96 protein-coding genes, 1 tRNA gene, 1 other RNA gene, 5 pseudogenes and 1 CRISPR repeat array (2 of these 104 running past the window's edge) are annotated in these 115,343 nt (G+C 40.8%); of the genes and pseudogenes, 54 read left to right on the forward strand and 49 right to left on the reverse strand.

The features are described 5' to 3' along the window. Positions 1 to 470, reverse strand: partial view of a phosphoglycerate kinase gene (locus ACHEVO_RS02680; protein WP_394123798.1) — the start only. It extends 745 nt beyond the left edge of the window; only the first 470 of its 1,215 coding nucleotides appear in the window; it begins with the start codon at positions 468 to 470; its stop codon lies off the left edge, out of view. Positions 471 to 975: 505 nt separating this feature from the next. On the opposite strand from ACHEVO_RS02680, the gene ACHEVO_RS02685 reads away from it, so the two are divergent. Next, the gene (locus ACHEVO_RS02685; RefSeq protein WP_379544796.1) at positions 976 to 1,305 is read left to right on the forward strand and encodes a TraR/DksA family transcriptional regulator; all 330 of its coding nucleotides are present in this window, start codon (positions 976 to 978) and stop codon (positions 1,303 to 1,305) included. 65 nt (positions 1,306 to 1,370) lie between these two features. On the opposite strand, the gene ACHEVO_RS02690 is transcribed toward ACHEVO_RS02685, so the two are convergent. Next, complete coding sequence (locus tag ACHEVO_RS02690; RefSeq protein ID WP_394123799.1) at positions 1,371 to 2,039, reverse strand: thiamine phosphate synthase; 669 nt, start codon at positions 2,037 to 2,039, stop codon at positions 1,371 to 1,373. 87 nt (positions 2,040 to 2,126) lie between these two features. Continuing rightward, positions 2,127 to 3,209 carry a serine hydrolase gene (locus ACHEVO_RS02695; protein ID WP_057760963.1) on the reverse strand — a complete coding sequence of 361 codons (1,083 nt, stop codon included), beginning with the start codon at positions 3,207 to 3,209 and terminating at the stop codon, positions 2,127 to 2,129. 393 nt (positions 3,210 to 3,602) lie between these two features. Here ACHEVO_RS02695 and ACHEVO_RS02700 point away from each other — a divergent pair, with 393 nt between their 5' ends. From ACHEVO_RS02700 to ACHEVO_RS02710, 3 genes are all read left to right on the forward strand, one after another. After that, positions 3,603 to 4,238: a response regulator gene (locus ACHEVO_RS02700; RefSeq protein ID WP_101206382.1), complete on the forward strand. Its 636-nt coding sequence runs from the start codon at positions 3,603 to 3,605 to the stop codon at positions 4,236 to 4,238. Between the two features lie 33 nt (positions 4,239 to 4,271). After that, positions 4,272 to 6,029, forward strand: a complete 1,758-nt coding sequence (locus ACHEVO_RS02705; RefSeq protein ID WP_341609673.1) for a sensor histidine kinase — start codon at positions 4,272 to 4,274, stop codon at positions 6,027 to 6,029. 78 nt (positions 6,030 to 6,107) lie between these two features. Continuing rightward, positions 6,108 to 7,823, forward strand: a complete 1,716-nt coding sequence (locus tag ACHEVO_RS02710) for a sigma 54-interacting transcriptional regulator (protein ID WP_394123800.1) — start codon at positions 6,108 to 6,110, stop codon at positions 7,821 to 7,823. 74 nt (positions 7,824 to 7,897) lie between these two features. Here ACHEVO_RS02710 and ACHEVO_RS02715 read toward each other — a convergent pair whose 3' ends face one another. Continuing rightward, entirely contained in the window at positions 7,898 to 9,367 is a 1,470-nt protein-coding gene (locus ACHEVO_RS02715; RefSeq protein WP_394123801.1) for a S41 family peptidase, read from the reverse strand. A 234-nt stretch (positions 9,368 to 9,601) separates the two neighbouring features. After that, positions 9,602 to 11,260, reverse strand: coding sequence for a 2,3-bisphosphoglycerate-independent phosphoglycerate mutase (gpmI, locus tag ACHEVO_RS02720; RefSeq protein WP_394123802.1), 1,659 nt, complete (start codon positions 11,258 to 11,260; stop codon positions 9,602 to 9,604). 247 nt (positions 11,261 to 11,507) lie between these two features. Between gpmI and ssrS the strand changes: the two genes are divergently transcribed. Next, positions 11,508 to 11,703, forward strand: a non-coding RNA gene (gene ssrS, locus ACHEVO_RS02725) — 6S RNA. A 106-nt stretch (positions 11,704 to 11,809) separates the two neighbouring features. On the opposite strand, the gene ACHEVO_RS02730 is transcribed toward ssrS, so the two are convergent. Beyond that, positions 11,810 to 12,442 (reverse strand): FxsA family protein, encoded by a 633-nt coding sequence (locus ACHEVO_RS02730; RefSeq protein WP_057760971.1) that lies wholly within the window; start codon positions 12,440 to 12,442, stop codon positions 11,810 to 11,812. A 259-nt stretch (positions 12,443 to 12,701) separates the two neighbouring features. On the opposite strand from ACHEVO_RS02730, the gene ruvC reads away from it, so the two are divergent. After that, on the forward strand, positions 12,702 to 13,286 hold the full coding sequence (ruvC, locus tag ACHEVO_RS02735) for a crossover junction endodeoxyribonuclease RuvC (protein WP_057760973.1): 585 nt from the start codon (positions 12,702 to 12,704) through the stop codon (positions 13,284 to 13,286). Between the two features lie 144 nt (positions 13,287 to 13,430). Here ruvC and ACHEVO_RS02740 read toward each other — a convergent pair whose 3' ends face one another. The 4 genes from ACHEVO_RS02740 to ACHEVO_RS02755 form a co-directional block, all read right to left on the reverse strand. Further along, positions 13,431 to 14,363: an META domain-containing protein gene (locus tag ACHEVO_RS02740; protein WP_394123803.1), complete on the reverse strand. Its 933-nt coding sequence runs from the start codon at positions 14,361 to 14,363 to the stop codon at positions 13,431 to 13,433. Positions 14,364 to 14,677: 314 nt separating this feature from the next. Next, positions 14,678 to 15,340: a glutathione S-transferase family protein gene (locus tag ACHEVO_RS02745; protein WP_394123804.1), complete on the reverse strand. Its 663-nt coding sequence runs from the start codon at positions 15,338 to 15,340 to the stop codon at positions 14,678 to 14,680. 219 nt (positions 15,341 to 15,559) lie between these two features. Continuing rightward, positions 15,560 to 16,198, reverse strand: coding sequence for a peroxiredoxin (locus tag ACHEVO_RS02750; protein ID WP_201567348.1), 639 nt, complete (start codon positions 16,196 to 16,198; stop codon positions 15,560 to 15,562). Between the two features lie 429 nt (positions 16,199 to 16,627). Beyond that, on the reverse strand, positions 16,628 to 18,367 hold the full coding sequence (locus ACHEVO_RS02755) for a glutamine--tRNA ligase/YqeY domain fusion protein (RefSeq protein WP_394123805.1): 1,740 nt from the start codon (positions 18,365 to 18,367) through the stop codon (positions 16,628 to 16,630). A gap of 293 nt (positions 18,368 to 18,660) precedes the next feature. Between ACHEVO_RS02755 and ACHEVO_RS02760 the strand changes: the two genes are divergently transcribed. Both ACHEVO_RS02760 and ACHEVO_RS02765 read left to right on the forward strand, forming a co-directional pair. Beyond that, positions 18,661 to 19,176, forward strand: a complete 516-nt coding sequence (locus ACHEVO_RS02760) for a peptidylprolyl isomerase (RefSeq protein WP_057760980.1) — start codon at positions 18,661 to 18,663, stop codon at positions 19,174 to 19,176. Positions 19,177 to 19,299: 123 nt separating this feature from the next. Beyond that, complete coding sequence (locus ACHEVO_RS02765; RefSeq protein ID WP_394123806.1) at positions 19,300 to 20,184, forward strand: UDP-2,3-diacylglucosamine diphosphatase; 885 nt, start codon at positions 19,300 to 19,302, stop codon at positions 20,182 to 20,184. A 139-nt stretch (positions 20,185 to 20,323) separates the two neighbouring features. On the opposite strand, the gene orn is transcribed toward ACHEVO_RS02765, so the two are convergent. Next, positions 20,324 to 20,911, reverse strand: coding sequence for an oligoribonuclease (gene orn / locus ACHEVO_RS02770; protein ID WP_057760984.1), 588 nt, complete (start codon positions 20,909 to 20,911; stop codon positions 20,324 to 20,326). A gap of 230 nt (positions 20,912 to 21,141) precedes the next feature. Between orn and rsgA the strand changes: the two genes are divergently transcribed. From rsgA to secB, 4 genes are all read left to right on the forward strand, one after another. Beyond that, positions 21,142 to 22,245 (forward strand): ribosome small subunit-dependent GTPase A, encoded by a 1,104-nt coding sequence (rsgA, locus tag ACHEVO_RS02775; RefSeq protein WP_057760985.1) that lies wholly within the window; start codon positions 21,142 to 21,144, stop codon positions 22,243 to 22,245. Between the two features lie 221 nt (positions 22,246 to 22,466). Then, the gene (locus tag ACHEVO_RS02780; protein WP_057760987.1) at positions 22,467 to 22,922 is read left to right on the forward strand and encodes a rhodanese-like domain-containing protein; all 456 of its coding nucleotides are present in this window, start codon (positions 22,467 to 22,469) and stop codon (positions 22,920 to 22,922) included. Between the two features lie 359 nt (positions 22,923 to 23,281). After that, positions 23,282 to 23,545, forward strand: coding sequence for a glutaredoxin 3 (gene grxC / locus ACHEVO_RS02785; RefSeq protein ID WP_021813631.1), 264 nt, complete (start codon positions 23,282 to 23,284; stop codon positions 23,543 to 23,545). A 192-nt stretch (positions 23,546 to 23,737) separates the two neighbouring features. After that, complete coding sequence (gene secB / locus ACHEVO_RS02790) at positions 23,738 to 24,190, forward strand: protein-export chaperone SecB (protein ID WP_057760989.1); 453 nt, start codon at positions 23,738 to 23,740, stop codon at positions 24,188 to 24,190. A gap of 192 nt (positions 24,191 to 24,382) precedes the next feature. On the opposite strand, the gene adk is transcribed toward secB, so the two are convergent. From adk to ACHEVO_RS02820, 6 genes are all read right to left on the reverse strand, one after another. Further along, positions 24,383 to 25,036: an adenylate kinase gene (gene adk, locus ACHEVO_RS02795; protein WP_180952604.1), complete on the reverse strand. Its 654-nt coding sequence runs from the start codon at positions 25,034 to 25,036 to the stop codon at positions 24,383 to 24,385. A gap of 335 nt (positions 25,037 to 25,371) precedes the next feature. Continuing rightward, complete coding sequence (gene ccmI / locus ACHEVO_RS02800; protein WP_394123807.1) at positions 25,372 to 26,652, reverse strand: c-type cytochrome biogenesis protein CcmI; 1,281 nt, start codon at positions 26,650 to 26,652, stop codon at positions 25,372 to 25,374. Further along, positions 26,649 to 27,137 carry a cytochrome c-type biogenesis protein gene (locus tag ACHEVO_RS02805; protein WP_379545001.1) on the reverse strand — a complete coding sequence of 163 codons (489 nt, stop codon included), beginning with the start codon at positions 27,135 to 27,137 and terminating at the stop codon, positions 26,649 to 26,651. Before ACHEVO_RS02805 ends, ccmI begins: the two co-directional genes overlap by 4 nt. 65 nt (positions 27,138 to 27,202) lie before the next feature. Then, complete coding sequence (locus ACHEVO_RS02810) at positions 27,203 to 27,880, reverse strand: DsbE family thiol:disulfide interchange protein (RefSeq protein ID WP_394123808.1); 678 nt, start codon at positions 27,878 to 27,880, stop codon at positions 27,203 to 27,205. 1 nt (position 27,881) lies between these two features. After that, the gene (locus tag ACHEVO_RS02815) at positions 27,882 to 29,912 is read right to left on the reverse strand and encodes a heme lyase CcmF/NrfE family subunit (protein ID WP_394123809.1); all 2,031 of its coding nucleotides are present in this window, start codon (positions 29,910 to 29,912) and stop codon (positions 27,882 to 27,884) included. A 280-nt stretch (positions 29,913 to 30,192) separates the two neighbouring features. Beyond that, a complete protein-coding gene (locus tag ACHEVO_RS02820) occupies positions 30,193 to 31,527 on the reverse strand; it encodes a hypothetical protein (protein ID WP_394123810.1) in 1,335 nt (444 codons plus the stop codon). Positions 31,528 to 32,017: 490 nt separating this feature from the next. On the opposite strand from ACHEVO_RS02820, the gene mrdA reads away from it, so the two are divergent. The 8 genes from mrdA to scpB all read left to right on the forward strand — a co-directional run bounded on the left by mrdA (position 32,018) and on the right by scpB (position 40,128). Beyond that, positions 32,018 to 34,003 carry a penicillin-binding protein 2 gene (gene mrdA / locus ACHEVO_RS02825; protein ID WP_394123811.1) on the forward strand — a complete coding sequence of 662 codons (1,986 nt, stop codon included), beginning with the start codon at positions 32,018 to 32,020 and terminating at the stop codon, positions 34,001 to 34,003. 99 nt (positions 34,004 to 34,102) lie between these two features. Further along, a complete protein-coding gene (gene rsmD, locus ACHEVO_RS02830; RefSeq protein WP_394123812.1) occupies positions 34,103 to 34,789 on the forward strand; it encodes a 16S rRNA (guanine(966)-N(2))-methyltransferase RsmD in 687 nt (228 codons plus the stop codon). A gap of 210 nt (positions 34,790 to 34,999) precedes the next feature. Beyond that, entirely contained in the window at positions 35,000 to 35,428 is a 429-nt protein-coding gene (rplM, locus tag ACHEVO_RS02835; RefSeq protein WP_057761004.1) for a 50S ribosomal protein L13, read from the forward strand. 10 nt (positions 35,429 to 35,438) lie between these two features. Beyond that, complete coding sequence (gene rpsI / locus ACHEVO_RS02840) at positions 35,439 to 35,825, forward strand: 30S ribosomal protein S9 (RefSeq protein ID WP_101206364.1); 387 nt, start codon at positions 35,439 to 35,441, stop codon at positions 35,823 to 35,825. 332 nt (positions 35,826 to 36,157) lie between these two features. Beyond that, complete coding sequence (locus ACHEVO_RS02845) at positions 36,158 to 37,246, forward strand: LpxL/LpxP family acyltransferase (RefSeq protein ID WP_394123813.1); 1,089 nt, start codon at positions 36,158 to 36,160, stop codon at positions 37,244 to 37,246. A 108-nt stretch (positions 37,247 to 37,354) separates the two neighbouring features. Further along, positions 37,355 to 38,440 (forward strand): tryptophan--tRNA ligase, encoded by a 1,086-nt coding sequence (trpS, locus tag ACHEVO_RS02850; RefSeq protein WP_394123814.1) that lies wholly within the window; start codon positions 37,355 to 37,357, stop codon positions 38,438 to 38,440. Positions 38,441 to 38,621: 181 nt separating this feature from the next. After that, positions 38,622 to 39,443, forward strand: coding sequence for a segregation and condensation protein A (locus ACHEVO_RS02855; RefSeq protein ID WP_394123920.1), 822 nt, complete (start codon positions 38,622 to 38,624; stop codon positions 39,441 to 39,443). Positions 39,444 to 39,567: 124 nt separating this feature from the next. Further along, positions 39,568 to 40,128, forward strand: coding sequence for an SMC-Scp complex subunit ScpB (gene scpB, locus ACHEVO_RS02860; protein WP_394123815.1), 561 nt, complete (start codon positions 39,568 to 39,570; stop codon positions 40,126 to 40,128). A 120-nt stretch (positions 40,129 to 40,248) separates the two neighbouring features. On the opposite strand, the gene lolA is transcribed toward scpB, so the two are convergent. From lolA to rplU, 4 genes are all read right to left on the reverse strand, one after another. Continuing rightward, positions 40,249 to 40,935, reverse strand: a complete 687-nt coding sequence (gene lolA / locus ACHEVO_RS02865) for an outer membrane lipoprotein chaperone LolA (protein WP_057761010.1) — start codon at positions 40,933 to 40,935, stop codon at positions 40,249 to 40,251. 375 nt (positions 40,936 to 41,310) lie between these two features. Then, entirely contained in the window at positions 41,311 to 41,898 is a 588-nt protein-coding gene (locus ACHEVO_RS02870) for a hypothetical protein (RefSeq protein ID WP_394123816.1), read from the reverse strand. A 276-nt stretch (positions 41,899 to 42,174) separates the two neighbouring features. Next, positions 42,175 to 42,432: a 50S ribosomal protein L27 gene (rpmA, locus tag ACHEVO_RS02875; protein WP_021813611.1), complete on the reverse strand. Its 258-nt coding sequence runs from the start codon at positions 42,430 to 42,432 to the stop codon at positions 42,175 to 42,177. A 91-nt stretch (positions 42,433 to 42,523) separates the two neighbouring features. Next, a complete protein-coding gene (rplU, locus tag ACHEVO_RS02880; RefSeq protein ID WP_057761012.1) occupies positions 42,524 to 42,835 on the reverse strand; it encodes a 50S ribosomal protein L21 in 312 nt (103 codons plus the stop codon). Positions 42,836 to 43,404: 569 nt separating this feature from the next. Between rplU and ACHEVO_RS02885 the strand changes: the two genes are divergently transcribed. The 5 genes from ACHEVO_RS02885 to hemB all read left to right on the forward strand — a co-directional run bounded on the left by ACHEVO_RS02885 (position 43,405) and on the right by hemB (position 53,010). Next, positions 43,405 to 44,430, forward strand: a complete 1,026-nt coding sequence (locus tag ACHEVO_RS02885; protein ID WP_394123817.1) for a polyprenyl synthetase family protein — start codon at positions 43,405 to 43,407, stop codon at positions 44,428 to 44,430. Between the two features lie 827 nt (positions 44,431 to 45,257). Further along, complete coding sequence (locus ACHEVO_RS02890) at positions 45,258 to 46,658, forward strand: efflux RND transporter periplasmic adaptor subunit (RefSeq protein ID WP_394123818.1); 1,401 nt, start codon at positions 45,258 to 45,260, stop codon at positions 46,656 to 46,658. A gap of 34 nt (positions 46,659 to 46,692) precedes the next feature. Beyond that, positions 46,693 to 49,923: an efflux RND transporter permease subunit gene (locus ACHEVO_RS02895; RefSeq protein WP_394123819.1), complete on the forward strand. Its 3,231-nt coding sequence runs from the start codon at positions 46,693 to 46,695 to the stop codon at positions 49,921 to 49,923. Continuing rightward, a complete protein-coding gene (locus tag ACHEVO_RS02900) occupies positions 49,920 to 51,734 on the forward strand; it encodes an efflux transporter outer membrane subunit (RefSeq protein ID WP_394123820.1) in 1,815 nt (604 codons plus the stop codon). Before ACHEVO_RS02895 ends, ACHEVO_RS02900 begins: the two co-directional genes overlap by 4 nt. Before the next feature lie 268 nt (positions 51,735 to 52,002). Further along, on the forward strand, positions 52,003 to 53,010 hold the full coding sequence (hemB, locus tag ACHEVO_RS02905) for a porphobilinogen synthase (protein WP_394123821.1): 1,008 nt from the start codon (positions 52,003 to 52,005) through the stop codon (positions 53,008 to 53,010). An 87-nt stretch (positions 53,011 to 53,097) separates the two neighbouring features. Here hemB and ACHEVO_RS02910 read toward each other — a convergent pair whose 3' ends face one another. Next, positions 53,098 to 54,075, reverse strand: coding sequence for a glutathione S-transferase family protein (locus tag ACHEVO_RS02910; protein ID WP_394123822.1), 978 nt, complete (start codon positions 54,073 to 54,075; stop codon positions 53,098 to 53,100). Positions 54,076 to 54,386: 311 nt separating this feature from the next. On the opposite strand from ACHEVO_RS02910, the gene ACHEVO_RS02915 reads away from it, so the two are divergent. Next, positions 54,387 to 54,463, forward strand: a tRNA-Val gene (locus ACHEVO_RS02915). A 229-nt stretch (positions 54,464 to 54,692) separates the two neighbouring features. On the opposite strand, the gene ACHEVO_RS02920 is transcribed toward ACHEVO_RS02915, so the two are convergent. Next, positions 54,693 to 54,920, reverse strand: coding sequence for a helix-turn-helix domain-containing protein (locus ACHEVO_RS02920; protein WP_394123823.1), 228 nt, complete (start codon positions 54,918 to 54,920; stop codon positions 54,693 to 54,695). 117 nt (positions 54,921 to 55,037) lie between these two features. On the opposite strand from ACHEVO_RS02920, the gene ACHEVO_RS02925 reads away from it, so the two are divergent. The 11 genes from ACHEVO_RS02925 to ACHEVO_RS02975 all read left to right on the forward strand — a co-directional run bounded on the left by ACHEVO_RS02925 (position 55,038) and on the right by ACHEVO_RS02975 (position 72,089). Next, on the forward strand, positions 55,038 to 55,253 hold the full coding sequence (locus tag ACHEVO_RS02925; RefSeq protein ID WP_075107543.1) for a hypothetical protein: 216 nt from the start codon (positions 55,038 to 55,040) through the stop codon (positions 55,251 to 55,253). 11 nt (positions 55,254 to 55,264) lie between these two features. Continuing rightward, a complete protein-coding gene (locus ACHEVO_RS02930; RefSeq protein WP_394123824.1) occupies positions 55,265 to 56,470 on the forward strand; it encodes an Arm DNA-binding domain-containing protein in 1,206 nt (401 codons plus the stop codon). Next, positions 56,457 to 56,747 (forward strand): hypothetical protein, encoded by a 291-nt coding sequence (locus ACHEVO_RS02935; protein ID WP_394123825.1) that lies wholly within the window; start codon positions 56,457 to 56,459, stop codon positions 56,745 to 56,747. Before ACHEVO_RS02930 ends, ACHEVO_RS02935 begins: the two co-directional genes overlap by 14 nt. A gap of 10 nt (positions 56,748 to 56,757) precedes the next feature. Next, on the forward strand, positions 56,758 to 57,078 hold the full coding sequence (locus tag ACHEVO_RS02940; RefSeq protein WP_394123826.1) for a hypothetical protein: 321 nt from the start codon (positions 56,758 to 56,760) through the stop codon (positions 57,076 to 57,078). Between the two features lie 174 nt (positions 57,079 to 57,252). Beyond that, positions 57,253 to 58,245 (forward strand): type I-F CRISPR-associated endonuclease Cas1f, encoded by a 993-nt coding sequence (gene cas1f, locus ACHEVO_RS02945; protein WP_394123827.1) that lies wholly within the window; start codon positions 57,253 to 57,255, stop codon positions 58,243 to 58,245. Positions 58,246 to 58,248: 3 nt separating this feature from the next. After that, positions 58,249 to 61,731: a type I-F CRISPR-associated helicase Cas3f gene (cas3f, locus tag ACHEVO_RS02950; RefSeq protein ID WP_394123828.1), complete on the forward strand. Its 3,483-nt coding sequence runs from the start codon at positions 58,249 to 58,251 to the stop codon at positions 61,729 to 61,731. 228 nt (positions 61,732 to 61,959) lie between these two features. Further along, positions 61,960 to 63,339 (forward strand): type I-F CRISPR-associated protein Csy1, encoded by a 1,380-nt coding sequence (gene csy1, locus ACHEVO_RS02955; RefSeq protein ID WP_394123829.1) that lies wholly within the window; start codon positions 61,960 to 61,962, stop codon positions 63,337 to 63,339. Then, a complete protein-coding gene (csy2, locus tag ACHEVO_RS02960) occupies positions 63,336 to 64,307 on the forward strand; it encodes a type I-F CRISPR-associated protein Csy2 (RefSeq protein WP_394123830.1) in 972 nt (323 codons plus the stop codon). The genes csy1 and csy2 overlap by 4 nt, the downstream gene beginning before the upstream one ends. A 67-nt stretch (positions 64,308 to 64,374) precedes the next feature. Then, positions 64,375 to 65,385, forward strand: a complete 1,011-nt coding sequence (csy3, locus tag ACHEVO_RS02965; protein ID WP_394123831.1) for a type I-F CRISPR-associated protein Csy3 — start codon at positions 64,375 to 64,377, stop codon at positions 65,383 to 65,385. Positions 65,386 to 65,388: 3 nt separating this feature from the next. After that, the gene (gene cas6f / locus ACHEVO_RS02970) at positions 65,389 to 65,994 is read left to right on the forward strand and encodes a type I-F CRISPR-associated endoribonuclease Cas6/Csy4 (RefSeq protein WP_394123832.1); all 606 of its coding nucleotides are present in this window, start codon (positions 65,389 to 65,391) and stop codon (positions 65,992 to 65,994) included. Positions 65,995 to 66,172: 178 nt separating this feature from the next. Then, a CRISPR array of direct repeats spans positions 66,173 to 69,980; the repeat unit is 28 nt; unit sequence CTTCCTCACCGCATAGGTGACTTAGAAA. 720 nt (positions 69,981 to 70,700) lie between these two features. Continuing rightward, on the forward strand, positions 70,701 to 72,089 hold the full coding sequence (locus tag ACHEVO_RS02975; RefSeq protein WP_394123833.1) for a GntP family permease: 1,389 nt from the start codon (positions 70,701 to 70,703) through the stop codon (positions 72,087 to 72,089). Positions 72,090 to 72,419: 330 nt separating this feature from the next. Here the strand turns inward: ACHEVO_RS02975 and ACHEVO_RS02980 are convergent, their stop codons facing one another. From ACHEVO_RS02980 to ACHEVO_RS03030, 11 genes and pseudogenes are all read right to left on the reverse strand, one after another. Beyond that, positions 72,420 to 75,629 carry a tyrosine-type recombinase/integrase gene (locus ACHEVO_RS02980; RefSeq protein ID WP_394123834.1) on the reverse strand — a complete coding sequence of 1,070 codons (3,210 nt, stop codon included), beginning with the start codon at positions 75,627 to 75,629 and terminating at the stop codon, positions 72,420 to 72,422. Between the two features lies 1 nt (position 75,630). Then, a complete protein-coding gene (locus ACHEVO_RS02985) occupies positions 75,631 to 78,018 on the reverse strand; it encodes a hypothetical protein (protein ID WP_394123835.1) in 2,388 nt (795 codons plus the stop codon). 974 nt (positions 78,019 to 78,992) lie between these two features. Then, the gene (locus tag ACHEVO_RS02990) at positions 78,993 to 79,787 is read right to left on the reverse strand and encodes a class I SAM-dependent methyltransferase (RefSeq protein WP_394123836.1); all 795 of its coding nucleotides are present in this window, start codon (positions 79,785 to 79,787) and stop codon (positions 78,993 to 78,995) included. A 1,012-nt stretch (positions 79,788 to 80,799) separates the two neighbouring features. After that, the gene (locus ACHEVO_RS02995) at positions 80,800 to 81,894 is read right to left on the reverse strand and encodes an urea transporter (RefSeq protein ID WP_394123837.1); all 1,095 of its coding nucleotides are present in this window, start codon (positions 81,892 to 81,894) and stop codon (positions 80,800 to 80,802) included. Positions 81,895 to 81,977: 83 nt separating this feature from the next. Next, positions 81,978 to 82,205 (reverse strand): hypothetical protein, encoded by a 228-nt coding sequence (locus tag ACHEVO_RS03000; RefSeq protein WP_394123922.1) that lies wholly within the window; start codon positions 82,203 to 82,205, stop codon positions 81,978 to 81,980. Continuing rightward, positions 82,171 to 82,358: pseudogene (locus ACHEVO_RS03005) on the reverse strand (DDE-type integrase/transposase/recombinase); the annotation flags it as partial. The pseudogene ACHEVO_RS03005 and the gene ACHEVO_RS03000, both read right to left, overlap by 35 nt. A 96-nt stretch (positions 82,359 to 82,454) precedes the next feature. Continuing rightward, positions 82,455 to 83,402 carry an ornithine cyclodeaminase family protein gene (locus ACHEVO_RS03010; protein ID WP_394123838.1) on the reverse strand — a complete coding sequence of 316 codons (948 nt, stop codon included), beginning with the start codon at positions 83,400 to 83,402 and terminating at the stop codon, positions 82,455 to 82,457. Between the two features lie 2 nt (positions 83,403 to 83,404). Continuing rightward, positions 83,405 to 83,767, reverse strand: a complete 363-nt coding sequence (locus tag ACHEVO_RS03015) for a RidA family protein (RefSeq protein ID WP_394123839.1) — start codon at positions 83,765 to 83,767, stop codon at positions 83,405 to 83,407. 29 nt (positions 83,768 to 83,796) lie between these two features. Continuing rightward, complete coding sequence (locus ACHEVO_RS03020; protein ID WP_394123840.1) at positions 83,797 to 84,417, reverse strand: cysteine hydrolase; 621 nt, start codon at positions 84,415 to 84,417, stop codon at positions 83,797 to 83,799. A 209-nt stretch (positions 84,418 to 84,626) separates the two neighbouring features. Continuing rightward, positions 84,627 to 85,982 carry a YjiH family protein gene (locus ACHEVO_RS03025; RefSeq protein ID WP_394123841.1) on the reverse strand — a complete coding sequence of 452 codons (1,356 nt, stop codon included), beginning with the start codon at positions 85,980 to 85,982 and terminating at the stop codon, positions 84,627 to 84,629. Between the two features lie 40 nt (positions 85,983 to 86,022). Beyond that, positions 86,023 to 86,148 carry a hypothetical protein gene (locus ACHEVO_RS03030; protein WP_394123842.1) on the reverse strand — a complete coding sequence of 42 codons (126 nt, stop codon included), beginning with the start codon at positions 86,146 to 86,148 and terminating at the stop codon, positions 86,023 to 86,025. Between the two features lie 245 nt (positions 86,149 to 86,393). On the opposite strand from ACHEVO_RS03030, the gene ACHEVO_RS03035 reads away from it, so the two are divergent. The 3 genes and pseudogenes from ACHEVO_RS03035 to ACHEVO_RS03045 all read left to right on the forward strand — a co-directional run bounded on the left by ACHEVO_RS03035 (position 86,394) and on the right by ACHEVO_RS03045 (position 88,352). After that, entirely contained in the window at positions 86,394 to 87,305 is a 912-nt protein-coding gene (locus ACHEVO_RS03035) for a LysR family transcriptional regulator (protein WP_347163321.1), read from the forward strand. Between the two features lie 105 nt (positions 87,306 to 87,410). Then, positions 87,411 to 87,554 (forward strand): annotated as a pseudogene (locus ACHEVO_RS03040) (transposase); the annotation flags it as partial. A gap of 169 nt (positions 87,555 to 87,723) precedes the next feature. Next, a pseudogene (locus ACHEVO_RS03045) lies at positions 87,724 to 88,352 on the forward strand (IS3 family transposase). Between the two features lie 67 nt (positions 88,353 to 88,419). On the opposite strand, the pseudogene ACHEVO_RS03050 reads toward ACHEVO_RS03045, so the two are convergent. Further along, positions 88,420 to 88,742 (reverse strand): annotated as a pseudogene (locus ACHEVO_RS03050) (SDR family NAD(P)-dependent oxidoreductase). Between the two features lie 21 nt (positions 88,743 to 88,763). Then, positions 88,764 to 89,642 (reverse strand): LysR family transcriptional regulator, encoded by an 879-nt coding sequence (locus ACHEVO_RS03055; RefSeq protein ID WP_394123843.1) that lies wholly within the window; start codon positions 89,640 to 89,642, stop codon positions 88,764 to 88,766. A gap of 91 nt (positions 89,643 to 89,733) precedes the next feature. Between ACHEVO_RS03055 and ACHEVO_RS03060 the strand changes: the two genes are divergently transcribed. Beyond that, on the forward strand, positions 89,734 to 90,168 hold the full coding sequence (locus ACHEVO_RS03060) for a PACE efflux transporter (RefSeq protein ID WP_394123844.1): 435 nt from the start codon (positions 89,734 to 89,736) through the stop codon (positions 90,166 to 90,168). A gap of 264 nt (positions 90,169 to 90,432) precedes the next feature. Here the strand turns inward: ACHEVO_RS03060 and ACHEVO_RS03065 are convergent, their stop codons facing one another. Then, positions 90,433 to 91,311 carry a LysR family transcriptional regulator gene (locus tag ACHEVO_RS03065; RefSeq protein ID WP_394123845.1) on the reverse strand — a complete coding sequence of 293 codons (879 nt, stop codon included), beginning with the start codon at positions 91,309 to 91,311 and terminating at the stop codon, positions 90,433 to 90,435. A gap of 239 nt (positions 91,312 to 91,550) precedes the next feature. Here ACHEVO_RS03065 and ACHEVO_RS03070 point away from each other — a divergent pair, with 239 nt between their 5' ends. From ACHEVO_RS03070 to ACHEVO_RS03085, 4 genes are all read left to right on the forward strand, one after another. Then, positions 91,551 to 92,627 carry an ornithine cyclodeaminase gene (locus ACHEVO_RS03070; RefSeq protein ID WP_394123846.1) on the forward strand — a complete coding sequence of 359 codons (1,077 nt, stop codon included), beginning with the start codon at positions 91,551 to 91,553 and terminating at the stop codon, positions 92,625 to 92,627. 163 nt (positions 92,628 to 92,790) lie between these two features. After that, positions 92,791 to 94,215 carry a Na+/H+ antiporter NhaC gene (nhaC, locus tag ACHEVO_RS03075; protein WP_394123847.1) on the forward strand — a complete coding sequence of 475 codons (1,425 nt, stop codon included), beginning with the start codon at positions 92,791 to 92,793 and terminating at the stop codon, positions 94,213 to 94,215. Positions 94,216 to 94,348: 133 nt separating this feature from the next. Further along, the gene (locus ACHEVO_RS03080; RefSeq protein WP_394123848.1) at positions 94,349 to 96,022 is read left to right on the forward strand and encodes an amidohydrolase; all 1,674 of its coding nucleotides are present in this window, start codon (positions 94,349 to 94,351) and stop codon (positions 96,020 to 96,022) included. 138 nt (positions 96,023 to 96,160) lie between these two features. Beyond that, positions 96,161 to 96,706, forward strand: a complete 546-nt coding sequence (locus ACHEVO_RS03085) for a hypothetical protein (protein ID WP_394123849.1) — start codon at positions 96,161 to 96,163, stop codon at positions 96,704 to 96,706. A 483-nt stretch (positions 96,707 to 97,189) separates the two neighbouring features. On the opposite strand, the gene ACHEVO_RS03090 is transcribed toward ACHEVO_RS03085, so the two are convergent. The 3 genes from ACHEVO_RS03090 to ACHEVO_RS03100 are packed head-to-tail and all read right to left on the reverse strand — an operon-like array spanning position 97,190 to position 98,842. Continuing rightward, on the reverse strand, positions 97,190 to 97,789 hold the full coding sequence (locus ACHEVO_RS03090) for an HAD hydrolase-like protein (protein ID WP_394123850.1): 600 nt from the start codon (positions 97,787 to 97,789) through the stop codon (positions 97,190 to 97,192). A 26-nt stretch (positions 97,790 to 97,815) separates the two neighbouring features. After that, positions 97,816 to 98,409: a glutathione S-transferase family protein gene (locus tag ACHEVO_RS03095; RefSeq protein WP_394123851.1), complete on the reverse strand. Its 594-nt coding sequence runs from the start codon at positions 98,407 to 98,409 to the stop codon at positions 97,816 to 97,818. After that, positions 98,396 to 98,842, reverse strand: a complete 447-nt coding sequence (locus ACHEVO_RS03100) for a VOC family protein (protein ID WP_394123852.1) — start codon at positions 98,840 to 98,842, stop codon at positions 98,396 to 98,398. The genes ACHEVO_RS03095 and ACHEVO_RS03100 overlap by 14 nt, the downstream gene beginning before the upstream one ends. A gap of 103 nt (positions 98,843 to 98,945) precedes the next feature. Between ACHEVO_RS03100 and ACHEVO_RS03105 the strand changes: the two genes are divergently transcribed. Beyond that, positions 98,946 to 99,857, forward strand: coding sequence for a LysR family transcriptional regulator (locus ACHEVO_RS03105; protein WP_394123853.1), 912 nt, complete (start codon positions 98,946 to 98,948; stop codon positions 99,855 to 99,857). 653 nt (positions 99,858 to 100,510) lie between these two features. Here ACHEVO_RS03105 and ACHEVO_RS03110 read toward each other — a convergent pair. Next, positions 100,511 to 100,873, reverse strand: a complete 363-nt coding sequence (locus ACHEVO_RS03110) for a hypothetical protein (protein WP_394123854.1) — start codon at positions 100,871 to 100,873, stop codon at positions 100,511 to 100,513. Positions 100,874 to 101,272: 399 nt separating this feature from the next. Here ACHEVO_RS03110 and otsB point away from each other — a divergent pair, with 399 nt between their 5' ends. Genes otsB through ACHEVO_RS03140 form a run of 6 tightly spaced genes read left to right on the forward strand, consistent with a single transcriptional unit; the run spans position 101,273 to position 107,128 of the window. Further along, positions 101,273 to 102,160 carry a trehalose-phosphatase gene (gene otsB, locus ACHEVO_RS03115; protein WP_394123855.1) on the forward strand — a complete coding sequence of 296 codons (888 nt, stop codon included), beginning with the start codon at positions 101,273 to 101,275 and terminating at the stop codon, positions 102,158 to 102,160. 21 nt (positions 102,161 to 102,181) lie between these two features. Further along, positions 102,182 to 103,744 (forward strand): alpha,alpha-trehalose-phosphate synthase (UDP-forming), encoded by a 1,563-nt coding sequence (locus ACHEVO_RS03120; RefSeq protein ID WP_394123856.1) that lies wholly within the window; start codon positions 102,182 to 102,184, stop codon positions 103,742 to 103,744. 19 nt (positions 103,745 to 103,763) lie between these two features. Continuing rightward, positions 103,764 to 104,849 carry an acyl-CoA dehydrogenase gene (locus ACHEVO_RS03125; protein ID WP_394123857.1) on the forward strand — a complete coding sequence of 362 codons (1,086 nt, stop codon included), beginning with the start codon at positions 103,764 to 103,766 and terminating at the stop codon, positions 104,847 to 104,849. Beyond that, positions 104,837 to 105,697 carry a PIG-L deacetylase family protein gene (locus tag ACHEVO_RS03130; protein WP_394123858.1) on the forward strand — a complete coding sequence of 287 codons (861 nt, stop codon included), beginning with the start codon at positions 104,837 to 104,839 and terminating at the stop codon, positions 105,695 to 105,697. Before ACHEVO_RS03125 ends, ACHEVO_RS03130 begins: the two co-directional genes overlap by 13 nt. Beyond that, complete coding sequence (locus ACHEVO_RS03135) at positions 105,681 to 106,406, forward strand: class I SAM-dependent DNA methyltransferase (protein WP_394123859.1); 726 nt, start codon at positions 105,681 to 105,683, stop codon at positions 106,404 to 106,406. Before ACHEVO_RS03130 ends, ACHEVO_RS03135 begins: the two co-directional genes overlap by 17 nt. 44 nt (positions 106,407 to 106,450) lie before the next feature. After that, a complete protein-coding gene (locus ACHEVO_RS03140) occupies positions 106,451 to 107,128 on the forward strand; it encodes a glycosyltransferase (RefSeq protein ID WP_394123860.1) in 678 nt (225 codons plus the stop codon). Positions 107,129 to 107,162: 34 nt separating this feature from the next. Here the strand turns inward: ACHEVO_RS03140 and ACHEVO_RS03145 are convergent, their stop codons facing one another. Further along, a complete protein-coding gene (locus ACHEVO_RS03145) occupies positions 107,163 to 107,603 on the reverse strand; it encodes a hypothetical protein (RefSeq protein WP_394123861.1) in 441 nt (146 codons plus the stop codon). A gap of 324 nt (positions 107,604 to 107,927) precedes the next feature. Here ACHEVO_RS03145 and ACHEVO_RS03150 point away from each other — a divergent pair. After that, positions 107,928 to 108,611: pseudogene (locus ACHEVO_RS03150) on the forward strand (DUF421 domain-containing protein). Between the two features lie 3 nt (positions 108,612 to 108,614). Here the strand turns inward: ACHEVO_RS03150 and ACHEVO_RS03155 are convergent. Further along, positions 108,615 to 109,085: a CinA family protein gene (locus ACHEVO_RS03155; protein ID WP_394123862.1), complete on the reverse strand. Its 471-nt coding sequence runs from the start codon at positions 109,083 to 109,085 to the stop codon at positions 108,615 to 108,617. Between the two features lie 140 nt (positions 109,086 to 109,225). Next, positions 109,226 to 109,534, reverse strand: a complete 309-nt coding sequence (locus ACHEVO_RS03160; protein WP_423608971.1) for a CsbD family protein — start codon at positions 109,532 to 109,534, stop codon at positions 109,226 to 109,228. Between the two features lie 331 nt (positions 109,535 to 109,865). Here ACHEVO_RS03160 and ACHEVO_RS03165 point away from each other — a divergent pair, with 331 nt between their 5' ends. Beyond that, on the forward strand, positions 109,866 to 110,294 hold the full coding sequence (locus ACHEVO_RS03165; RefSeq protein ID WP_394123863.1) for an MgtC/SapB family protein: 429 nt from the start codon (positions 109,866 to 109,868) through the stop codon (positions 110,292 to 110,294). 211 nt (positions 110,295 to 110,505) lie between these two features. Here the strand turns inward: ACHEVO_RS03165 and ACHEVO_RS03170 are convergent, their stop codons facing one another. The 5 genes from ACHEVO_RS03170 to ACHEVO_RS03190 form a co-directional block, all read right to left on the reverse strand. After that, on the reverse strand, positions 110,506 to 110,823 hold the full coding sequence (locus ACHEVO_RS03170; RefSeq protein ID WP_394123864.1) for a DUF4172 domain-containing protein: 318 nt from the start codon (positions 110,821 to 110,823) through the stop codon (positions 110,506 to 110,508). A gap of 899 nt (positions 110,824 to 111,722) precedes the next feature. Next, entirely contained in the window at positions 111,723 to 112,496 is a 774-nt protein-coding gene (locus ACHEVO_RS03175) for a phosphonatase-like hydrolase (protein ID WP_394123865.1), read from the reverse strand. Continuing rightward, complete coding sequence (locus ACHEVO_RS03180) at positions 112,496 to 113,632, reverse strand: TIGR03364 family FAD-dependent oxidoreductase (RefSeq protein WP_394123866.1); 1,137 nt, start codon at positions 113,630 to 113,632, stop codon at positions 112,496 to 112,498. Before ACHEVO_RS03180 ends, ACHEVO_RS03175 begins: the two co-directional genes overlap by 1 nt. A 108-nt stretch (positions 113,633 to 113,740) precedes the next feature. Beyond that, entirely contained in the window at positions 113,741 to 114,727 is a 987-nt protein-coding gene (locus ACHEVO_RS03185; protein ID WP_394123867.1) for an ABC transporter substrate-binding protein, read from the reverse strand. A gap of 77 nt (positions 114,728 to 114,804) precedes the next feature. After that, a protein-coding gene (locus ACHEVO_RS03190; protein WP_394123868.1) for an iron ABC transporter permease crosses the window boundary here: on the reverse strand, positions 114,805 to 115,343 show its end. The gene runs 1,144 nt beyond the window's last position; only the last 539 of its 1,683 coding nucleotides appear in the window; its start codon lies off the right edge, out of view; its stop codon occupies positions 114,805 to 114,807.

Genomic DNA, 115,343 nt, shown 5'->3' on the forward strand with positions numbered 1-115,343 from the left:
TCTGTTGATGCCTGTGCACGGTGCGCTGTACCAAAAGCATCCATCACAAACACATCGCATAAATCAGCATACTTTTTCGCTAGCGTGGCATCGTTTTTCTTTTCACCGTCATTAAAGCGTACATTTTCTAATAGAACCACTTCACCAGATTTTACATTGGCACCTTGGGTAAGGTAATCACTATTAAGACGTACAGGTGTCGATAATTGCGAGCTTAATTTGTCCGTCAAATAGTCAGCAACTGGTGCCAATGAATATACAGCTTCAGGACTGCCTTCTGTTGGGCGGCCTAAATGTGAGCAAACAATTACCGCAGCGCCTTTTTCGAGCGCCATTTTGATGGTAGGAAGACTGGCTTGCAAGCGCGCATCGCTCGCGACCTTACCGTCTTTAATAGGCACATTTAAATCTTCTCGGATTAAGACCACTTTATCCGTTAAGTTCAACTCACTCATACGCAAAAAATTCATCACCTGCTCCTATGCATCAATATATCTGTTAATTTGCGATTACTGTCGTTACTGATATGACTATTATAGTCCGCTCTATATAAATCAGATTCAGTGCTAAGCTCGATCAATCCACTATTTTGTAGCACTCTCGCTCGCCTGCCATATAGCCAAGCTATTTTATACCCGTGCTATATAGTCACTATCAGCTTTATCACTTTTTAATGTTTTTTAACGCTTGGCTCTTACACTTATCAAACCACTCTAATAGGTCGATGAAGTAAGCAGAATTTAGCGGCGGTGTATTCTACCAGTTTTCTAGCGCAGTCTCACAAGCAACCTGTCACAAATTTCAGCATGTTTAAAATATTTAGTCTATATTCTCAGACCATTATTCGATGACAACAATTGCCGTTGCTAGCTTTAAGCATAGTCAATAAACCGTAACATTTCGTGGTGGTACTCAGCAGTCAAGCTCTTTATGATAGAAACATTGACAATAAAAATAATCCATTAGGAGAAAATAATGAGCATCAACTTACACACTGCGAAACAAAACCTATTGAAATTAAAAGATGAGTACGAATCTCGAATTGATAAGATAGAAGATCACATTCAAAATCCACAAGATGATCTCAATGAACATTGGGAAGATCAGGCTATATCCTATCGTCAAAACGACATGCGCAAAAATTTGATGAGCGAGGCACGTCAAAGCTTAATCTATGTCGAAAATGCATTGAGTCGAATTGAAAATGGTACTTATGGCGAGTGCGAAGTTTGCGGCGAGTCAATCGAAGAGCAACGCTTAGAAGCGCTACCCTATGCCACCTTATGTATGGAACACGCTGAGTAGCGCTGTCATATTAATATTCTATTGTAAGACTATTGCTACTCCAAAACCTCTCTAAGAAGAGTACTTCAAGTAGGTATTTTCCATTTAGAAAATGCCTGCTGCCATTCATGACAACGCTGCGCTATGTTTGCTACTGGCAAGTCCATGATATCCCCGACTACTGCTACAAGCGCAATGGGCAAATCTACTAATTCTGAAACATTTTCTGCGGTTAACCCCCCTATCACACAGATTGGTATACCTTGCTGACACCCTTCCACAAGCTGCTGACGTGAAATGATATTAGCATTTGGCTTAGTTGTAGAAGTAAATACAGCACCCATCGCAGCATAACTTGCACCGTCGTTTTTTGCTTCTTTAATCAGTGCTACATCACCATGGCAGGTACGACCAATTATTTGATGCGGTAAAAGAGACTGTAGAGCATCACCGATACTGCCGTCTGTTTGACCAAGATGTACCCCAACGCCAAGCTTTTCGGCCAACTTCACGTCATCATTAATAACAACTGGCACGTTGTACATTTTAGCTAATTCAACGATTTTTTGCGACTCATCAAAAAGCTTCAAAGCTCCATCAGGCAGGCTAAGAACTTGTTTACGACGAATTTGTAATAACGCAATCAATCCTGTCGATAAGGCTGCTTCTAGCTTTTGATACAACAGCTCGAACTCATCGTCGTTGGTCAATAAATATAGCTTAGGCATAACTGAGGAGAATGGTGAATGACCCATAGCGTGTATCCTTAATTCTTAAATTCAAAACAATAAAAAAGCCGTTATATGATATAACAGCTTTTTTATATATTTAGAATAGCAAACTTACACTGTACGGCGTGTAGCCAAACTATTTAAGATATTTTTAGCATCGCCCCAACGTGTTGCTGAGCTGTTTGCCCCTAAGATAACGATAATCGCAGGACGGTTATTGACCCGAGTTTCCATTACAACACAACGTCCGGCTTCATTGATAAAGCCTGTCTTAGAGATACCGATTGGATAGCTGCCGTCACGGACCAACGTGCTAGTATTACTGGCTTTATAGGTACGGTTACCACTTGAGTAATTTGAGACAAAAAAGTCATAGCTCTTAGTGGTAGAGAAACGACGAATCACATCATAGTTACCAGCGGCACGTACCATTTTGACCAAATCTTTTGAAGAAGCTACGTTGCGCTTATCAAGTCCAGTTGGATCGCCAAAAAATGCCGTATTCATACCTAAGTCTTGCGCTTTACGATTCATCGCACGCATAAAGGCATCATAGCCACCTGGGTAGTTACGTGCCAGACTCTTCGCCGCTGGATTTTCAGACTTCATCAACGCCATCAATAGCATCTCAGCACGGTTTAAACGATCACCTGATTTCAAACGTGAGCTTGCACGCTTTGGACCAACGAAATCTTCTGGATCAAGCGTGATTTCTTCACGCATATCAAGGCCAGCATCCAACACGACCATAGCCGTCATAACCTTAGTAATACTAGCCATTGGGCGCGCGATATCAGCATCTTTTTCGTAGATAGATTCGCCTGTTTCAGCATCAATCACCGCAACACTACGTGAATCGGTGCTAATCGGAATCATATCACTGCTACCGAAAGCCCCACGATAAGTAGTATTGTAGCGAGCACTATTGGTGTTATTACTACTCGCAAAACTATTAGTATTTGTAATATTGGTAGTACCATAGCCATTATCGACTTTCTTAATAGCAGAGCCATTAGACTTGTACATAATGTTGCGGGCTTCAGACAAGCTATCAGCGCCGCCCCAACTCAGGCGTGCACTAGAGGCAGTGTCAGTGCTACCATTAATTGTAAGTGCGGCTTGTGCAACACTGCCCAAACTCAATGAAATCATAGCAGCGATCAATTGCTGTTTGGTTAATGGTAGTTGCTTCATTATGCCTCCTGCTGTCGCTATTACGCCAGTTACATATTGTCTGACGCCAAAAACGTACGTAGCGTTTATAGATGTGTTTGTAAGTACTCACATAGAGCTTTTGTATTTTTAGTGTATCATGGTTTACATTTAAGTTTAATCTATCAAACTGATTTAGTGGTTTTTTTTGGCTTCATTCAAACTTTGCTACAACCAATTTATATTATAGAAACATCAATTCACACTGCAGCAATATAATTTAACTTCGAATGTTATGATTACTCGTATTTTGTTATATTAATTAGCGGTATTTTGAATACACAAAGATAAGAATAATGGTTGAAATATATTTGTTTTTTATACTATCTGGACCTAATAAAGCGTTCATTCTGACAATCAATAAAGAGTATGGTTATGATTAAAGTATTAGTGGTAGATGATCATGATTTGGTACGGATGGGTATTAGCCGTATGTTGTCAGACAGCCCCGATATCGAAGTGGTAGGTGAAGCAGACAGCGGTGACATGGCTATCAAACAGGCCAAACAATTACATCCTGATGTGATTTTGCTAGACGTCAATATGCCGAATATTGGCGGGCTTGAAGCAACCAAACGTCTGATACAACTCGACATGGGTATTAAGATTTTGGCGGTCAGTAGTATGTCTGCACAGCCCTATCCCTCAATGCTGATTAAAGCAGGTGTTAATGGTTACATCACCAAAGGCACGCCACTTGATGAAATGATACGTGCGGTCAAAAAGATTTATCAAGGAGGTCGTTACTTCAGTCAGGATGTGGCTGAACAGTTAGCAGATGTTTTATTGTCTGATAACGCAAACTCACCTTTTGACTTATTGAGTGACAGAGAAAAACAAGTGGCCATGATGGTTGTCAATTGTCAGAGCCCTCAGCAAATAGCCGATCAATTGTTTGTTAGCGTCAAGACCATTAATACGTATCGCTACCGTATCTATGAAAAGGTTGGGGTTGATAGTGATGTTAAATTAACTCATTTGGCCATTCGTCATGGTCTGATTCAACCATAAATCATTTAGCGTTTATTCTATTACGGCCAGTTTATGAACCCTGCTACCAACCTTAGTTCTGCCATTACTCGTTATGTTCATCATGACGATACGCTTCCTCTGCCGCAGTTGCGTAAGTTGGGGCTGATCTATAGCAGTTATCGTTTCGTCGTCAGCCTGTTTTCTATGCTCATGCTATACATCTCTGCTCGTACTGGTGATAGCGCGTCTTTACCGAGTTTTTTGCAACAAACGACTCTAAGCTTCTACGTCCTGTTAAGCTTGATATTGCTTGGGCTATTTTATGTTGTTAGAAAACATATGCGCCGCCAACTGGCATTCGGACTGGCCTTAGACGTTATTATATTAAGTCTGCTGCTCTACACGACAGGTAACCCTGATTTGCAGTTAACCATGCTATACATGGTGGTCGTCGCGGCCAGCTTTATGCTACTACATGGCTCGCAAGCATTGGTTATTACTTTACTTGCCATCATTCTCGTTATTTATCAGCAATTTTTTTACGCTATTGCTAATAGCATGAGTTTAGCTAATCTAGGCGATGCGCTACTGATGTCAGCGAGCTTCTTAGCAGTGGGCGGTTTGAGTTGGTCTATCTCTCAGCGATTGGTACAGCTTGAAAAGGTCGCGGCAAACCATGCTAAGGAAGTTGAGCGACTCAACGTGATTAATCAAGAGGTTATCACGCAGATGGTGAATGGTGTTATCGTTATCGATAAGCAACATGTTGTCTTAGCAAATCTTGCCGCACATCAGTTGCTGAGTCTATCACTTGTCACGCCTGTCACAGCACAGAATACCCTTGAAGATGTGAAAGAGACTCATAGCAAAGCACTTCTCTCTAATTTTGAGCAGCAACTCAATGAACAGCATTCACAGTTGTTTAATGCCTGCTTGTCGGTAGCATCTGGGCAGTCACGCGCTTTTACCTACGATGTGCCAGCTGTGGCAAATGCCTCAATATTTGGCAAATTACGCGTACAGATTATTCCACTAAAAGACGATAGCAAACTTGTCATATTAGAAGACTTACGCCGTGAGCAAGCCAGTGCTCAACAGTTGAAACTGGCTTCTTTAGGGCAATTAACTGCCAGTATTGCCCATGAAATCAGAAACCCATTAGCAGCGATATCGCAAGCCAGTCAGCTATTAATGGAAGATGTTGCAGAACAAATGGAAGATGACAGTGCATCAACAAGTGAATCGAATACTGCCATAACCGGCAACCATGAGCTTTATGAGATGATATTTTCACAGACAAAACGTGTAAACCGTATCATTGAGGATATTTTAAAGCTGTCTCGTCAGCAGACGGCTACCCAGCAGGTGCTCGAATTGGCTGAATGGATGCCATCGTTTTTGGAGAATTACTTTCAAGGACACGACATTTTTCTACGAATCAAAACCAAACCCATCATATCATTTGATACTCATCAGTTAGAGCAGATATTAATCAACCTAATCAACAATGGCTTGCGTTATAGCAGCTATGCTCATCCCCACGCTTATGTGGAAATCGACATTTACTGCGCAGACAACGATGTTATAATCGATATATTAGATAATGGTAATGGTGTTAGTGCTGGAAATTTAGAACTTTTGTTTGATCCGTTTTTTACAACAGATAAAGCCGGTACAGGACTGGGGCTCTATTTATCACAAGCATTTTGTGAAGCCAATCAAGCGCGTTTACTCTACATTCCTGAACATGAGAAAACATGTTTTCGGTTAATTGTACCTTCTATTAAATCTGATAATAAATTTCAAACTATCGAAGAAAATCTTACCTAAATTTGCCCTTTAAAAGCTATTACACCCATTTAGACCCAGCTATTGATTTTATAGCCATAAAATACGATGAGATGATGTATGACAACAACCGCGCTAGTCGTCGATGATGAAGTAGATTTATGTCGATTGATGCAAATTACCCTAACTAAAATGGGTATCAAAAGTGATGTGGCTTATACATTGTCGCAAGCAAGAACGTTTTGGCAAGACAATGACTACGATTTTTGTCTGACGGATTTAAAACTACCAGATGGCTCTGGACTGGAGCTGGTAAAAGAAATTAGCAATAGCTCTAATATTCCAATAGCAGTGATCACGGCTCATGGCAGTATGGATTTAGCTATTGAAGCATTAAAACTTGGTGCCTTTGATTTTGTCAATAAACCGCTAGAACTACCACGTTTACGCCAACTGGTAGAGAATGCCCTAAAAGTTATTCATCAAGATAACGAAGTACAGGCCGCACCGGAATGCTCTCCTGAACAAAAAATGTTAGATAGTAGATTGATTGGTAATTCTGCTGTCATGCATCCCCTTAAAAACACTATTTTAAAGCTAGCACGCTCACAGGCACCTGTGTTTTTATCGGGCGCTTCTGGCACAGGTAAAGAAGTGGTCGCCAGATTGATCCATGATTTAAGTCCACGGCGTGACGGCAGCTTTGTACCAGTGAACTGCGGTGCGATACCATCGGAGTTAATGGAGTCGGAGTTTTTTGGTCATAAAAAAGGCAGCTTTACAGGGGCTGTCGCTGATAAACAAGGATTGTTTCAGCAAGCTAATGGCGGCACATTGTTTTTAGATGAAGTAGCAGATTTACCTTTAGCCATGCAGGTTAAATTGTTACGTGCCATTCAAGAAAAAACAGTAAGGGCAATTGGTGATACAAAAGAAGTTCCAGTAGACATCCGCATTTTGTCTGCCACTCACAAAGACCTGAGCCAATTGGTACAAGATGGTGCATTTCGACAAGATTTATATTATCGCATCAATGTCATTGAGCTAAAGCTTCCAACGCTTAATGCACGCCGTGATGATATTCCTGTATTAGCAGACCACTTTTTGGCGATGATTGCTGATGACTGGCAATTAGAGTCACCGCCGTCATTGACGCCGGAAGCCTGTGAACGCTTACAATGCCACGATTTTGCGGGTAATGTCCGTGAGCTACGCAACTTATTGGAGCGTGCTGTTACGTTAGCTGAAACTTCATATATAGACGTTAGTCATTTAGGCCTTCCTGACATTGAACCTGAGCTTGTAAATACACAAGAGCAAAATCATAGCTCAGCTATCGATAGCTCTGAGCTACCTACCCGTAACGTAGAAAATCAAATAGACGTTCAATCTACAGCCCAATCAATAAAGAGCGGTGAGCAAGCTATTCAATCTAGCAATAATACAACGGCGCAGGTTAAGCAAAGAGCGACTAATTTACATCCTTATCGCACTAACACCAATCACTACCCCTCAATGGTGCAGCATTCGTCAGCTAGTAATGACAGTTCGTCAACCAACGTAGCAAGTACTCATGATGAAGAGTCGCTCCTTGACTCCACCGCCCAACAAGAAACCTCTAAAGACATATCAGGTTTACAAGAATTGTTCGACGGTCAATTACCGCCTCAAGGGTTAGAGCATTATTTGCAGGAACAAGAAAAGCAGCTGATTATCACAGCACTCAAACAAACTGGCTGGAACAAAACCCAAGCAGCTGAATTATTAGGAACCACCTTTCGTTCTTTACGCTACCGTATGAAAAAGCTCGAAATTTCTGAAGATGCGTCTGATTAGCTTCTGTTAAGCGACATCTTCAAATATTTTTAAGCGTTGAATGGTATGTACTGTTAATTAAATGCTACGAAAATCTATTCTTTCGTAGCATTTTTTCTAACAAAGCGAATACCCGAATCAAGCGCGCGCGCCTTTACTAATTCTAAAGCTTGCTGCTCCCACGTGTTCTCGCTGCCAGATAAGGTCACATCAGGCTCTACGCCAATCTCATCTATTTGTTTGCCTGCTGCCGTCATATAATTGGCCACCGTTAATTTGACGGCTTGCTCATCGTTTAACGGTATGACCGATTGTACTGAGCCCTTACCATAGCTAACTTCACCGATAATAGTAGCGCGTTTTTGTGCTTGTAAACTACTGGCAAGCACCTCTGCCGCTGATGCTGAATAGCGGTTTTGCAATACTACTAATGGCAAAGGTTTAAGTATCGCATCACCTTGGGTCGATAGTACCCGTGATTTATTTTGACGTGCTTGCACCTGCACCACATCGGTATCATCCATAAATAAACTGGCAACACTCACTGCCGATGTCAGTACGCCACCTGGATTATCACGCATATCTAGTAAAATGCCTGATATAGGAGCGTTTAGGTTAATTAAACCTTCTAGTAATTTTTCACGGCTGTTGTTTTGAAACGCCGGTAATTTAACAATGGCAATACCATCAACCAGTTTGGTCTCGATAATCTGCGGATGACTATTATTACGCTGCAACGTCGTTGTGTGCTTACGGCGGCCAGCTTTGGAAGTAATAATATCTACCTGCGTACCGGCAATACCCGTTAAGAGTTGCTCAACATCATTGACCTGTCGCCCTTCGTCTAGCTTAAACTCATCAACTTGATGCAAATAATCACCAACTGCGATGCCTTTTTTGTCTGCAGGTGAATCATCGATAACCTCTGTCACGACCCAATACCCCGCCTCTGGCTGGTAAGTAACTTTAATACCAATATCACCAACGTCACCCTCAGTAAAAGCACGCAGGTTCTCATAGGCTTCTGCGTCCAAAAACTCAGCATGGCTATCAAGTTTGGTCAGCATACCGCTCATCGCATTGCTAAATAACTCTTCGTCATTGACTGCATCGACGTATTGACGACGTACTAAATCCACCACAGCCACAAACGTCTTTAGCGTCTCAGGAGAGATAGCATTTAGCGATACTTGTGCGACCTCTGCTGGAATGTCCGTATCAATATCATCGACATCATCTGTTAGCGCGCTTTCATCTGGCACACTATCTATCGAGTCATCTGGCTCGTCGGCGACATCTAACATATCAGCAATGTTAGATAAATTATCAGCGTCGTTTTCATCCGCTATCTCATCTGCATTCAAACTGATAAGCTGTAGACCATTCGTAGGATTATCATTATTTGTAGAAGCTCCCACTGCTGCTTGTGCATTTACGCTAATCGCACAACCAAGCACACCTACTAAAATTGCAGGCTGCAAAACCTTGGACACGACTGATGCCTTCCCTACTGATTTACTTAACCCTTTGGATAAAAAAGAACGTGCAAAAGAAATAGGCTGCATAAAAGAACTCATTTAAATAATAGAGAATACGAATTTATCGTTATATAGCGACTTATAAGATAGCACCAAACGCATATTTCGAACTAGCATAGTATTGCAAGTAAATTAAGTAAAATGTATCACAAAAAAAGGAAAGGATAATAGGTTATCCTTTCCTTTTCGATATCTTCTAGTACAGCTGTCAAATCAGTATAAACCACAGTCATTCAAGTACTGTGGTTTAACTCGACTGGCTTAGACTGCTGGAACCAATAAGCTCTCACCTGTCATCTCAGCAGGGGCGTCAACATTCATCAATGATAAAATAGTCGGTGCCACATCACTAAGTTTGCCGCCGCGGCGTACTTGCAGCTTTTGCTCGCCCACATAAATCAATGGTACATGCTCTGTCGTATGCTGTGTATGTACTTGACCACTTTCATAGTCTTGCATCTGCTCACAGTTACCATGATCGGCTGTGATAAGCATATCACCACCAGCTGCTCGCACTGCTGACTCGATACGGCCAACACATACATCCAAAGCCTCTACCGCTTTTACCGCAGCATCAAAGATACCTGTGTGCCCAACCATATCACCATTGGCATAATTGACCACCAATACATCATACTTACCAGACTCAATTGCTTCCACTAATTTATCAGTGACTTCAGGCGCGCTCATCTCAGGCTGTAGATCATAAGTTGCAACGTCTGGAGATGGCACTAAAATACGAGTTTCACCCTGATACTCTTCTTCTCGGCCACCACTAAAGAAAAACGTCACATGCGCATATTTTTCAGTTTCAGCGATTCGCAGCTGGGTTTTTCCTTGATCCTGCAAGTACTCTCCCAATGTGTTGGCCAAAGACGTTGGGTAGTAAGCAATGCTGGTTTTTGGATTGTCAGCTAGGACATCTGAATACTTAGTTAGCATCACAAACGCCGCCAGTTTTGGCTGCTTTTGACGTGCAAATCCAGAAAACTCATGATCTGGCAGAACAAATGCTTGGGCAAGCTCACGAGCACGGTCAGCACGGAAATTCATAAAAATAAGTGCGTCGTTATCATTGACAGTATATGGCACTTCATCACGTCCAATTACGGTCGTTGGACTAACAAACTCATCGGTCTCACGCGCTTTATAAGCAGCTTGAACAGCACCATCTGCCCGTGTCGATAGACGATCAGCTTTACCTTCAGTAATCAGCTCATAAGCTTTTTGCACTCTATCCCAACGATTGTCGCGATCCATTGCATAATAGCGACCAATAATACTCGCAATCTGTACGCGGCCACCTTCGTAATGAGCATTCAATTTATTGATATAATCGCGCAGACGATTGATATATTTATCAGCAGATTTAGGCGGGGTATCACGGCCGTCTAAGAAACAATGAATAAAGACATTCTTGGCACCATGTACCAATGCTGAATGACACATGCCTTCGATATGGTCTTGATGTGAGTGAACGCCGCCATCAGAAAGCAAGCCCATAATATGCACATTACCGCCACGCTCATTAGCCGCTTTTACGGCATTGACCAATGCTTCGTTCTTATAAAATTCACGATTGGCAAGTTCACTTGAGATACGTGTTGAGTCCTGATAAAGAACGCGACCAGCCCCTAAATTCATGTGACCGACTTCTGAATTACCAAACTGACCATCTGGCAAACCAACATCTTCCCCTGAAGCTGAAATCAGCCCATGAGGATATTGCTGATAAATCTTGTCTAAATTTGGCATATTGGCAGCAGCGATGGCGTTATCTTTATCTTCTTCACGATGACCAAAGCCGTCCAATATCATCAAGACATGCGGTATTTTTTTATTCTGTGCACCGTCTTGGTTATTGCTAAGCTGTGTTTTATTATTATCAATAGAGTCTGATGCTTGTTGGGTACTGGTCATATATTACCGCTCCTCGAGTGAATGAACGCCTATAATGCTGTGTAAGGGAATATAAAGCCCTCTATATTAACACACATCTTGAAATAGCTGAAAAACTGAGCATTTTTCGTGAGTTTATGAATAATTTTATAGGGTTATCTTGCTTTAGTTTTTCTAGACAATGCAATATGAATGCGGCCAATTAACCAAGCTACGTATCAATCTGTAATTCAGACTTGCAATCACTCTTTTCATTGGTTAAGATAAAACTATTCTGAAGTGTTGGCTAGTAGATGTTTATTCCCTGAGCCGATAATGCTTTATCAGGATGTGGTACCTATTGTCTCATTGTGTATGCCTGCACCGCTTGCGGTGTATCAGGAAACCTGCAGAGATGATGACGCATCCGCCCTGAACTTCACGGTTCATGGGTCACCATCTTACAGCGGCACTTCGGTTGTTTCATTCGGTTAGTAGATATATTCCTTATAATTTATTTACTACCACTAAAAAGCCCCTTTCGTCATTGAAGAGAGGGGCTTTTTTTATGCTTATGATTTGACTAAATAGTTATTCGTCATTAGCAGATTTAGTAATCTTTTTTACATCTTTAGGGATGTTTTTGGCAGTACCATCAACCGTAGTATGTTGTTTAAACACATCACCAAATGGGTTTTGCTGCTGTTGACCAAATGGGTTTTGACCATTCATGCCACCTGCGCCACCGAACGGGTTTTGACCGCCCATGCCACCTGCACCACCGAACGGGTTTTGACCGCCACCCATTTGACCACCCATCTGCTTGGCCATCATTTCCATCATTTTTTGCTGGTTATTCATGACGTAATTATTGGCCAAGTCTTTTAGCTTTTTCTGCACAGGTGGCAATACCACTAACAGCGCCATCAAATCACTAAGTACCCCAGGAATAAGCAATAAAATACCTGCAGCTGCCATCGCGATACTCTTAATCATCGTGGTCTCTGGCGGACGCATCGCAGGGTTCATCATGCCACCAGCTTTCATTTGCTGTGCCATTGGATTAAGAGCAGCCATACCTTTGCGCATCAAGGAGATACCAATAACCGCGGCGATAATAAACCACATAAACACCCACCAGCCGCTCATAAACTGAGCAAGCAAATACCACAGTAGCATCTCGATAATAAACCAAACGATGGCTATACCAACTATCTGACCCATAAAGTGTCGTCCTATAAAATAAAAACCAATAAATTGAGCGCCATGAAAATTAAAATGGCTAACATATGATGTATATGGGGATTGGTTGCTATACTATCAAACTTAAGGCTAATTTTTAAGCCATATAGTCGGTACGATATAATTTGGATACAAGTAAAGTGAGCGACAGTACTACGAATAGTAGGCTAAGCGAGTCTGACATCGTATCCAATCTATATTGTATTGAATATAAAATGACAGGTAAGCAAGACGGAATATTATGGCAATTATTATAGGAATTGACCCAGGGTCACGCATGACCGGTTATGGAATAGTACAGCAGACAGGTGACAAGCTGACTTATATCGATGCAGGGACGATTCGTACAGATACCAAAGAGATGCCTGAACGCCTCAAGCGTATCTTTAATGGACTAACCCGTATCACACAGCATCATTTAAAATATGCAGACGAGCCTATCTATACAGCGATTGAGCAAGTATTTATGGCAGAAAACCCTGACTCCGCACTTAAGCTTGGGCAAGCACGAGGTGCAGCGATTGCCGCGATGGTGGCACTAGATTTAGAAGTGTCAGAATATACGGCTCGGCAAATCAAACAAGCAGTCTGTGGCTATGGAGCGGCGGCCAAAGAACAAGTACAGGAGATGGTGTGCCGGATATTAGCGTTAGAAGTCGTACCGCAACAAGATGCTGCCGATGGACTTGCCTGCGCCATATGTCACGCTCACTCAAGCCATTCAATGAACAAACTGATATTGAATAGCGCCATGCGTGGTCGCGGTGCCTCCAAGAAGAAAGGTCGTTGGCGTTTGACTGAAGAAGATTTGGGTAACTTGCGTTAGAGATCAGTGTTAAAGTAGCTGAGCGTTAGAGCAGACAGTCGTCAAAACAAATAAACAGCAAAGTAGACATCCCATAAAAAACACGCACTATTAGGCGCGTGTTTTTTATGACTATGAGCATTTCAAAGCTCAAACTATAATAGGCTACTCCACCACTGAACTTTCAATGACTGCATCTAATATATAGGCATACTGTTCATCCGCGGTATCATCTTCTGGCAATTCATTGATATTTATCTGATAGCGTTGTAAGCGTAATACTTCTTCGTGTTTGCTGTCATGCTGATAGCCATCGATCTCACCAACGAATACTCGCCACTGTCCTTCGTGAGTTTTAATGCCCTGATCATTGTAGGTAATAGGCTTAACTTGTAGACACTGCTCAGAGTTACCTGCTTCGCAAGGTACTGTTTCGGAGTTTACTGCCCAAAATACTGTTTCACCCTTACTGTTATATTTCGCTTGTGCAGTAAGCCTACCATTCCATACTAAAGTCACATCATCGTCAGTAAACTGGGTCAATACTGGGTTATCACCTTGATCAATTTTGAACTCACTACTGCCCTGCATCAACGTATTCAAGGTGTTTTCTGCCACGTCTAAATCGCCACAAGACATCTTTGTACTCATACCCTCTTCAGTAGTTAAGGTATGCCCTTTTAACTGATAGCCAGCACTAATCGTATTGCAGCCTACACTATAGCTTAGCGTGTCTTGTCCTTGATACTGGTTGAATGCAAGCGTTACCTGACTGTTGATATTCGCAAATTCAGCCATAGGTTGTTCATTGGCGTCGACTGCGTTTACTAACGTCCAGCGATGATGAGATAAGGTGGTCGTCAGCTTGTCTTGAGCAGTTAATGCAACAGGTTCAGATTCGTCTGATGTAGGGCTCATACTAGATACTAGACTTTCACTTACGGCTGAGTCTGTCATCTCGCCAGCTTCAGCACCCTGCGGTGTATCATTTTCGCTAGACGCCGCTTCTTTTTGACACGCACTTAGCATCAGACTAACTGCCATCATACTGGGTAATAGCAGTAATTTTAACGTTGGCTTATTTCGGCTACCTACCATATTACATACCTCTTAGTAAGCTTGTACAACTTATCTCGCGTACCATCTATATTTTAAAAAACCTATTCAAAAGAAGTCATAATTTAAAAGCATTCCTCTTAAATAAACGTTTTAAAAACATAATTGATATAACTAAGCTAGATTAACCACTATAACCTTGGCTCTATTAACCTATGTAACGAAATGTTGATTTTTATTATATTTCATAAAAAAACAGCTAACGATTGAGGTTAGCTGTTTTGCTTTATAGCGATCAATTTATCGGATAGGTTAATAGATAAATTTTATGATTTAAACTATTTTTCTAGAACCTTTTAGTCATTCACACTGGCAGGTTTGGCTTTAGCCATATTTTTAATACTAAAGCGTTCATTCATCTTTTGATAAAAACGAGCTAGGTTTTCGCCTTGCTCATTAGGATTAATCTTCAATACTTTACCAAAATCCAAGCTTAGATATAACACGATATCCGCAAAACTTAATTGCTCACCTACTAGGTATTCACGACCTTCTAATATCGTCTCAAAATATGCCATGGCTTTAACCGCACGAGCAATTGATGGTGCGACGAACTCTGGCACTTGCTCAATACGTTGTGCTTTAGATGGATGGCTGTGCTGAAACGCGAGCATCAAGTTATACATCACTTCAAACTCTGCAACACGGCGCATAGAACAAACTTGCGCACGCTGTACCACATCATTACCCATGACCGAACGCTCACCGTAAACACGATCCAGATACTCACAAACTGCCTGCGAATCATTCAGTACCGTACCATCATCTAAAGTCAAAACAGGTACGGTCTGCATCGGATTTATTTGTGTAAAAGCTTCTGACATTTGCTCATTTGCCGCAAAATCAATATCGATCACATCGACATCATCCATATCATCGACATCGATACCTTTTGAAGCCAATAGGATAAGCGCTTTACGTGGATTGGGCGCTGTACGGGTAATATATAGTTTTTTCATAGCAAACTCCTTGTAAGAATGATTGGACAGCGATTTGACGCTGATACGCTTTATTATAGTTATTGTACTGATAAGCACAAATATTGATACGCTATACCACAGTTATAGCCTAATCTGGCCATCATGGCAAAGTGTTATTAATCATAAAGTAGAAATAATAAAAGCCCCATAACCTTGAGTCATGGGGCTTTATTTAATCACATTTATACATCAGTCTAATTATTTGTTTGGTGCAGGTGTGGTACGTAGATACGGCTTAATCTCTTTGTGTCCTTTTGGATATTTTGCAGCGATATCTTCGTTTTTCACACTTGGTGGAATGATTACGTCATCACCATCTTTCCAGTCTACAGGTGTCGCAATGTTATACTCATCCGACAACTGTAGTGCGTCAATTACGCGAATAATTTCATCAAAGTTACGGCCACAGCTAGCAGGGTATGTCAGCGTTAGACGGATTTTTTTGCTTGGATCAATGATAAAGACGCTACGTACTGTATGAGTGCTGTCGGCATTAGGATGCATCATGTCATATAGCTCAGCGATTTCTTTATTAGGATCAGCGATGATTGGGAAGTTCATATCTGTGCCTTGAGTCTCACCGATATCGCTCGCCCACGCTTTGTGATCTTCTAGGCTATCAACAGAAATACAAATCGGCTTTACATTGCGCTTTTGGAACTCGCCATTTAATGCAGCGGCGCGACCAAGCTCAGTGGTACATACTGGCGTGAAATCTGCTGGATGCGAGAAGAAAACAACCCAATGATCACCTGCCCACTCGTGAAAATTGATGTCACCTTCTGTGGTTGTAGCGTCAAAATTTGGTGCGGTATCACCTAAACGTAAATGTGCCATGCTTGATTCCTTAGCTATGTGAATGAACGCTTATATCGACACGTCGGCCTCGCGTTCTATTATTATCATCGACGTGCTCAGCTATCAAATATAACATAAAGCACATCCGTAAAAACTGACTTTATCTTAACAAACTGGTTATGAATGTCTTGTGACGGATTGTAATGCGGTTATTCCATTTACCTCTAAGCTGATGGACAAATTTTTTAATGAGTTTTTATGGACCAGTAGCTTTGTTAAATAACTAGACCACCATACCTGCATCCCATAAGCAAAACTCGCACTATAATTATTCATAGAACAACTGCACATAAAAAAGCCCATTCCTAGCGTACTAGAAATGGGCTAACTTGCAAACTACTATTGTTCAGTATTATTTCAAAATATCCATTTGGATAAGGATACTTTCAAATACTAAGCCAACATAAATTAAGCTGGCTTATAACTATCACGTAAGCTAACGATTTGGTTAAATACTGGCTTATCCGTGCTGTGATCTTCGCTGTCAGAGATGAAGTAACCTTCACGCTCAAACTGGAAGCGCGTGCCAGCATCGGCACTGACCAAAGATGGCTCAACCACTGCATTTAGCTCAGTGAGCGAGTTCGGGTTTAGCGCTTGATGAACATCAGCGACGCCACTTGGGTCCTCAGCACTGAATAGCTGCTCATACATGCGGACTGTCGCTGGCACACCTTGACTGGCTGATACCCAATGAATCACGCCTTTGACCTTGCGCCCTTCAGGGTTGTTACCCAAAGTAGCAGGGTCAATCGTCGCTTTTAGCTCAACGACATTACCATTTTCATCAGTGATATGCTCAGTGACGGCTAGCACATAAGTGTTACGCAGACGAATCTCTGGCTTTTCTGGAGAAAGACGCTTGTAGCCTGCTGGCGGCTCAATCTCGTAATCACCTTGATCGATGTATAGCGTTTCGGTGAATGGAATCTCACGCTCACCCATATCGACGTTAGGATGGTTCGGCTGAGTCAACCAAAGCGTCTGCGTCGCATCGTCAAAACGTGCATTAACGCTATCGGCTTTTTGCGACTCCCAGCTGCTGACCGCTTCGCTAAAGTTAGTGATGGTCACTTTTAATGGCTTTAGGACTGCCATACCGCGACCAGTAGTCGTCTCTAACGATTGACGAACGCTAAACTCTAGCAAACGGAAATCAACCACACTATCCGCTTTGGTCACCCCCACACGCTCACAAAAATCACGCAAGCCCTCTGGCGTGTAACCACGGCGACGCATGCCAGCGACGGTCGGCATACGAGGATCATTCCAACCACTGACGATACCTTCATCTACCAGTTGCTTCAGCTTACGCTTACTGGTCAATGTGTGGTCAACGTTTAAGCGGCTAAACTCGTACTGATGTGGCGGTACGTCAAAGCCGATTTTTTCGATGACCCAATCATAGAATGGACGGTGATCTTCAAACTCAAGCGTACATAATGAATGGGTAATCCCTTCTAACGCATCCGAGAGTGGATGAGCAAAATCATACATCGGATAGATGCACCATTTATCACCAGTCTGATGATGCGCTTGATGCATCACGCGATAGATGACAGGATCACGTAGGTTCATATTTGGGCTGGCCATATCAATCTTGGCGCGCAAAATAGCCTTTCCTTCAGCGTATTTACCATCTTTCATATCGTTGAAAAGCGCTAGGTTTTCTTCAACACTGGCATCACGATATGGTGAAGGCGTTCCCGCTTCATTAAATGAACCACGGTTTTCTTTGATTTGCTCAGGGGTTTGCAAATCAACATAAGCGTCGCCTTGCTCAATCAATTGGATTGCCCATGCATGCAATTGATCAAAATAACCTGAGGCATGATGCGCCTCTCCTGCCCACTCAAAACCTAACCACTGCACATCGTTTTTAATATTGTCGATGTAATCTTGCTTTTCAGCAGTTGGGTTGGTGTCATCAAAACGCAGGTTGCACACACCGCCGAACTCTTTGGCCACACCAAAGTTTAAGCAGATAGATTTTACGTGACCTAAATGTAGGTAGCCATTTGGCTCAGGCGGAAAGCGCGTTACAATTTGCTGGTATTTTTGCGCATTGACATCGTCACGAATGATATTACGAATAAAATCGTTTTTTGCTTCGTCTTTTTGTGCATTGTTGCTTGAGTGATCACTCATCGGGCATTGCTCCTAACGCAAATTGTCAGTTCATGGTGCGTGCTATCACGCATCACGAAACGTTTAAACTAAAGTGTTAAAATAAAACGAGAATATTAAAACTTAGATAGTGCGACCGCATTATCAAAATTTGTCAAAAATAGGTAAAGTTGCGTTATTCTATCAGGTTTCGCAAACGCATTAACAGCCTGATACATGACACGGGATAAAAAAGCCGTTAGACTACCCGTAACTTTTTAACCACCACTCACAATAGTGCTATTTAAGGCACTGCAATCAAAAAGGAATATCCCATGGTAGACATGCCACCAGTAGTAGAACTTGAAACCAATATGGGTGCGATCGTTATCGAACTCAACGAAGAAAAAGCACCAAAAACTGTAGAAAACTTTTTAAACTACGTAAAATCTGGTCAGTATGACGGTACAATTTTCCATCGCATCATTGATGGTTTCATGATTCAAGGCGGCGGAATGGACGCTGAGATGAATGAAAAACCAACCAACGCGCCTATCGAAAACGAAGCGGACAACGGCCTGAAAAATGACAAAGGTACTATCGCAATGGCGCGTACCCAAGATCCACATTCAGCGACTAGCCAGTTCTTCATCAACGTAAAAGACAACGACTTCCTAAACCACTCTGGCAAAAACATGCAAGGTTGGGGTTACACCGTATTTGGTAAAGTAACAAGCGGTATGGACGTTATCGAAAAAATGCGCAGCGTCCCAACTGGTCGTTTCGGCATGCATGCTGATGTGCCAAAAGAGCCAGTTGTTATCAACTCAGCAACCATCATTACTCAGTAATAGTCATTCAATAGCAGCTATTCAGTAATAGTTACTTAGCGATAGCTGTGAATGAGCGAGCATTTTTTAATAGAGTTTATTAAATCATGCTCGCTATACGATAAGTCACGAGGACCAAGATAAATGCAAAGTTTTAATCACTTAATCACGACCCGCCCTCATCAAGTGCGGCAAGTATTGATTAGCGATTTGCATTTATCGCCTCAGGAGCCTGCCTTAGTGCAGGCTTTTTTGGCGCTATTAGATGACTGTCTTGCCCTACCAGCGCTCAAACGCCTCTTTATATTGGGTGATTGGTTTGAGGTGTGGCTAGGTGATGATACCTACTTGTCCCTATTAAAAGAGAAAAGGTCAGAAGACGAGCAGATAGCGCATTGGCTCACCCCATTGATTGCAAAGCTAAAACAGCTACGTATCAATGGCTGTGAGATATTGGTCATGCACGGTAACCGTGATTTTTTATTGGGTCAGCCGTTTTGTAATCTGTTCGGCGGTGAGCTAATCAACGAGCCGTATACTTTGCCTATTGGTCAGCAGAATTATCGCTTAGAGCACGGTGACGCACTCTGTACTGATGATAAAAAATATCAGTTCTTTCGCAAAATTATGCGCAATCGTTTAACTCAGTGGTATCTGCTCAATAAGTCATTAGAAAAACGCTTAGCCATCGCAGACAACATGCGTCAACGAAGCCAGCAGAACAATGCGAACAAAGCTGCGCATATCATGGATGTGAATGATAAAGCCGTACGTCAAGCCATTACTACTAGCGATGCATTATTACACGGACATACTCATCGTCCAGACATTCATCAGGCGACTGCTAATAAAAAGCGCTACGTGCTTGGCGACTGGCGATTATTAGATAAAGACACTCGCCAGCCGAAAGTTAGCGCCGTGATTGGCGCAGTGATAGATGACCAGCATTCAAATGACGGTTTTAATAGTAACGATTTAAGCAGTAATGCTGCTGAGTTTGGATTGTTTGAGTTTACAATGCTTGTTTGACTTGATCGTTGAACCTATCTAAAAAACAAAAGGATCTGTTGAAATATCAACGGACCCTTTTTATTTTTTACTACAATTCTTTGCCTACACTTTTAATTTACTACACTTTTAAATAGCTTATCGCTTGCTTGCTATTTACTTAAGGTATTAGCTTAAAGAAATGCTGACGGTAGTGCTTTAGCTCACGGATAGAGTCACGAATATCGTCTAAGGCTAAATGACTGCCACCTTTTTCGAAGTTCTTTAAGATATCAGGACGCCAGCGGAAACAAAGCTCTTTGATAGACGACACATCAAGATTGCGATAATGGAAAAACCGCTCAAGCTCTGGCATTTGGCGCGCCATAAATCGACGATCTTGGCAGATAGAATTACCGCACATTGGCGACTTACCACTATCGACCCATTTGTTTAGGAACTTAATAGTCTCAGCTTCGGCTTCTGCCAATGTCACCGTACTACGACGCACACGATCGACCAATCCTGATTGACCATGCTGCTTGGTATTCCAGTCATCCATTTTGTTTAAGACTTGATCTGATACCTTGATAGCAAACACAGGCCCTTCAGCAAGTACATTCAAATCTTCGTCAGTAACGACAGTAGCAATCTCGATAATCTCATCGTTTAAGGTATCAAGTCCGGTCATTTCTAAATCAATCCACACCAGCCCTTTTTTGCCTTGATTTTTGATTTTAATCTTATTGGGATGGTCACCGGTAGTCATACAATATCCTATGGTCATTAAATTTTGGGACAGTTTTAAACATAATTTAAAAAACGTATTGCGGTTGAATACTCATATTCAGGCAGCTTTGTCATGCACTGATTGATTCAAAAAATCTAGCAAGCAGCTAAAATATTACAAAACCACTGTCTGCCGCAGACGCTTTAGGCTGTATGTTAGCAAATTTTCACGCTACACTTAGCAATATTTTTATAATAGGTCAAAAACCCATGGCATTAATCCGGCAACGCAAACTGACTAAACAACAGATTCGTCGCATCGACAAGCAGCAACTGTCCAATCAAGATAGTATTGATGACAGTTTGATGGATGGCGTGGTCATGGCGCATTACGGTAAGCAACTAGAAGTACAAGTCACTAGCCTGCCAGCTGTCATACCTGAGCAGCCAGAGATTGCCCCTGATGATCCTGAGCCGTTCTGGCAAACGCTTGAATTGAATGATATCTGGCGCTGTCATGTGCGTACCAATCTACCGATGCTAGCTGCTGGTGATCAAGTACGCTGGAATGCTGACTCTAATACTGGCTTTGGACGTATCGAAGCGGTCAAACCGCGTACATCGCTGGTTTCTCGGCCTGACCGCTATCATAAGCTCAAACCTGTTGCCGCCAATGTCGATATTTTGGCAATTGTTTTTGCGCCATTACCTGCCGCCGCGCCAACGCTGATCGATCGATATCTCGTGGTATGCCATCATGCAGGTGTCAAACCACTATTGGTACTCAACAAAGCCGATTTATTGGCAGAAGAGAACGGCGTGGACACCAATGAATTATTGGCGCAGTATGCCGCGCTTGGTTATGAAAGCGTTCTGACTTCGGTCGACTGCCCTGAAAATATCGCTGAGAGCGATGAGCAAGAAGGCCTTGATGAACTAAAACGCTATATAGATAAAAAGCTGGTCATCTTCGCGGGTCAATCTGGCGTCGGCAAAAGCAGTCTAATCAATGCCCTTCTGCCTGACTCTGGACAGAGCGTCAATATCATCTCACAAAACTCTAAGCTCGGTCAGCATACCACGACGACCAGTCGACTGCTGCCATTCAACCCCGAAGACCTCACCCAAGGCGGTATCGTCGATACACCAGGGATTCGTGAATATGGTATTTGGCACCTTACTCCTGATGATATTATTTCAGGCTTCGTTGAGCTAGCACCACTGGCCGGCGGTTGCCAATTCCGTGACTGTCGCCATACCCATAACAGCAAAGGCTGCGCACTATGGCAAGCAGTAGCTGATGGTGAAGTATTGCAGCGCCGCGTTGAAAACCTTGTCACGCTAAGAGAAGAGGCAGATACTAAGCCTTATTAGTATTTGGCTTGTTACTGTTCGCTTTAATTAAACACGGTCTTGTGAGTAGATATTTTTATTAGGCTGAGAAGATCCGTAGATAAGTACAATAACCGCCCAATTACTGCCCGTGTCATCGCCCGTTTACTATAGATGGCCTTATCGGTATAATAGCGCCTTGTTCAATATCATTGGGCTGTCTTCTCAGCTTAATAGAACACTTATTTTTTTGGAGGTATGGTTTGGATCGTGCGCTGGAATTTGTGGGCAACCACCCGTTTTTATTTGGTATATTAGCCGTACTTGCTATACTGTTTTTTACGATTGAAAACAAACGTAGCGGTAGAAAAATATCGCCTAACACGCTTGGCATGATGGTCAATTCTCAAAACGCGCAGCTTATCGATATTCGCGCTAAGAAGAAGTTTGAATCAGGCTATATTCAAGGCAGCCGCAACATACCGTTCACTGACCTCAAAGACCGCTTAGAAGAGATTCGCGCGATTGAGCAACCAGTGATTATCATCTGCGACATGGGCGTCCAAGCAGGCGCTGCGATTCAGATGATTGGTAAAGATAGTGTCTATCGTTTAGAGGGCGGTATTGGCGGCTGGCAAGGCGCTGGCATGCCATTGGTTGGTGTAAAAGACGCCAAAGCAAAGGCTAAAGGTAAAACAAAACCAAGTCTAAGCAAGTAATAGACTTGTATAGGCGCTTAAATAAAGCATTTATACACATCGCTTAGCTGACGTTTATGCGACCTGACTAACGTTATCAGCGCTACCAACGCTATAAAGAAGACACCTTTTTATCAGGTGTCTTTTTTTGTGGTTTATTTTTTATGTTCTATTTATCATGTTTTATAGCACTAAAATACGTTTTGAGCCAAAACGGCTTGAATTTGTTATGCCCATCCCCACTTTAGTAATGAGCATCACCGAATGCATTTTTGCTTTACTCATTGATAACAGACTATACCAACGCTTAGACTATGATAATTTATCATGCTCTTTATAATACGTTTGTTATCCCATAAATTTATAAATAAGGATTTACCATGACTGTATCTGTGAAAGTTTATACTACCCCTATCTGCCCATACTGCTCAAACGCCAAACAACTACTAAAAACCAAAGGCGTTGATTATGAAGAAATCGGCATGCACGATATGAGCAGCGAAGAGCGCCAAGCGTTGATGAAAAAAACCAATAATTACCGCACTGTGCCGCAAATCTTCGTTGGTGAAACCTTTGTCGGTGGTTTTGATGAGCTTAACCAAATGAACCAGCAAGGCAAACTTGACGAGCTATTGGCAGGTTAATCTGCTACCTTTCTTTACTGTCTGTCTTTATTTATGTAAAGATAGACAGTGTCAGGTTTTAATAGAGCAGTAAGAAGTAATGATAAAAAATATCGAGACAATACCAAAAAATAGTCTCGATTTATATTACAATGAACGTTTATTAAAATGACGATTTGCCCAATCATTTGATTTAATTTTAGAGGATTTACCATGGCTGAAGAACAAGCACAACCACAATTGGCACTAGAACGCATCTACGTAAAAGACATGTCACTTGAAGTCCCAGGCGCTAGCGTATTCACCAAAGAGTGGAACCCAGAGCTTGATATCAATTTGTCTAGCAACGCTGAAAAACTAGATGACGATCATTATCAAATCATCCTAACTGTGAGCGTTACTGCCAAAAATGCGGAAGAAGCAGCATTTATCGCTGAAGTGCATCAAGCAGGTATCTTCTTACTAAAAGACATTCCAGAAGATCAAATCGGTCAAATCCTAGGCGCATACTGCCCTAATGTGTTGTTCCCATATGCTCGTGAAGTCATCAGTGACATCGTGACGCGTGGTAGCTTCCCACAATTGCTACTAGCACCTGTGAACTTTGATCAAGCGTATGCACAAAGCCAGCAGCAAGCACAAGTTGATGCTCAAGGTAACGCATAAGCATTAATTAGAATATATGAGCTCTACCAGTCGTATATTTGATAAAGGGCCGTTTACTTATAATGAGTAAGCGGCTTTTTTGTGGGTGTGTTTTATGAGGTATAAAATTATCAGCCATAAAAAAACCCTGCTGTTAAACAGGGTCTTCAACGACTACATCGACTGGCTAAATCAATTAGCTAACCTCGATAATTAGCCTTTTAGTGCAGACAAAATTTGCTGCTTAACGTCATCGATACCTTGCGTACCATCAAACTTGTCATAGTTAGGCGCATCATCGCCTTCTTTAGCTTTGTCTTGGTAAAAACCAACCAATGCTGATGTTTGCTCATGATAAGTCGATAGACGGTCACGAATAGTCGCTTCTTGGTCATCTTCACGCTGGATAAGCGCTTCACCAGTAACGTCATCGATGCCTTCAACCTTTGGTGGATTGTGATCGACATGATAAACACGACCTGAACCTGGATGCTGACGACGGCCAGACAAACGGCTCACGATTTCATCATCAGGTACACTGATTTCGATAACATGGTCGATAGCAACATCAGCGTCTGCAAGTGCTTGCGCTTGAGGAATAGTGCGCGGAAAACCATCTAGGATACAACCATTCACACAATCAGGCTTAGCGATACGCTCTTTCACTAGGTTGATAATGAGGTCATCAGAAACCAAACCACCAGCATTCATGATATCTTTGGCTTTTTTGCCAAGCTCGCTACCTTCTTTAATTGCTGCACGTAGCATGTCGCCAGTTGAGATCTGTGGAATATCATATTCTTTAGAAATAAACTGGGCTTGGGTACCTTTACCGGCGCCTGGTGGTCCTAGTAAAATAATACGCATCATTACACGACTCTCCTTAATAGATAGGATTTTGGGATTAATAAAACTCTGGGATTAGTTGTTTGCAAAGCTACCTTACCTTGTGGCCCTGCAAAGCTCAAGTATTTTCATTATTGATGTGATAAGTTGGCATGACTTATCTGTTCATACATGGTCAATTCAAGATAAAAAACAGCAGCATTGACTGCGTTTGGAGTGCCCATTTATCTTTCTGGGTTCACTTCACATCTCTATCAAATTAGAACAATCATAGCACTGTTGCTCGCGTCCATACTGAGCAACAGCGTCTATATAATAAATACCATTAGCGTCAGGTATTTATCATACTACTATAACTATGGAACTTGCTGATTGATCTCCACATTGACTTGATTTTGTTCTGCACTGATTACCACTGGATTGCCTGAGAGGTCGCCTGACTCTGCGGTAGCATTGCCACTATGGCTAATACGAGCAATGACCGCTAGCTGTACTTTATCAGAACGAGCAGATCCTAAGGTACGCTCTGGCATCATAGCATCAAGGTCACTTAGGCTAATAACCGCTTCGCCTTGTTTGATATTGCTAATCGGTAGACGCTTAGCCGCAAATGGTGGACCACCTTTCACGTCACGTATCGCTACGAATAGCGTATCGTCAGCTTTTACCAATGGTAACAGACTAGCATTTATTTTGACTGTCACCTCGACGCCTTTAGAGGCTTGCTGCTGCTGCATCACCACATTAGCGCTAAGCTCGTCTAGACTTGATAGCGCTTGCGTATGATCGCCTGGTTTGGCCGCGATACTGTCACGCAGACGTTTAATCCAGCCTTGCGCTTGATCGAAGTTACTAGCACGAGCCTCACCCATCGCCATAAGCATTTGTGCGCCTTCATGCTCTGGGTTTGTGGCCAGTATGTTTTCTAACACTCGGCGACTATTGGCATCTAACTGACCTTTATTAGCAAAGAAACTGATCTGCGCATAAGTGGTCGCAATCTCTTCGTTATCAGGTGATAGACGATAAGCGCGCGACAAAGCCTCTAATGCCGAATCAGTCGCCTCTAATGACAAGAACAGCTCTGATAGGCGCATCCAGCGATTGTAGTCACTGGCATGACGATAGACGTTAGTCTGCATGGCACTAATCAGCTGATTACCATCTTCAATTGCCCAAGCAGGTGGCTGATCGATTCTACCTGTTAATAGATCGTCCGCCACTTGACCGACTTTGTCCTCAGCCGCCCACAGCTCAAATACAGGTGTGCGATCACCGACCATCAGATATGCCATGGCAGTTAATACAGGTACCCAAACCATAATAATTAATCGGCTTTTGATACCTGGCGTGACCATCGGTGACACTTCACGCTGAGCATCCAAAAGCTGACGTTCAAGCTCAAGTTTTTGGTTTTGATAGTGACGGTCATCAATGATACCACTGTCTTTGTCTGTTTTCAGCTCTGCTAGTCGCTCACGAAACACAGCAACGTTGATATCCAGCAGTTGATTGTCCACAGGCTTACTATGCGAACGCGGTGCTCTTAACCACGGCTTAATGGTGATAACACCCAACAACAGAGCGACAAGTAAACTTAGCGCAATAAATAAGCCAACAGTAGAAAATATGGTCATTTTTTGCCCCCAAGGCTTGTAGTGTCGTCTTTGTCATCGTTATTGGCTCGTGACAATAAGCGATCAAGTTCTGCTTTTTCAGCGGCAGACAACGCTTTGACATGGTTGTCTACTGCTACACCACTCTCGCCGCTGGCGACAAGCTGACGGCGTTTACTTTGCCAAAACCAACCGACCAATAAAACGATCAGTAATAGCGGTGGGAAAAACCATAAAATCCATGTCGAAGGACGTACTGGCGGCTTATAGCTGATAAAGTCACCATAACGCTCTTGCATATAGGCTCGAATCTCGCCATCACTACGACCATCTTTTATCAAGTCATAGGTTTTTTGCTTTAAGTCTTGGGCAATTGGGGCATCAGACCCTGCCAAGTTTTGGTTTTGACATTTCGGGCAGCGCAGCTCTTCGATAAGACCGCGATACTGAGCTTCTTGTTGCACAGAATCAAAATCGTATACATCAATGGCAGCAAAGCTTGCCATGCTGAATAGACAAGCGATAAACAAGCTTGCTAACTTTATGGTCGCCTTTCTTATTTGGTAGGCTATCATTTGCACGCCTCCGCAACTTGGCTCGGATCTGGACTGACACCATTATTACTAGCGTCATTGAGTACCATTAAGCAAGGCGTAATACGACTTTGCCAATTGCTCTCATTGATCTCACCGATGATATGCTGACGAATAATCCCATCACCATCGACGATGAAAGTTTCAGGCGCACCAGTCAGTCCCAAATCTAGAGCGAACTGTCCTGACAAGTCTTGAATAGACATAGAGAACGGGTCACCACCGCGATTCAGATACCCTAACGCATCCCCAATATCATCTTTGTAGTTTACGCCTACTAAGTTAACACCGCGCTCTTCTAGCTTCATCAAAAAAGGATGCTCAATGATACAAGTTGGACACCAAGAGCCCCAAATATTCATGAGGAATGGCTTATCTGGCAAGTTATCATTGGTCATGATACGACTGGTATCTGATAATAATGGCAACTCAAAGGCAGGTACTGGACGCTCAAGTGCCGTATTGGTCACGATATCAGTTGGTTTGCCCAGACGCATATAGAGCATAGCGACCAAACCAATAAAAATAACCAGCGGAATCAAAAACCCAATTTTAAGTTTTTTCTTAGTTTTTACTTTATTGCTGCTTGGCTCTTTAATTCCGTTAACCGCTTCTTGCTGAGCTTTTTTATCAGGTTCATTGTTTGAGGTAGTCATATTAACGCTCCCCTATCTTTGTAGCTGACGTATCCAAATCTGCAACCGTAGTAAAGCCTGATTTTTTGGCCGCGATTTGCGCAGGTGTTTTGGTTTTTTTGATACGGTAACGGTTGTCTAGCATACTGAGCAATGCACCGAACGCCATGATAAGCGCACCCAACCATATCCAGCGGATAAGCGGTTTGACATAAATACGGAAAGCCCATTCATTGCTATCTTCAGCAATTGGCTCACCAAGTGCTACGTACACATCACGCATTAGATTGGCATCAATCGCAGCCTCCGTCATCGGCATCATACTGATAATATAGTTACGCTTTTCAGGATATAACGAGGTCACTTCTTGACCGTCTTTACTAACTGTTACTTCTGCTTGCGTAGCGTCAAAGTTACTGCCTTTTACTTCACTAAAGCCTTTCACCGTAAAGTCATAGCCTTGCACATTGACACTGTCATTAGGCCCTAATGCCACATCACGCTCGATGCTCAACGTGGTGGTAAATGCCACGCCGATGACCGCAATGATGACACCAATATGAGCGGTTTGCTGACCCCAGTAGCTCAGACGCAACTGACGTAAGCCATTTAAGCGACTCGGTGCATTTTTGGTTTTGTCTTTGAAATCGACAACCATCCATAACAACACCCAAAAGCTCACAGCCAAGGTGACACCGATATTTAACATCGCTGATGGACTGGTGAAATAGGTAATAATGGCAGCCAATACCAAACTGCTCACTGCGATAACCATACCAGCACCCAATAACGGGCGGCTGTCTTGTTTCCAGCGGATATTGGAGCCCATACCCATCGCTACCAGTAGTAGCCATGTCAACGGCACAAATAGAGCGTTGAAATACGGAGGGCCAACAGATACCTGACCTAGGTTAAAGGCATCAGCAATAATAGGATATAGCGTACCAAGTAGTACCACTAAGGTTGAAATGAGAATAATAACGTTGTTAATTACCAAAAATGATTCACGTGAGATAAGTCGATACTGACTCTCGACCGTCAAACGCCAACCACGTACAGCAAACATCAATAGACCACCGCCGACGATGATACCTAAGATGACTAGAATCACTAGACCACGCGTTGGATCAGCGGCAAACGAATGCACTGACGTAATGACACCTGAACGTACTAAGAACGTGCCAAGCAAGCTAAGCGCAAAAGCAAAGATTGCGAGCATAATCGTCCATGCTTTAAATACACCACGTTTTTCGGTGACAGCAAGTGAATGCAGTAGCGCCGTCCCAGCTAACCACGGCATCAATGAGGCGTTCTCTACTGGATCCCAGAACCACCAACCGCCCCAGCCAAGCTCATAATAAGCCCACCACGAGCCAAGCGCGATACCGACTGTTAAGAAACCCCAAGCAGCCAATGCCCATGGACGCGACCAACGTGTCCATACCGCATCCAAACGCCCTTCCCACAGTGCTGCCATACAAAACGCAAATGGCACAACCATACCCACGTAGCCCATATAAAGCATCGGTGGGTGAATAATCAGACCAAAATCTTGCAATACAGGGTTTAGATCCGCGCCATCAACAGGTAGATTGGGTAATGTGCGATCAAATGGCGATGAGGTAAAGATAAGCATCGCCAGCATCATCATCTGCACGCCTGCTAGTATCACCAGCACTCGCGCACGCATAGACAACGGCAACCCACGACTAAAGTAAGAGACCAGCGCACACCAAGTGGCCATGATGGTCATCCAAAGCAGCAGTGAGCCTTCATGCCCGCCCCATGTCGCCGACAGCTTGTAGTACCAAGGCAGCAATGTATTGGAATGCTGAGTGACATAGACGAGACTAAAGTCGTTGTAATAAAAGCCTGCCATCAGCGCTGCAAATGAGGTAATCATTGCCGCAAATTGCGCCCATGCTAGACTTGGCGCCAAACGCTGCCAAGCGACGTGGTCACGCATGACGCCAATGGTTGGTAGTACCACCTGCAAAATCGCCAATATAAAAGCGGCCAGCAAGGCAAAATAACCCAATTCTGTGATTAACATACGGTCTAACCTTGTTTACCTTGGATACAATTAAGGGTTCACCGATGGCATTGCTAGCCACTGGCAAACGCTAATAGTCCTTTATGCGGTCATAGTTTACGGTTAAAAACTGAGGTTTCAATTGCTGTAGAAGCACATAAAACCCGCTACTATCATTGTGACGTATCAATATGAATGATTGATACAAAATGCTTATCTGTTGTTAATTTTACATTTTTTAGTTATTCAAAGCTTATTCGATACAGCCGTTCATGACTAATTAAAAATACTTATTGATGCATTACTGCATCGAGGGGAAAAATACTAACACTAAATGCAACCAACCTGCTAGAAAACCGGTCAAACCGCCCAAAACAATCAACGTCATCTCATCCTCTCGAAAAGCGGGACGCAATAGATTCTGAAACTCATTTGGCGTGAGCGCACGTATTCTATCGCGAAACAGACCAAATATCTTACTGGCTCGGCTTTCATTTAGCTCAGGATCTCGCAGTGGCACCATCGTTGCGACAATAGACTTGTCGATAATGGTATTTTTAAGTTGGCCATAATCGCGGCGTCCCAATCCCACACGTAATGTCGTGCTAATCACTGGTGACTCTAGCACCGTATATAGATGCGATTTCATCAAATCACGGGTTTGCGCTGAGCGATCACCATACATCATTTCATTCATGATGTTCTCTAGAGTGACCAAATCCTTTACAACAATTTCAGCAAAAACCTCGGAAACTTCCTCTTGGCGCTTCATGAAGCCGCCTTGCAAACGATACTTTGCGATATGCGGTATGACGGGTTTGATAAATGGAAAGCGACTCTGCACCGTAAACAGCTTCAAATAAGGTATAAAGTGCGGCTCTACTGGATTAAACACCATCCAAATGGCAATCCAATTGGTGAGAAAACCCCAAATTGCAGCAAAGAACGGTACGGTCCAATGCTGCGGCACCACCAAAAATATAAACATCTGGATAATACCAAATATCAGACCAATCAAAGCACTGATGTGCCAGATAAAATCGATCTCTTTTTGCCCCACCTTTAGAAACATATTGACCATCAGGCGACGATCGTTTTCCATGGTGTTGACAATCATTTTGCGCATATCGACCAAGTCTTCGACATGATAAGTCAAATCTGTCACAAGCGACTGCATAATACTAGGTAGCTCTTTATGGGCTTGCGCATAGACACGGCGCTTTAGGGCGTAAGGCAGATTGCCCCACAATGCTGGCGAGTGATCCAGCATAATCTCATCAATCAATGGCTCAAGGTTTTTGTCTACCGTATCAGTGACAAATATCGCCATTTGCTCAGGCTCCATCGCCTTAAAAAACTCATCAAGTGAACCGAGTTTTGAGAGCGTCTGGTCAACGATAACCCCTGATATCTTGCCCGCTTTGCGCGGAACAATACCTTGCCAACCAATACCTGGCAACCCAAAAAATGGGAAGTTAGGAATACGAATACCCCAGAACTTAACCGGATAAAACAGCATCTTGAGCGCCATCCACACATGTACCCAAGTGACGAATGCCGTCACTGGTGGGATGGTCAGCATGGCAAAAAACTCTGGATGTTCAGCTATCGTCTGCCATAATGAATTTACGTCCATGACTTATCTAGTCCCTGACAGGTTGATTGTCGTTGCTAATATTGTCGCTACTGATAACGAAACTTTAGCAAAATGAGAACGTTTCAAAAGACGCTCCGCCTATAATAACTACTATAAAATAAATCGCCTGATTTTAGCATACTTGCCATTTATTAGCACATATAGACCAGCGGCAAGTTGTGACTAAAGATGACATGGTTCATATCGTCTGTTAACCAATAAAAACCTAAATATAAGCCAGTTCGTGGTCAGTAGATAATCAAGACAAAATATATGACTGAATACTGCGCCTGCTCATTTGTTCTGTTATAATTTGTAGTGCAATAACAAAGACTACCTGCGTATAAATGACTGCATTACGATTTCACACCATACCCTTCTATGTGATTGAAACCATTTGCATTATCTTTTAGACTCACCGCACTTTGGTTAACCAACCTGCCCTCTTATTTTTTTATTGACTCACTGACCGTTTGGGCTCTGATCTTCTATGAATAAACCGATAACTCCCAATACCGAACAGGTCAACAGTACCTTTACCAATCGTATTATCATCTTTGGGATTATAATATTGATTGGTTTGGGCGGTTTGATAACACGTTATGGGTATTTGCAAGTCTACGCTCATGATCAATACACAACGCAAGCCGATAACAACCGTATCAAACTGATATCTGCGCCGCCTAGTCGTGGGTATATTTATGATCGTAACGGGGTAATACTGGCAGACAACCAGCCAGTCTTTACAGCGATGCTCAGTCCTGATGAGGTCGAAAACCCTGAGCGCACGTTGCATCTGCTAGCTCCGATTTTTGATTTAACCGATACAGATATCACTGATATCTTGGCGCGTCTAAGTAAAAATAAAAATGACCCGGTAACGATTAAAATCGATTTAACAGAAGCACAGTTGGCTCAGTTTAGTGAGCGTAAGCCTTTCTTCCGCGGGGTCTCTATCCAAAGCAAGCTTACGCGCTCTTATCCTTATGATGAGCTGTTTGCCCATGTCATCGGCTATGTCGGACGTATCAATGACAAAGAGTCAAAGCGTATTGATAAAGACCGTTACGCTGGTACTGACTTGATTGGTAAAATTGGTATCGAAGACTACTACGAAGATATTTTGCTTGGGCAACCAGGTTATCAATCGGTAGAGACAGACGCACATGGTAATATTTTACGCCAGCTAGATACCAAGCCGCCGATAGCGGGTAACGATATTACGTTGAGCTTGGATTATGGTTTGCAAACTATCGCCCAGCAGCAACTTGATGGACGCCGCGGTGCAATCGTCGCGATAGACCCAAAAAACGGTGACGTCTTGGCATTTGTTAGTAATCCAAGCTACGACCCTAATCCTTTTATATCGGGTATTTCTTTTAAAGATTACGACGATCTGCGTGAAGATTTGGATCAACCACTGTATAACCGCGCACTACAAGGTACCTACCCACCTGGTTCTACTATCAAGCCATTTGAGGGTTTGGGCGGTATTCATTATGGTCTACGCGATTGGAATAGCACCATCTATGACCCTGGCTACTTTAGCTTACCTGGTGACACGCATCGATTCCGCGATTGGAAACGTGGTGGTCATGGCACGGTAGATCTGAAAAAGTCCATCGCGATGTCAGTCGATACTTACTATTATAAGTTGGCTTATGAAATGGGCATTCAACGTCTGCACGATTGGATGGTACGCTTTGGTTTTGGTGAAGATACTGGTATTGATTTACCTAATGAAAAATCAGGCATCATGCCATCACCAAAATGGAAAAAAGACACTTACGATAAAGATTGGCTACCGGGCGAAACTATCTCTGTCAGTATTGGACAAGGGTATTTCTTGGCGACGCCGCTACAGATTGCTAATGCTACAGCCATGACAGCCAGTAAAGGTCAGCATATTACCCCGCATTTATTAAAGAGCAGTGACGGTGCCGCAGACGTCAAAATCATTACTAAGCCAGATGGCAAAATCGACTATAACGGTAAGCCGTCCGACTGGTTGCGTATGCATGATGCAATGGAAAGCGTGGTAGAAAACGGTACAGGACGCGGTATCTATACCCCGCGCTATCGTATCGCTGGTAAAACAGGTACCGCACAGGTGAAATCTATCGCCCAAGGCAAACGCTATGACAAGTCGGCGATTGATAAGCGCCACTGGGATCATGCTTGGTTTAATGGTTTTGCCCCAGTAGAAGACCCGCAGATTGCCCTTGCGGTATTGGTCGAAAATGGCGGCGGTGGTAGTGCTGTTGCAGCACCTATTGGCCGTGCTCTATTTGATTACTGGGTATTACAACGTAAGACAGATCCCGTGCTGCCACCTTCTGCTGATGAGCTAAAAGTCATTAAACGCCAAAAGGCTTTTGAAAAAGCCATGCGTGATGCCATTCGTGATAAAGACGCAAAAGCATTGGAAGAGAAAGAAGCCGCGGAAGCTGAAGCGGCAGCAGCGACGTCTGAGTAACTAGACGTTTAAGTACTTAATAGTATAAAAAGCAAAACCTAGCAAAGAAAAGCCTAGTAAAGTAAAACCTAGCAAAGAATTGGTAAGCGAGACACAATAATGAAAAAAGCCTCAAATGGACGCGCACCAAAGAATAACCGTAAGACGAAAAGTGCGGCAGCGGGTGATGTACGCATTATCGGTGGTCAGTTTAAGCGCCGTATTGTAAGTTTTATCGATGCAGATGGCCTGCGCCCAACCCCAGATCGCTTGCGGGAGACTTTATTTAACTGGCTACTCGCTGACATTCATGATGCCCATGTGCTCGATAGCTGTGCTGGCAGTGGCGTACTGGGGTTTGAAGCGCTATCTCGCGGCGCTGCCCACACGACATTTATCGAAATCAATCCAGCACAAAGTAACATACTACGTCAGAGTGCTGAGCAATTACGCCTTGAGGCTGCTGCTTATCAAATCATCACTGGCACTGCTGAGCAAGTATTGCGTCAAGAGCAGCTGACTGCGCGTCCTTTTGATATCGTATTTATCGATCCACCTTATGCTCAAGATCTATGGCAGCCTATTTTGACTGCGCTTATTACCAATGCCTTAATAAATACTGAAACACTAATTTATTTAGAAGCTGATAAAGATTTGTCAGCACAGCTTAAGCAATTGGAAGCGTCGCTAAATGAGAATTTAAACCCTCAATTAAGCGTTACTCAGCAACCAATCGCTTTTGAATGCTTGAAACAAACCAAAGTCGGACAAGTTGTTGCTGGACTTTATCGTCTATCATCGTCATAATTGTCGGGTTAATGAAAGCCGTTAACGTATTTTACAAATGTTTAGAACCGCTAAAAACTGGCCGACGCTGCAGTTTAATGTATATAAGGCGAAAATAAACCCCAATGCAGCTTGCAAGCGTAGGCGCTACTGCTTATAATGTGCAGTCTGTTTTTTGAGAGCCCCGTTCCCAGCTAAACTCTCAACGAATTCTAATTTTAAGGTTTTATCATGAAAACACTTAGTGCAAAACCAGCTGAAGTGACCCATGACTGGTATGTCGTAGATGCTGACGGCAAAACCCTTGGTCGCTTAGCCACTCAAATCGCAACTCGCTTACGTGGCAAGCACAAGCCTTCTTTTACTCCGCACGTTGATACTGGTGACTTTATTGTTGTCATCAATGCTGACAAAATCACGGTAACGGGTAAAAAAGCACAAGACAAAAAGTACTATCGTCACAGTGGCTACCCAGGTGGTATTAAAGAAACCAACTTCAATAAGTTGCTTGCACATAAGCCTGAAGATGTTCTACACAAAGCAGTTAAGGGTATGCTTCCAAAGGGCCCTCTTGGCTATGCGATGATCAAGAAGCTGAAACTTTATGCGGGTACTGATCATCCACATACTGCACAGCAACCTAAAGAACTAGACATCTAAGGATATACTTATGGAACGCAATTACGGAACTGGTCGCCGCAAGACGTCTACTGCTCGTGTATTTTTATCAAAAGGTACTGGTAGTATCGTTGTTAACGGTAAGCCACTTGACGAATACTTCAGCCGTGAAACTTCACGCATGGTTGTACGTCAGCCATTAGAACTACTAGACTCTGTTAACGCATATGATTTATATGTAACTGTTGCAGGCGGTGGTATTAGTGGTCAAGCTGGCGCAATCCGCCACGGCATCACACGTGCATTAATCGAAGCTGACGAAACTTTAAAACCTGCCCTAAAAGCAGCTGGTTTTGTTACTCGTGATTCACGTCAAGTTGAACGTAAGAAACTGGGTCTACGTAAAGCACGTAAACGTCCACAGTTCTCAAAACGTTAATCAAAACTATCTCTTATATTTTTGCTGCTGTTGTCTTTTTCTCAGAGCTTCAGTAGCAAAGTTAAATAAGAGTCTGGTTTTGCAAAACCTTATAAGCTGGTCACAGCTTATAAGGTTTTTTTATGCCTACTGATAGCGTGTTGATTATCTGATTATCTTAATCAAGCTAGCTTTGTTTTATGGCAATAATTAACATGAGCGCTTTGTTTCGACACTACAAAGTAGATCGTCTGTAGAAATTCTAACTTGCAAAGCATTAAACGCTACCCCATCATATCAGTAACTTTTTATTATTAGCCATGATGCCTCAAACCGTGCTGCAGAAGGATATTATGAAAGCGCCAGAACAATTCGACCCTAGCAAGCCATCTGCCAATAGCAGCGTGCCGCCTAGCATGAAACAGTCGGCTAAGTCGCCTGCGATACCTGCTGGCACACCGACGATTACTCAAAATCATAAGCGTACAGCGCAAGCAGATAACAAGCCATTTCAGTGGCAGTTTTTATCACCAAAGAATTGGGGCATTTGGCTGTTATTTTTGATAATGCTACCCATGATATATCTGCCGTTACGTTGGCAGTTTTGGCTAGGTCGTAAGCTAGGCATACTGATTTATAAAGTTGCTGGCTCACGTAGGCGCGATACGCTAATCAATCTGAAGTTGGCCTTTCCAGAGAAGTCTGAATCTGAACGTGAATTAATGGCTAAGCAAGTATTTGTCAATCAAGGCATTGGTGTGTTTGAAACGTTATGCGCTTGGTTCAGGCCAGATGTATTTACTAGAACTGTATCCATTTCGGGGCTACAGCATATTGTTAATGCGCAAAATGAGCAGCGACCAGTTATCCTGCTAGGTGCACATTATACGATGCTAGATTTGGGTGGCCTATTATGTGCGCAGTTTTTCCCAGTAGATTGTATGTACCGTACGCAAAACAATCCTTTATTAGACTGGTTTATTTATAATGGTCGTACCAATATTTTTGGTAAGCAAATCTCTAGTCGTGATATGCGTAGTTTAGTTACCTCTATCAAAGCGGGACACGTCATTTGGTATTCTCCTGATCAAGACTATGGTCTCAAGCAAGGTGTCATGGCGCCATTCTTCGGTGTGCCAGCTGCGACGATTACTGCATCGCGTCGCATGGCAAAACTGGGTAGCAAAGCACAGCCGCCAGCTGTTATGGCATTGCATACTTATCGGCAAACGCCTGACAACTTGCCGCGTGGTAAACGTCCCCATTATCATTTAACAATTACGCCAGAATTAGACAATTATCCAAGTAAAGATGAAGTCGCTGATGCTACTCGGGTCAATGAAGTTTTAGAAGGACTCATTCGTATTGATCCTACCCAGTGGATGTGGTTTCATCGCCGCTTCAAACATGGGCCAAACGGTCGTACCGATATCTATAAGTAAGCCTTTATTCCCAAAAATACTGGTGAAGTTTGCTATACTTTGCGGCTAATAATTTGCATTTTAGCTATGCACTGATAATAATTTTATAAACAAAATAATGGATTTACCATGAGCAATAACAGTACTCCTGACAACCAAGCTTCTGATACTTCAACCGAAGCCAAGCGCATCCTGACTGGTATCAAACCGACTGGTATTCCGCACTTAGGTAACTATGTTGGCGCGATTCGTCCAGCGATTGAGTCTATTCAAAATAGTGATCATGAAGCGTTTTTCTTTTTAGCAGACTACCATGGCATCATCGGCTGCTATGACCCTACTATCATTCATGAATCGACGAGAGCCATTGCCGCTACTTGGATTGCTTGTGGTCTAGACCCTGAGCGTGTGACGTTCTACCGTCAGTCAGACGTACCTGAAATTCCAGAACTTGCTTGGATTTTGAACTGCTCATGTGCCAAAGGTTTGATGAACCGCGCCCATGCCTATAAAGCAGCCGTCGATATCAATACAGAAAAAGCCGATGTCGACCCTGATCAAGGTGTCACCATGGGTCTGTTTGGTTATCCCGTGCTAATGGCGGCTGATATCTTGATGTTTAATGCGACCCATGTACCTGTTGGGCGTGACCAAGTGCAGCATATCGAGATGGCGCGTGATATCGCTGGTACTTTTAATCATCGCTATAAGTCGCTTTTCACGCTACCGTCCGCAGTCGTTGATAACGATATACCGCTGCTTACTGGGCTTGATGGCCGCAAGATGAGTAAGAGCTATAGCAATACGATTCCCCTATTCGGTGAGCCAAATCCACAGGTTAGTCCTGAAAAACAGATGCATAAAGCCATCATGAAAATTGTGACTAACTCACAGCTACCTGATGAGCCAAAAGATCCAGCTGATTCAGCTATCTTTGAGATTTATAAAGCATTTGCGACCGCTGAAGAGATTGCTGATATGCGTGCGCGTTATGCCGCTGGTATTGGCTGGGGTGACGCTAAGCAAGCCCTATTTGATAAGATCAATGATGAAATCGCGCCATTCCGTGCACGTTATGAAGAGCTGATGGCCAATCCAAAAGAGCTGGAAGAAATCTTGCAGATGGGTGCGGATAAAGCCCGTCGCCATAGTCGTAAGCAACTAGACAAAGCTCGCCGTGCTATCGGTATCCGTCCGCTTGCTAAGCTTAAATAATCGTTGCTTAATATAGTCGTTTCACTGGCGCAATTTATTATCAAAGCGGGTGCTAAACGTGCAAACTGAACCAAACACTAAACAGGCGGCTTTATCTAAAGCCGCCTTATCTGCTATGGCTGATTCAATCTCTGAGCCTATAGACAATCAGAGCGAGCATGATGAATCAGTCAACCATGATATGTCGCTACGTATCTATCAGACGCCTGTGCAGCATTTGCCAGAAGACCTGTATGTACCACCGCAAGCCTTTGCTATTTGGTTAGAGCAGTTTGCTGGTCCATTGGATTTTCTGTTGTATTTGGTCAAAAAGAACAACGTCGATTTGACCCAAATGCCTATTCTGCCTATCACTGAGCAGTACTTAGCTTATATCGGTGAATTGGATACCGAGCACTTTGAGTTAGCGGGTGACTATCTGCTAATGGCATCAACGCTCATCGCTATCAAAACCGAACTGCTATTGCCTGCCCCTGATACCCCAACCGACGAGCGTGATCCAAAAGCAGAACTGATCGAACGCCTCGAAGAGTACGCGCAAATCAAAGTGGTCAGTCAGCGCCTAGACAATCTAGTGCGCTTAGAGCGTGATGTGTTTTTGGCAATGGTTAGTATGCCTGATCAAGACGTTATGAATGCGGAACTGCCAAGCTACTCACCTAACTTGCTGATTGATAGTTTATTTAAAATGCAGCTACAGCCTGACTATCAAATACATACGATCAAAGTTGATGCTGTACCACTTGCCGATCGTATTGCCAGTATTAGCAGGCAATTAAGTACGGATGGGGCGCGCTCCTTTTATGAGCTACTGGATAAAGCACAGGGTAAAATAGGCGTGGTCGTGAGTTTCGTCGCCGTACTTGAGCTTATAAAGCGGCAGTTGGTTGGTGTGGTCAATATTGAGACAGATAGCGATATCGTCAACTCTGTTTCCAATAATTCTGATCAGACTAATATGAATAATGAATCCACAAATCTCACATTACAGTGGTTAGCTTAGTAGGCTCTAAAACTGTCTCCTAGCCTATTCTCTATTAAAATCACAATATTGAAATAAGAGCATACTTTAGATGGTAGATATTGAAGACCCAAAGCAACATGACGAGACCCAAGAACCAATAACTATGACTACATCTCCATCAGCTGAAGCGCAGCATGATTCTTTGGAAGAGTTGAGTAAACGTATCGAGGTGCTGTTGCATGCATCAGAGGCACCGCTGACCGCTCACGCATTAAAGAAACATTTGTCATTATCTACTAAAGAATTAAAGCAGACTTTGGAAGTGCTGCAACAACGCTTAGATACAGGTGTGCTTAGGCTACATGAGACCGCTAGCGGTTATCGTTTACAGATATCTGATGACTACAGCAGTCTAATTCAGCGTACTTTTCCGCAGCGTCAAGAACGCCTGAGCCAAGCCTTACTTGAAACCCTAAGTGTCATTGCATACAAGCAACCTGTGACGCGTAGTGATATTGAGCATGTACGCGGAGTAACATTATCGAGCAATATACTGCGTCAGTTGTTTGATAAAGGATGGATTGTAGAGAAAGGCTTTAAAGATACTTTAGGTCGTCCTGCATTGCTTCATACTACTGCGCAGTTTTTAGATGCGTTTGGATTAAGCCATCTAGATGAATTACCACCTATGTCAGATATGGAAACCATACGAGCCATGTCTTAAATTTTCTGCTGAACAAACTATAGTTACTCACATAAAAAAGGACAGACCGCATAGGGTCTGTCCTTTTTATTACGTTGCTGATTTTGAACTGATATCCAAACCTAGCAATATATCGATTAATTACTGATTGATAACGTCAACACCCTTTGGTGGTGTAAATTTAAACTGACTGCTACCAATACTTGGGTTCATCTTGATACCGCTAAATTTAATAGAGGTTGTTTGACCCAAAGTATCATTCAATACCATCATAACAGGTTTGCCACCACTAAAGCTTATTGAAAGACTTTTAAAACTTGCGCTGTCTGACTTAGGATAGAGTACATAGTAGTTTTTGTTGTCATATGGCTGAGTGATTTTGAAGTTTTGATCAATTTTGCTTGGATCACCTGATAGTAGCAAAGCTGGTGTATTACCTACTTGGCTGTCGACGTTTTGCTTAGTCGCTTGCTCTAAATCCTTGTCATAAACCCACATAGAATTACCATTGGCAACGATCAGTTGCTCTGATGGTGACTTGGTTTCCCAGCGGAAGTTATTTGGACGTTGGACACTCATAGAGCCTTTAAACGTACCACTACTCGCGCCTTTAGTCGTTTGACTGAAATTAGCCGTCATACTCTTGGTATTAGTCAGCAATTTGTTCAGACGTTTAGCAGCTGTTAGGTTGTCAGCAGGAGCTGCTGTAGCCGTTTGAGTCAATGCCATCATTGGCGCTGCGATACCTAGCGATGTCATTAATACACCTGCTAAAGCGCCACTCATCATTTTTTGTTTGGTTGATTTTTTCGTAGATAAGTTCATCATAAATCCTCTCTAAAAAAGCATAATCGCTTTAAAGTTGTTGCTAAAAATAAAATGTTCTATTGAAATTTTTGTTTTCTATAAATACTGATTTTACCAAGCTAAAACTGGTAACCATCAGCAATGGCAACAGTGTGCCAGTTTTTTTATTACGCGCCTAGTCATGATTTGCAATCTTTACTACGGCTGCCATACACGCTTGTAACCAATGCAGTTACACGGTAAAAGTTTGCATTTAGCATCGTTAGTTGGCAAAACCGAGGTAATGAATACAGCTAAACCTTTAAGTAGGTAAGTTAACAGTATAAAAGAGCAAGAAATATGTCTGCTATAACCGAATGCTCATCTCAATTTTAGTAAGCAATTTCATTATTATGACTAATGGTTTCCTTGAAAGATGACGTGCTTCCTGCCTTCCATCATTAATAATACATAAAGTAATAGATAAAAATTTGCTAGAAATCCTAAAAAAATAGCCATGATGATGAAAGTTTCAGTTCCCTCTAAATAACTTCTCATTACTTTAGAGCTACCCGCTGACGTAAAACCAAAAAACCAAATCCAGCCTAAGTTGATAGCGATAAGTAGCGATGCAGTTATAAAAATAGATCTTTTGGGATTTTCTCCCACTTCATGATTCAACTTATCTGAGTTTCTTGCAGCCAGTTTAAATTCTCTGACAACCTCGAATGACAACCCTTTTAAAAAATAAGCAGCTGTTATAGCAATAAAAATCATTATGAAATACAAGACTGTAAGGTCACTCAAAAGTCTTATTCTACCCGAGGCTAGCTCCATGGATTGAGCGAAGGGTGTTATTCCCGTAAAATCCGAGAAATAATTTCCAAACATTAACGGCGTAAAAAACACGAGCACGAATCCATAAAGATAGATGTATTTGAAAGGTGATAAGTCATTAAGGATATTTAGCATGGTCTTATGAGAAATATAGTGCTGTTTTTTCATTTTTCCTTCAAACCTATCTACGATTCATTTACTATCTCATCAAATCTTTTATTCAAACTATCCGTCTTTCATAAAAAGATATTAGTTAAGATTGTTGAAATAGTATATTTTAAGAGCTAGCGTTGAGTGATATTGTTCAAAATACCATTTCTTAATTCTTATCATTAACTTACGATACCCTACAAACGTAAAAAACCCCTACTACCATAAGGCAGTAAGGGCTTTTTTAATTATCTGACCATTCTATTCAAAGAATAAAACGATCTAAATAGATAATTATGCGTTTTCAACCGTAACATAGCGACGGTTAAATTTACCTTTGGTCGCAAACTTTACAACACCGTCATTCAGTGCAAATAAAGTATGGTCACGACCCATGCCAACGCCTTCGCCTGCGTGGAATTCTGTACCACGTTGGCGAACGATGATGTTACCAGCTGTGATAGCTTGGCCACCAAAGATTTTTACGCCTAGCATTTTTGGGTTTGAATCACGACCGTTACGGCTCGAACCGGCAGCTTTTTTATGTGCCATGAGAAAATCTCCTTGTTAATTTGACTTATCGCTGATGCGATAACTCTTAAGCATTTAGTGCGCTATTTAGCAATAATTGCTAAATGGATAATTAGGCATTAATCGCTTTGATTTTTAACAAGGTGTACCATTGGCGGTGACCTTGTTCTTTGTGATAATGCTTACGACGGTTGTGCTTGATGATACGGATTTTTTCGCCGCGACCATGCTCAACAACTTCAACTTCTACGCTAGCGCCGTCAACAACAGGCTGACCGATTTTGACGTTATCGCCGTCAACAACCATCAACACGTCTTCAAATTTGATTGTTTCGCCTTTTTCTGCTTTTAGTAGTTCAACTTTAAGCAATTCATCGACGACTACACGGTGCTGTTTACCACCAGTTTTGATTACTGCGTACATTGTATGACTCCGTTTAACCCGTGTGCCGTGGCTGATGTTATACCAACGCTTTTACGACGAACACGACAGGGAAAAATTAAAGGCAAGATTTTACGGCTTTTTGCTCATAAAAGCAAGCCGCGCCTCTTGTTTTTGCAAGGTGGTTACACTAATGACCATCTCTCATTTAGCTATAACGGCTGCTCATCAAAGAAAGTCGATAAACGACAATACGAATATAAACATGAGAAATAGTAAAGATAAGTGATAGATTAAGCCCAACAGCGGCCATTATAACTTATGCAATCAGTTACTTACAGCCTTTTATGAATCATTTATGTGACCAATAAGCTTAAAATGCGCTAGAAGATATATCTGTAAAACATAAGATATTTCTTACAGTTTTTATTCTATTCAATAGGCATAGTAAGCCCTATATATCATACGCTTGACCTACTTGTGCTATATACTTTAACCAACAATTTAAGCAGATAGCTATGCTATCATAAGCGAAATAATACCTTACCTATAGATAGATAAAGTCAAGGTTATACCAACTCTCTTTACTCTTATTAATATGACTATTTATTATGACTAGTACCTCTTTAAATAATACCGTGCCTGCCCCTCAATCGACGCCTAGCTATGCTGATATTCAAAGTATTGTAGCCAATGACTTTGAAGTAATGGACAAGCAAGTATTTGGCAGTTTGAACTCAAAAGTACAACTCGTCATGAGCGTCTCGCAACACGTGATCAATGCTGGCGGCAAACGTATGCGTCCGCTGATTACCTTGCTCTGCGCACGTATGTTTGATGACAATCCTTCAGAAAAGGCCATGCATCTAGCTGCTATCACGGAAATGCTACATACCGCTACCCTAGTCCATGATGATGTCATTGATGAGTCAGGGCAACGCCGTGGAAAACCGACGGCAAATGCAACGTGGGACAACGCCACTGCAGTGTTAGTCGGTGACTATTTGATTGCTCGCGCGTTCAATCTGTTGGTTGGTTTTCAGAGCTTGCCATTGTTGCAAGTATTCTCAGATGGGACTTGTGATATTGCTGAAGGCGAAGTGTTACAGCTACAGCACCAGCATAACCCTGCCGCGACAGAGGAAGATTACTTACGCATTATCGATGGCAAAACTTCACGCCTTTTCATGATGGCGACCCAAGGTGCTGCTATCTTGCAAGACAAGACAGAATATATGACGGCATTGGGCGATTTCGGACAGCATTTTGGTAATGCGTTTCAAATTATCGATGATGTGCTCGACTATAGTGGCGATAGTGAGGTGATGGGCAAAAACCTAGGCGACGACCTTGCCGAAGGCAAACCTACCCTACCGACTATCAAAGCACTCGAGTTACTTAAAGACAGCGACGTTGAAGGTTATGAGCAGTTACGGATCGCCGTTCAGACAGGTAAGACACCAAATGCTGAGCAGCTGATTGAATTGGTACGCAGTTCTGGCTCATTGGCTTATTGTAAGCAGCGCGCGTTGGAAGAAACCAAACTGGCGCAAGATGCACTGAGCACGCTACCTGATAACCGTTATCGTACAGGCTTATATCAATTGACTGAACTCGCTAGCGCCCGATTACTATAATTAAAAAAGAGTCGTCTTTGTTATTAACTGATTAAGACGACTCTTTTTTTGACAGAATTTTTTAGCATGACTTTTTAGCAAATTTCTTTAGCAATTGATAAATAGAAGCCTATAAATTAAAAACTACCCTCTTAAAAACTAGCGTGTCAGCCAAATCGTTACCTTTCTTTAAGTTTCATACATTCTTGCAGTACTATAATCGTATAAGGCTTTTTGACAGTCGGTCAAAGTTTGATGACGTTTATTAGAGACATAGTGATAGTTATTTTTTATGACTGTAATTAGGGGTTGCTAAAATTGTCATTTTGTTGACAAAGTCGATTTTCTATCGTTTAAAACCCTTAGTTACTATAGGGTTTTAGATTTATAACAAAAGTTTACAATATATTTTAATACTAGGTTGTGCATGGTTGTATTAGCTGTTAATAGAGACGACGCTTACTATGACGGTAATCTATTAATTCGTAAACTGTAATATTACCGCTTTTCGGTCCAGCTCATATCGCAAACTACTTGACTGTGGGGTTACCCCAATAGTTTATAATGACTCATTAAATTTATTAATCCATTCTGTGGTTTGCTTAAACAATTAATGCTAAATAATCCTTTCGGTACTTAATCCATATCGATGTCAGATTTTCTATTAGTCATATTTCACTAACGGAATAATCTGAAATTGGAATAAATAATGCTAGCTTAGGCTATTTATTCTTTTCATTTAGCATTAGCAAGTTATTTAGTATTAGCAAGACCCTTGTATTCAGTACGCCAAACTTATTGATCGATTTTTATACTGTCACTATTTATATATATTGCCGAGGACATTGATGAAGCACTCTTATCTTGCGCTTGTAATAGCATCTGTACTATCTGGAGCTGTACTGGTTGGCTGTGACAAAAACGAGGACGCCGCTGGTGCGCAAGCCGCACAGCAGCAAATGCCGCCCGCGGTTGTCAACGTTCAGACAGTCACTCTCGATACCGTCCCTCAAGTACAAACTTTTTCTGGTCGTACTGCAGCTTATCAAACTGCTGACGTCCGCCCACAGGTCAACGGTGTGATTGACGAAGTATTATTCCGTGAAGGAAGCAACGTCAAAAAAGGTCAGCCACTGTATCGCATCAACACCGATAACTATGCCTCATCTGTAACGAGTGGCCAAGCTGCCGTACAGCAATCACAGGCTAACTATCAAACTGCTGTGGCAAACAATGCCAATGCAAAAGCTGAATTGGTCAGTCGTCAAGCGTCATTAGCACAAGCGCAAAATGACTTACAACGTCTGCAGGGTCTGGTCAGTATTGATGCCATCTCAAAGCAGCAGTACGATCAAGCACAAACAGCCGTACGTACAGCACAAGCAGCAGTACAAAGTGCCGCCGCCGCTGTCGGTCAAACTCAAGCAGGTATTGAGAGTGCAAAAGCAGGCATTCAGACCGCAAAAGCAGGTTTAGAAGCCAGTACCTTAGATCTAAACCGTACAATCGTACGTGCGCCGCTAACCGGTCGTACTGATCGCTCTAGCGTCACTGCTGGTACTCTAGTCAGTGCTGGTCAAGCAGATCCATTGGTGACTATTTCACGCTTAGACCCTATTTATGTGGATATCAGCCAGTCTTCTTCTGAATTGCTCAAGCTTCGTCAACAGATAGCAGATGGTACTGCTCAGCCAGGTATGAACTCAGTTGAATTGGTACTAGAAGATGGGTCTGTTTACCCAGTACGCGGTAAGCTTGCACTGTCTGAAGCCAAAGTTGATGAGTCAACAGGTGCTGTCACCTTGCGTGCTATTTTCCCAAACAGCAATAACATCCTGCTACCAGGTATGTATGTCACGGCACGTTTGACGCAGAGCGTTATTACCAACGCAGCTCTCGTCCCGCAAAGTGCGGTCACTCGTACGCCTAAGAGTGAGACGCAAGTCTATATCGTTGACGAAAATAACAAAATCCAAGTACGTCCGGTCACCATTAATGGTACTTACGATGGACAATGGGTCGTCACAGAAGGCTTGAAAGCAGGTGACAAAGTGGTTGTGATTGGCGGTGCTAAGGTCAAACCTGACCAAGAAGTGGTCGCCAAACCGTTAGAAAGCGCAAATCCAGCACCAGCTGCACAAAGTGCGCCTAATACCAAAACGCCGCAGCAAGCCGCAAAAACGATGGATAAAAAGCCAGCTGGCGATGAGACTTCTACCAAAAAACCAACAGAAGCCGCTGCCAACTAATTCCATTCAAGACAGGAAGACTTAGGGATATACTATGTCACGTTTTTTTATTAATCGCCCTATTTTTGCATGGGTGCTGGCTGTTTTGGTCATGCTCATCGGGGTGATATCCGTTCTTAATCTACCGATTGAACAATATCCACGTATCGCACCACCAACGATTTCAGTCAGTGCAAGCTACCCTGGTGCTAATGCGCAAACCGTAGAAAACTCAGTAGTACAGATCATTGAGCAGCGTATGAAAGGTCTAGATGGCCTGATGTATATGTCATCGTCGAGCTCGTCAAATGGTAGTGCGTCTGTGACGCTAACCTTTGAAAACGGTACCGACTCTGATACTGCGCAAGTGCAGGTACAGAATAAACTACAAGCCGCGATGAGCTCGCTACCTGAATCAGTGCAGCGTCAAGGTGTCAACGTCAACAAATCATCTAGCAGTTTTATGATGGTACAGGCGTTTATCTCTGAAGACGGCAATATGGATCGGGCCGATATTGCCGATTATATTAACTCTAATGTCCTCGATTCGATCAGTCGTGTCGAAGGTGTGGGTGACGTTCAGGTCTTTGGTTCTACTTATGCGATGCGTGTTTGGTTAGACCCATCACGCCTACGTAGCTACAACATGATACCTTCAGATGTCGTCAATGCGATACGAGCACAGAATGCTCAGGTATCTGCTGGTCAATTGGGGCAAGCACCTGCCGACACAGACAAACAGGTTATCAACGCCACTGTTACTGTACAAAGCTATCTACAAACGCCTGAAGAATTTAAAAACATTCTGCTAAAAACGGACACTTCTGGTGCACAAGTACGTTTGGGTGATGTAGCAGATGTCGAAATCGGTAGTGAAAACTATAGCGTTGTCTCTCTCTATAATGGACAAGAAGCCGCCGGTCTTGGTATTTCGCTTGCGGGTGGTGCTAACGCGCTTGAAACTCGCGAAGCTGTTGGCGCACGTATGGCAGAGCTGGAGCAAAACTTCCCAACAGGTCTAGCGTCAGTTGTTCCTTATGACACAACGCCATTTGTACGTCTCTCTATTGAGCAAGTAGTACATACACTTATCGAAGCCATTGTCTTAGTATTTATCGTCATGTTCATTTTCTTACAGAACTGGCGTGCAACCATTATTCCAACACTTGCGGTACCTGTCGTTCTATTGGGTACCTTTGCGGTGCTATACGTTGCTGGCTTTAGTATCAACGTGTTGACCATGTTTGCCATGGTATTGTCCATCGGTCTACTGGTCGATGATGCGATTGTCGTCGTAGAGAACGTCGAGCGAATACTAGAAGAAGATCCTCACATCTCTATCAAAGATGCAACCGTCCAGTCGATGGGTGAAATCAGTAAAATCGTTATTGGTATTGCGCTTATCTTGTCCGCAGTATTCGTACCGATGGCCTTCTTTGGTGGCTCAACAGGTGTGATTTATCGTCAGTTCTCTATCACACTGATTACCAGCATGGTGCTCTCTGCCATGGTCGCGCTTGTATTCACCCCTGCCCTATGTGTGACCTTGCTAAAACGTGGCAAAAGTCATGAAAAAGGCAGTACCGAAAAGCAAAAAGGCTTCTTTGGTTGGTTCAACCGCGGCTTCTTTAAACTTAGCCGTTCGTACGAAAACTTTGTCGGCAAAAGCATTCGTTTTAAATGGTTATACATGATTGGTTATGCAGCCATCATCGGTATTATGGCGGTGGTGTTCTTACGTATTCCAGGCTCGTTTTTACCAGAAGAAGATCAAGGTATTATGTTTACCTTGGTTCAGCTTCCGGCTGGCTCTACGTTAGATGAGACGCAGGATGTATTGGATAAAGTCAGAAACTATTACGATACCCAAGAAACCGATAATATCGCTTCGGTCTTTACCATTGCAGGCTTTAGTTTTGCAGGTCAAGGTCAGAATATGGGTCTGGCGTTTGTGCGCTTATCAGACTGGGAGGAACGCTCGGGCGATGAAAACACCGCTCAGGCTGTCGCCGGTCGGGCCATGGGGTATTTCTTTACTCAGCTAAACGAAGCACAAGTATTTGCCATCGTACCACCCGCGATTACCGAGCTTGGTAACGCCAGTGGTTTTGACTTAATGATTCAGGACAGTGGTAACCTCGGACATGATGGGCTACTTGAAGCCCGAAATATGCTCTTAGGTATGGCTGCACAGAACGATCAAGTGGCTGGTGTACGTCCTAACGGTCAAGAAGATTCGCCACAACTTAAAGTAAATATCAATCAAGAACAAGCGGCAGCCTATGGCCTGTCACTAAGCAATATCAATAGCGTCATCTCGACAGCGTGGGGCTCAAGCTACGTTAATGACTTTATCGATCGTGGCCGTATCAAACGCGTCTATGTACAAGGTGAAGCCAGCAGCCGTACCAACCCTGATGATATTGGCAAATGGTATGTACGAAATGACATGAACGATATGATTTCGTTCGATGCATTCTCTAGTAGTGAGTGGCAGTCAGGCTCACCGCGTCTTACTCGTTACAACAGCCTACCGTCAATGAACATCCAAGGTAGCGCCGCACCAGGACTAAGTACTGGTGAAGCAATGAGCTCGATGGAAGCGATGATAGACAAGCTACCTGAAGGTATCAGTTATGAGTGGACAGGCATGTCATTGGAAGAGCAAAAATCAGGTGCCCAAGCGCCGATGCTTTATGCGCTTTCAATCCTAGTTGTCTTCTTATGTTTGGCAGCCTTGTACGAAAGCTGGTCTATTCCCTTCTCTGTGCTACTAGTGATTCCACTTGGGGTATTGGGTGCAGTGATATTTACCTGGCTACGTGGTTTTGCCAATGATATCTACTTGCAAGTTGGTCTTCTGACTGTCGTTGGTCTATCCGCCAAAAACGCTATTTTGATTATCGAGTTTGCAAAAGAACACCAAGAGGAAGGTTACAGTCTCAGAGAGGCCGTCATGACCGCAGCACGCCAGCGTTTGCGTCCGATTATCATGACCTCGCTTGCCTTTGGTCTGGGTGTTGTGCCATTATTCTTGGCGAATGGGCCAGGTTCAGGCAGTCAAAATGCTATTGGTACTAGTGTTGTTGGTGGGGTAATCACAGCAACCCTCTTAGGTATCTTCTTTATCCCAATGTTCTATATCTGGGTGCGTAGTGCGTTCCCGCATAAATATGAGAACAACACACCCAATGATAAAGATGGTGGCAATGGTACGCCTAACTCGCATAACCCAACACCTTCTGAGAGTTATCAGCCTGCAAGTCTTGGAGACAATACACAATGAGTGCTCAACAAACATCTATCATCAACTCGTCATCGGTAGCTATTACAGCTATCGATGCGCAGCCAGCACTATCTCGTTTGCGCAAAAATAGTGGCCGCCTGTTAGGGCTGACTGCATTGGCAATCAGCATGGCCGCTTGTAATACCATTCCAAAAGCAGATATGCGTCCTGTGCTAGCAGAGCCGAATATCCCTATGCAGCAATCTTACGGTGCATTTGATAAAGAGACTGTCAGTAGTGCTGACCAAGCAAGTATTGCCAGTCAGCGTTGGCAGAATTTTTATAGCGATGAGCGCCTAAAAGGTCTGATTGCTCTCGGTCTTGAAAATAACAAAGACTTTGAGAGTGCGCGCCTAGCGATTGAAAAAGCACGTGCACAGTATCAGATTACCGATATTAATGACTTGCCCGCTATCAACGGCAGTGCTGGTTATACTCGTTCAGCACAGAATCGTACTGATCGAAACGCTAATAGTAGCTACAGCGTTAACTTAGGTCTTGCCAATTATGAGCTCGACTTTTGGGGTAAAATCTCAAGCTTAAAAGATCAAGCATTGCAGAATTTCTTGGCGACTACAGCAGCCAAAGATGCGACCCAAATCAGCTTGATTAGTAATATTGCGCAAAGCTACGCTAATCTAAGCTACAGCTTAGCGCAATTAAAACTGGCTGAAGCTACAGTTGAAAGCCGTGAGCGTTCATTATTTATCGCGGATAAACGTTTTGAAGCAGGTATTGATCCTAAGCTACCTTCACTACAGTCTTCTGCCTCATTAGAGAATGCCAAGCTTGCCGTATTACGTGCACAGACCAGCGTTCTTCAATCACGCAATGCATTGCAGTACTTGGTTGGTGGCGCGATTCCAAACGAGCTTATCCCAACACCTGCTGTCAGTAATATCACCAGCCAGCAGATATTCAATGCAGGTCTACCAAGTGAATTACTGCGCTATCGCCCTGATGTATTACAGGCAGAATACAACCTAAAAGCGGCTGGTGCGAATATCGAAGTTGCCCGTGCCTCTTACTTCCCATCTATTAGCTTGACCAGTAGTGTGGGCGTCAGTAGCGGCAGCTTAAATGACTTGTTCAAAAATGGTGCCGTTGGCTGGTCGTTTGGACCTAGCATTAGCGTCCCTATCTTTGATGCAGGCCGTTTAGATGCCAACTATGATGTGGCTCAAATCGAACGTGAGCAAACGCTTGCTAGTTATGAGAGCTCTATTCAAACGGCATTCCGCGAAGTATCAGATGTACTTGCCACGCGTGCAACACTTGGTGAGCAGTTAGAGGCGCAGTATCGTCTGCAAGATAATTTTGAGCAGACCTATCAGATAGCAGATGCGCGCTTTAAAGCAGGTATCTCGAACTATCTGGACGTACTTGATGCGCAGCGTTCACTATTCTCTACTCAGCAAGGTATCCTAGATTTAGAGCTACAGAAAATCGTTAGCCAGATTGAGCTGTACCAAGCGCTTGGTGGTGGTGCGAACCTTGATGTACCGTCTGTCATCCCTGTACCGCAGCACACCAACTTGGCGCAAATTGTCACTGGAACTGCTACTAGTGCAAAAACCAAAGCGACAAATGCCATCAAAGCAGCTGGTTCAGCGCGTGTGACTACGCCGCAAGAAGCTGTCTCCATTAAACAGTCGCAAGCGGTAGAAACGACTACTTTTGAGCCTACTGCTATCGTCGATGTGAATGATGATGGTAAAAAGGATGCCGCTGTAGGTGTGGTCACTGAAGAGACTCGCTTCAATAACGATAGTGTTGAGCAAGTTCCTGTGACCCAGATTGTTGAGCCTTAAATGAACCAGCCTTAATCTGATGACGCAACTCTATCATCACATTGACAGTCGATACGTACTATCAGCCCTACCGACTTAACGTGGTAGGGCTTTTTGCTTTTATTGACGTCTTTTGGTTATAGTAGGCTCACTTTATACAAGCTCTCTTTATATAAAGCCACTTACAAAGCACAGATTTTGATAAGCTGATTCTATAAAATACCGCTTATAGCGATACTATTTTAACCATGTAACATGATAACTATTAAAACAATCATAAGGAATTATTATGAGCTATACCTTTAACCGTCAATACCCTGCTACTCGCTTACGTCGCCTACGCTACAACGACAATGTACGTTCAATGATTCGTGAAGTGGAGCTGCATCCTAAGCACTTTATTGCCCCTGTCTTTGTATTAGAAGGCGAAAACCAGCGCGAAACCATCGCTAGTATGCCGGGCGTTGAACGCTTATCGATTGATTTGCTAATCAAATATGCCAAAGAGTTATTAGCAGAAGGTGTCACAACCATCGACCTTTTCCCTGTGATCGATAACGCTTTGAAAACACCGGACGGTAGCGCCGCTTATGACGAAAACGCCCTAACTGCACGTACGATAAAAGCAGTCAAAGATGCTGTGCCAGAAATGGTCGTTATGACTGATGTAGCATTAGACCCTTATACCTCACATGGTCAAGATGGCCTGCTTGATGACAGCGGTTACGTCATCAATGATGCAACCATCGAAGTATTGGTCAAGCAGGCGCTGGTACATGCGCGTGCCGGTGCAGATATCATCTCTCCTAGTGATATGATGGATGGCCGTATCAAAGCCATGCGTGATGCGTTTGAAGCAGAAGGTTTTGTGAATACGGCTATCATGGCCTACTCAGCCAAATATGCTTCTGCTTACTACGGTCCATTCCGTGATGCCGTCGGCAGTGCTGGCAACCTAAAAGGTGGCCATAAGAAACAGTATCAGATGGACTTTGGCAATCGTGCTGAGGCGCTACATGAAGTGGCTATGGATATCAATGAAGGCGCAGATATGGTCATGATCAAACCAGGTCAGCCTTATCTTGATTTGATTCGTGAAGTCAAAGATACCTTTGGCGTCCCAACCTTTGCGTATCAAGTCTCAGGCGAATATGCCATGCATATGGCAGCCATTCAGAACGGCTGGTTAAGTGATGCAGTGATCTTAGAGTCGCTGATTGGCTTCCGCCGTGCTGGTGCTGATGGCATTTTGACCTACTTCGCTCTAGAAGCGGCCCGCCAGCTAAATAATGCCTAATAGTAGTTAAACTACCTTTTATATTGTAAAAGCCCTAGCTACCTATTAGTAGCTGGGGCTTTTTTTAATACTTTTTGATAAATAAAACTATAGACGTGCACGGTCATGTGGCTCAGTAAAATCAATCACTGGGCCAGCAGGGACAATACGCGTGGGATTGATATTGGCATGACTGGTGTAATAATGCTGCTTGATATGATTCATATTTACCGTCTCTGCAACACCAGGTACTTGATATAAATCACGCAGATAGCCCCAAAGGTTTGGATAGTCAACGATACGGCGCAGATTGCATTTAAAGTGCCCAACATAGACAGCATCGAAACGAACCAACGTCGTAAACAGTCGCCAATCTGCCTCAGTTATGTTGCTACCTGTCAGATAACGCTGATGCGCCAAGCGCATCTCAAGAGTATCTAATGCTGCAAATAGCTCAATTACAGCCTCTTCGTAAGCCTCTTGTGTGGTAGAGAATCCTGTCTTATACACGCCATTGTTAATAGTTGAATAGACAAAGGTATTGATATCATCAATTTCTTGTAACAACTCTGAAGGCACGAAATCACCTGCTAGCGCACCAACCTCATCAAAGGCAGAGTTAAACATGCGAATGATTTCAGATGACTCATTACTCACGATTGTGTTTGTTTTTTTATCCCACAAGATAGGTACGGTGACACGGCCTGTATAGTCTGGCTTGGCCTTGGTATACAGCTCATAAGCATAGTCTGCATTGATAACTGGATCAGCAACGACGCCTGCACCCTCTGCAAACGTCCAACCATACTCACCCATATACGGATGTACTACAGATATCGGAATGATGTTTTCTAAGCCTTTAAGCTTGCGGTAGATAAGGGTACGGTGTGCCCAAGGACAGGCTAGCGACACATATAAATGATAGCGGTCAGGTTCGGCTTTAAAGCCCTCAATACCTGTAGGCCCTGCACTACCATCTACCGTTACCCAGTTTCTAAAACCAGCATCTTCACGCTGAAAGCGGCCGCCACTCTCTTTTGTCTCATACCACTTGTCTTGCCACTGCCCGTCTACCAAGAGACCCATGTTATTCTCCAACTGTTTTTAATATTTGTTTAACGCTTAGTCAGTATGACTGACTTTAAGCCATTATGATCATGACGATTACGTTGTTTAGGGAGATATCATACCAGTTATAAGGGTTTAATCATTAGCGTCACCCCGTTTATTAACAATAAAAACTAAACCGTTTAAATTTAATGTTTAGTAAATATATACAAAACTATATCTAAATAACTAATATAAGCCTGAATACCAGATATTATGATAATAAAAGAGGTTTATGCTAAAAAAGACTTGCAAAGTCTGGGAAACTTGCTAAAATGCTCAACCTAAATAGGCGTATAGCTCAGTTGGTTAGAGCGCTACCTTGACATGGTAGAGGTCGTTGGTTCGAATCCGATTACGCCTACCAGATTCGAAAAGCCCCAATCTTAAGATTGGGGCTTTTTTTTGTCCGTGAAATATGGGCTGTAGCGAAAAATACGTGCCTATATCGACTCATAGTCATGATTATGCAATCAGATTTAAATCATTTAAAAAAGTGACGGTGACCAAATGGTGACCAAAACGTGACCGACCCTTAAAAACCATTAAAATTAAAATCCTCTTTTTGACCTCTACCTTAAACTGTAAGCTAAAACCTATTTCTGAGTATTTTTCTCTTTATCCTCTTTTATATATTCAAAAATATCCCCCACCTCTACTTCTAAATACTCACAAAGCTTATCTATAGTATCAAAATCAATTCTAGATGATTGATCGTTATATATCTTATGTAATGTCGTCTTGCTTACCCCTGTTGCTCGTACGGCATCCGCTACTTTTAGCCTTCTTTCAGCTAACAAAGTTGGGAGATGGTTAACTATCATTTTACAAACTCCAATTATAATTATAAAAAGTACTTGCATAGTTATAAATTTATGGTAAATTACAACTATGGTATTTAAAAGTACCATTATGGTTAAACTTTATATAAGGAACATATTATGTCACATACCTACCTAACTACCCAAGAGCTTTCTGAGCTCATCAAATACAACCCTCGTACTATCCGTAATGAGCTCAAGGATAGTGTGCTTATCGAGGGTATTCATTACATACGTCCATTTGGTGGTCGTAAGATTTTGTACATTTGGGAAGAAATTGAAAAAGATATGCGCACTGGTATCGCCGGTAGCGTCAATGCCATGGCACTTCAATAAGGAGAAATAGAATGGCTAGTATCAGAAGTAGATACGGCAAACTTGTTGTCGATTTTTATTACATGGGTATACGCTGTCGGGAGACGACAAACCTAACAGACACACCAGCAAATCGCAAGAAGCTTGAAAAAGTGATTGAGAAGATGGAAGCAGAAATCATCTTAGGACTGTTCAACTACGCTAAGTACTTTCCAAAAAGTGATAAAGCGGCACAGATGGTAGCGTTAAACGATCGCAAGGAATGTATTAATACCGATACGCCCTCTTTTGAACAGTTTGCAGAATTATGGTTTTCTGAAAAAGAAATTGAATGGCGCGATACCTATAAGCGCAAAATAAAGGAGATTATTGATATGTACTTGATTGCTAAGTTTGGGACTAAACCCATTCATCTCATAAAAAAGACAGATGTATTAGCCTTCCGTTCATCGCTCGCCAAAGTAACGTACGGAAAAGCTAACAAACATCTGTCAGCGGCACGCATCAATTCGATAATGGTACCTTTAGGTATGATACTAAAAGAAGCAGCTAAACGCTATAAATTTGATAATCCTTACTACGATATCAATGCGCTCAAACAGCCTAAAACGGATATTCAACCATTCACACTAGATGAAGTTTGGAAATTTATTAATGGTGTAAGAGCAGACTATCGCAATTATTATCTGGTACGTTTTTTTACAGGGATGCGTACGAGTGAGATTGATGGGTTGACGTGGGAGAACATTGACTTTAATCGACGTGAGATTGTGATCAAACAAGCTTATGTCAAAGGCAAAATTGTTCCTCCTAAAACTCAAGAGTCTTACCGTGCGATTCAAATGTCACCTTGGGTCTACGATGCTCTGAAGGAACAGCAGACCATCACTTATAAGCGATCTGATTATGTGTTTTGCGCGCATACAGGTGAGCCACTTGATTACAACAACGTGAATAAACGTGTTTGGCACCCTACTCTTAAGATTTTGGGTCTCAAAAAGCGTAATGCTTATCAGACTCGTCATACCGCAGCGACGCTATGGTTAGCTGCTGGCGAAAGTCCTGAGTGGATAGCCAGTCAAATGGGACACTCTACAACCAAGATGCTATTTAACACGTATAGCCGTTACGTACCGAATATGACTCGGCAGGATGGTAGTGCATTTGAAGCATTGGTCAATCGCAGTCAGATTGCTCAGGTATCTACCGATAAGGAGTCTCACCATGAAAATGATTGATTACGATAAACTGCATGCGACGTTTAAACCTAGTGGCTATGTCAGTAGTGACGCAAATAATATGGCTAACTCTTTAATTTGTGAGCTCTATATTCAGTCAGGTAGTGGTTTGGCTCGTTTCTTAAACGTGGATAGCTGCTTCGATAATCATATGGCAATGCGAGTATGGGTACAGAAGCGCTTAGATGCCAATCCTGACTATGTACTTGATGAGATGCGTGGTCAGCTACAGAGTACGCTTTACGAACTACTACCACATACTGGCTATGGATACTAAGGAGGGTATTATGAGCATGAACTTTGTCTTTGATTCAGCTCTAGATGATACAGCAAAGCGTTTGTGCCATGAGTATTGGTCCTATGTGTCGCCCAGTGATTATATAGCGCATTTAGAACTGCTTTGTTATGAACACAACACGGAGACTGATGTTTTATTTGCTACACTTGCAAAATGTCAGGTTTATTTAGATGACGTACACTGTGAGTACTGTGGTCGTCCCTACCAATTAGATGTCCCAGCAGATATTCCTCATGCGAGGAGATTGAACTCTTGGTTTTGTGAGGGGTGTATTAGCTTTTCTGGTGGACAGCTTATTGTAGATAAATAGGTTTTTGGAAGTAATTTATTACCAGACAACTTAGGTTGTCTGGTTTTTATTGCCTTTTAAATCTTTAACGACATTTGTTGTCGTATTAAAAACCCTACCTGTTGTTTTACAAACAAAGTTTCGTTAAAGTGAATTCATATTCAATTTTTCTCACTGTTAATAGACGGAACTATAATGGCGAAACCCAATAATGCCTATACCGACAATAGCTTTGTCTCTTCAGATCTCAAAACCATTTTGCACTCCAAACGTGCCAATATCTACTACCTGTCGCATTGCCGAGTCATGCAAAAGAGCGGGCGTGTGTTGTATCTTACTGAAGATGACAAAGCTAACCTCTATTATAATATTCCTATCGCTAACACTACCTCCATTCTACTTGGTACAGGCACCTCCATTACTCAAGCGGCGATGCGCCTTTTATCACAAGCAGGCGTGTTAGTTGGCTTTTGCGGCGGTGGTGGTATGCCGTTATTTATGGGCACAGAGCGTGAGGTCTACGTTGAGTGGATGACTCCGCAAAGCGAGTATCGACCGACTGAATATATTCAAGGTTGGATGAGCTGGTGGTGGGATGATGATAAACGCCTTGCTGCAGCCAAGCAGTTGCAAATAGCTCGCGTTGCTTATCTGCAAGCGGTATGGAATAAAGACAGCGGCCTTAAACGTTGGGGTTTTGACAGCAATATCGATGCGATACAGAAACTGCTCAATGATAATATTCAGCAAATCGATAAGCAGACAGAGGTCATGCATTTATTGCAATTGGAAGCCCGCCTGACCAAGCAACTGTATAAGCTAGCTGCCAAAAATACGGGTTATGACGGCTTTACCCGTGAGCACGATGGTATCGATAAGGCCAACGGCTTCCTCAATCATGGCAACTATCTGGCGTACGGTCTCGGTGCCACAACCTCATGGACGCTTGGCATTCCGCACGGTTTTGCGGTGATGCATGGTAAGACACGGCGCGGTGCCTTGGTGTTCGATATTGCCGATATCATCAAAGATGCGTTAGTGCTACCCCTCGCCTTTATCTGTGCTAGTGAAAATATGAGCGAGCAAGAATTTCGCCAAGAGTGCATTAATATGTTTACCAAGCACAAAGCGCTGGATTATCAGTTTGAGGTGATTAAACAGTTGGCGATGACTAAGTGGAAAGTGTAGAAAATGATTGTTACCTTTGTCTCTCAATGTGAGAAGAAATCACTCAAGCGCACACGACGTATCTTAGACTCCTTTGCTAACCGCATTGGTGATAACGTTTGGCAGACGGCTATTACTGAAGATGGGCTACAGACGGTTAAGCAGCTCTTGCGTAAGTCAGCGACCAAATCTACGGCGATCAGCTGTCATCGTAATAAGACTCGTCAGCTGACGGAGTTGGTATGGATTGTGGGTAATAAGCGGCGGTTTAATGAGGTTGGCGTGGTTCCTGTGAACCGTACCAAAATAAATATTCTGCACAGTGAGTGGGAGAATGAATGGAGTTATGCCAGTAGTATTCAAATTATCGCTACACTTGCTGCATTACTCCACGACATTGGCAAATCAACGGTTGGTTTTCAAAAGAAACTCCTTGTCGGTAGTAAACAAGGCGACTCTTATCGGCATGAGTGGATATCATTAAAACTGTTTGAGCTGATGATTGGCGATTGCAGCACTGACGAAGCATGGCTTGACCATTTAATGAATTTAAATGAATGGTTAGAAAATAACAATATAGAAAATCTACTATCTAATGCTAATAAAGATGTCGTCAATATAAAAGCTATGCCGCCCCTAGCACAGTGGATTGCTTGGCTGATTGTCACTCATCACCGCTTGCCACCTATCAAAAAGGTTTTTTACCCTTACAAAGATATTCAACGTTTGCAATTACCTCAAAATACGTTAGAGATTAAAAGAGACTTAAATCAGTTTTATGGAAAAATTGAGCCGTTCGACTATTGGGTAAAAAATCCTAAGTCGTTAGAGGAGATGACCAAAGCGCAATTAAAGGACTTTTGGCAATTTGAGCATTTAGTCATTAATAGCCCAGCTTGGCAAAAGAATATCAAGCGTTGGTCTAAAAAAGCCTTAAATGACCCGACCTTAATGCAATTAAGCCAGCAAGCAGTTGATGATAACAAAGCCATCAGCGATCCATTCTTACTGCATATATCACGGTTATGCTTGATGGTAGGCGACCATAATTATTCTAGTCTCAAAGAAGACGACTCTCGCTGTATCACAGTCGATAGCAGCTTTAAAAATTTAGCCGCTAATACCGACCGAACCGCCAGCACGCCAACCGTTAAGCAATCTCTTGAGGAGCATCTATTAGGTGTCGGAGCTTTTACAGCACATTTTTGTCGTGCACTTCCTATCATTGCCAGTGAAATGCCAACACTACGTAATCATGATCCATTAGCTAAACCTACTGGGATTGAACGTTTTAAATGGCAGAATCAAGCTTTCAAGATGACTTATGGTTTGCAAGAAGCCACGCGCGAGCATGGGTTTTTTGGAGTTAATATGGCATCAACAGGTGCAGGTAAAACCATCGGTAATGCACGTATCATGTACGCTCTAGCTGACCCAAAAAAAGGAGCGCGCTTTACTATCGCTTTAGGACTGCGGATTCTAACCTTGCAGACCGGTTTAAGCTTTCGTAAAAACTTAAAATTGGCAGGTGACCAGTTAGCCATATTAGTCGGTGGTAGCGCCAATAAAAAATTGTTTGAGCTGGCATACGATAACAAGACTAATGATATTACTGACATTATCGGTGAATATAAAAAGGACGATGAGCCTGATAATGAGTCTGAAACCTTTGGTAGTGAGTCCAGCGAAGATTTGTTATATGAAATCGTCAATAGCGACATTGACTATCAAGACTATGAAGCGCTGAATCTCGATACGGTCATCGCTAGCCCTAAAGCACGCGATTTAATATTTGCGCCTATCGTGACCTGCACCGTTGACCATATTATCCAAGCCTCTGAGTGCAAACGTGGTGGTAAATATATTGCCCCCATGCTGCGACTGCTCAGTAGTGACTTAATACTTGATGAACCTGATGACTTTGATCAAGCGGACTTGCCTGCGCTGTCACGTTTAGTGCATCTAGCAGGACTTTTTGGTACGCGAGTGCTGCTTTCATCTGCAACCTTGACCCCTGACTTGGTGACAGGACTGTTTGAAGCCTATATGGAGGGGCGAAAACTATTTAATCAAAGTCAGAATAAACCTACGCCAAAAGTAGTTTGCGCATGGTTCGATGAACAGCCCAAAGCGATGCTATCGGAACAATGCAGCGACGTTAATGGCTTTCAAAACAGTCATAAACAATTTTGTGAAAAACGTGCCAGCTATTTAGCCCAGCAACCTATCAGACGTAAGGCAGAAATATTGCCTTTTTCAGCTAACTATACAAAGGATAAAGCGTCGCAGTTTTATAACACTTTGGCACAGACTTTGGTTGATGCTGCCATAGGCTTGCACTATAAGTATCATGAAGTATCTGATAATAAGCTTCAAGCTGATAAAGATGTGCGGGTAAGCATTGGACTCATTCGCGTTGCCAATATTAACAACATTACCAGTATCGCTATGCAGTTATTTAAAGCAGACAACATAACAGTGCCAGATGACACGGTTATACATGTAGCGTGCTATCACGCTAAGCAGCTTTTACTACTGCGCAATGCTTTGGAGAATAAGCTAGATAGAATTTTAGACCGTAGCGATAGTAAAGTTAGCATTTTTGTTCATTCTGAGATTAAGCAAGCCATTGCTAATAACCCTAATAAAAATCATATCTTTATGGTACTGGCTACTCCTGTCTCAGAAGTCGGGCGCGACCATGATTATGACTGGGCAATCGTAGAACCCTCCTCTATGCGCTCTATCATCCAGCTGGCTGGGCGTGTCTGGCGACATCGTCCTGACAAGGTTGCTAATGAGCCAAATATCCTGCTGCTGCAATACAATATTCGCTACTTTAAGCACCCTAATGGCAAGCGCCCTATCTTTACCTATCCAGGGTTTGAGACCACGCTGTTTAAACCACCAAGCTACGATTTGAATGAGCTCATGACAGCAGAACAATTAGCACAAGTTGATGCCAGACCTAGAATTAAAGCAGCTCATGATAAAACAGTAGAAACGCTGAGCGACCTCGAACACCAAGTTATGCGGCATCTCCTTAACAGCCCTAAGCTTAACTATGTCAATGCTTACTGGGATAGCAAAGCCACAGCCAATCGTACGCATACTCATCTACAGCAAATCAGTCCTTTTCGAGCTGGCACTCCGCAAGACGATTGGTTATTAATTCCGCGCATGGTTAATGATGATGAAGAAACTGATGTGCCAACGACAGGATTTGATGCTTACTATGCAGAAGATGTATTTGAAAAAGGTTTAGTTAAAGCTACCATCCATAATAAAACCATTCAGCCGCTAGACTTTAATTTTGAGCACGCGCAAATAAAGCCGTGGTTGAGCACTTCATTGAATGACGTCTTGCAGGACTTACAGGCGGCACAGCCTGATAAGAGCTTGCTTTCATTAGCCATTACCTACTCGTCAGTGTCACTTGATAGCATCAAGGCTAATAACAGTCGCGGCTGGGCGTTTCATGAGTTTTTTGGTTTTGTGCGGGAGTGAGTTATTGTCATGGAAAAAGCATGATTCTAAGTAAATACTTTCTATTTTTTGCTAATAATTACAAATACTTCAGCTAAAGACAGCATCACAGATTACTAATTTAAATAACTGCACTCTCAACTATCTAACGTTCTTGGCGTAGGCTGGGTTTTTAACCCAGCTTCGAAACTTTGCAAAAGCTAAATGCTGGGTTAAAAACCCAGCCTACAACTATTTAGGATGTTATTTATGAACGATATACCCCCAGAGCTAGCAAGCAATGCTGTTAAAGCTTTCCTTGCTAGCCAATACGACAAAAAGACTGAAACCGAGCAAAAGCAGCTCGCTAAAGCCATTGAAAATAAGGAGCATGAAAAGGCTTCAGAGTTAAAAGAAACCTTAGCAGATGCTAAAGATAAATATAGCGTCAATAATTGGATTGCTGACGCTGCAACGCGCATGGCAAAGCAATTAAATTTTGGTACGCATATCTCAAAAGGGGTACACCCTGACGCCAAGGGCGATAACGTCAGTTTTGAAGTCATAAATAATTTATCAGAAACCATCGTCGGTACGCACTCAATAGATAGTAGCTATATTGATGCTAATGGTAATGCTGCTGCCCTGCCCCTTGCGGCTTTTTTCGATTTTGAAATAAATGAGACAACTAAAATTCGTGATCTTATTCTAGACGATAATACTGACTTTGTTGCTTCACTTAACAGTGACCAGACTCTTGCAAATACTTACCAACAGACCTTTAAAGAGGCACTACAAAACAACATTATTGAGCCAGTCACTCATGAGCGTAATAAACAGACCTTATGGGTGACCAACGCTTATGAAGAGACCGACATTGAGCAGCTTAATTATATTAATATCGTCCCGCTTTATCCTTCTGTACTTACCCATGAAGTTTACCAACGCGTCAATCATCTTAAATTTTCTGATGAGAATAAAGCTGCCCGCGATAATCGCTTTAAGAAAACTGCCGAACAGCGTCCTTATGTGAGCTTAAATAATTTGGCAACCGTTCAGCTTGGTGGCACTAAGCCGCAAAACGTCAGTCTGCTCATGAGTAAACAAGGTGGCCGTAATTACCTCCTTCCTTCTCTGCCACCAATCATCAAGCAAGACCGCGCTTTTAAATTATCCAAATTTGCCAATAGTATCTTTAGCACTGGCATGGAATATAACGCCCGCGAAGCCATCCAAAATATTTTTAAGTCCATTAATGATACGCGCAATATTGTCGATGTCAGAGACGCGCGCAAACGAGCTATCGATGAAGTGTTATATCAGATATTTGCCGCAGCAGAAGATATACGCACTACCCTACATGCTGGCTGGTCAAAAGACTATGAGCTTGACCGCATTGAGAAGCTTTGGCTCGATCCCAAACGCGCCGACCTTGATAGTGAAGCTGAGTTCAAAGCAGCACGTGAAGAAGATGACGCTTGGCATAGTCAAATTATTCATCGTTTTGCGCGTTGGCTCAATACCTTAATGCAAGCTGAATTTAAGCAAATAGCCAGCGATTTTGGTGATGCTGAGCATTTGGAATGGGAGCGTGAGATTGAGGATATGAAAAAACGCTACGAGCGCGCAGGCAAAGGAGTATTTTTATGAGCCGCATAGATGATGACAATAATATTGGTGTGGTTGGCTATTTGATGTTTAAAAAGGTCGTCATTGAAGGAGCGAATACTATCTCAAGTCCGCTGACTTATGGCTTCCCCGCTGTCACTGGGTTTTTGGGTAGCTTTCATGCGATGTCACGAAAAATGGTAGATGATGAGCTGCTCTCTGATGTCTGTTTAGGCGGTGTACTGCTTGCCTGTCACGACTGCCAACCACAAATGTATCGTCCTAATAGTTATAACAATTACACTTTCAACCAAACGCGTAATCCCATCAAAAAAGATGGCAAAACCGCCTCTATAATTGAAGAAGGCAAATGCCGATTGGTGATGACCTTTGTAGTCGAGATATTAGGTACAGATACCTTAACTAATGAGCAGCAAGATTATGCCATGCAAAAAACCAAGCAGTGGCTACAGCAGCAGCGTATGGCTGGTGGTAGCGTAAGGGGCTTGGCAAGGTTTGAGCCCGTGCAATTCTTTGATAAAGATGACGTCAGCTCTATTACTGCGCAATTACTGCCGGCTTTTGTGTTAATGGATGCGCAGGACGACTTTGCCGAGATTATCGATAAGGTGCAAGCAGACAACCCAGACGCGACGCCACTAGACGCTTTGATAGATGTTTGTACACTACATCATATTCCTGAAACCCAAAAAAACGGCGATACAAAGTGGCTAACTACCTCACGTAAAAGCGGACATGGCTGGCTAGTCCCTATGCCGATAGGTTATCAAGGTATCTCTGATTTATATGACGCTGGCATGATGCAAAACGTGCGCAATCCTGAATATCCTAGTCAATATGTTGAAGCTATATATAGCCTTGGTAGGTGGGTTTATCCGCAGCGTCTAAATAGTGTCGGCAGTGATAATGATATTGCTAACGCGTTTTGGCATTACCGTTATGATGCTGATGAATCACTTTATTTAGTCACTCAAAATCGAGAGTTTTAATTTTACTTTGTTCTAATCAATAACCCGTTCAATTAACTTTTAATTTCTTACAATCATGGAGAATAATATGTCAAAAACAGCCATAAAAACTGCATCCGTCCTAGCCTTTGAGCGTAACCTTGATATCTCAGATGGTTTCTTTGCACAAACAGACAGCCAAACTGCTAACGCTAAAATTAGTCCTGTAACCATTAACGAAAAATCTGTCAGAGGTACGATTAGCAACCGTCAAAAAAGCGCCATTGCTAAAGACCCTGCCAAGCTTGATGCCGAGATTCAAAAAGCCAATCTACAAACGGTAGATTCAGCCTCATTAGATGAAACCAATGATACTCTGATTGTAACGTGGAGCTGTAAGGTGTTGCCGTTCACCGGTAAACCTAGCGTCTGTAACGACCAAGATTATCAACAGGCCTTAGTCTCAACGGTACAGGATTATTTGGATAACCAAGGCGTTAATGAGTTGGCTCGTCGCTACGCTAGTAATATTGTCAATGCCCGCTGGTTGTGGCGCAATCGTGTAGGCGCTGAAAGTATTAAGGTTAATGTTAAATGTGATATTGATAGCACTAAACACGACTTCGAATTTGATGCAAAGTCCATTTCACTAAAAGACTTCAATACAGACGATAGCAAAATCAATGAATTGGCTAAGCTGATTGAAAAGGGTTTAAATGGCGACGCTTTTATCATTTTATACGTCAAAGCCGCTGCCATAATGGGTTACGGTCAAGAAGTTTATCCCTCGCAAGAACTGGTACTCGATACGGGCAAGAGCAAAAGTAAAATCTTGTATGAGATTAATGGTAAAGCAGGCATGCACTCTCAAAAAGTCAGCAATGCCATTCGCACTATCGATGACTGGTATCCTGAAGCCGAGTTCCCTATCGCTATCGAACCTTATGGTGCGGTCACGACTTTGGGTACAGCGTTTCGCCAACCTAAAGATAAAATGGACTTCTACAGCCTGTTTGATAACTGGGTATTAAAAGGTGAATCGCCAGACGTAAACCAGCAGCATTATGTCATGGGCGTACTTATCCGTGGCGGCGTATTCGGTGCCAGCGGCAAGGAGTAACTTATGAGTCAGATGACCCATTTCCAAGAAATCACCATCATCCCTGACCCTGAGATTGCCCCTTACTTCATTTGGAGCAAACTATTTACCCAATTTCATATTGCATTAGCGGAGATGAAAAATGATCACAGCATCGATTCCGTTGGTGTCAGCTTTCCTGACTATCATTATGACGAAAAGGGTAAATCATCCAAGCTTGGTCTAAAACTTCGAGTCTTTGCTCCCAGTAAAGAGGATTTAGAGACTTTAGATCTCAATAAATGGCTAGAGCGATTGACGGACTATGTGCATGTGAAGCGCATCAATGAGGTTGGTGACAAAGCCAAAGGTCACGTTATGATCAGACGCTACCGCCATAAAAACGTGCTTAAGCAAGTTGAAGCATTTGCTGAGCACAAAGGCATTACGCTGGAGGCGGCACTGATACACTGCGCCAAACACAAGCAGGATAATAAGCCCTATCCGTATATCAACTTAAGGAGCATCAGCAACAATCAACCCTACGCATTATCTATCATTCAAGAAATGGCAGATAACGAAACTCAAGGGTCGTTTAACAGCTATGGCATTAACAATGCGGTAGCTAAGGTTACTGTGCCCCATTGGTAAGCTACTTATAAGGTAATGACGAATTACCCAAAAACTGGGACAAAAAACCCTTTTTTTGAGCTATTTAAAAACTTATAATAAAATCAATCAGTTACACTAGGTCGAAAAATGGAGGGTAAGATAGGGTGTTTCACTCTCCACGCCTTATTGTAACTGAGTTTTTTGAGGTATAATTCCTCTTCCTCACCGCATAGGTGACTTAGAAAGACTACCATAGCGCGGATCGCAACGTCGCCCACTTCCTCACCGCATAGGTGACTTAGAAAAAAAAGAACAGCAGCAGGTCTTAAACATGGTGCTTCCTCACCGCATAGGTGACTTAGAAATTACACCGCCAAGCGTTACCTATTTTCATTAACTTCCTCACCGCATAGGTGACTTAGAAACGAGCAATAAGCGACACGGGTTCGCGCCCGTGCTTCCTCACCGCATAGGTGACTTAGAAAGTCAGCGCATCTAGTCGCTCATTAGCCAAGTCCTTCCTCACCGCATAGGTGACTTAGAAATACGCGACAGCCAAAGAGTGGATGAAGGATTACTTCCTCACCGCATAGGTGACTTAGAAAAACACGATTAAACCATTGGTCTAAACGTCTTTCTTCCTCACCGCATAGGTGACTTAGAAAAAAAGCGCGGTGAGATTATGAGGCGCGAACGCCTTCCTCACCGCATAGGTGACTTAGAAATACGAAACCAAGGCGGCAATAGCGCTTTACAACTTCCTCACCGCATAGGTGACTTAGAAACATGCCATTAATGCCACCAAAGAAGCGACCTTCTTCCTCACCGCATAGGTGACTTAGAAACATCGCTCCTCAATCGCATCACGATTGGTCACCTTCCTCACCGCATAGGTGACTTAGAAAGTTCGCGTTGCCGGGTAAATGCGTCGAGTTAACTTCCTCACCGCATAGGTGACTTAGAAAGATTGAGCTTATGAGTTCGCTCACGCTAATGTCTTCCTCACCGCATAGGTGACTTAGAAATTTAAAAACTCTATTGGCGCGCCGAAAACAGACTTCCTCACCGCATAGGTGACTTAGAAAATCCAGCGGCAAGTTTTTCGCCATAACCTGTGCTTCCTCACCGCATAGGTGACTTAGAAATGCCCTTATAGCTGCTTGAGTAGCATTTAGGTCTTCCTCACCGCATAGGTGACTTAGAAACAACTCAGCGCACCTGCGCACACTAAAGCCAGCTTCCTCACCGCATAGGTGACTTAGAAAAATCGAATACGTTTTTCTAACGTGTCGATATACTTCCTCACCGCATAGGTGACTTAGAAAAATAACCAACGCATTGCACGTTACTAATGAACCTTCCTCACCGCATAGGTGACTTAGAAATCCATTGCCTTGTTGGTTATATCAACAATGATCTTCCTCACCGCATAGGTGACTTAGAAAATACAGTCACCTACGTTACCTTGCATATGCTTCTTCCTCACCGCATAGGTGACTTAGAAAGTCACTTTATCGTACAAGACGATGGTGTTGCGCTTCCTCACCGCATAGGTGACTTAGAAACGGAAACGCTAGGCTCTACAGCGCCTGAACCACTTCCTCACCGCATAGGTGACTTAGAAAACACGTCAGCAGCAGGTGGCTTGAAAGTGTATCTTCCTCACCGCATAGGTGACTTAGAAAACAAATACAGTCCTACTTAGCACTAGCTAACACTTCCTCACCGCATAGGTGACTTAGAAATGATTCTGATTTTGTTCTTGATCAGGCTCACACTTCCTCACCGCATAGGTGACTTAGAAAGTTACCCAAAAGAGAGATAGCATCTTTGGATTCTTCCTCACCGCATAGGTGACTTAGAAATCTAGGGCTTCTTGAGATAAGCCACCCCAATACTTCCTCACCGCATAGGTGACTTAGAAAATGACGATAACGAGCTAGCTGTTGATGTTGTCCTTCCTCACCGCATAGGTGACTTAGAAACTAGTCGGCGGTGTTGGTTGTCCATTTGTTGTCTTCCTCACCGCATAGGTGACTTAGAAAATCAAATCAGTGGTTCGGTTCATGGGGTTATACTTCCTCACCGCATAGGTGACTTAGAAATATATAGGCGACCTGATGGTGGTCTATTGATACTTCCTCACCGCATAGGTGACTTAGAAAGTGAATAAAATGTGTGGCGGTATTAAAGGCGCCTTCCTCACCGCATAGGTGACTTAGAAACTTGACACCCTCGAAGGAGCCGCATACCAAATCTTCCTCACCGCATAGGTGACTTAGAAACTAATTTTAGATAATAAAAAACCCCAATTAAGCTTCCTCACCGCATAGGTGACTTAGAAACCGCCAAAAATGGCGGGGTTAGTTGAGGGTTACTTCCTCACCGCATAGGTGACTTAGAAACATATCTGTTTGTTTCATTTCGCCAAGCCCTTCTTCCTCACCGCATAGGTGACTTAGAAATTGACCAATCGCCAGGGCGAATATCTTTTGACCTTCCTCACCGCATAGGTGACTTAGAAAATAACAATCAATGTCGTCGGCTGTTTCAAGGTCTTCCTCACCGCATAGGTGACTTAGAAAACGTCCGCGCCTGTCTGCTCAAAAACACTGTTCTTCCTCACCGCATAGGTGACTTAGAAAAGTTATATGGAGAAGGACGGCAAAAGGCTCAACTTCCTCACCGCATAGGTGACTTAGAAAGTTGACGGCCAATATCGCAAAATCTTTATGACCTTCCTCACCGCATAGGTGACTTAGAAAGTCGGGATCATAAGTGGTCGAGCACCTACGCCCTTCCTCACCGCATAGGTGACTTAGAAAACACTCAAGCGAATATCTGTGACGCGTGGGTCCTTCCTCACCGCATAGGTGACTTAGAAACATTAAAAAAGGGTATCCTGTAAATAGAAAGCCTTCCTCACCGCATAGGTGACTTAGAAATCGCGGCGGTTGCCGGTGGTGTCTTTGACGTTCTTCCTCACCGCATAGGTGACTTAGAAAGCTTGACGACGTTGCCCCACGCGGAGACTGGTCTTCCTCACCGCATAGGTGACTTAGAAAGCCATCGCTTGCGCCATTGCCTAAACTACCGCCTTCCTCACCGCATAGGTGACTTAGAAATGTGGCGATAGCGTCCACGAATAAATCGTGCACTTCCTCACCGCATAGGTGACTTAGAAAAAGGTTTGCTGCACATTGCTTGTCAGTGAGTGCTTCCTCATCGCATAGGTGACTTAGAAAAAATAACTTTGCTAGCGACCCATCATACCAATCTTCCTCACCGCATAGGTGACTTAGAAATTAATCTCAGTCTGCTCTAATACAGCGTCGCGCTTCCTCACCGCATAGGTGACTTAGAAAACGAGCACAGCGTTTCTCATCAATCCATACGGCTTCCTCACCGCATAGGTGACTTAGAAAGCTAGCTGGACGCCTCAGCAAGACGGTTGGAACTTCCTCACCGCATAGGTGACTTAGAAAACAATCACAGATGGTCGCTGCAAATGGCTTTGCTTCCTCACCGCATAGGTGACTTAGAAATGTCATAAACTCTTCTTGATCAAGCATCAAATCTTCCTCACCGCATAGGTGACTTAGAAATAGATAAAGCATTACTGGGTAGTCCATGGGTACTTCCTCACCGCATAGGTGACTTAGAAATCAAACACCCTCTTAGGTACGTCTATTGCGCTCTTCCTCACCGCATAGGTGACTTAGAAAAATTCCGTGTGTACTCTAACAAGTATGATGAACTTCCTCACCGCATAGGTGACTTAGAAAATGAGCGCTTAACTTCGTTGCGAACGTCTGTGCTTCCTCACCGCATAGGTGACTTAGAAAAAAAGAATGTTTCGTCAGCAACGATATCTCGACTTCCTCACCGCATAGGTGACTTAGAAATCAGACAGTCAAAGCTCAAGTTATGGTTAATACTTCCTCACCGCATAGGTGACTTAGAAAGTAGAAGTCTTTTATCTTGATTTCATCGACGACTTCCTCACCGCATAGGTGACTTAGAACGTGATCTATTACAAGCAAATCAAGTAGAGCACATTCATCACCGCATCATCAATTTATCAAATTTGTCTCTACGATTACTTCAATATAGTACCGTCTTATTTTTCATAGTAAACCACTGAGACTATTTAATGACTGCTAAGGTTTAGTAGTTGATATTTGTTTATATCTCTGTTAGATTTTAACTCGATACATAATGTATCGTTTTATATATAACTGTGTTTAAACAATGGCAAACCTTCCAGTGGTTGCACATCACATTGTTATAGCAGTTGTATTAATCGTACTTCATTCCTGCTAAGGATAGCAATTATGAACAACCATTCAATCAGTTCACTCTTATAAACCAAACCTCTTCAGGCACCGATCAAATAGTATTAACTTAAGCTATAAAGCCCTAGTGGTGTGTGTTTAATGTATGAGTACGCTTTAATATCGAGAATAATTCGAGTCATATATATCGCTATAAATATGCTAGGCATTAGCCCTAATGCTCTATCTAAGAAATGGTTAGATATTAGTAACCCTTTACGCTATGGCATAAGGTGCTTTTGTTTATTCGACATTCATGACGATACTCCACCGTCTAAATAGCAACTACGAAGAAGATCCTAGAAATTTTTATCACGTAATAACCAGACTAAATTCTGCTTATTAGAAGCATTATCTTATTCACAAAGTATAATTTTACAGCGTATTTTTCCATGGAAGGAAATTGAAACTATGAGCATTTTTGCTATTTTTTTGTCTTTATCACTTTTGATATATTTTGCCTATAGAGGTGTCAGTGTATTAGTCTTAGCGCCCTTACTCGCTATCTTAGCTGTTGTTTTAAGTGGTGATAGCAGTCAAACCATGGGGATTTATACTGAAGTATTTATGCAGGGGCTTGGTGGCTTTGCTGTGAAATATTTCCCGCTATTTATCTTAGGTGCGATTTTTGGCAAGTTGATGGAAGACTCTGGTTACGCCTATAGCATCGCACGCAATATAGTGGATAAACTGGGAGACAAACATGCTTTGTTAGCCGTAGTCTTAGCATGTTCAATCTTGACTTATGGAGGTGTATCAGCCTTTGTCGTTACTTTCGCAATATATCCCATTGCTGCCGCCTTATTTAAGCAGACGAACATACCTAAAAGACTAATACCTGGAGCCATTTGTATTGGCGCTCTAACCTTGACCATGACGGCATTGCCAGGTTCACCTGCCATTCATAATGTTATACCGATGCCTTATTTTGAAACCGATGCATTTGCAGCTCCCGGTTTAGGCATTATTGCCTCAATAGTCATGCTAGGCGGAGGTATGTTGTGGATGAATCGTCAAACGCGTATTGCAAGTGCAAATAATGAAGGTTATGGAAATCATACGTTAAATGAAAAAGAGCCTCACTCAGGTATCGACATACCCAATTTTTGGCTCGCATTATCGCCTATTCTCATTGTGATAATAGGCAACTATGTTTTTTCAAAAATCATAATACCCTTATGGAACAACAGTTACTTAGCTGACGAAAAGTTTGGTAGTGTAGCGTTAAGTTCAGTTATTGGCATTTGGGCCATTATTTTATCGTTGTTCTTAGCTTGTATGTTTGTTATTGCTTCGAGTTTCAAAAGAATAGATAGTGTGGCAGAAAGTTTAAACAAAGGTGCTACCGGGTCTTTACTGCCTATTTTTAATACAGCTTCAGAAGTAGGCTATGGTTCTGTGATTGCAACTCTTGCAGGTTTCGCGATTATCAAACAGTCTCTCATGGGCATTTCACCTGGAAACCCTCTCATATCAGAAGCAATTATGGTTAACGTTTTAGCAGGTATTACTGGGTCAGCTTCAGGTGGTTTGGGTATAGCGTTAGAAATTATGGGTGCAAGCTATATGCAATTGGCTGAACAATATAATATTGACCCCGAATTAATGCATCGTATTGCTTCTTTGGCTTCCGGCGGTTTGGATTCATTACCACATAATGGGGCAATAATAACAATGCTAACTATTTGTGGTTTGACTCATAGAGAGTCTTATAAAGATATATTTGCGACTGCTGTGGTCATTCCTTTAATTGCTCTTGTCCTAGTGATTATACTCGGCACTCTGTTTGGTTCTTTTTAAAAAGAAAGGTCACTATCTACACTATGGAAGGGGGGATTACTACTGCAGTCTTAGTCTTGCATCATAAAAATTAAATAAAAATAGCTTCTGAATTGGGCGCTATTTTTATGAGTCCTTACTGAACTCATTGATCACATTTATAAATATTCACAGTTAGACACCAGAATCACTACCGCTTCATTGACTACTTTTCTTTTTATACTCTATAAGCATACATCACCATAAGGGCTCAATGATTGGTCCTGTATATAGTTTTGAGCAGATAACGGTTTCACTATTTTGATAGCATGCCCACCACAACCTCATCCCAAAATACTTTCCAATCTAAATTCACATCATTCTCAAAAACTGATTATCCAAATCCAAGATTAAAGTTAAATGTATAGCAAACCTCAATAAGGGCGAATACTCGTAATTGGAGACTTCAATGTTGCTGTTTTTCTTTGAATTCTTTTTGCTGTTCGGGTTATGTATACCTAGACTAATAATATTATCTGGTTTATACGTTTCGAATTTTAAGTCAGAATAGCCTGATAGCTCTTTTTTAAATAGTGAAATTATCTCTTCATTACCTCTTACAAGCCAGTACTTATCTCCTATAAGTTCAGCCCCAAGCTTTATAAAATCTATTGCTACATCCATATCTTTTATAGAGAAGTTGATACTAGGACGCGAAGTGCTCATTTTAGAAGCCGCAACCATAATAAACTGATTCCATTGTTCATTTTTTTGGTCTCTAACTGTAGTAGCGTTCGTAAAGAACTGACTTAAGATCTTCTGTTCACGACCACTCTTCAGTAATGATGGGGTTAACTTAATAGTATCTGTTTCAGCGAAAAACCGCTTTTGACCTCTTGTAGATAGAATGCCATGAATTCGCATAGCGTTATCAAAATACTGCTGTGCATGTAACCTATTAATATCGTATTTTGCAGCTACGTTATCAACATTTTTATCCTCTACTATATCTTCTAAAAACCCAATAACCCTTCGTAGACCATACTGCTGTAATAGTCTGTTTCTACTATTATCTTGTGCATTCTCTACTACTGCATTATTGCGATTTTCTTGGATAGCAAACTGCTTTGGACTTCTATAATCTTTATTCAATACTTGTCGATACAATAGTTTTCGTATCTTTTGCAGATCTATGTTGTTGGTATCACCTTTATATCCATTCTCTTTTAATTGCTTTTTATCTATACCAGTAATATTTTTAAATGTGCTATAAGGCAATCGAATACTAGCTTGACTAAGACTATAAGACGCCATTAGCCATGCGGTATGATTGTAATATTCGAAACCTCTATCAGGTGATAAGTGTCCAAAAAGATGAGCGCAGCTATACCACAAATCTGAACCACAAGTATTTTCACCCATTAATCCCTTTTTAATACGTTCAATATCCTCTTCATTGTAGTCAGTCATACTCATTACTAAGTCAGGATGACCTTGCATTACTAATGCTAGATTAGTCATCGCTGTATGCCTAAATCCATGAAACGTCATACCTATATGATCAGATCCTCCTATATCTTTATGCAATAGCTTGAGCAGCTTGATTGGAACATGATCAGCAAGAGGTATATGTGAGGATGACAGTGTAAAAATAAAACGCTGATCATTCTTCGTCCTGTTAATAGAAATAAACTTAATAAACAAAGCCAATTCAGATGGCTTTAACAGTGCAAATAGCGGTACCTCTCTGATGCTTTTGTCTGTTTTTATTGAACGATAATGATTTGGACGTATCATAACTGACGGTTTGTCACGCTGCATTCCCTCGATATCGGCATATTTAAGACCTAAGATCTCTTTTTTACGCATGCCAGTACGATACGCGATAGTGAATAAAATAGTGAGCATATCGGCTTCAACAATATCAATACCAATACGTATTTGTTCTATAAGTGCTGAAAATAGTTGTGGAGAAAACCATTCAGAGCGAATTTTACGCTGCGATGACGTAAGAGGTACTTTAACCTTTGGGAATCCATATTCTACTTCAGCAAACTTATGTATTGCTTGTAGACGTTTTGCCGGGTAACTTAAATCTTTGACAGCCATATCATCAAGTATTTCATCATATAGCTCTTCGAAATATTCAGTTGTCCAACTCTCAAGCGGTTGGTCTTTGGTAAACGTTAGCCATTCATAACCTATAGCGGTTATATATTTGCTGATAGACTCATTATTAATTCCCTTTTTTTCTACAAGAGATAATACCCAACGTATTAATATTTTATAGCTCAAACTTGAAGAGTCATGCGATATTTTTAATAGTTCGTCGATTATGTTGCTTTGAGACTTGGACTTATTCTGATGCTCATACTTTTTATGTAGTATATTTTTAAGCGCTTTAATAAGATCAAGCTCATCATCTGCCTGACGGCGAGAGGGTTTCTTTTCATCTTCATCATTGGAAGCAATGATTTCAAGATCCAAAAACTCTTTGTTCTCATATACTTTTTGAATAGGCTGGTACTTCTGATGAAGTAATCGTTCAAACGATTTTTTTGTGAGTCCAACGGTATCCTGCTTGCCTTTCATAACGGTTACTAATGCCTGATCTACATTCACATCAGGTAGCATCTCCCAAATATAACTGCTATTAGAGAGCATGAATGCCAACGTTGGTGTCTTGATACTCTGCTTAACTAGCAGTGGAGTTAAAGTGGTTTTTAATATACTTTCAATATTCGTTTCAGTCAGCGTTTCGTGTATCAGCTCATCAAGCGCTGATATCATCCTAGCTTTACTATGGCAGTCATTTAACCGTATCAACCAACACCGTGTGACGGGGTCTAAAACAATCTGCTGATTGCAATACAAGTTATTAGTAATATACTCGTTACCATATTTTCTGTTCTTATAGTGTCCATGACTAATAATATTGAAATTTATAAAAGGCTGGCGTTTTGTCGGTTCTCTAATAGTATTTATGTAGCTTACAAGCGTCTTTTTATCATTGATTCCTCCATATATCATTGCTGAGAATATTAGCCACCCTATAGCTTGGGTTTCCGTATAACAATCCGTATCTAACCAATGGCGATCAACAACTGTCAAAATACTACTCACTTTCTTACCATTTTTAATCCAGTCAGATTCAACACTTAAGGTATTGACCTTAGCTTTAACTGCTTTTGGAGGCATTGGGTATGCAGTCGTTTGGGTCTGAAAATTATTATTTTGGTAAGCGATAAATTCATTCAGCAGTGTATAGGCCTGTGTTAAAGGATATCCTTGATAGCAGTAGGCAGGGATACTCGACGTCATCTGACTATAAAACACTTCCAGGTTTGTATTGGTTATTCGCTGGCCTTTAGTTATTGAACACATTTTGGCCCTATCGAACAAAGTATCCCAATTCTCTTGAAACATTAGTAGTAGGCTACGTTTATTTAACTCTAAAGGTGTTAGCCGACTCTCTGAATCAATTAATTGATAACCTGTAGATAATTTGATGAAAAATTTATCAGTAATTCGTCCGTTTGAATTTATCCAAACGCTAGGTTCTGTGGTTTGAATATCAGACATGTTAATCAGCTCTCAGTTGTTTTAAGCGCTCTTCTACGATAGAGGCTAATGATTTTATGCCAATAGATTGTGCAATAATTTCAAGAGTAGGACCTACTTTATGGATCTGCTGCTTAGAGATTGAAGAATACTTGTTCAACGCCTCTTGATCACGCTTTTCGTGGCCAATAATTGCATTGATCAGCGGTATTGGGGTGCTGAGTCTCTCTAGCTGAGTACGCACAAAATGCCGAACCCAATAGGGATCAATATCTAGCTCATGAGGCGTCGCTTTAGTAATATCTCCACGTTTAATGGGATTTAACTGGTGCATAGACTCTAAAAGATTAATAACTGTTGATTCAATATTATCATCTAGCGTCTCAGTGATAAGATTAGATAACTCTCTATTTTCAATAAAGGTCATCCTGAATGTTCGTAAGAAAATTTTGTAGTCTATTATTAGTTGTTTGGCACTTGCACATAGAGGTATTAATCGATCTGTCTTACTACTACGATTAGGCTTGTCATCTACGATCAACCAGCCCATTTCTTCATCTATTTGATTGACTGAACCTGGAATACCGTTATTAGCTCGAATACCCGTGGACAAACAAATGGCATACCATGTATAGATACTATATCGATTAAACAGCTCAAATGCTGTTTCACTGTTAGAAACCCATAACGTTAAATCTAAGACTAGGTTTTTGACATGTTTAATGTTGAGCACCTGCATGCTACCTGTAGAGAAATGTGGTACTGGCTTATCAAAGTAGCCAAGATTGTAAGTTGACCCTGCATTTAATGAGATCAAACAATCTTTATAAACAGAAACGATGTCATCGTTTGAATGGCTACTGTAATAAATTGCAGGTGCGATAGAGGCAGGCGTACGGCAAATTAAATCTGCATAATGCTCATTACCTGATGGTGTGAATCGTCGGATATACATATGTAATATTTTTGATATGCGAGTATCAGTAAGATAAACAATCTCCAGCTGACTTTTCATGGCTTTAATAAACTCTTTTACCTTCTCCATCGTTAGCTCTGACGCACTAACCTCTGCTAACTTGCAGGTCAAACCTATAGGTAGTGGTAGATAAATGAGATCTGACTTATTTTCAAAACAAGAAGTCTTAAGCTCTGCCCTATCACTCACGCCTAACCTATGCATAATAAATATCTGCTCGTTATCGTACTCAAGCAATGTGCTTTTACTGAAAAAATCAGGAATCAATAATGTTTTGATAGGTAAACCAGTGATCAAAGAAAAAAGCAGGAGAGCTGCTACCGGTTGTTCGCTGTAGGTTACTAAATGATTAAACACTGCCTGACAGCTCATTTTTGAAAGATAGCGAACATTAGTAGCAAGCTCAAAATCATGCGCTGCCATGTAGGTTTGCTGTACCGATTCATCATAGTTATGAAGTGGTGCGATACGTTTAGAGAGATCAGGCTGTGAATAGCTGAAAAAATAATCTGAATTATAAGAATCTACCAACTCTTCAACAGAAACACTTTCCTCAGAAAGAGATGGTTTTTCACAAAAAGGTATTAATTCTATTGGATTATTATCAATAGGATCAGACACGTTGTTAGTATGGAAAAACCCATAAAAATGAGGCTGCGCGTTAACGGGCATAGGTTCAGCTTTAAGATTTTGCCAAGGCTTGTCTTTTATTTTGTCAGGTTTATCTGACTTAGAGTTGCTATTATCACTCGTCCCTGCTTGCTCTTTGTCTTTTTTTTGCTCTTTGTCTTTTTTACTACTTCGTTTATGTTTTCTTTCAGGATAGTAGGCCCATTCTATTATTTGGTAGATTTGCTCTATCTGACGCGCACGTTTCCTATAGTTGTTAGTATCGTTTTGTTCCCACCGTGCATTCGCTAATACTTCAGCACGCTCATTAAGGTCATCTATTAAAGCTTGTAAATATTGCGAGTCAAACTCTAGCCTTGAGAGTGGTAATATAGTTTGAAAAAATTCATGACTCCAAAACCACTGATAGTCTGCAGTTTGTGTATATCCATATATTTTAAATTTCTTTAATATGCTCTTGGCTTGTACTGGGTTTAGATGAATGTGTGATAACACACTAAGATAAATGGCGAACCCTAACCATTCTCTAATCAGCGCATAGTTAGTATTATAGTCAGTTAAATCTTCAAAATTGTGTTTAATAAGGGCCAATAACCAGTGAATATCTGCTCTCTTATGATTTCTTCTGGGTCTATCATAATTTGGAAGAGTAGAAACTAAAGCGTTGAAGTCTAAGCACTGATGAGTGTTCGAATGGTAATGATAAAAGATAGATTTAATCAGCTTGGGCTCATCTATGTTGTCGTACGAAATATCATGCGGTAGCAACTGCTGTATTGCAAAATCGATTTCAACTTCATTCATCGTACGACTCCTCTAAAGGAGTTTTTTTGCGCGAATTGTAGTAACCAGCTTCTGATAATCCAATTAAGTTGATAAATACCTTTGTCGTTAATTTCAAACTGTTAAACAACCTCATACAATCATCCTCAGACAGCTGCCTCTTTAATTGCTGATAACAGTTAACTAAATTTAATACACCTCTATACCTGATAATAAAAAATACTATCTCATTAAGAGCGTAGTATTTAATTTGAGAGTCAGTTAACTTTTTGCTGACGCTAAAATTTAATTCGGATTCATAGATACTGATATCTTGTATATCGGTAGTGAGACAATAATTCAGAATAAAAAAATTGTCGTAGAATAAATATCCTCTACTACCTTGCTTTTCCACTTGAAACACTTGCGAACACTGAATTCGAGTCCAAAATTCAATATCGCTCTTTAACATGTAAGGCAAAATGAGGTGATTAAATATTTTATAGTAGCCAATATTAGCTTTATGAACATTTAGCTCTTTTTGCTTTATATCGTTTAGGTAAGTCTTTTTCATAAATAGTGAAATCCAATCATACTTACTGAAATCTTATATAATTTAATCTACTATTATCTACAAAAATTGCAAGCAATTATTGGAAAATATTAAGCAATTTCAGTAACTTATACCAAAATATATCAGAATATATCAAAATATACCTATTTCATCTGAGCTGAATTTCTACACTGCATACTTAAGAAGAAATGATAACTATCCTGCCATTAGAGGGTTGGCGTAGCTGGTACTATCGATAAACGCAAAAAGCTACGAGTCATATAGAGTCGTAGCTTTTATATCAAATTATTTTTTAGAAAGAATAGATTACCAAAAAATTACTATAGTCAGTCCAATATCAAAAAGTTACAGTGGGACTGGGGTGAGTTTTTTCTAGCCTTTGTCGGCATAGGCACAGCAAGCCAGAAAAATTTATTAAATAATAGATTGGTAAGCTTTTATACTAGACAGTGGCAATTAACGTAAATACGTCCGTAGTAAATGTACCGTCTGCTTGTATATTAAAATAACTTTTCACTTCCTGACCAATATTCTGTTGTAGTTCGCGTATAGCAGTAACATAGTGATTTGGTGTACGCATACGGGTTATCCAGCTGTTAAATTCTAACTTGAGTTTATGGGTTTTTGTTTGACTGACATTAAAGCCTGATTGATAGAACATCTGTTGCCATTCGCTGCTTGAGTAGTCACGCACATGGCTATTATCACGTAATACCTCTATCGTCTGTAAAAAAGTATCACAGAGCGGACTTGCTGGTGCAATGATGTCTATCATCATTACCTTTCCGTTAGGCTTACATACGCGGCGCATTTCGCGTAAAGCGAGGGGTACATCCTGCCAATGATGTGCAGAAAAACGGCTAATCACAACATCAAAATAATTATCAGCAAAAGGTAATGACTCTGCAATGCCTTTAACAGTTATAATATTATCCAAGTGTTTTTGTTTAGCTGAATCAGCGACAATTTTCAACATATCCTCAGACAAATCGTAAGCGGTAACTTGTTGAGCAAAGGGTGCAGTATAAAAACTGATGTGCCCAGCACCACTACCTAAATCCAGTACGTAGGGACTGTCAAATTGTTGTACCAAATTTTCTGCCTCAATAAATTCCTGTCCAAAAGCATGTACACTACTTTTTAGATACATTTCAGCTTGTGAACCAAATTGCTCATTTACCAAATGGTTATGAGTTTTAGACTCAACCTTTGGCTGCTTTTTGTTTGTGGTATTCATAATGCATTGCTCTTATAAGGTAGTTTATTTTAAAGAAAGTTAAGAAATTAGGTAGCACTCTATTAACTATCTAATAGGCATTAACTGCTAGAACAAATATTAATATATATGATACTATTTGGAATTAATAGTGACTTTTTAAGTAATTATTCATAACTAATAGTTTTTAATAATCACTAGGTTTTAAGACAATTCGCTGATCATTTTTTTAGAATTATATAGCTAGAACCTAAAAAAATAAGGACAAAGCCTAGAGGCTGATAACTGCATATTGTACCGATAACCAATATAAGAAACTGGCTATATGTCACGATATTCTACTATGTAATTTCATAGCCATTTTTAACTAGCACCTCATAAATTTCTAGAACTTCGTGTAGAATCTTTATAACCATAGTGTCATCTTTCATTATTTGCCATAGTCTACTAGAGCTTTTCCAATTGAAAGGCTCAAAATTGGCTTTAGCTGGCAACCAGCTAGAACTTTTAAAATACTTATTGTCGATATTTTTGTTTAGTAACTGGTTTGTTCTATCTTTATTTTCATTTGCAAATCCAGAATTTCTAAACTTTAGTGGTCAACTAATTTAGGACACCTGATAAGAGGTTTTGATTAAAGTAACGTCTTTCTTTTTCAGCTGCCAGTAAATAATTGTTGACGCTATGGGGTCTCACCGTTGGTAGTAGGCCCATATATAATCGCTAATAGCACTTGACGCTTCAGCTATATTCTCATAGCCACTCCTTGGCATCTATTCTGTTTTAAGGCTTCTAAGGAAGCGCTCAGTGGGTGCGTTATCCCAACAATTACCACGACGGCTCATACTTTGTGTCATACCCTCACAATCAGCTATCGCGTCAGAAAATTTCTCACTGGTGTAGTGGGACCCTTGGTCAGAATGAAACAGCACACCGCTTGGTTTCAATCTAGTGTGATACGCCATCTGTAGCGCTGATCTAGTTAAGAGATTGTTGGGAGAGTCAGATATACTTGGACTGACTCACATGCATTTTAAACGTATTGAGCTGAACAAATATTTTCTTCTGGGGAGCTATATTTATACGGTGTACAGATCAGTAGGTCAGGATAAAATTTCCACAGAACAAACAAGAATGATATGGTAGCCACACAGAATGGCAAAGTGAGTACAGGTAAACCGAGCGGTACCAAAACACTAGCCAGTCCCAAAGAAACCATTGCCGACCATATAGCGGCCGCCATCGAGATGAGTACAGATTTAATAGAGAATAGATGGACTATAGCACCGACAACAAGCGCGGTTAAAACGACGTTATAACCTATGACACCACTAAGAATTACTGCATTGTCGAAACCAACAAACAGTGCAATCAACACAAAAACTGCGGCACCCAGCACTGCGCAGATAGCAGAAACCGGTGAAAAAATAACGGTAATGAAGAACAAAAGTATTGATGAATCAACATCCCCTACAAAAAATACCTGTCCAAATGTAACAAAAGTGGCTTCAATCATCTCAGTGGGGTCAATATGGTCGCCATCACTAAAATGCAATGAACCACCCTTTATAAAATCTGGATATAACATCAACAGCATAGCTATCAGAGAAAATACTGCAAAATTATATGGTAGTGTAAAAAAAGGAAGTCCGGTTTTATTTGAAAACCAAAAACCCAGTCGTTTGATGATTAAAATATTAAAATACGATAATAAACAAACAAGCATGATGAAAACAATATAGTAGTACCTTTCTTCCGAAAACTTTACAGCCAAAACGGATAGCGCAAAACCAATCAGCGTGCCTCCAAATCCATATATGCCATTTCTAATGTCTGTTATCGAAAAGCCAGATCTTATAGCCAGAAAAGTTGTCATACAACAACCAATTAACCCCATAATCCCCAAGTATGGATAATGCATAGTTATAACAATTATTATTAATAACCCTGAGACAGGATTATTAATAAAAACAACCTGACTAATACCTCTTAATACACTATTGAAAAAGTCTAGTCCTCCCAGTGGAGTGAGCCTGTCATTAAGCCAAGCCATAGAGCCACTAAATAACAAAAAATGGGAAAGCCATATTTTCAGAGCATACAAAATTGCATGCTTAATATTTTTCATCACACAACACCCAGATCAGGCTGTAACTAAGTCAGCTATCAGTAAGAGGAACACTTTAGGAATAAATCTTGCCCTTATGCTCATCAGAGTATTAAATTTACAGCCTCTCTTGGATGCGCCATACGGACCTCATACTCAGGTATATGAGCAATTGATCGCACTTCTTTTTTAAGACATGTACTCTTTTGAATATCAATAACAACTAATGCCGCACGACCTTCAACCAGGTCAAATTTTGCAGGACTTGAATTGATATTTATTTTTCCTGATAAGGTAATTTTTATCGATAACGACCTTGTCTGGCCAACCATTATTTTCTATCGTTTTTCAAAACAACTGGTAGCGGGATCTTCATTGCAGTGTTCTGATAACATAAAGTCTAAAGTAGTACCGAACTTATCGATGGCTCGATAGTAGTAACACCATACTCCTTTGACTTTGATATATGTTCCATTAATTCTCCAATAAACAGGTAAACTTTTCGACACAACCTATAATTTAGCTGATATGAAAGAACAGAATCGAGCCTGACTGGACCCTGTTCTTTTTTGTTCTAGTACTTAGTTTAGTTCCTTGAGGGAAACTTGTTCCCATACTTCAATGGCTGCTGCTAAATCTTCTAGCGAGGTGCCAACAGATTTAAAAACCGTAATTTCAGCGTCATTAGCACGGCCTATTTTTTCCCCTCTAGTGAGTTCAAAAAGGTCGGCTTTTATGTCTGAGAAGGAGATAAAATTTTCATTGATAGCATTGATTATATCGCCAGCTTCGTTTTTAGCGCCTTCATATGTATCAACAAAAATACTGGCTCGAGCCATGGCGTTACCATCTGATTCGCGCATATCAGATCGAAATGAGCCTACAAGGTCTAAGTGTGTACCGGGTTTCAACCATTCTCCTTTGATCAATGCTGTACTGGAGAATGTTGCACAACTAATAATATCAGCATGCTTAGAAGCCTCTTCTAACTCATCTACTAAGCGTATATTAAATTTGTTTTCGTAACGCTCTATTAGCTGTTTTGCCTCGTCTTTGTTATAGCCCCAAACTAGCACTTGTTCAAAGTCGAAGATGGACGAGTGTGCTTCGAGCAGCATTGAGGCCACTTTACCTGAACCCACAAGCAGTAAGGTTTTTGAATTCTTACGAGCCAGCATTTTGGCCGCCAACGCAGAAGCTGCAGCAGTGCGCCTTCTCGTTAATTCATTGCCATCGATGCAAGCTAAAGGTGAACCATGTTGACCCTCACTCAATAGATAAACACCGGATATCGCAGGGAGATTATGGGCGGTATTTTGAGGAAACACATTAATGACTTTAACGCCTATGTAACCATGATTTTCCCATGCGGGCATGATTAACATTGTTGCTTCGCCGTCTGGTCTCATCATTTCATGATGATGCCTTTTAGGGGAAGTCACACCCTCAACAAAGGTTCGTCGTAGCCGTTCTATCATTGTCGGCCAAGTTAACGCTGAGGCAACTTGTTCTGCAGAAATCATTTTCATAATTACACCTTAGGTTTAGGTAGAGCTGCTGTAAACATCATTTCCACTTTCCAATTTGGATTAGCCAATTTGGATTCGACGCAGGCTCTAGCTGGCTGGCGGTCTTCTACTACCCATGCGTCCCATACTTCGTTTAGTTGATCGAAGTAACTCAAATCAGAAAGCCAAATTTGAACCGATAGAATGTGTTCTTTAGAGGAGCCAACATCGGCTAATAAAGACTCAATGTTAGCTAATATCTGTTGTGTTTGAGTCTTTGCGTCCGCGTAGTAGTCATCAGCTACTTGTCCTGCTCCATATACAGTGTTTTCATGGATTACCAATTCACTCATACGTGAATTGCTTTTATGGTAGCGAATGGTCATTTTATTCTCCAAGGTAGTGTGGTGAGTCGTTATTTATATTCGTCAAACGCATCAAGTGTTTCTTGCAATGTACGACGTGCACCCGATTGTAGATACTCCATGGCATTCAGAGCGGATTCATGAGCTTCTGTGCCTGAACCAGCAACACAATCTTCAATAACACGGCAGAAATAATCAGATTGATGGCCATCTACAAAGGTGTAATGAACGCAAACATCGGTTAAGCCGCCACAAAGTAAGAGAGTGTCTACTTTTAACCCTTTAAGTAAAATTTCAAAATCGGTACCAAAAAATGCGGAGTAACGACGCTTTTTAATAAGATAGTCATCTTCTCTAAAGCCGGTGATTTCTACTGCAATTTCAGTATTAGGGTTGCCTTCGATGCAATGTACACTTTCGCTACCATCTAATTCTCGACCAAAATCTACTAGGTTTGGACGATGTACTTCCTGTATGAAAATGACAGGAATGCCCTGCTCTCTAGCTTTATCTATGGCAAGCCTCGACTTGGCTAATCTCTCTGTGTAGTTAGGCATATGAGGAATAGCCCGGATATCTTGTGGAATAAAAGCGCCGGCTTGGATATCAATAACGATTAGAGCTGGTCGGCCTTCGATAAGTTTCTTTTTTTGAGGGTTTGAATTCGTCATAAAATAGTCTCTTCAATTTGAATGTTTATTGTTTGTTTCATTGGATACTGAAACTAATTCTGATTGTTTTGTTTAATTTTTAAAATATTAACTTTTTTATATTTATATTTTAAAAATGTATTGTTTTTAGAATGGCCACCAAGCTATTTTTCTTGCAACGTGGCAGCAGTAAATAAAGTTTCATTGAAAGTGTTTTTCATTAGGCGTGCTTATATTATGAGATTGCCCATGATAGTCATAATAGGGAGCGCAATCATCAACCTTAAAACCCAAATTACGAAGAGTCGCCAAACGTTAAGTCCAATTTGGGCTTTCATCATTATGAGGGCCACTTCTGATAAGAAAATAATAGAGTTAACAGTAACGCCAGCAATAACAAATCGCGTTAATTCACTTTCAATGCTAGAACCTATAATAACGGGCATTAACAAATCGATGAAACCTGACATAATGGCGATGGCAGCGGCATCCGCTTCAGGCAGTTGTAGCAATTCTAAAATTGGTACAAGAGGGATCGAAATGTATGACATTATATTGGTGTATTCTATTAAGGAGAGCCCTAGAACACCGACAATCATCATGGAAGGGTATACCGTAATCGCGAGATCGGTTGCCGTATAGACACCATCAGAAATCTGTTTTGATATTGGATCGGCACTTTTAGCACGTAGAAGGGCTCGACGGAATGCCCAGCCAAATAGAGACTCTCCCTCTTCTTGAACGTTGTCAATATTTGGGCGCTTGACTCCCTCCATGTATTCGCTTGGAATATTACGAAGAGGTGGCAATCGAGGAATGATTAAAGCACAGCATATGCCAGCCAAAACCACAGAAAAGTACCAAGGAATAAAGAAATCTTCCATTTTTACAAACTTCAACACCACGTAAGAGAAGCCTACAGATACGACCGAAAAGCTTGTCATAATGGCAGCGGCTTCACGTTTTGTGTAATGGCCACCTCGGTATTGTTGAGTAGTCAAAATGACACCTAAGCTGGTAGCAGATAACCATGATGCCATGCTGTCGATAGCAGCGTTTCCAGGCAAACCAAATGCTTTACTGAAGGTTTTATTTAATAGAGTACCTACGAATTCCATTAAACCAAATTCAGTTAAAAGTGGTAACAAGATAGCACTCACAAAATACAGTGCCAGTAGTATTGGTGCGACTTCGTTTAAAAGTATGCCACCTGTGTATTCGCTCCAAATCCATTCTGGTCCTACTTTGAAATACACTAGGACCATTGTGATAGCCCCTAGAATTCGAACAATAGACCAAATCAAACCTGGTTTAAATATGTTTATGATTCGATTAGTGCTATTTGGCCATAAGTTGAAAAGAGTGATTGTTAAGCTAATGACAGAGGGGATGACAGCAACAATAAGAGATATGGCCAGCATATATGGCGATATCATATCATTTAAAGCATCGATTAATACCGCGATAGGGACAGTGAATCTATCTTCAAGTTTAATGGGTAGCATAAAAAGCATAGCCCCAATTAAAGAGGGTATTATGAATTTCAATACTTCTTGAGTGCTAAATTTCTCTACTTTTTTGTTCATTGATAACTCTCATTTATATTTTTTGTTAGGAATTCTATTTTCAATAGTTGCCTTCCTTGCTTTCCTTGCCTTCCTTGCTTTCCTTGCTTTCCTTGCTTTCCTTGCTTTCCTTGCTTTCCTTGCTTTCCTTGCCTTCCTTGCCTTCCTTGCTCAATCTATTATTCACAATTACAATACAATGTAGAATATTGTTTTTTTTATATATCCATAAGTAAAAAATAGTGTGTTTTCAGGAACGCTTAGCTTTTAAAAAAGTTGAGAATTCTTTAAACATATTAACTCTGTGCTTAAAATTTCAACCAACTATCATTTTTACTGGAAAGTGGTAAACTTTATCGTACCTTTCTATAGGACGACGCAATCGAAAGTGATTCTCAGAACAAAAATATAATTTAATGAGTTGGGAGTGTTATGTTAAGACATTTATACGATGTGGATATAAAGCTACTTAGAGTATTTTATGCTATTTATGAATATGGTGGTTTTACTCAGGCTCAACTGGCTTTAGGGATTAGTCAGGCCAACATTAGTGCAAAAATGTCTAAGCTAGAAGGACGATTGGGCGCAAGGCTTTGCGAGCGAGGCGCTTCTGGTTTTAAGCTCACAGAGGATGGAGAGACTATTATTGCTGCTTCCGAACAGTTGTTTTCTGCACTGGATGAATTTCAGAATGTTTCATCCAGCTTGGGCGGGGAACTAACGGGGACTCTTAATCTAGGTATCATTGACAACGCTATCAGTAACTCTAACTCTCATGTGGATGTTGCCATTGCAAACTTTATAGAATCTGCCCCATCCGTGCATATTAATATCACAATTGGTGATCCTTCCGAGCTAGAATCTAAATTATTGGATGGTAGCTTACACGTTGGGATAGGCCTGTTTAACCAACTAAATATATCCTTGGAATATAAGAAACTATACTCTTCACAACATGCTCTTTTTTGTGGCTCGAAGCATGATTTTTTTAACCTAGATGATAGTGAAATCACCGATCTAGAAATTGCCAATTCTAGGTGCATTGATAGAGGGTATTTGGAATCCATTAAAGGGTTAAAATTGGACCTTAATCTACATACAGAGAAATCTAACTCCCATTATAATATTGAAGGATTGGCGCTATTAGTGTTGTCTGGTCAGTATATTGCGAACCTCCCAGTACACTTTGCTTACCCTTGGATTCGTTCAGGAAAAATGCGAATCTTGAAGCCTGAAAGCACCATGGCGAGTGCTGATATACTGGCCGTCTATAAAGCTGGAAAATCTTCGTCTAAAGTGATAGAGCATTTTATTTCTGAACTGGAACTTAGTCATTCTTTATAGCTTTATGGTTGAGAATAATAAAGTTGGAAGTAATGGGCTTCCATCTTTGAAAAATAAAGACATTGGAGTCAGTAGGGTAATATCATTGAGGTAGGTAAATACACACTTATTCCAAGCCTTAAAACTAAATGCGTGATTGTCATGGATAATGCCAGTTTTCATAAACGAGTGAAAAGGCTTCTGAATAGGCATGGTAATCGACTATTATTTTTACCACCTTATAATCCTGACTTAAATCCTATTGAAAAGAAATGGGCAAAAGCTAAGTTTCTACGCCAAGGTTGGATGGAGAATAATTATCTAAACTATTTCATGATATGTGATGTACTTCTTTCATCTTGGATTGACTATAGTGAGCTATGCGGAAGAAGCCGTAGAGATAAACTTGGTAAACTAACGACTCGATGAGGAGTTTACCGTGACCAAGAAAATCAAAACTTACAGCACAAAACTTACAGCAGAAGCCGTTAAGAAGATAGCAGACAACAACGGCAATATTTCAGCCACTGCCAAGCAACTTGGTATAGCGATGCAAACGTTACCCAACTGGCAGAACAAAGCCAATCAAGGCAAGCTTTTAGGAACTGAGCAGTATGACCTTGAGCTTTTGGCTATACTTAGCATGTGTTAAAGATCTCTACACCAAAGAGCTTGTTGGATATGCCATAGGTAAGCGCATGACCGCCGATTTAGTCTGTCATGCACTGAATATGGCAATTAAGAATAGAAAGCCAAGGGCTGGTTGTGCATTCTAATAGAGGCAGCCAGTATTGCAGTCATGCCTATCACAAAATTATCAAGCAGCATCATTTTAGAGCTTCAATGAGTGGTAAAGGCAATTGCTTTGATAATGCTCATATAGAAAGCTTCTGAGGTACGTTAAAAAATGAGCTTGTATACCATTAAAAATATAAAACAAGGTTTACAGCGATCAACGAGATCACACAATACATAGAGCTTTATTACAACCAAACTAGGATTCAAAAGGGTTTAGGCTATAGGTGGCTAAGGCAGATGTGGTTTGACCTTTATTGTCAGGCTGCGTAACTAAAATCTCCCAAGTTTAACTGTACAGATTTGACAGCAGGGGTCAATACTGAAGAAAGGTATTCACTTATATAGCTGTCCAACCACCGTCAACATTGATGGTTTCACCATTTACAAAACTAGCAAGATTTGATGCCAAATATAATCCTGCTCCCGAAATATCTTCCGACTGGGATAACCCGTTCAGCAAAATTCTACTATCGACATCTTTTTTAAAAGCTTCATCTTTAAACATTTTTCTGTCAGCTCAGCTTCAATGAAAGTCGGTGCCACAGCATTAACGCGTATACCCTCCTTTGCCCATTCTACAGCTAGAGCTTTTATTAGCTGAACTAGACCTCCTTTACTTGCACAATATGCTGCACGCTTTACGTAACCTATAAATGCCAAATATAGGTTGAGATATTGAAACTATCTATTTGAAGCAATTGCTGCAGCTTTCAACCAAAGGGCAGCTTTCCCCAAAGAACGTTGTTTATGCCAAATTATTTCTAATGCAACTGGCCAATCGTGCTGATCAAAAGCCAATGTTGGTGCAACTAGATAACCATTTTTTAGTGCACTAGCAACCACATGCTCAGGTACAAATGCCCAACCTAAATTGCATTTTAGCAATTCAACGATTACCCACTGACTCTCAACCCACCAAACATCTGAAGCTACTCGCAACCGCGCTTTTTCTTCACTATGACTACGTGTGGATACCATTAATTGCCTATAACGCTTTAACTCTTCCCATTCTACAGACTGTTGGGCGAGTTCATGCTCTGGTGCACATACCAGTATCAAGGATACCCAATCAAGCGTATGAAAGTTTAACACTGAAGGCAGTATTTCTTGACGCCACATAATGCCTAAATCAGCACGGTTTTCTAACACTAAACTGCTGACATCTTCCATCGAAGGGAACAAGAGTTCTAGCTCTACACTAGGGAAATGATAGGAAAACTCTTTCATTAAAGTACCAAGTTGCTCTTCGGGGTAAAGCTCATCGACTGCCAGTACCAACTTTCCTTCCACCCCATCGCTCAAACTATGCGCAACTCCTCGAAAGTATTCACAACGCTCAATTATAATTCTGGCCTCTACCAGAAGTTTTTCTCCAGCTGGAGTCAGTTTTGGATAACGTCCGCTACGTATAAATAAACTATTATCCAAATCAGTTTCCAGATTGGAGACAGCGGTGCTAATAACAGACTGGGCTTTACCCAGCTTACGCGCAGCAGAAGAGAAAGAGCCTGTTTCTACAGTCGTTACGAAAGCTTTTAGTTGCTCTAATGATACGTCCATCTATCTATATATCCTATAGGACCTTACTTTGTTATCTTATTTTAACAGATACAATAAGTTGATAAATTACTAAAACAAGTTAGAGATATTTATGCGTACTACTAAAGATCGTATTCGTCATACTTTAGGTTTTGAGTTAATTGGTCTAGCGGTTCTAGTAACCCTAATCAGCTGGTTGTTTGACTTCAACATGCATGCGATAGGCCCTATTGCAGTCTTTGGCTCTATCATAGCAACCATTTGGAATTATTTTTATAACCTACTATTCGACCATTTTATGTTGAAGCGATATGGCGATGTTCACAAGACTCTACCGATGCGGGTTCTGCACGCTTTTATGTTCGAAGGGGGTCTACTAATATTGTTCTTACCAATGATTGCATGGTACTTAAGTATTAGTCTTTGGCAAGCTTTCATCATGGATATCACGATGGCTATTTTTTATTTAGTCCATGCGTTTATCTATAACTGGGGCTACGATAAGATCTTTGCTATCCAAAAAACATCATCCCAATCTAAGACATAGATATTACAAAAATAGACGATCTATAATGTATATCTAGCACTAGTAGTTCGATACCTGTATAGCGCACTAACAACGAATAGAATACTTATGATAGATACATTACGAAGTACATTTTGACTGTTTTAGTGAACACAGCCACCAATGCCATTAGCTTACATACTAACGAAATATGACTTCGCCACTCTATTGGTGCTTAGTATCGGTACAAAATCTTAGTTTTCAGAGAAAACTAAATATATTGAAGTATAGGTTGAGATATTGAAACTATCTATTTAAAGCAATTGCTGCAGCTTTCAACCAAAGGGCAGCTTTCCCCAAAGAACGTTGTTTATGCCAAATTATTTCTAATGCAACTGGCCAATCGTGCTGATCAAAAGCCAATGTTGGTGCAACTAGATAACCATTTTTTAGTGCACTAGCAACCACATGCTCAGGTACAAATGCCCAACCTAAATTGCATTTTAGCAATTCAACGATTACCCACTGACTCTCAACCCACCAAACATCTGAAGCTACTCGCAACCGCGCTTTTTCTTCACTATGACTACGTGTGGATACCATTAATTGCCTATAACGCTTTAACTCTTCCCATTCTACAGACTGTTGGGCGAGTTCATGCTCTGGTGCACATACCAGTATCAAGGATACCCAATCAAGCGTATGAAAGTTTAACACTGAAGGCAGTATTTCTTGACGCCACATAATGCCTAAATCAGCACGGTTTTCTAACACTAAACTGCTGACATCTTCCATTGAAGGGAACAAAAGTTCTAGCTCTACACTAGGGAAATGATAGGAAAACTCTTTCATTAAAGTACCAAGCTGTGCATCGGAATAAAGGTCATCAATAGCTACTACAAGACGCCTCTCTATTCCTTCTCCTAAGCTTTGTGCAACTCCTCGAAAATGCTCATAACGCTCAAGTATTACCTGAGCTTCCATTAATAATCTTTCTCCAGCTGGGGTCAGTTTTGGATAACGTCCGCTACGTATAAATAAACTATTATCCAAATCAATTTCTAGATTGGAGACAGCGGTGCTAATAACAGACTGGGCTTTACCCAACTTACGCGCAGCAGAAGAGAAAGAGCCTGTTTCTACAGTCGTTACGAAAGCTTTTAGTTGCTCTAATGAAAAACTCATCTATCTGTATATCCTATAGGTTCCAACTTGGTTATTAAACTTCCACAAATACAATAGTTCGATAAATAAATTATTTATTTACCTACGAGGCTTAATGCGTACTACTAAAGATCGTATTCGCTATAAGCCAGGATGCAAGATAATAATGGTTATTTTATAGTTTTTTTATATCTTAACCAACATTTGTTCTTGCGAAGATATTTCATATCAATCACAAAACAATCTAGGAGTAAGAAAATATGTTGAATTTTATCGTACCACCCAAGCAAGGAATACCTTTCATTAGTGTGCAGACGATGGCTAAAGTAATTTCCGATTATGGTGTTGAGCAATGTATCACAGATTTAGTAGATGCTTTAGAGCAAGATTTTCTTAGGTGGGAAAAGTTTGAAAAGTCTTCTCGTTTTGCATCACATTCTAAAGATGGTGTTATAGAGTTAATGCCGGTAAGCGATGGGAATATGTTTGCCTGTAAATATGTAAATGGTCATCCAATCAATACTAAGCGAGATTTGCAGACTGTGGCGGCTATGGGAATCTTGTCTGATGTTGAAACTGGCTACCCTATTTTACTTACAGAAATGTGTATTCTTACAGCATTACGTACCGCGGCTACATCAGCTATGTTAGCCAAATACTGTGCCCCTAAAGAGGCTGAGACACTGGCCTTGATAGGTAACGGAGCTCAATCTGAATTCCAAGCATTAGGTATGAAAGCAATAATAGGAATTTCCGAAGTTCGTTTATATGACGTTGACCCAGCCGCATCGAAGAAAACTGCTGATAACTTATCAAATTCAGGTTTAAAAATAGTTATCTGTAATACGTTAGAGGAAGCGGTTCTAGGTGCAGAAATTATTACTACATGTACAGCAGATAAAAGAAATGCAACGATTCTACGAGATAACATAGTTACAGAGGGCGTGTTCATTAATGCAATAGGTGGTGATTGTCCTGGTAAGACAGAGCTAGATAAGAACATATTAATGAGAGCAGATCGTGTGATCGTTGAGTTTGAACCTCAGACACGTATTGAAGGTGATATCCAACAACTATCAAGCGACTTTCCTGTTGTCGAATTTCATAGAATTCTTAAAGGCGAAGTACCTGCTCGTACCTCAGCTAATGATCTTGTAGTGTTTGATGGTGTAGGATTCGCATCAGAAGACTTCACAGCTTTGGTCTTCTTACGAGACTTGATTAGCAAACAGAAAGGATATGAGCTTTTAGATATGATCGCTCAACAGCCTGATCCTAAAAATCTTTATTCAATAGTAAATAACTACAGCAAAACGCCAGTTCCTGCTATGGCTTAATCATCGTCTATTGATACAAAATAATATTATTTTTCCACTATTTTGTATCAACTTTTAAAAAAATGATAATCGCTATCTTTAATCTTATATGCGAAAAGCATTCTACAAAAAGTGTAAAAACTAATAAATAAATTCTGAAACCTAATAATCAAGGACGATATTAATGATAAAAGAAGACAAAAAAATACCGTTTTTTTTGGCATTAATGCCAATTTTAATAATGGTATCTGCCATGATAGTTACCATCGTAGTATTTAAGGGTGCGCCCCATATTCCACTGGCTCTAGGTACAATTATCGCATCATTAGTAGCTTGGAAACAGGGTTTTAGTTGGAAAAAAATAGAGGATAGTATTTATGATGGTATTCGCTTAGCACTACCCGCTGTAGTAATCATAATTTTAGTTGGTATGATTATTGGTTCTTGGATGGGAGGAGGTATAGTAGCTACTATGGTTTACTACGGTCTCAGCTTATTAAGGCCTGATCTATTTTTAGTATCTATAACACTGATGTGTGCTGTAGTTTCTATAGCAATTGGAAGTTCCTGGTCGACAATGGGAACAATAGGAATTGCTGGGATGGGCATAGGTGCTAGTATGGGAATTCCAGCTGGAATGGTAGCTGGTGCAGTCATATCTGGAGCTTATTTTGGCGACAAAATGTCTCCTCTGTCAGATACAACCAACCTGGCTGCTGGACTCACAAATACTGACTTATTTGTCCATATTAAAAACATGGTTTATACCACTGTTCCAGGGATTTTGATTGCACTAATAGCTTATTGGTACTTGGGTTCTAGCTTTGTAAGCACTGAAGCTGAGCTGACAAACATCAATAATACTATGACATTAATTCAGGATAGTTTTTTTATATCACCATGGCTTTTACTGGTGCCTCTAACAGTTATTATTATGGTTGGTTGCAAAATACCTGCAATACCAGCTCTAACTTTTGGCGTGTTTCTTGGTTTTCTTTGTCAAATCTTTGTACAAGGAGGTACTGTTGCATCTTCCATTAGCGCCTTGCAAAACGGTTACATAATTGATACTGGTAATACCTTTATTGACTCCTTGTTTAGTCGTGGTGGAATTGAGTCAATGATGTATACGGTGTCCCTGACTATTGTAGCAATGACCTTTGGAGGTGTTCTTGAAAACACAGGCATGCTCAAATCTATCGTAGAAAAAATGTCAGGTATGACTAAATCTGCGAAAACACTTATCCCAACTACTATCGCTTCTTGTTTTATAACCAATGCAACTTGTTCTGAGCAATACATCTCTGTTGTTGTACCAGCACGTATGTTTTCTAGTGTATATCGTGAACGTGGCCTAGATTCAAAAAACCTTTCAAGAGCTTTAGAAGATGGAGGTACACTAACTTCCGTGTTCATACCTTGGAATACGTGCGGAGTCTTTATTTTAGCAACTTTAGGTGTAGGTGTTTTAGACTTCGCTCCTTACGCCATTCTTAATTATTCTGTACCGATTATTTCAATAATATATGCCATTACAGGGTTTTCGATCACGAAACTAAAATCAGATCAGCATATTCAGTCAAAGCCAATGATTAAGGCCACTAACTAGATAGGATTCGAGGCTTATTTTATGAACTTATTTTAATAATACAAAGATATTTATGAAATAGCGGGTTCTAGAATAAGAAACTTTAAAGTCAACAAATCAACTCTCAAAAAATAATTTTTCAGGATGAAAAACAATGAAGAAAATAACCATCAAGCAGGTACTATTTTGTACTATCTCTCTGGTGTCTAGTATGAGTTGCTATGCAGAGTTTGCTGACGTCATATATAAAAATGGGACAGTTTGGACTGGCGTACCTTCTCAAACTTCAGCATCAGCAATTGCTATTAAGGATAAGAAAATTGTTGCAGTTGGTTCATCTAAAAGCTTAGCAGAATTTTCTGGTCCTAAAACACAAGTAGTCGACCTGAAAGGTACTTTCGCTATGCCAGGCTTTATTGATAATCATGTACATTTCTTCGAAGGTGGGTTTGCTCTAGCAAGTGTTGATTTACGCGACGCAGCATCACCAGAGCAGTTCACAAATCGTATTGCAGATTTCTCACGAAAAAGCCAAAAAGGTCGATGGATACTCAACGGCAATTGGGATCACGAAAACTGGGGAGGTAAGCTACCCAATAAGAACTGGATTGATAGTTCAACCAAAGATAATCCCGTCTTTGTTATTCGTTTAGATGGTCATATGGCATTAGTTAATTCTGCAGCCCTCGCTAAAGCTGGTATTACCAAGTATACAAAAGCACCAGAGGGTGGAACAATTGAAAAAGATGAAAATGGAGAGCTTACAGGAATACTGAAAGGTAATGCATTAAATCTCGTACTTTCAATCATTCCTTCACCATCAGAGCAAGAAATGTTAGAAGCGTTTAAGCTTGCCCAAGCACAAGCTTTAAGCGTTGGATTGACCAAAGTCTTCGCTATGACTGCTAATGAAACAGAAGCAACTATGCTAGATAATTTTCGTTTAGCTAAAGCACAAGGACTAATGAAGCTTAGAGCGTATGTTTATACGCCAATTGAACACTGGCAAGACTTAGACGCTCTAGTTAAGAAAGAAGGCCGAGGTGATGAACAACTTGGTTGGGGTGGTGTAAAAGGTTTCGCTGATGGTTCTTTAGGTGCGGCAACTGCTTGGTTTTACAACCCTTATTTCAACAATCCTAATAGCAGCGGTGCGCCACTTACCAACCCTACACAATTGAAAAAAATGATGTCAGATGCTATTGCAGCAGATTTACGACTAGCTATTCACGCCATTGGTGATAAAGCCATTGACAACGTACTTACTGACTATCAAGAGATTGGTGGCGACAATATTGAATCTTTACGTTTCCGAATAGAACATTTTCAACATCCTAACCAAGAAGCTATTGATACTATTGGTAAATACAAAGTTATTGCTTCTGCTCAACCATACCATGCAATTGACGATGGTCGCTGGGCCGAAGAAAGTATTGGTAGCAAAAGGATAAAAACAACGTATGCCTTCCGGAATATTCTTGATAGCGGCGCTATTCTTACTTTTGGTTCAGACTGGCCTGTTGCACCACTGTCACCATTAGATGGCATATATGCTGCTGTGACACGTCGTACTACTGATAATGTTAACCCTAAAGGTTGGTTACCTGAGGAGAAAATAACGGTTGAAGAAGCTTTGACTGCTTATACATCTGCTAACGCATATGCCGGATTTGAGGAAAAAATATCAGGAACCCTTGAAAAGGGAAAACGCGCAGACCTTGTTATCTTATCTGCAGATCCTCGTAAAGTTCTTCCTGAAAAAATAAAGGATATTAAAGTATTAAATACAGTTATTGATGGTGAAGTTGTATATCAATCTACGCAATAGATGGATTTCATGCTCAAACCTAGGTGAAGTAGGGCCATATTAATAATATGGCCTGTTTATTTAGATACTGAAAAATTTCGATCAACTTTTATAAGGCTGAAGTAGTACAACGGTAAAAATTTTACGGAGACTGTAAACATGAATGAGGATAACAAAACTGTAGAGGTTATGAGTCTAAAGCAGAATAACCTAGAAACCAGTCTAGCTCTCTATAACAATATTGGAAAAATGAAAAAAAGTTTTGTCGAAAAGCTTAAGTTAGATCTACGTATAAAAGCCAAAAATCATTCTCGAAATCTTGTTCTAAGAAATATGAGAGTAGACAATAAGTATGAGAAGTTCAGCTTTGGGAATATAAAAAACATTGGAATTATTTGTTTTGAATTTCAAGATTATTATAATAAACCAAGTTTAGGCATAAGGTTCTCGGGTAAGTACAGGAATTCTGAATATGCTAATGAACATAAAAGTAGAATAAACAGGTTATTAAACGATAATATCCAAAATAAACAGTTTAAGAGCTCTAACTGGTGGGTAGCTAAAGATAGATTTGAGCCTTTTAATTGGAGCAGCTCTAGTACGCCATGGGAAATGATGAAAGATGATACTATGGCTACAAAAATTCTAGATGAGGTTCTAGAAATTTATCAAATATTAGTTCAAAACGACTATGAAATTACGTAGCAGAATATAATTTGTGAGTTGCTATGTATGTTAAAGATTCGACAAATGGCATACCTTTCATGAACCAAATAAGGTACTTCTCCCAACTGAGATTCTTCTAAAACGTGAACTGTTCCGAGTATATCGGGATTAATTTATTGAAGAAAATCACACCTTAACAGGTCATAGCTATTTATCCTTATACTCGTCATGTCTCTCTAAATGTAAAAGTATTAATTGATTATTTTGTTAAGGTTTATAGTCGTCTTCCTTATTAGCAACAAGTATCTATGTACCTTATGAGGAAAAAGTGTAATAGGAATATGTAATTGTACCCATTTAAGCAATTCAACCTGAGGTACCCCTGTTTGACCAGGCTGTATTAGTAAGCCTTTAATCTAAACGGCAGTTACATAGAATCTAGGATAAAACCTCCAAATTAAAAAAGCCATAAAAGTCATTGCTCTTATGGCTTTACTATTTATTATATATTGAAGCTTTGAGTTAAATGAACTCCTTTAATTCAGTCAACTTGTCTAAAACCGCATCAGGTGAATATTTCACTAGCCTCTGCTCATTTTGCGCACTAGATAACACACCTAAAACTAGCCCACACCCTGTATTCTTACCTTCTTCGATATTGATACCACTATCTCCTGCTTTTAACACCTGTTGTGAATTATCAACATTGAATTGTTTCGTCGTAAGAGTAATCATATCAGGGTCTGGGCGCCCTTCATCTACATCATCGGCTATTATTGATGCATTTACTTGATTCCCTACAGACCAACCTAAGGTAGTAAAAATTTCACTAGCAGTCTTAGCATCATATCCAGTATTCAATACGACATTACGACCGCCCGCCTTCAACTGCTCGAACAACTCTGACATAGCACTATATTCTAAACATAACTCAAGCCTCGCTTGTTTATCTGACTTGCCAGCGCGCATCAGCACTTCATTGATGTCATTACATACGGTTTTATAGACCAGATTACCTTCATATACTATTGTGCCAGCTATATCAAACACCCAGAGCTTAATACCATAAAATTTATTTTTAGTACTATTTAAACTATCACTAAAGTCAGTTATCCCGTACAAAAAATCTTACTTATCACCAATCAAAGTTAATTCCCAGACATAGAGATATAATTTGGTAGTTGCTGTATACGCTTCATCCATGCCTGAATATTGAGATAGTTATCTATATCAATATTGCCTTCGTAGGCAGTTGAGATATATGGATAAACCGCGCAGTCAGCAATAGTGGGACGGCTGGCGGCTAGCCATTGGTGACTGCCAAGATGATTGTCTATGAAAGTCAGAATTTTATGTGAACGATCTGAAGCTTGCACCCAATCGCTTTCTAAACCAAACTTCTTAATCAAACGTGCTACGTTTGGGCCATGTTGTATCTCATTGGCAGCAACAGATAGCCATTGCATTACATCAGCTTGCAGATGGGCTTCGCTAGGCCACCATGCTTCCCCACCATACTTATTGGCTAGGTATGCCAATATGGCTTGTGCATCTCTTAATATGACGGATCCATCTTCTAAAATTGGAATTTCACCCAAAGGATTTAATTTGAGCATTGCTTCTGTTTTATGTTCGCCGTTCATAAAGTCAACAGGCACAATCGTTAAAGGCGTATTGATAAGCGAAGCAAATAGCCTTACTTTATAGCAGTTTCCTGATAGCGCTAAATCATACAGATTCATAATTTCTTTCCTCAGACAGTAGTTGATTAAATTCCAGTACATTTCCATCTGGATCACGGATGAATAACGTAATCCTTCTTGGACCTAGTTGCTTGGGGCCTTCTGTGATTTCGATCCCTTCTTTCAATAGCCAACTTTGCAATGCAATGATTTCATGAATGATAAATGCTGGATGCGTCATACCTGGCTTTTTAATTGGTTCATCCAGTAGAACATTTTTCTGGTCTTTTGTTTTGGCAGCATTAAAAATAAGATTAATTCGTACACCAGCCGAAGTAACCATTTCGTTCGCTTCACCTTCAGGTATGCTATAGGTTTCTCTGAAGCCAAGACGTTCATAAAATGCAATCGCTTCTCGTCGATTACTAACTCTAATACCAACATGATCGTATGCAATCGCAACTTGTGAATTTGCCTGAGATAATGTGCTCATAAATCACTTTCCTATTGATTTCGACATGATTAGTATGACACTTTGTTATTTAAAAGATAATACTGTAAATTTGATAATCATATTTTCAATAAATGAGATAGTTATGGATCGATTGCAAGCAATGTCTATATTAATCAAAGTCGTAGAACTTGGGAGCTTTTCTGCAGCAAGCAAAAGCTTGAACATACCATTACCCACTCTAAGTAGGAAAATATCTGAACTTGAAAATAAGCTGGGCATTCGGTTGTTGCATAGAACCACTAGAAAATTGTCTTTAACAGATTCTGGTTACGATTATATAAAAGCTTGTAAGAGCATACTGGAACAGGTCGAAGAGGCTGAAAGTAAAGCGAAAGGAGAGTATTTGGAACCAAGAGGTGATTTAGTTATAACAGCGCCCGTTATGTTTGGCAGGTTATATGTATTGCCAATTGTTATCGAGTTTTTGTCGTTGTATTCCAATATAAATGTACAGCTCTTATTATCAGATAGAAATATTAATCTATTTGAAGATGATGTGGATATGGCGATTAGAATAGGTAAGTTGCCAGATAGTACGATGATAGCCACTCAAGTAGGTCGTATGCGAATGGTGACTTGTGCAAGCCAGTTATTTTTAACTAATCATCGTGTAATAGACTCTCCTTATGATTTAACACAACTTTCCTGTATATCATTGAGTACGGCAATGACTACTCCCTATTGGAGTTACAAAATACCTGATTCTGAATTAACTGCTCATATAGATATATTGCCCAGACTCACGGTTAACGATAATGATTCTGCGGTTAATGCCGCTATAAAAGGTGTAGGCATCACTCAACAATTACATTATCAAGTGAAAGAAGCAGTAGATAAAGGCGATCTTAATATAATACTAACCGAGTTTGAACCTGATAAAATCCCTATACACTTGATGCATAGGACTGGAAAGTATTTACCGCAAAAAATAGTAAATTTTTTGGAATTTGCATCTCCCAAATTGATGAATAGACTCTTCGAATTATCTTGTTAGCAGATGATTACTCATCAGTAATTTCAGTGGTATAGATTTTATGGCAGGCGTTAACAACTGATAATGCTATCAAGGCTAGCATACTGAGCTATGCTAAAGGAACCTTAGAAATAAACTTGGTAGGTTTTAATCAAACACTGGTGTAAATTTTATAAGTATACCCCAGCAGAACCAGCTATTTCACCCCAAAAACCTATTAACAGACTACTTAAAACAGACTGATATAATGGAACCATCTATAACAGACTTTTGAACTATGAGACTAGTCGCTATGCTTTTTTCTATCAATAGCCTATAGCTATAGTTGAGTTTGATAGTTTCTTTTAGCACATTGTAAAAGATTGAGCTTACCCTGATATATTACGCTTTTTATCGGATAGACTTTTTAATACTCATCAGAATTTTTTGATATCTCTATAAAAAGTTAATGAGTAAGTCATGCTCTTCAATTATCAAAGCTATTTGAATCTAACTCTCAATAAAAAGACAGCTTTACTATAATAAGAAAATTACTTTTCTTATTATAGTAAAGCCGTCGGTATTGCTAAGTATTCAGCACACAACTTATTAATTTTTATGATCTTAAGATAAGTTGTTATCCATACTTTAAGTTTAATCCAAATATAGGTCGATTCTACTCTGACATCTACGATTTATTGAGCACTTTCTACTGGGTCTTGATTGAAACTCGTATTGTCTTCGTCTACCATTGTTGTATCACTAGTGACTGAGCCATCCATCATTTCATCGGTAGTGGTACTATCCATCATTGTGTCGGTAGTGGCTGTACCAGCTGGATCCATAGGACTGTTTGTATCGGCCATGTTCATATCCGTGGTTGTTTCACCCATAGTAGAGTCCGTCCCTACTTCAGCAGCAGTAGCTTCAGTCGTGTCCATCGTACTATCTGGCGTCTCTTCCACTTCATTACTACAAGCACTAAGTCCTACAACGCTGACCAGTAATGCCATCCATAGTTTACTTTGAAGTGAATGGCTAGAGATTGTTGTCTTCATTTTAATATCCTTAATAAAGTTAAGATAAACCATTAATTATGGTATTGAATATTTTTACTTAACTATTACTTTAAATGAATTCCAATATTAATACATATGCCGACTAAGATGTTTTTGTTAAATTTTAATAGCTTTTTTAAATAATATAGTTATATCAGGCTATTAAAATAAAATTTATTACAGTATTTTAAATAAGCCTTAACTTAAAAATAAAACTGTGTAATAAATTTAATTAATTACAAAAGTCTATTAATTTTACTATAAAAGCTGACAATGTTTGGCTTTTTTATGACTATATTATTAAAAAACTTACTGATTATCAATTTTTATCTATAAGCGTTTGGAATCTATAAGCTAAAAAACATATAAGAAAGTATTACTTCAGGAGCTATTTTTAGTATGGAAAGTCACCCTATATATATGCAACCGAATTTACTAGTAGATTATCTAAAACATCAGAAAAATTGCTATTTATTCTTAGATATAGACGGTACGCTTTCAGATTTTACACTAAACCCTAAAGATAGCATCGTACCATATTCAACTTTAAGTATATTACGGGAACTACAAAAACATGGCATTGTAGTCGCTATTGTAACGGGTCGCAGTCTTGTTGAAGCTAGAAGTTTACTGGCACCTATAGAGTTACCGATTGCAGCAACTCACGGTCTAGAAATAGCATTAAATAGTAGTTTTAGTAAATTCGAAGACGAAGATCTGAATGAGGTAAATACGCTTTTTATTGATACCTTAGAACTAGATAAAATAAAGCAAAATATCCTCCGCTCTTGTGCCCTCTATGACGACTTCTTCGTAGAAAGTAAACCTTATTCCGTCGCTTTACACTTCAGAAAGAATCCCGTTTTGGCTGATGAGGCTTATCGCCTGATGAAGGAAGTATTAAAACCCTATCCTGATTGGGTGTTAAAACCTGGAAAATATGTTTGGGAAGCGGTACCAAAAGGTGTAAATAAAGGGACTGCCATTCTATACCTACTAGGCAAAATAATGAACAAAGCTAGCAATGATACTTGTGCAATTTTTATTGGTGATGATATTACTGATGAAGCCGGTTTCAGAGCCATACAAGATTCAAAAAAGATAGTAGAAGGCTTAGAACAACCACCAAAAGGGCTAGGCATTAAAGTAGGAAGGGAGTCGACCTGTGCTCATTATTATGTCAACGATATTAAGGAAGTAACAAACTTACTCCGTAACCTTCTAAGTTTTTGCCAAACACGTGATAGGTCACTATCTGGAGTAATAAAAGTCAATTCTCACTATTAAGGAAAAGTTGAGGTCAATTTTATGAGTCGTTTAATTGTCTTATCAAATCGGGTTAAGGTGCTCGACAACAAACCGATGGCTGGCGGACTGGCAGTAGCTCTACAAAACGTATTGATAGGGAACTCAGTGGTTTGGATGGGTTGGAACGGTAAAGTCGTAAAGAGCGGTGATAATACTAACGGTTCTACTGGCTCATTTACTAGCCAGCCAGCCAGTTTGACAGGTGAAGGCACTTGTATTACTTATATGACCACAGCTCTTACCACTGAGCAATATAATCAATTTTACTGTGGTTTCGCTAACAATGTCTTATGGCCACTATTGCACGAACGAATCGACTTAATCAGTCAAAAATCCCAAGATTACGCAGGCTATCAAGACGTAAACCAGCTTTTTGCCAAACAATTAAAGAAAATCATTAAGCCTGACGATGTGATTTGGGTTCATGATTATCACTTTTTAAGCGTGGCATATCATTGTAGACAGCTAGGTATCACCAATCGTATCGGATTTTTCTTACATATTCCATTTGCCTCATTACGTTTTTGGCAATCGCTTGAACAAAGTTCTGAGGTCATTAATCACTTGGCCCATTATGATTTGTTGGGTACGCAGACTCAGCAAGACAGGACTCATTGCTTGAATGTCTTGCAGTATTACTTAAAAGACCATTTTATACAGGACCAGCTTGTAGCAAGCGCACCGATAAATGTGTTAGACATGAAGCGAAATTTTGCTCAGCCCTATACCTATACTAGAGCAAAAATGACGCTCGATTTAGCGCTAAAACCTCAGCACGCTTTAATGGTTGATGCTTATCCAATAGGCGTCAATGTGACACAAATTCAGCAGCAGGTTAAACACTTATCTTCCGCTATCCCCTTGCACTCCACCCCACTTTATAAAAGTAAAAACCTTACTTTTCAACAGATTATTGCAGTTGATAGGATTGATTATTCAAAAGGGCTGTTAAAACGCTTTGCAGCATATCGTGATTTTTTAGCGCAAAATCCATCGTATCAAAATCACCTGCAGTTATTACAAGTCGCCTGCCCTAGTCGTTTAGATTTGCCGACGTATCAAAGTCTTTACGATGATGTCAAAAAAGAGGTCTATGACATCAATCAGCAATATCTGTCTGAGAATAGCAATTGGCAAGCCATTAACTATAGCGAAACCGCATTGAGCCATGAGAAATTGATGACGATGTTTTGGCAAAGTAACGTCGGTTGGGTGAACTCGCTTAAAGACGGTATGAACCTGGTGGCCAAAGAGTATATCGCTGCCCAAAATCCTGATAATCCTGGTGTTTTATTACTGTCCCGTTATGCTGGAGCCGCTGAACAAATGCAGGCTGCCGTCATCATAGATCCCCATCAGCCGCAAAGCATGATAGAGGGCTTAAAAACGGCCCTCAAGATGCCGTTGGAAGAGCGTCAGTCTCGTTATCGGTCATTATTGCAAGGACTACAGAAAGACAATTTGCAGATTTGGCAGCAGAGTTTTTTGGATGATTTATACAATGAAAGCAGTAGTCAAATAAGTAGCATGGAGCCTGCCAATGTTCAAATGTCTGACTCATAAGTATAACTAGGAGACTCTGATGCGATCGACAAATATAAAAAACGATTTATTAAAAGATATTAAAGTCGCTGTCGATAAAATAATAGCTACTGACACCCAAGCAATGAGTACGCTTAATCTTACCGCTGCATTACGCCATAAAATTTTAGATATATTAGTGTCTTATAGCAAAGATATCCCTCATCCCGCAAGCGGTATGGCTGAGCATAGCGGGCTTTCAAATACTTTAATACGCTGGCAAGTTTTGGCGTATGTTGCAAGTATTGATCTAACGATTGTCAAATGGTTTGAATCGCATTTAGACGCTTTAAGTATTTTGAATGAAATTGGGTATGGTAAGGTAGCCAAAGGTTTATGGGCCGTTTGGGCAGCAGAAGGCCATCCCGACCCCCTACGTTATGAGCAAGGAAAGGCCATTGGTCACAAAGCATGGTGTTCAGGAGCTGGCATGGTAGATTACGCCCTTGTTACTTATCGCAATAGCAATAATCAATCACAACTAATGATTATAGATATGCATCAGGCAGGTATTGAAATTAACAATAGTGAATGGCAGGCAGTAGGAATGCAAGCCACAGATACAGCTACTGTGAAGTTTTGTGGCGTATCAGCGAGTTTGGTTGGAAAAGAGAATGCCTATCTAGATCGTGCGGGGTTTTGGCACGGGGCTGCAGGGGTTGCTGCGTGTTGGTATGGCGCATCAGCTTACCTAGCAAGCTATTTGACCGCTGCTTATCAGCAAAAACCGAATGACTACAAGGCCATGTATTTAGGTGAAATTGGTACTGCATTGGCAATTACTCAACAATATCTCTATTACGCCGCCGATCTGATAGACACAGAGCCGTCATTTTGCCATGAGCTTGCTATACGTCAATTGAGAGCCCAAATTGAAAAAGTCGCGCGCCACACAGTAAAGATAGTGGGTCAAGCATTGGGAGCCGCACCATTTTGCCGTAATGCTCATTTTGCAAGACTATCAGCAGATCTTCCCGTGTTTATTCGCCAAAGTCATGGTGCTTTCGACTTACAAAAAATTGGTGAGTTGACCAACCTTTTACACAGTAATTCGACTCATGGACAGGCAAACGTATGGCAACTATAGAATTAAATAGGAACATACAGCTTATCTTCAAAGATAATAACGCTAAGTCTACTACCCTGCTTCGATATCCCCATCCAATCGTAGGAGACCGTATTATTGAAGGTGCTGGTACTAGCTCAGACACATGGCAAAACTGGGCAGGATTACAAAAACTGCCTCAATTAAATATTCAGACAAGCTTCAACTCCCATCAACGCGTCTGTATCTTTGCACCGCATCCTGATGATGAGATATTAGGCTGTGGCGGATTATTGCAGCAACTAGCAGATAACGGCAATCCCATAGTCCTCATCCACGTAACTAATGGTACCCAAAGTCATCCAGACTCGAAGATTTATTCTCCAGAACAGCTTAACACCCTCCGTCCAAAAGAAAGTGTTGAAGCTCTAAAAACGTTGGGCGTGAACCATCAGGTTATGGCACTTTCTTTAAACTTAACAGATGGCAATGTATTCGCGCAGCAAACGCTCTTTTATCAGAAATTAGCGACCATCCTCCAACCTGATGACATTTTAGTCACGACTTTCACACATGATGGGCATCCTGACCATGAAGCTACAGGGCAAGTAGTCACCTCATTTGCCAAGCAACATCGCCTACGTTGCTATCAAGTACTGATATGGGCATGGCATTGGGCAAAGCCTGATGACAGTCGAATCCCTTGGCAACATACTGTAAGGTTGGACTTAACGCCTGAGCAATTAGAGAAAAAAATCAAAGCTATCCACTGCTTTAAAAGCCAAACCACTGAAGATGTAAGTACAGGCAACTCGCCTATTCTAACTAAGCAAACGATTACTCGAATCACCCAACCTTGGGAGGTTTATATATATGAACCATATCTCTAAAGAAAGCTTGGCTAATTCTAGTCAATACAGCGCCTATTCGGATTCATATTTTGACGAATTATATAATGACAATGCCGACCCATGGCAATATCAAACTCGTTGGTATGAAGAGCGAAAACGTAATACTTGCTTGGCTCTACTACCCCAACCACACTATGAACGTGCGATTGAATTGGGCTGCGGTAATGGCGTACTAAGCGAGTTATTGGCTCATCGTTGTCAGGATTTAATCAGTATCGATGGCAACCATCAAGCAGTGAAACTTGCTAAAGAGCGTTTAGCAGTACTACCTCATGCTAGAGTCATACAAGGTATTGTTCCCGATAAACTATTTTCTTTAAAAGAGTTATTGGAACAGAGAAAACCTCTATCAGAAAATACTTCAATCAATCAACCGCCCTTTGATTTGATCGTTATTAGTGAGATTTTATACTATTTGTCATCCAGTGATATTGATGTGGTCATCAACTGGGCACTACACAATCTTGCCCTAAATGGTACTCTGCTTTGCTGCCACTGGCGCTATGCTATTGATGGTTTTGCAATGACAGGTGAAAGCGTACATCAGCGTTTACATCAAACATTTATTAACAATAATGAAAATCATCACGCTTTCAATCATCAGAGCCAAATGATAGATAGCGACTTTTTACTAGATATTTGGCAACGTTCTTCCACGTCAGTTGCTATGCAAGAAAACTTAATATAGAAAACCAAAAATAATCTTAAATTATATCGGGATTGGTAGATATTATGAAAATTAGTATTGTAATTCCTGCTCATAATGAAGCAGAGACTATCGCCCAGTGCCTGGCGTCTGTACAGATTGCAATCGATCAGTTACCTTCAAATTTCACTGCTTCTGTACTGGTGGTACTAGATAGCTGTACTGATGACACATTGAAAATTGTCCAAGCGGCAGGGGTCGACTACTTATGCTGTTATTATCAGTGCGTGGGACAAGTCAGGGATATGGGCATCCGCTATGCAATTGCTCATGGGGCAACATGGCTTGCCTGTACCGATGCTGACTCAACAGTGCCTATGGATTGGTTAGTGCAGCAAATGGAACATCTTGACCAGCAGAGGGCCGATATGATTTGCGGCGTAGTGTCTATCAATAACTGGGGGCATTTGTCATCACAAACACAACAAGCTTACATTACGCATTATCAAGACAAGATGGGGCATCGACATATTCATGGGGCAAATTTGAGTTTTAGTAGTGACGCTTATTTAGCCACTGGCGGCTTTGCACCTTTGACTTGTCATGAAGATGTAGATCTAGTTAATAAGTTCGAAGCACATTGCTATGCGATTACTTGGAGCAATCGCGTCCGTGTACTGACCAGTAGTCGATTGCAAGCTCGAGCAAAAGAAGGTTTTGGTGCATTTTTAGCAAACCTTGAAAAAGTCAGCTGGTCATATTAAACCCATCATAGTTTAAAGCTATTAAAAGCTGAAATTAAAAAACATCTCTTTCACTTTCATCAGGCTTATCTACACTTTCTGTAACAGGTATTGCACTATAGGTATTACTGTTGCTTCTCTCTTCTATTATCTTTCTCTTGCTACTATTCTCGTCATGTATGAGATCAGAGGCAAATGCATACTCATTCGATATTTCTGTATTGTCACTATCGCTAAGCAAGATACTCTCCGTAGACTTGTCAAAGTTTAAGAGCAAAATATTATTTTTTTGAATATCATTTGTATGAAACATATCAAATAAAAAATATAAAAAAAATGGAATAAGAAAGAGTGCTATTAATAATCTTTTAGTCAGTGACTTAGAAGGTTGGTATTTCCATGAAAATAATGGCGCTAACAACATTAAGATGCAAACACCTAAAAGTAAAAAAACACACAAGTTTTTTATGTTTGAATCGAGTGCGCTTATCAACATAATAGACCAGTCCCAATATTATATAAGATATTAATTTGAACACTCTATTAAAATATTACTATTAATTTTCTTTCTTATCTATAATAATTACATATTATTTTTAATTATAAAAAAATATTAGTAACCAATGAGGATTTATATAACTACATCATAATTATTCTTTATATTTATTATTAGTAATATATATTTAATAGCTTATATTTTTGCAACCTATCAAAACTATGAGTATTTATGAAATTGATTTTATCCAACCTAATCTGCAGTGCTGTAAAATTATGACTACTATAAATATAAGCGGTGAAAAAATAATAATAGGAGAATAAGATGAACTGGTTCAGTATCTTTATTTACAATACGACGTGGTCCTTTGCCGTAGAAATAGTCATACGTACTGTTATCATGTTCAGTCTAGTGATTTTATTACTGCGGTTGACAGGTAAGCGCGGTGTTCGGCAACTAACTATTTTTGAGCTAACTATTATCTTATCACTCGGCTCTATCGCTGGTGACCCTATGTTCACTGAAGACTTACCGCTGATCCAAGCCGCACTTATCATGAGTATCATGCTGTTGCTTTATAGACTATGTACTTGGTTTGCCTCCAAACATAAAGCATTTGAGCTACTACTAGAGGGCAAGCCTACTTACATTGTCGAAAACGGATTGCTTGTGTTAGAAGATATCGAAAAAGGCAGGATGTCTCATGATGAGTTTTTTACTGAAATGCGTAAACAAGGCGTACGTCATTTAGGTTAAGTACATATGGGACTATTAGAAACCGACGGGGAATTTAGCGTATTATTGTTTCCAGATGATGAGACTCAATACGGCTTACCCATTTTTCCTAAAGAGTTTCAGCCAGCCCAATTTATAAAACAGGGGCATCCCTATGCTTGTACGCATTGCGGTCAAGTCGAATATATCTCAGATCTAAACAAAATCTGCGAACGTTGTCATCATAATACTGTAGGCTGGGCAAAAGCCCTCAATAATAAGATTGTGAACTAATCGTCAATGCTTGCTCACTACATCGATAATACCTTTACAAACCAGACTATAGATACTCCGTAATTTTTGCTGGGATGGCCCATTACATAAGCTGCGAAAACTATACACCTCATCTTTATAGCCAATGCAATAAAAAAACGTCCCAACTGGCTTCTCTTCAGTTTCAGAGCCTCCAGGCTTTAATAGCCCAGTACATGCCACGTGTAAATCTGCCTCGAACTTTTCTGGAGACTGTTTGACGAGCTCTTGGGTCACTTCCAAGGATTCGGGCGTATATTTGTCAATCAGCTGACTCGATATGTTTAACATATTCTTCTTAATCACCGCGTCATAACATACCAATCCTCCCATCAGTACATCGCCTGAATAAGGACTGACAGAAAAACGATGGGCAAGGTAGCCAGCGGTTGCACTTTCAATAAAAACGATCGTTAAATTCTTATCCGCCAATAATTTGACACAACTATCTGACATAACACCCTCCTTTCATGATTAGAATAAGAGTAACTCCGTATTTTTATGATTTTTCTTATAAAAAAAGAGGCCACATAAACATTATATGACCTCTTTGTAGTTTTAGTATCAACTACCATGTTAGTAGACTAACGCAATATTTAATATTGGTTTTCGCGACGCCAATTATCTACATCACGCTCTGCATCTTCTCTTGAATGACCATAACGTTCTTGGACGCGGCCGACTAGTTTGTCACGATCACCTTCGATGTGAGTTAGGTCATCATCTGTTAACTCAGCCCATTTTTGTTTTACTGTACCTTTAAGCTGATTCCACTCACCTTTTAGAGTTTGGTTATTCATATCTCTATTATTAATGTCTTGATTGTTCATATCTTCACCTTCCATTTTTTGGTTGTTTTTATACTGTGCATCCATACTTTGCTCGTTAGTATTTGGATTATCCATTACAATTATCCTTTTATTAGGGACTTTGCATCAGCCATAGCTATCCTGACCGATAAGAATAATATAATACATTTTATCCAATACTTTCTGTATGAAGAGTGTTTTTGTTTATATAATATTATTAATATTATAACCAAATTTATTATTATACTTAATTAATGTGAACAATTTTATTTTTACTACAAATATAGCTATCATTTTTAATTTGTATTTAATTAATTCTCTTAAAAAAATATACATTTTATTATATTTTATTAAATACAATTTTTTAGGTACACTATATTTTATCCTGAAAATAGCTCTAGCCTTAAATATATTTTGAGTAGCCATTATGTTTAACCTTGATATTAGTTTAAAGATTTTTATATATCACTCTCTTCAACTCAGTATTGCCTTTATACTGTCTTTACCTATTGCTCTCAATCGCGAGCTTGAAGATAATGGAGCTGGTCTCAGAACCTTTCCCTTAGTTACCATTGCTTCATGTGCTTTTATGCTAGTAGGGATGGATATTTATCAAGGGTCTAATGCAGAAGCCAGAATTATGTACGGCATAATTACTGGTATGGGTTTTATCGGCGGCGGTGCAATCTTTAAAGATGAGAATGGCGCGAAAGGAACGGCTACAGCCGCTGGATTATGGAATACAGCCGCAATTGGGATATCAGTGGCTTATAGCCGTTACGAAATTGCTATTATATTATCAATAGTTGGTTTTTTAATCCTACAGTTCTCAAAACCTTTTAAACCAAAATTTTAATGTTGTAACTCGATTAAAGTAAGTAATTAAGGGCTACCTTTATCAAACAAGCTCATAGCTTGTACTACGCCCTGATGCTACAGATTTTTGTATCATACCCTTTTCTACTAAATCATTAATATCTCGTAGTGCCGTACGAATACTACCTGCTTGAATACGATAGAGACCACTATATCCATCTGGAAATAATGCTCGATGCCATCCAAGTAAATCATCTTACAACAGGCTGTTGGTAATAATAGGTGGCACTTAGTATCATCTCTACCACCGCATCAATTTCACGAGTAGTGGTTGGCATGCTGGCACTATCTAACCCTAAATACCGCGCAACTAAGGAGCGCATTTGTTCACCATTTAGCGTCTCACCTTCTATCTCAGAATTTTTAATAATCTCTAAGGTCACCGCATCTAACTGTGCCTCAACTTTCAGATCGAATCCTAGTGTTAGCAGCTTTCCTAGTAAACTTCTTTGTAATATCCGCACACGACTGATAAATGGCAACGATAGCTTTTGTCCGACCATTGCCATTCAGTTCAATTTGAATGCTAATCAATATAAGTAATACGCTTCGTATGTTCCCCAGAGATATGCAGAGATTAGAACATTAATCTCTGCATATCATGCAGAGAATAAGCAATAGAAACAATATGTATAAGTTCAAAAACGACAATAGTAGACGTAATAAGAATAGATTCTCAACGAACACACATAGTTTCCTATCCTAAGAAGAGTTTGAGTAGAGGTAAAAATACTATAAAAATACAGTGCCCAAATACGAGTTAAATTTTATTATATTACAATTTACATCGCGATTATTTAATCATATAATACCCACAGGCTATAAAGGTCAATGTATGTAAGATATTGTTATAATATACATTTTAGTCGAGCGACTTTGACATGGTAGAGGTCGTTGGTTCGAATCCGATTACGCCTACCAGATTCGAAAAGCCCCAATCTTAAGATTGGGGCTTTTTTTGTCCGTGAAATATGGGCTGTAGCGGAAAATACTTGTCTACATCGACTCATAGTCATGATTATACAATCAGATTTAAATCATTTAAAAAAGTGACGGTGACCAAATGATGACCGACCCTTAAAAACCATTAAAATTAAAACCCTCTTTTTGACCTCTACTTTAAACGTCGTTCAGCTAATAGTACTGAAAGATTACATGAAATCATTAGAAATCCTCAAGTAGTCTATCTATCAACCTAGTAGGAACCTAAAAAACGGACAATGCTCATCCGTGACTGGACGTCTGTTTTAGTTCGCTTTATGTTTGATGACTGTATCAGTAAGCCTTTAACCTAAACGTCAATTACACAGAATCTGAGATATTTTATCCAAATTAAAAAAGCCATAAAAGTCATTGCTCTTATGGCTTTACTATTTTTCATATATTGAAACTTAGACCTAGCTTTAAGCTAAATAAACTCTTTTAGCTCAGTCAGCTTGTCTAAAACTGCATCAGGCGAGTATCTTAACAGCTGCTGCTCATTTTGTGCACCAGATAGCACACCTAAAACTAGCCCACACCCTGCATTCCTACCTTCTTCAATATCGATACCACTATCCCCTGCTTTTAACACCTGCTGTGAGTTATCAATATTAACCTGTTTCATCGCAAGTGTAATCATATCAGGACCTGGACGGCCATTATCTACATCATCGGCTGTTATTAATACATCTACTTGATTCCCCACAGACCAACCTAAGATAGTCAAAATTTTATTAGCAGTCTTAGCATCATATCCTGTATTTAACACCACATGACGACCACTCGCCTTCAACTGCTCGAACAACTCTGACATGCCTTCAAACTCAGATAAGGTGTCCTTGCTATAAGCAGTTGCAAGATTGACTTTAAAGGCTGCAAACGCCGTATCCGTTAATGATTCAATATCAGCATTAGATAAATCTATCATATTCAAAATATCACGGATGGCATTGCGTTTTTCTTTACCTGCACCGTATTCTAAACATAACTCCAGACTCACTTGCTTATCTGATTTGCCAGTGCTCTTCAATGCTTCATTGATAGCATTACATACGGTCTTATAGACCAGGTTACTTTCATCTACTGTTGTGCCAGCCATATCAAATACACAGAGCTTAATATCAAAAAATTTGTTTTTAATACTGTTTAAACTATCACTATGTGAGCTGCTACTTATTATATTATTATTTGCTATATTCATTACTTTGATTCCAATACCAATTCAATTAACTCTTCGCCAAATGCGAAACCTGTTGATGCCCCTGTACCGCTGGTGACTGCACCGACCACCACACCTTTTTCAGGTGATGCTTTAAATACCACATCATCTGCACTTGGATATACACCCAACCAGTGCTGAGTAATATCCATCTCACCAATATCCATCACCTGCTTAAATTCATTAATGATTAGATCATCGATTCGGGTGTCTCTAAACGGCAGTTCTCTATCACTATAATCATGACTATCGCCGATGATTAGTGATCCATCTTCAGACTGAACCACAATTAGGTGGACACCTGCTTGACACTCTGCACTTTGAATATCGTCAAGTAAGCTTTTTAGTACCGTAGCTTCAGGTAACTGAGCAAATCCATCATAACGGGCAAAGCTTAAATCTGACATGACAGCGGCATTTAATCTAAATGCTTTTTTGGGCATGACTCGCATCATATTTAGCGTGCACATTTTAGCTTTGGTCTTAGCGAACACGTCTGGATATAAGCCAGTAAAGTCCGCTCCGGGGCAGACCACACAGAGCTCAGCGTTAAGGACACCACGACTGGTATGCACTTTTGGTAATTCCACTGAAGTCACCGTAGTATGGTTGTAAAAATCCACACTCTGCGTCTCTTGTAACCAATGAGTCAGCTTAGCGATTGCAGTATTAGATTCTACTCTAAGCTCATGCGGGCTATATAACACCCCTTCTCCCTTGTTCAGATAAGGCGCGGCTTCATTAATTTCAGACTGTGTCAGTAGTCGGCACCCCTCACCCATTTCTGTCTTTAAAAAAGCTTGTGCAACATCTACCGCTTCAGGTCGCTGCATTAACATATGCAGACCGATATGCTCTATCTGAATACCTGCTTTTGGCGCAATCTCGGCCCAAACATTACGAGAGTGCATGGCGCGTTGCCAATGCTCACCTCGACGCTGACCACTAACGGTCACAAATCCAAAATTACGAACAGAAGCATCTTTGTTCTGAGATTGGCGTTCTACAACCGCAACACTCAGCCCCTTTTCAACGGCGGCGTAGGCGCTTGCCAGCCCAACGATACCCCCACCTACGACAACGACATCGTATGTTTTATCAGAAAGTATTTTGCTCATTGTCATACCTGCTCTTCCCATATATCTTTATTAATTAGCCCTCTACTTGCTTAACCTATGAACTAATATAGCTAAGCCTGAATGGTCATTATTTTGATTCAACTAAAATTACTCACCGTGGAAAAAAGCACGGTGCTTATCTAACAGCTCGGCAGTTAATGGCTCTGGATAGGTCTTAGAGTTATCAATCTGATTTTCAGCAGCTACTGTCTCACCGTCATACACAATATTTGGATAAATTTCTAATAAACGTGGGCGAGCTTTAGTGACAATTAACTCAGCCATTTTCATTGCTTTAGGATTGGTTTTCTTTCCTTTATCAATAACAGCAACCGATTCAGTCAATGTGTAATTACCTTCACTAGGATCAACGAAATCAATTGGTAAACCTTTTGCTTTATTAGCGACTGCCTGATGACGTAGACCGAAACCGATAGGCACCTCACCTGCCATTACCTTTTTAAGAGGACCAGAGCCAGATAGCTCTAAATTAGGTCCTGCATTTTCACGAATAGCATTCATGATTTGTTGACCTTCAGTATCGGTGCCATATTCAGCAGCAATGTCTTGTACAAACAACCAACCAGTTGATGAACCATTTGGATCAACCATAGAAATTTGATTTTTATAAATAGGATTCGCTAAGTCTTTGGCACTGGTAGGTACTGGAAGATTATTGGCTTCCATCTCTTTGGTATTGAGTAAGATAGCACCCGTAAAGCTGAGAATCGGTGCATAGTAATTAGGCGTCGCAATCTGTGGGTTTGCTGTAAATGCTAACGCTTTAAACATTGGGTGCTTTGCTTGAGCACTTTCGATATAAAACGAGCTCATTGTCACCATATCAGCTTCAATATTTTTTCCTTCTGCTAATAGTCGCCCCCCAAGCTCACCTGTTCCGAATGATTGAAATATGTATTGACCTTCAAAGCCTGCCTCATCAAGCACCTCTTGAATAACCTCGACTGCCTCTTCATCAGCATTACTATAAATAATCACCTCCTCGCCAGCTGTATCGTCCGAGCTTTGCGACCCACAACCTGCTACTAAAACTCCACAAGTTAATCCCATTACTATCGTTTTGAATAAGTTCATTGTTGTTCCTAATTATTTGAGTGGTTAACGGTTCAATTGGTTTTCGTAGCATCAATGCCTAAACTGTGTTGAAATATCTAAGCGACCGTCGTCACTGTGGTTTTTTTCACTTTTATTTTTGTTGTGCCGTTGATGCTTCTGGTATAAAGGTATCGAACTACTGCGAAGAATATTAATGCCGTGATATTTGTGAGTAGCACCATCAGCGACAAGATAAAGATTTCATCAAAGCGCGCGAAGTGCTGTAGTTCAACAATCTTTGTAGTTAGCACCATCGTCTTTGCACCTGAAATGAATATCACTGCACTGATACTAACCATCGCACTGATAAAAAAGTACGAGGCCACTTCGATAAGCGTAAGTATTGAGTTGGGTACAACAACTCGGCGTAAAGACTGTAGCCATGAGTCTCCCAGTAAAGAGGCTGTAGTCTCCCAACCTAGATTCATTTTTGATAGTGCGTTTTTGCTCATGAGATAAGGTGTCGAGAAGTAATGAATGATATTGCTAATCACAATAATGAAGATGGTGTTCGATATCGATGACCCTGAAAAAACCATCAGGTAAGCAATACCAATAACCATACCTGGCACTGTATTGGTTACTAATGCTGAGC

The sequence above is a fragment of the Psychrobacter nivimaris genome (assembly GCF_043419765.1).
GTDB lineage: Bacteria > Pseudomonadota > Gammaproteobacteria > Pseudomonadales > Moraxellaceae > Psychrobacter.

Excerpts from the sequence above, each read along its gene's own strand:
- cas1f (WP_394123827.1), top strand. The coding sequence starts at position 57,253 with ATGGCGAAACCCAATAATGCCTATACCGACAATAGCTTTGTCTCTTCA.
- ACHEVO_RS02740 (WP_394123803.1), bottom strand. The coding sequence starts at position 14,363 with ATGGTAGGTAGCCGAAATAAGCCAACGTTAAAATTACTGCTATTACCC.
- ACHEVO_RS02690 (WP_394123799.1), bottom strand. The coding sequence starts at position 2,039 with ATGGGTCATTCACCATTCTCCTCAGTTATGCCTAAGCTATATTTATTG.
- ACHEVO_RS02715 (WP_394123801.1), bottom strand. The coding sequence starts at position 9,367 with ATGCAGCCTATTTCTTTTGCACGTTCTTTTTTATCCAAAGGGTTAAGT.
- ACHEVO_RS03010 (WP_394123838.1), bottom strand. The coding sequence starts at position 83,402 with ATGAAAATGATTTCTGCAGAACAAGTTGCCTCAGCGTTAACTTGGCCG.
- ACHEVO_RS02685 (WP_379544796.1), top strand. The coding sequence starts at position 976 with ATGAGCATCAACTTACACACTGCGAAACAAAACCTATTGAAATTAAAA.
- ACHEVO_RS02695 (WP_057760963.1), bottom strand. The coding sequence starts at position 3,209 with ATGAAGCAACTACCATTAACCAAACAGCAATTGATCGCTGCTATGATT.
- ACHEVO_RS02750 (WP_201567348.1), bottom strand. The coding sequence starts at position 16,198 with ATGGCACATTTACGTTTAGGTGATACCGCACCAAATTTTGACGCTACA.
- ACHEVO_RS03080 (WP_394123848.1), top strand. The coding sequence starts at position 94,349 with ATGAAGAAAATAACCATCAAGCAGGTACTATTTTGTACTATCTCTCTG.
- ACHEVO_RS02975 (WP_394123833.1), top strand. The coding sequence starts at position 70,701 with ATGAGCATTTTTGCTATTTTTTTGTCTTTATCACTTTTGATATATTTT.
- scpB (WP_394123815.1), top strand. The coding sequence starts at position 39,568 with ATGACTACATCTCCATCAGCTGAAGCGCAGCATGATTCTTTGGAAGAG.
- ACHEVO_RS03135 (WP_394123859.1), top strand. The coding sequence starts at position 105,681 with ATGAACCATATCTCTAAAGAAAGCTTGGCTAATTCTAGTCAATACAGC.
- rpmA (WP_021813611.1), bottom strand. The coding sequence starts at position 42,432 with ATGGCACATAAAAAAGCTGCCGGTTCGAGCCGTAACGGTCGTGATTCA.
- cas3f (WP_394123828.1), top strand. The coding sequence starts at position 58,249 with ATGATTGTTACCTTTGTCTCTCAATGTGAGAAGAAATCACTCAAGCGC.
- ACHEVO_RS02765 (WP_394123806.1), top strand. The coding sequence starts at position 19,300 with ATGCAAAGTTTTAATCACTTAATCACGACCCGCCCTCATCAAGTGCGG.
- ACHEVO_RS02940 (WP_394123826.1), top strand. The coding sequence starts at position 56,758 with ATGAGCATGAACTTTGTCTTTGATTCAGCTCTAGATGATACAGCAAAG.
- ACHEVO_RS03160 (WP_423608971.1), bottom strand. The coding sequence starts at position 109,534 with ATGGATAATCCAAATACTAACGAGCAAAGTATGGATGCACAGTATAAA.
- ACHEVO_RS02710 (WP_394123800.1), top strand. The coding sequence starts at position 6,108 with ATGACAACAACCGCGCTAGTCGTCGATGATGAAGTAGATTTATGTCGA.
- ACHEVO_RS03055 (WP_394123843.1), bottom strand. The coding sequence starts at position 89,642 with ATGGACGTATCATTAGAGCAACTAAAAGCTTTCGTAACGACTGTAGAA.
- ACHEVO_RS02895 (WP_394123819.1), top strand. The coding sequence starts at position 46,693 with ATGTCACGTTTTTTTATTAATCGCCCTATTTTTGCATGGGTGCTGGCT.
- csy2 (WP_394123830.1), top strand. The coding sequence starts at position 63,336 with ATGAGCCGCATAGATGATGACAATAATATTGGTGTGGTTGGCTATTTG.
- otsB (WP_394123855.1), top strand. The coding sequence starts at position 101,273 with ATGGAAAGTCACCCTATATATATGCAACCGAATTTACTAGTAGATTAT.
- ACHEVO_RS03120 (WP_394123856.1), top strand. The coding sequence starts at position 102,182 with ATGAGTCGTTTAATTGTCTTATCAAATCGGGTTAAGGTGCTCGACAAC.
- ACHEVO_RS03165 (WP_394123863.1), top strand. The coding sequence starts at position 109,866 with ATGTTTAACCTTGATATTAGTTTAAAGATTTTTATATATCACTCTCTT.
- ACHEVO_RS03110 (WP_394123854.1), bottom strand. The coding sequence starts at position 100,873 with ATGAAGACAACAATCTCTAGCCATTCACTTCAAAGTAAACTATGGATG.
- rpsI (WP_101206364.1), top strand. The coding sequence starts at position 35,439 with ATGGAACGCAATTACGGAACTGGTCGCCGCAAGACGTCTACTGCTCGT.
- grxC (WP_021813631.1), top strand. The coding sequence starts at position 23,282 with ATGACTGTATCTGTGAAAGTTTATACTACCCCTATCTGCCCATACTGC.
- ACHEVO_RS03180 (WP_394123866.1), bottom strand. The coding sequence starts at position 113,632 with ATGAGCAAAATACTTTCTGATAAAACATACGATGTCGTTGTCGTAGGT.
- ruvC (WP_057760973.1), top strand. The coding sequence starts at position 12,702 with ATGGCAATTATTATAGGAATTGACCCAGGGTCACGCATGACCGGTTAT.
- ACHEVO_RS02745 (WP_394123804.1), bottom strand. The coding sequence starts at position 15,340 with ATGAAAAAACTATATATTACCCGTACAGCGCCCAATCCACGTAAAGCG.
- ACHEVO_RS02925 (WP_075107543.1), top strand. The coding sequence starts at position 55,038 with ATGTCACATACCTACCTAACTACCCAAGAGCTTTCTGAGCTCATCAAA.
- ACHEVO_RS03000 (WP_394123922.1), bottom strand. The coding sequence starts at position 82,205 with ATGGTTGGCCAGACAAGGTCGTTATCGATAAAAATTACCTTATCAGGA.
- rplU (WP_057761012.1), bottom strand. The coding sequence starts at position 42,835 with ATGTACGCAGTAATCAAAACTGGTGGTAAACAGCACCGTGTAGTCGTC.
- ACHEVO_RS02995 (WP_394123837.1), bottom strand. The coding sequence starts at position 81,894 with ATGAAAAATATTAAGCATGCAATTTTGTATGCTCTGAAAATATGGCTT.
- ACHEVO_RS02805 (WP_379545001.1), bottom strand. The coding sequence starts at position 27,137 with ATGGCAAGCTTTGCTGCCATTGATGTATACGATTTTGATTCTGTGCAA.
- ACHEVO_RS02935 (WP_394123825.1), top strand. The coding sequence starts at position 56,457 with ATGAAAATGATTGATTACGATAAACTGCATGCGACGTTTAAACCTAGT.
- ACHEVO_RS03065 (WP_394123845.1), bottom strand. The coding sequence starts at position 91,311 with ATGAGTTTTTCATTAGAGCAACTAAAAGCTTTCGTAACGACTGTAGAA.
- ACHEVO_RS03145 (WP_394123861.1), bottom strand. The coding sequence starts at position 107,603 with ATGTTGATAAGCGCACTCGATTCAAACATAAAAAACTTGTGTGTTTTT.
- ACHEVO_RS02760 (WP_057760980.1), top strand. The coding sequence starts at position 18,661 with ATGGTAGACATGCCACCAGTAGTAGAACTTGAAACCAATATGGGTGCG.
- ACHEVO_RS02855 (WP_394123920.1), top strand. The coding sequence starts at position 38,622 with ATGTCGCTACGTATCTATCAGACGCCTGTGCAGCATTTGCCAGAAGAC.
- ACHEVO_RS02910 (WP_394123822.1), bottom strand. The coding sequence starts at position 54,075 with ATGGGTCTCTTGGTAGACGGGCAGTGGCAAGACAAGTGGTATGAGACA.
- hemB (WP_394123821.1), top strand. The coding sequence starts at position 52,003 with ATGAGCTATACCTTTAACCGTCAATACCCTGCTACTCGCTTACGTCGC.
- csy3 (WP_394123831.1), top strand. The coding sequence starts at position 64,375 with ATGTCAAAAACAGCCATAAAAACTGCATCCGTCCTAGCCTTTGAGCGT.
- secB (WP_057760989.1), top strand. The coding sequence starts at position 23,738 with ATGGCTGAAGAACAAGCACAACCACAATTGGCACTAGAACGCATCTAC.
- ACHEVO_RS02815 (WP_394123809.1), bottom strand. The coding sequence starts at position 29,912 with ATGTTAATCACAGAATTGGGTTATTTTGCCTTGCTGGCCGCTTTTATA.
- adk (WP_180952604.1), bottom strand. The coding sequence starts at position 25,036 with ATGCGTATTATTTTACTAGGACCACCAGGCGCCGGTAAAGGTACCCAA.
- ACHEVO_RS02990 (WP_394123836.1), bottom strand. The coding sequence starts at position 79,787 with ATGAATACCACAAACAAAAAGCAGCCAAAGGTTGAGTCTAAAACTCAT.
- ACHEVO_RS03125 (WP_394123857.1), top strand. The coding sequence starts at position 103,764 with ATGCGATCGACAAATATAAAAAACGATTTATTAAAAGATATTAAAGTC.
- ACHEVO_RS03025 (WP_394123841.1), bottom strand. The coding sequence starts at position 85,982 with ATGAACAAAAAAGTAGAGAAATTTAGCACTCAAGAAGTATTGAAATTC.
- ACHEVO_RS03085 (WP_394123849.1), top strand. The coding sequence starts at position 96,161 with ATGAATGAGGATAACAAAACTGTAGAGGTTATGAGTCTAAAGCAGAAT.
- trpS (WP_394123814.1), top strand. The coding sequence starts at position 37,355 with ATGAGCAATAACAGTACTCCTGACAACCAAGCTTCTGATACTTCAACC.
- ACHEVO_RS02930 (WP_394123824.1), top strand. The coding sequence starts at position 55,265 with ATGGCTAGTATCAGAAGTAGATACGGCAAACTTGTTGTCGATTTTTAT.
- rsmD (WP_394123812.1), top strand. The coding sequence starts at position 34,103 with ATGAAAAAAGCCTCAAATGGACGCGCACCAAAGAATAACCGTAAGACG.
- ACHEVO_RS02810 (WP_394123808.1), bottom strand. The coding sequence starts at position 27,880 with ATGACTACCTCAAACAATGAACCTGATAAAAAAGCTCAGCAAGAAGCG.
- ACHEVO_RS03060 (WP_394123844.1), top strand. The coding sequence starts at position 89,734 with ATGCGTACTACTAAAGATCGTATTCGTCATACTTTAGGTTTTGAGTTA.
- ACHEVO_RS03185 (WP_394123867.1), bottom strand. The coding sequence starts at position 114,727 with ATGAACTTATTCAAAACGATAGTAATGGGATTAACTTGTGGAGTTTTA.
- ACHEVO_RS03100 (WP_394123852.1), bottom strand. The coding sequence starts at position 98,842 with ATGAGCACATTATCTCAGGCAAATTCACAAGTTGCGATTGCATACGAT.
- ACHEVO_RS03130 (WP_394123858.1), top strand. The coding sequence starts at position 104,837 with ATGGCAACTATAGAATTAAATAGGAACATACAGCTTATCTTCAAAGAT.
- gpmI (WP_394123802.1), bottom strand. The coding sequence starts at position 11,260 with ATGACCAGTACCCAACAAGCATCAGACTCTATTGATAATAATAAAACA.
- nhaC (WP_394123847.1), top strand. The coding sequence starts at position 92,791 with ATGATAAAAGAAGACAAAAAAATACCGTTTTTTTTGGCATTAATGCCA.
- ACHEVO_RS02870 (WP_394123816.1), bottom strand. The coding sequence starts at position 41,898 with ATGAAAAAACAGCACTATATTTCTCATAAGACCATGCTAAATATCCTT.
- ACHEVO_RS02890 (WP_394123818.1), top strand. The coding sequence starts at position 45,258 with ATGAAGCACTCTTATCTTGCGCTTGTAATAGCATCTGTACTATCTGGA.
- ACHEVO_RS03140 (WP_394123860.1), top strand. The coding sequence starts at position 106,451 with ATGAAAATTAGTATTGTAATTCCTGCTCATAATGAAGCAGAGACTATC.
- orn (WP_057760984.1), bottom strand. The coding sequence starts at position 20,911 with ATGACTACCGGTGACCATCCCAATAAGATTAAAATCAAAAATCAAGGC.
- ACHEVO_RS02985 (WP_394123835.1), bottom strand. The coding sequence starts at position 78,018 with ATGAATGAAGTTGAAATCGATTTTGCAATACAGCAGTTGCTACCGCAT.
- ACHEVO_RS02705 (WP_341609673.1), top strand. The coding sequence starts at position 4,272 with ATGAACCCTGCTACCAACCTTAGTTCTGCCATTACTCGTTATGTTCAT.
- ACHEVO_RS03105 (WP_394123853.1), top strand. The coding sequence starts at position 98,946 with ATGGATCGATTGCAAGCAATGTCTATATTAATCAAAGTCGTAGAACTT.
- ACHEVO_RS02900 (WP_394123820.1), top strand. The coding sequence starts at position 49,920 with ATGAGTGCTCAACAAACATCTATCATCAACTCGTCATCGGTAGCTATT.
- ACHEVO_RS03020 (WP_394123840.1), bottom strand. The coding sequence starts at position 84,417 with ATGACGAATTCAAACCCTCAAAAAAAGAAACTTATCGAAGGCCGACCA.
- ACHEVO_RS02980 (WP_394123834.1), bottom strand. The coding sequence starts at position 75,629 with ATGTCTGATATTCAAACCACAGAACCTAGCGTTTGGATAAATTCAAAC.
- ACHEVO_RS03095 (WP_394123851.1), bottom strand. The coding sequence starts at position 98,409 with ATGAATCTGTATGATTTAGCGCTATCAGGAAACTGCTATAAAGTAAGG.
- rplM (WP_057761004.1), top strand. The coding sequence starts at position 35,000 with ATGAAAACACTTAGTGCAAAACCAGCTGAAGTGACCCATGACTGGTAT.
- ACHEVO_RS03155 (WP_394123862.1), bottom strand. The coding sequence starts at position 109,085 with ATGTCAGATAGTTGTGTCAAATTATTGGCGGATAAGAATTTAACGATC.
- mrdA (WP_394123811.1), top strand. The coding sequence starts at position 32,018 with ATGAATAAACCGATAACTCCCAATACCGAACAGGTCAACAGTACCTTT.
- csy1 (WP_394123829.1), top strand. The coding sequence starts at position 61,960 with ATGAACGATATACCCCCAGAGCTAGCAAGCAATGCTGTTAAAGCTTTC.
- ACHEVO_RS02820 (WP_394123810.1), bottom strand. The coding sequence starts at position 31,527 with ATGGACGTAAATTCATTATGGCAGACGATAGCTGAACATCCAGAGTTT.
- ACHEVO_RS02920 (WP_394123823.1), bottom strand. The coding sequence starts at position 54,920 with ATGATAGTTAACCATCTCCCAACTTTGTTAGCTGAAAGAAGGCTAAAA.
- ccmI (WP_394123807.1), bottom strand. The coding sequence starts at position 26,652 with ATGACCATATTTTCTACTGTTGGCTTATTTATTGCGCTAAGTTTACTT.
- ACHEVO_RS03170 (WP_394123864.1), bottom strand. The coding sequence starts at position 110,823 with ATGGCAATGGTCGGACAAAAGCTATCGTTGCCATTTATCAGTCGTGTG.
- rsgA (WP_057760985.1), top strand. The coding sequence starts at position 21,142 with ATGGCATTAATCCGGCAACGCAAACTGACTAAACAACAGATTCGTCGC.
- ACHEVO_RS02845 (WP_394123813.1), top strand. The coding sequence starts at position 36,158 with ATGAAAGCGCCAGAACAATTCGACCCTAGCAAGCCATCTGCCAATAGC.
- ACHEVO_RS03070 (WP_394123846.1), top strand. The coding sequence starts at position 91,551 with ATGTTGAATTTTATCGTACCACCCAAGCAAGGAATACCTTTCATTAGT.
- ACHEVO_RS02885 (WP_394123817.1), top strand. The coding sequence starts at position 43,405 with ATGACTAGTACCTCTTTAAATAATACCGTGCCTGCCCCTCAATCGACG.
- ACHEVO_RS02730 (WP_057760971.1), bottom strand. The coding sequence starts at position 12,442 with ATGGGTCAGATAGTTGGTATAGCCATCGTTTGGTTTATTATCGAGATG.
- cas6f (WP_394123832.1), top strand. The coding sequence starts at position 65,389 with ATGAGTCAGATGACCCATTTCCAAGAAATCACCATCATCCCTGACCCT.
- ACHEVO_RS03175 (WP_394123865.1), bottom strand. The coding sequence starts at position 112,496 with ATGAATATAGCAAATAATAATATAATAAGTAGCAGCTCACATAGTGAT.
- ACHEVO_RS02700 (WP_101206382.1), top strand. The coding sequence starts at position 3,603 with ATGATTAAAGTATTAGTGGTAGATGATCATGATTTGGTACGGATGGGT.
- ACHEVO_RS03015 (WP_394123839.1), bottom strand. The coding sequence starts at position 83,767 with ATGACCATTCGCTACCATAAAAGCAATTCACGTATGAGTGAATTGGTA.
- ACHEVO_RS03035 (WP_347163321.1), top strand. The coding sequence starts at position 86,394 with ATGTTAAGACATTTATACGATGTGGATATAAAGCTACTTAGAGTATTT.
- ACHEVO_RS02755 (WP_394123805.1), bottom strand. The coding sequence starts at position 18,367 with ATGAGTGATCACTCAAGCAACAATGCACAAAAAGACGAAGCAAAAAAC.
- lolA (WP_057761010.1), bottom strand. The coding sequence starts at position 40,935 with ATGATGAACTTATCTACGAAAAAATCAACCAAACAAAAAATGATGAGT.